At 43.8% G+C, this 115343-nt stretch carries 110 protein-coding genes (2 of these 110 cut by a window edge); 56 read left to right on the plus strand and 54 right to left on the minus strand.

Features of this window, described 5'->3' with window-relative positions; genetic code table 11:
* A protein-coding gene (locus ABWT76_RS01365; protein ID WP_054465150.1) for an ABC transporter ATP-binding protein crosses the window boundary here: on the minus strand, window positions 1–803 show its 5' portion. It extends 148 nt beyond the left edge of the window; only the first 803 of its 951 coding nucleotides appear in the window; its start codon is at window positions 801–803; the stop codon falls past the left edge of the window.
* Between the two features lie 183 nt (window positions 804–986).
* On the opposite strand from ABWT76_RS01365, the gene ABWT76_RS01370 reads away from it, so the two are divergent.
* The 3 genes from ABWT76_RS01370 to glgB all read left to right on the plus strand — a co-directional run bounded on the left by ABWT76_RS01370 (window position 987) and on the right by glgB (window position 4860).
* Complete coding sequence (locus tag ABWT76_RS01370; RefSeq protein WP_054465149.1) at window positions 987–1652, plus strand: glutathione S-transferase family protein; 666 nt, start codon at window positions 987–989, stop codon at window positions 1650–1652.
* An 89-nt stretch (window positions 1653–1741) separates the two neighbouring features.
* Window positions 1742–2098, plus strand: a complete 357-nt coding sequence (locus ABWT76_RS01375; RefSeq protein ID WP_054465148.1) for a hypothetical protein — start codon at window positions 1742–1744, stop codon at window positions 2096–2098.
* 443 nt (window positions 2099–2541) lie between these two features.
* Window positions 2542–4860, plus strand: a complete 2319-nt coding sequence (gene glgB, locus ABWT76_RS01380; RefSeq protein ID WP_054465147.1) for a 1,4-alpha-glucan branching enzyme — start codon at window positions 2542–2544, stop codon at window positions 4858–4860.
* Window positions 4861–4990: 130 nt separating this feature from the next.
* Here glgB and psbP read toward each other — a convergent pair whose 3' ends face one another.
* Window positions 4991–5533 (minus strand): photosystem II reaction center PsbP, encoded by a 543-nt coding sequence (gene psbP, locus ABWT76_RS01385; RefSeq protein WP_054465146.1) that lies wholly within the window; start codon window positions 5531–5533, stop codon window positions 4991–4993.
* A gap of 320 nt (window positions 5534–5853) precedes the next feature.
* On the opposite strand from psbP, the gene ABWT76_RS01390 reads away from it, so the two are divergent.
* The 3 genes from ABWT76_RS01390 to ABWT76_RS01400 all read left to right on the plus strand — a co-directional run bounded on the left by ABWT76_RS01390 (window position 5854) and on the right by ABWT76_RS01400 (window position 10052).
* Window positions 5854–6738 (plus strand): alpha/beta fold hydrolase, encoded by an 885-nt coding sequence (locus ABWT76_RS01390; RefSeq protein ID WP_054465145.1) that lies wholly within the window; start codon window positions 5854–5856, stop codon window positions 6736–6738.
* Between the two features lie 1095 nt (window positions 6739–7833).
* Window positions 7834–8907, plus strand: coding sequence for a PstS family phosphate ABC transporter substrate-binding protein (locus ABWT76_RS01395; protein ID WP_354635516.1), 1074 nt, complete (start codon window positions 7834–7836; stop codon window positions 8905–8907).
* Between the two features lie 152 nt (window positions 8908–9059).
* On the plus strand, window positions 9060–10052 hold the full coding sequence (locus ABWT76_RS01400; RefSeq protein ID WP_054465143.1) for a DALR anticodon-binding domain-containing protein: 993 nt from the start codon (window positions 9060–9062) through the stop codon (window positions 10050–10052).
* Between the two features lie 329 nt (window positions 10053–10381).
* Here the strand turns inward: ABWT76_RS01400 and ABWT76_RS01405 are convergent, their stop codons facing one another.
* The 4 genes from ABWT76_RS01405 to gloA form a co-directional block, all read right to left on the minus strand.
* Window positions 10382–10867: a glutathione peroxidase gene (locus tag ABWT76_RS01405; RefSeq protein ID WP_054465142.1), complete on the minus strand. Its 486-nt coding sequence runs from the start codon at window positions 10865–10867 to the stop codon at window positions 10382–10384.
* Window positions 10868–11144: 277 nt separating this feature from the next.
* On the minus strand, window positions 11145–11843 hold the full coding sequence (locus ABWT76_RS01410) for a hypothetical protein (RefSeq protein ID WP_156331562.1): 699 nt from the start codon (window positions 11841–11843) through the stop codon (window positions 11145–11147).
* Between the two features lie 339 nt (window positions 11844–12182).
* Window positions 12183–13250: a D-alanine--D-alanine ligase family protein gene (locus ABWT76_RS01415; RefSeq protein WP_054465139.1), complete on the minus strand. Its 1068-nt coding sequence runs from the start codon at window positions 13248–13250 to the stop codon at window positions 12183–12185.
* 142 nt (window positions 13251–13392) lie between these two features.
* Window positions 13393–13818: a lactoylglutathione lyase gene (gene gloA / locus ABWT76_RS01420; protein WP_054465138.1), complete on the minus strand. Its 426-nt coding sequence runs from the start codon at window positions 13816–13818 to the stop codon at window positions 13393–13395.
* Window positions 13819–14191: 373 nt separating this feature from the next.
* Between gloA and eno the strand changes: the two genes are divergently transcribed.
* The 3 genes from eno (at window position 14192) to ABWT76_RS01435 (ending at window position 19749) form a co-directional block, all read left to right on the plus strand.
* The gene (eno, locus tag ABWT76_RS01425) at window positions 14192–15481 is read left to right on the plus strand and encodes a phosphopyruvate hydratase (RefSeq protein WP_354635518.1); all 1290 of its coding nucleotides are present in this window, start codon (window positions 14192–14194) and stop codon (window positions 15479–15481) included.
* Window positions 15482–16330: 849 nt separating this feature from the next.
* The gene (locus tag ABWT76_RS01430; protein WP_354635519.1) at window positions 16331–18979 is read left to right on the plus strand and encodes a protein kinase; all 2649 of its coding nucleotides are present in this window, start codon (window positions 16331–16333) and stop codon (window positions 18977–18979) included.
* Window positions 18980–19497: 518 nt separating this feature from the next.
* On the plus strand, window positions 19498–19749 hold the full coding sequence (locus tag ABWT76_RS01435) for a DUF4926 domain-containing protein (protein WP_354635520.1): 252 nt from the start codon (window positions 19498–19500) through the stop codon (window positions 19747–19749).
* A 208-nt stretch (window positions 19750–19957) separates the two neighbouring features.
* Here the strand turns inward: ABWT76_RS01435 and ABWT76_RS01440 are convergent, their stop codons facing one another.
* From ABWT76_RS01440 to rppA, 3 genes are all read right to left on the minus strand, one after another.
* Window positions 19958–20251, minus strand: a complete 294-nt coding sequence (locus ABWT76_RS01440; RefSeq protein ID WP_354635521.1) for a DUF2281 domain-containing protein — start codon at window positions 20249–20251, stop codon at window positions 19958–19960.
* A 224-nt stretch (window positions 20252–20475) separates the two neighbouring features.
* Window positions 20476–21843 carry a two-component system sensor histidine kinase RppB gene (gene rppB, locus ABWT76_RS01445; protein ID WP_354635522.1) on the minus strand — a complete coding sequence of 456 codons (1368 nt, stop codon included), beginning with the start codon at window positions 21841–21843 and terminating at the stop codon, window positions 20476–20478.
* Window positions 21844–21848: 5 nt separating this feature from the next.
* Window positions 21849–22544 carry a two-component system response regulator RppA gene (rppA, locus tag ABWT76_RS01450; protein WP_354636454.1) on the minus strand — a complete coding sequence of 232 codons (696 nt, stop codon included), beginning with the start codon at window positions 22542–22544 and terminating at the stop codon, window positions 21849–21851.
* A gap of 135 nt (window positions 22545–22679) precedes the next feature.
* Between rppA and ABWT76_RS01455 the strand changes: the two genes are divergently transcribed.
* The 4 genes from ABWT76_RS01455 to ABWT76_RS01470 all read left to right on the plus strand — a co-directional run bounded on the left by ABWT76_RS01455 (window position 22680) and on the right by ABWT76_RS01470 (window position 28257).
* Complete coding sequence (locus ABWT76_RS01455) at window positions 22680–23345, plus strand: cobalt transporter (protein ID WP_354635523.1); 666 nt, start codon at window positions 22680–22682, stop codon at window positions 23343–23345.
* Window positions 23346–23482: 137 nt separating this feature from the next.
* On the plus strand, window positions 23483–26638 hold the full coding sequence (locus ABWT76_RS01460) for an efflux RND transporter permease subunit (protein ID WP_354635524.1): 3156 nt from the start codon (window positions 23483–23485) through the stop codon (window positions 26636–26638).
* Window positions 26639–26874: 236 nt separating this feature from the next.
* Window positions 26875–27204 (plus strand): hypothetical protein, encoded by a 330-nt coding sequence (locus ABWT76_RS01465; RefSeq protein ID WP_354635525.1) that lies wholly within the window; start codon window positions 26875–26877, stop codon window positions 27202–27204.
* A gap of 399 nt (window positions 27205–27603) precedes the next feature.
* Window positions 27604–28257, plus strand: coding sequence for a hypothetical protein (locus ABWT76_RS01470; RefSeq protein ID WP_354635526.1), 654 nt, complete (start codon window positions 27604–27606; stop codon window positions 28255–28257).
* Between the two features lie 97 nt (window positions 28258–28354).
* Here ABWT76_RS01470 and ABWT76_RS01475 read toward each other — a convergent pair whose 3' ends face one another.
* The gene (locus ABWT76_RS01475) at window positions 28355–29245 is read right to left on the minus strand and encodes a DUF1848 domain-containing protein (protein WP_354635527.1); all 891 of its coding nucleotides are present in this window, start codon (window positions 29243–29245) and stop codon (window positions 28355–28357) included.
* 310 nt (window positions 29246–29555) lie between these two features.
* Between ABWT76_RS01475 and ABWT76_RS01480 the strand changes: the two genes are divergently transcribed.
* Both ABWT76_RS01480 and ABWT76_RS01485 read left to right on the plus strand, forming a co-directional pair.
* A complete protein-coding gene (locus tag ABWT76_RS01480) occupies window positions 29556–30380 on the plus strand; it encodes a DUF2993 domain-containing protein (RefSeq protein WP_054465133.1) in 825 nt (274 codons plus the stop codon).
* Window positions 30381–30604: 224 nt separating this feature from the next.
* A complete protein-coding gene (locus tag ABWT76_RS01485) occupies window positions 30605–31285 on the plus strand; it encodes a GerMN domain-containing protein (protein ID WP_054465132.1) in 681 nt (226 codons plus the stop codon).
* A 66-nt stretch (window positions 31286–31351) separates the two neighbouring features.
* Here the strand turns inward: ABWT76_RS01485 and ABWT76_RS01490 are convergent, their stop codons facing one another.
* The 3 genes from ABWT76_RS01490 to efp form a co-directional block, all read right to left on the minus strand.
* Window positions 31352–31702: a metalloregulator ArsR/SmtB family transcription factor gene (locus tag ABWT76_RS01490; protein WP_054465131.1), complete on the minus strand. Its 351-nt coding sequence runs from the start codon at window positions 31700–31702 to the stop codon at window positions 31352–31354.
* Between the two features lie 187 nt (window positions 31703–31889).
* A complete protein-coding gene (gene accB, locus ABWT76_RS01495; protein ID WP_054465130.1) occupies window positions 31890–32459 on the minus strand; it encodes an acetyl-CoA carboxylase biotin carboxyl carrier protein in 570 nt (189 codons plus the stop codon).
* Window positions 32460–32678: 219 nt separating this feature from the next.
* Window positions 32679–33236 carry an elongation factor P gene (gene efp / locus ABWT76_RS01500; protein ID WP_054465129.1) on the minus strand — a complete coding sequence of 186 codons (558 nt, stop codon included), beginning with the start codon at window positions 33234–33236 and terminating at the stop codon, window positions 32679–32681.
* A 307-nt stretch (window positions 33237–33543) separates the two neighbouring features.
* Here efp and ABWT76_RS01505 point away from each other — a divergent pair, with 307 nt between their 5' ends.
* From ABWT76_RS01505 to thiL, 3 genes are all read left to right on the plus strand, one after another.
* The gene (locus ABWT76_RS01505; protein ID WP_054465128.1) at window positions 33544–34695 is read left to right on the plus strand and encodes a peptidylprolyl isomerase; all 1152 of its coding nucleotides are present in this window, start codon (window positions 33544–33546) and stop codon (window positions 34693–34695) included.
* 649 nt (window positions 34696–35344) lie between these two features.
* Window positions 35345–35557, plus strand: a complete 213-nt coding sequence (locus ABWT76_RS01510) for a hypothetical protein (RefSeq protein ID WP_354635529.1) — start codon at window positions 35345–35347, stop codon at window positions 35555–35557.
* A 146-nt stretch (window positions 35558–35703) separates the two neighbouring features.
* The gene (gene thiL / locus ABWT76_RS01515; RefSeq protein WP_354635530.1) at window positions 35704–36738 is read left to right on the plus strand and encodes a thiamine-phosphate kinase; all 1035 of its coding nucleotides are present in this window, start codon (window positions 35704–35706) and stop codon (window positions 36736–36738) included.
* 54 nt (window positions 36739–36792) lie between these two features.
* On the opposite strand, the gene ABWT76_RS01520 is transcribed toward thiL, so the two are convergent.
* Window positions 36793–37809, minus strand: coding sequence for a type I glyceraldehyde-3-phosphate dehydrogenase (locus ABWT76_RS01520; RefSeq protein ID WP_054465125.1), 1017 nt, complete (start codon window positions 37807–37809; stop codon window positions 36793–36795).
* 1191 nt (window positions 37810–39000) lie between these two features.
* Here ABWT76_RS01520 and murC point away from each other — a divergent pair.
* The 7 genes from murC to ABWT76_RS01555 all read left to right on the plus strand — a co-directional run bounded on the left by murC (window position 39001) and on the right by ABWT76_RS01555 (window position 44701).
* A complete protein-coding gene (murC, locus tag ABWT76_RS01525) occupies window positions 39001–40533 on the plus strand; it encodes a UDP-N-acetylmuramate--L-alanine ligase (RefSeq protein ID WP_054465124.1) in 1533 nt (510 codons plus the stop codon).
* Window positions 40534–40655: 122 nt separating this feature from the next.
* Entirely contained in the window at window positions 40656–41633 is a 978-nt protein-coding gene (murB, locus tag ABWT76_RS01530) for a UDP-N-acetylmuramate dehydrogenase (protein ID WP_354635531.1), read from the plus strand.
* Between the two features lie 283 nt (window positions 41634–41916).
* The gene (locus ABWT76_RS01535) at window positions 41917–42267 is read left to right on the plus strand and encodes a YbaB/EbfC family nucleoid-associated protein (RefSeq protein WP_054465122.1); all 351 of its coding nucleotides are present in this window, start codon (window positions 41917–41919) and stop codon (window positions 42265–42267) included.
* A gap of 376 nt (window positions 42268–42643) precedes the next feature.
* On the plus strand, window positions 42644–43117 hold the full coding sequence (locus tag ABWT76_RS01540; protein WP_354635532.1) for a low molecular weight protein-tyrosine-phosphatase: 474 nt from the start codon (window positions 42644–42646) through the stop codon (window positions 43115–43117).
* Window positions 43118–43392: 275 nt separating this feature from the next.
* Window positions 43393–43788, plus strand: a complete 396-nt coding sequence (locus ABWT76_RS01545) for a nuclear transport factor 2 family protein (protein ID WP_054465209.1) — start codon at window positions 43393–43395, stop codon at window positions 43786–43788.
* A 162-nt stretch (window positions 43789–43950) separates the two neighbouring features.
* The gene (locus tag ABWT76_RS01550; RefSeq protein ID WP_231636639.1) at window positions 43951–44397 is read left to right on the plus strand and encodes a TMEM165/GDT1 family protein; all 447 of its coding nucleotides are present in this window, start codon (window positions 43951–43953) and stop codon (window positions 44395–44397) included.
* A 16-nt stretch (window positions 44398–44413) separates the two neighbouring features.
* A complete protein-coding gene (locus ABWT76_RS01555; protein WP_054465120.1) occupies window positions 44414–44701 on the plus strand; it encodes a TMEM165/GDT1 family protein in 288 nt (95 codons plus the stop codon).
* Window positions 44702–44795: 94 nt separating this feature from the next.
* On the opposite strand, the gene ABWT76_RS01560 is transcribed toward ABWT76_RS01555, so the two are convergent.
* Window positions 44796–45311: a DUF4149 domain-containing protein gene (locus ABWT76_RS01560; protein WP_054465119.1), complete on the minus strand. Its 516-nt coding sequence runs from the start codon at window positions 45309–45311 to the stop codon at window positions 44796–44798.
* 293 nt (window positions 45312–45604) lie between these two features.
* On the opposite strand from ABWT76_RS01560, the gene queC reads away from it, so the two are divergent.
* Window positions 45605–46279, plus strand: a complete 675-nt coding sequence (queC, locus tag ABWT76_RS01565) for a 7-cyano-7-deazaguanine synthase QueC (RefSeq protein ID WP_054465118.1) — start codon at window positions 45605–45607, stop codon at window positions 46277–46279.
* Between the two features lie 283 nt (window positions 46280–46562).
* Here the strand turns inward: queC and ABWT76_RS01570 are convergent, their stop codons facing one another.
* Both ABWT76_RS01570 and ABWT76_RS01575 read right to left on the minus strand, forming a co-directional pair.
* Entirely contained in the window at window positions 46563–53423 is a 6861-nt protein-coding gene (locus tag ABWT76_RS01570; RefSeq protein ID WP_354635533.1) for an AAA family ATPase, read from the minus strand.
* 67 nt (window positions 53424–53490) lie between these two features.
* The gene (locus ABWT76_RS01575; RefSeq protein WP_054465116.1) at window positions 53491–53733 is read right to left on the minus strand and encodes a hypothetical protein; all 243 of its coding nucleotides are present in this window, start codon (window positions 53731–53733) and stop codon (window positions 53491–53493) included.
* Between the two features lie 363 nt (window positions 53734–54096).
* On the opposite strand from ABWT76_RS01575, the gene ABWT76_RS01580 reads away from it, so the two are divergent.
* Window positions 54097–54663, plus strand: a complete 567-nt coding sequence (locus tag ABWT76_RS01580) for a hypothetical protein (protein ID WP_072160673.1) — start codon at window positions 54097–54099, stop codon at window positions 54661–54663.
* 325 nt (window positions 54664–54988) lie between these two features.
* Here the strand turns inward: ABWT76_RS01580 and ABWT76_RS01585 are convergent, their stop codons facing one another.
* Together ABWT76_RS01585 and ABWT76_RS01590 are read right to left on the minus strand one after the other, a co-directional pair.
* The gene (locus tag ABWT76_RS01585) at window positions 54989–55459 is read right to left on the minus strand and encodes a hypothetical protein (protein ID WP_231636637.1); all 471 of its coding nucleotides are present in this window, start codon (window positions 55457–55459) and stop codon (window positions 54989–54991) included.
* Between the two features lie 256 nt (window positions 55460–55715).
* A complete protein-coding gene (locus ABWT76_RS01590) occupies window positions 55716–56027 on the minus strand; it encodes a hypothetical protein (RefSeq protein WP_054465115.1) in 312 nt (103 codons plus the stop codon).
* Window positions 56028–56251: 224 nt separating this feature from the next.
* Here ABWT76_RS01590 and ABWT76_RS01595 point away from each other — a divergent pair, with 224 nt between their 5' ends.
* On the plus strand, window positions 56252–56518 hold the full coding sequence (locus ABWT76_RS01595) for a chlororespiratory reduction protein 7 (protein WP_054465114.1): 267 nt from the start codon (window positions 56252–56254) through the stop codon (window positions 56516–56518).
* Window positions 56519–56807: 289 nt separating this feature from the next.
* On the opposite strand, the gene ABWT76_RS01600 is transcribed toward ABWT76_RS01595, so the two are convergent.
* Both ABWT76_RS01600 and ABWT76_RS01605 read right to left on the minus strand, forming a co-directional pair.
* Window positions 56808–57359, minus strand: a complete 552-nt coding sequence (locus tag ABWT76_RS01600; protein WP_054465113.1) for a DUF2854 domain-containing protein — start codon at window positions 57357–57359, stop codon at window positions 56808–56810.
* A 170-nt stretch (window positions 57360–57529) separates the two neighbouring features.
* Window positions 57530–58717, minus strand: coding sequence for an S-layer homology domain-containing protein (locus tag ABWT76_RS01605; RefSeq protein WP_354635534.1), 1188 nt, complete (start codon window positions 58715–58717; stop codon window positions 57530–57532).
* Window positions 58718–59057: 340 nt separating this feature from the next.
* On the opposite strand from ABWT76_RS01605, the gene ABWT76_RS01610 reads away from it, so the two are divergent.
* From ABWT76_RS01610 to ABWT76_RS01635, 6 genes are all read left to right on the plus strand, one after another.
* Window positions 59058–60371 carry a glutamate-5-semialdehyde dehydrogenase gene (locus ABWT76_RS01610; protein WP_354635535.1) on the plus strand — a complete coding sequence of 438 codons (1314 nt, stop codon included), beginning with the start codon at window positions 59058–59060 and terminating at the stop codon, window positions 60369–60371.
* 319 nt (window positions 60372–60690) lie between these two features.
* Window positions 60691–60987: a hypothetical protein gene (locus ABWT76_RS01615; RefSeq protein WP_242049869.1), complete on the plus strand. Its 297-nt coding sequence runs from the start codon at window positions 60691–60693 to the stop codon at window positions 60985–60987.
* A 21-nt stretch (window positions 60988–61008) separates the two neighbouring features.
* Entirely contained in the window at window positions 61009–62178 is a 1170-nt protein-coding gene (locus ABWT76_RS01620) for a hypothetical protein (protein WP_354635537.1), read from the plus strand.
* 412 nt (window positions 62179–62590) lie between these two features.
* On the plus strand, window positions 62591–63253 hold the full coding sequence (locus ABWT76_RS01625) for a Uma2 family endonuclease (protein ID WP_375340258.1): 663 nt from the start codon (window positions 62591–62593) through the stop codon (window positions 63251–63253).
* Between the two features lie 251 nt (window positions 63254–63504).
* Window positions 63505–64242 carry a cytochrome c biogenesis protein CcdA gene (locus tag ABWT76_RS01630; protein WP_054465206.1) on the plus strand — a complete coding sequence of 246 codons (738 nt, stop codon included), beginning with the start codon at window positions 63505–63507 and terminating at the stop codon, window positions 64240–64242.
* 269 nt (window positions 64243–64511) lie between these two features.
* Window positions 64512–65933 (plus strand): cytochrome c biogenesis protein, encoded by a 1422-nt coding sequence (locus ABWT76_RS01635; RefSeq protein ID WP_354635538.1) that lies wholly within the window; start codon window positions 64512–64514, stop codon window positions 65931–65933.
* Between the two features lie 479 nt (window positions 65934–66412).
* Here the strand turns inward: ABWT76_RS01635 and ABWT76_RS01640 are convergent, their stop codons facing one another.
* From ABWT76_RS01640 to ABWT76_RS01685, 10 genes are all read right to left on the minus strand, one after another.
* Window positions 66413–68482, minus strand: coding sequence for an ATP-binding protein (locus tag ABWT76_RS01640; RefSeq protein WP_354635539.1), 2070 nt, complete (start codon window positions 68480–68482; stop codon window positions 66413–66415).
* A 161-nt stretch (window positions 68483–68643) separates the two neighbouring features.
* A complete protein-coding gene (locus ABWT76_RS01645; RefSeq protein WP_054465106.1) occupies window positions 68644–68862 on the minus strand; it encodes a hypothetical protein in 219 nt (72 codons plus the stop codon).
* A gap of 111 nt (window positions 68863–68973) precedes the next feature.
* Window positions 68974–70314, minus strand: a complete 1341-nt coding sequence (locus tag ABWT76_RS01650) for a DUF4255 domain-containing protein (RefSeq protein ID WP_054465105.1) — start codon at window positions 70312–70314, stop codon at window positions 68974–68976.
* A 53-nt stretch (window positions 70315–70367) separates the two neighbouring features.
* On the minus strand, window positions 70368–70823 hold the full coding sequence (locus tag ABWT76_RS01655) for a DUF6760 family protein (RefSeq protein WP_190878032.1): 456 nt from the start codon (window positions 70821–70823) through the stop codon (window positions 70368–70370).
* Between the two features lie 69 nt (window positions 70824–70892).
* A complete protein-coding gene (locus ABWT76_RS01660) occupies window positions 70893–71267 on the minus strand; it encodes a hypothetical protein (RefSeq protein WP_369817674.1) in 375 nt (124 codons plus the stop codon).
* A 21-nt stretch (window positions 71268–71288) separates the two neighbouring features.
* A complete protein-coding gene (locus tag ABWT76_RS01665; protein ID WP_054465103.1) occupies window positions 71289–71771 on the minus strand; it encodes a phage tail protein in 483 nt (160 codons plus the stop codon).
* Window positions 71772–71943: 172 nt separating this feature from the next.
* Window positions 71944–72429: a phage tail protein gene (locus ABWT76_RS01670; RefSeq protein WP_054465102.1), complete on the minus strand. Its 486-nt coding sequence runs from the start codon at window positions 72427–72429 to the stop codon at window positions 71944–71946.
* A gap of 79 nt (window positions 72430–72508) precedes the next feature.
* On the minus strand, window positions 72509–72982 hold the full coding sequence (locus ABWT76_RS01675) for a phage tail protein (RefSeq protein ID WP_054465101.1): 474 nt from the start codon (window positions 72980–72982) through the stop codon (window positions 72509–72511).
* A gap of 307 nt (window positions 72983–73289) precedes the next feature.
* The gene (locus tag ABWT76_RS01680; RefSeq protein ID WP_054465100.1) at window positions 73290–75008 is read right to left on the minus strand and encodes a phage tail sheath C-terminal domain-containing protein; all 1719 of its coding nucleotides are present in this window, start codon (window positions 75006–75008) and stop codon (window positions 73290–73292) included.
* Window positions 75009–75331: 323 nt separating this feature from the next.
* Window positions 75332–75865, minus strand: coding sequence for a DUF4255 domain-containing protein (locus ABWT76_RS01685; RefSeq protein ID WP_054465099.1), 534 nt, complete (start codon window positions 75863–75865; stop codon window positions 75332–75334).
* Between the two features lie 192 nt (window positions 75866–76057).
* Between ABWT76_RS01685 and ABWT76_RS01690 the strand changes: the two genes are divergently transcribed.
* Together ABWT76_RS01690 and ABWT76_RS01695 are read left to right on the plus strand one after the other, a co-directional pair.
* On the plus strand, window positions 76058–77347 hold the full coding sequence (locus ABWT76_RS01690) for a HAMP domain-containing sensor histidine kinase (protein ID WP_354635540.1): 1290 nt from the start codon (window positions 76058–76060) through the stop codon (window positions 77345–77347).
* A 188-nt stretch (window positions 77348–77535) separates the two neighbouring features.
* On the plus strand, window positions 77536–78228 hold the full coding sequence (locus ABWT76_RS01695) for a response regulator transcription factor (RefSeq protein ID WP_054465097.1): 693 nt from the start codon (window positions 77536–77538) through the stop codon (window positions 78226–78228).
* A gap of 78 nt (window positions 78229–78306) precedes the next feature.
* Here the strand turns inward: ABWT76_RS01695 and ABWT76_RS01700 are convergent, their stop codons facing one another.
* From ABWT76_RS01700 to ABWT76_RS01710, 3 genes are all read right to left on the minus strand, one after another.
* Window positions 78307–78834, minus strand: coding sequence for a DUF4330 domain-containing protein (locus ABWT76_RS01700; RefSeq protein ID WP_054465096.1), 528 nt, complete (start codon window positions 78832–78834; stop codon window positions 78307–78309).
* A gap of 295 nt (window positions 78835–79129) precedes the next feature.
* On the minus strand, window positions 79130–79330 hold the full coding sequence (locus ABWT76_RS01705) for a hypothetical protein (protein WP_054465095.1): 201 nt from the start codon (window positions 79328–79330) through the stop codon (window positions 79130–79132).
* Between the two features lie 188 nt (window positions 79331–79518).
* Window positions 79519–79731 carry a hypothetical protein gene (locus ABWT76_RS01710; RefSeq protein ID WP_054465094.1) on the minus strand — a complete coding sequence of 71 codons (213 nt, stop codon included), beginning with the start codon at window positions 79729–79731 and terminating at the stop codon, window positions 79519–79521.
* Between the two features lie 125 nt (window positions 79732–79856).
* Here ABWT76_RS01710 and ABWT76_RS01715 point away from each other — a divergent pair, with 125 nt between their 5' ends.
* Entirely contained in the window at window positions 79857–79988 is a 132-nt protein-coding gene (locus ABWT76_RS01715; RefSeq protein ID WP_255353157.1) for a hypothetical protein, read from the plus strand.
* Window positions 79989–80059: 71 nt separating this feature from the next.
* Here ABWT76_RS01715 and ABWT76_RS01720 read toward each other — a convergent pair whose 3' ends face one another.
* The 4 genes from ABWT76_RS01720 to bchH form a co-directional block, all read right to left on the minus strand.
* Window positions 80060–82021 carry a P-loop NTPase fold protein gene (locus tag ABWT76_RS01720; RefSeq protein ID WP_354635541.1) on the minus strand — a complete coding sequence of 654 codons (1962 nt, stop codon included), beginning with the start codon at window positions 82019–82021 and terminating at the stop codon, window positions 80060–80062.
* Window positions 82022–82221: 200 nt separating this feature from the next.
* Window positions 82222–83046 carry an Rpn family recombination-promoting nuclease/putative transposase gene (locus ABWT76_RS01725; protein WP_354635542.1) on the minus strand — a complete coding sequence of 275 codons (825 nt, stop codon included), beginning with the start codon at window positions 83044–83046 and terminating at the stop codon, window positions 82222–82224.
* 285 nt (window positions 83047–83331) lie between these two features.
* Window positions 83332–83835, minus strand: a complete 504-nt coding sequence (locus tag ABWT76_RS01730; protein ID WP_354635544.1) for a hypothetical protein — start codon at window positions 83833–83835, stop codon at window positions 83332–83334.
* Window positions 83836–83942: 107 nt separating this feature from the next.
* Window positions 83943–87674, minus strand: a complete 3732-nt coding sequence (gene bchH, locus ABWT76_RS01735) for a magnesium chelatase subunit H (RefSeq protein WP_354635545.1) — start codon at window positions 87672–87674, stop codon at window positions 83943–83945.
* 198 nt (window positions 87675–87872) lie between these two features.
* Between bchH and ABWT76_RS01740 the strand changes: the two genes are divergently transcribed.
* On the plus strand, window positions 87873–88073 hold the full coding sequence (locus ABWT76_RS01740; protein ID WP_354635546.1) for a prevent-host-death protein: 201 nt from the start codon (window positions 87873–87875) through the stop codon (window positions 88071–88073).
* A 471-nt stretch (window positions 88074–88544) separates the two neighbouring features.
* Here ABWT76_RS01740 and ABWT76_RS01745 read toward each other — a convergent pair whose 3' ends face one another.
* Complete coding sequence (locus ABWT76_RS01745) at window positions 88545–88691, minus strand: DUF433 domain-containing protein (protein ID WP_375341531.1); 147 nt, start codon at window positions 88689–88691, stop codon at window positions 88545–88547.
* Window positions 88692–89051: 360 nt separating this feature from the next.
* Here ABWT76_RS01745 and ABWT76_RS01750 point away from each other — a divergent pair, with 360 nt between their 5' ends.
* The 3 genes from ABWT76_RS01750 (at window position 89052) to ABWT76_RS01760 (ending at window position 90092) form a co-directional block, all read left to right on the plus strand.
* Complete coding sequence (locus tag ABWT76_RS01750; RefSeq protein WP_354635547.1) at window positions 89052–89246, plus strand: DUF433 domain-containing protein; 195 nt, start codon at window positions 89052–89054, stop codon at window positions 89244–89246.
* 266 nt (window positions 89247–89512) lie between these two features.
* Window positions 89513–89689: a hypothetical protein gene (locus tag ABWT76_RS01755; RefSeq protein WP_354635548.1), complete on the plus strand. Its 177-nt coding sequence runs from the start codon at window positions 89513–89515 to the stop codon at window positions 89687–89689.
* Between the two features lie 157 nt (window positions 89690–89846).
* A complete protein-coding gene (locus ABWT76_RS01760; RefSeq protein ID WP_054465086.1) occupies window positions 89847–90092 on the plus strand; it encodes a DUF4926 domain-containing protein in 246 nt (81 codons plus the stop codon).
* A 115-nt stretch (window positions 90093–90207) separates the two neighbouring features.
* Here the strand turns inward: ABWT76_RS01760 and ABWT76_RS01765 are convergent, their stop codons facing one another.
* On the minus strand, window positions 90208–90375 hold the full coding sequence (locus ABWT76_RS01765; protein ID WP_072160671.1) for a DUF433 domain-containing protein: 168 nt from the start codon (window positions 90373–90375) through the stop codon (window positions 90208–90210).
* Between the two features lie 51 nt (window positions 90376–90426).
* On the opposite strand from ABWT76_RS01765, the gene ABWT76_RS01770 reads away from it, so the two are divergent.
* Window positions 90427–90582, plus strand: a complete 156-nt coding sequence (locus ABWT76_RS01770; protein ID WP_190878020.1) for a hypothetical protein — start codon at window positions 90427–90429, stop codon at window positions 90580–90582.
* A 440-nt stretch (window positions 90583–91022) separates the two neighbouring features.
* On the opposite strand, the gene ABWT76_RS01775 is transcribed toward ABWT76_RS01770, so the two are convergent.
* Entirely contained in the window at window positions 91023–92141 is a 1119-nt protein-coding gene (locus tag ABWT76_RS01775) for a GUN4 domain-containing protein (protein WP_354635549.1), read from the minus strand.
* A gap of 230 nt (window positions 92142–92371) precedes the next feature.
* Complete coding sequence (locus tag ABWT76_RS01780) at window positions 92372–93775, minus strand: hypothetical protein (RefSeq protein ID WP_354635550.1); 1404 nt, start codon at window positions 93773–93775, stop codon at window positions 92372–92374.
* Between the two features lie 640 nt (window positions 93776–94415).
* Between ABWT76_RS01780 and ABWT76_RS01785 the strand changes: the two genes are divergently transcribed.
* The 3 genes from ABWT76_RS01785 (at window position 94416) to ABWT76_RS01795 (ending at window position 96857) form a co-directional block, all read left to right on the plus strand.
* A complete protein-coding gene (locus ABWT76_RS01785) occupies window positions 94416–95378 on the plus strand; it encodes an orange carotenoid-binding protein (RefSeq protein ID WP_054465085.1) in 963 nt (320 codons plus the stop codon).
* A gap of 220 nt (window positions 95379–95598) precedes the next feature.
* On the plus strand, window positions 95599–96348 hold the full coding sequence (locus ABWT76_RS01790) for a fatty acid desaturase (protein ID WP_354635552.1): 750 nt from the start codon (window positions 95599–95601) through the stop codon (window positions 96346–96348).
* Window positions 96349–96530: 182 nt separating this feature from the next.
* The gene (locus ABWT76_RS01795) at window positions 96531–96857 is read left to right on the plus strand and encodes a hypothetical protein (RefSeq protein ID WP_054465083.1); all 327 of its coding nucleotides are present in this window, start codon (window positions 96531–96533) and stop codon (window positions 96855–96857) included.
* 421 nt (window positions 96858–97278) lie between these two features.
* On the opposite strand, the gene ABWT76_RS01800 is transcribed toward ABWT76_RS01795, so the two are convergent.
* Window positions 97279–97692 carry a hypothetical protein gene (locus ABWT76_RS01800; protein WP_354635553.1) on the minus strand — a complete coding sequence of 138 codons (414 nt, stop codon included), beginning with the start codon at window positions 97690–97692 and terminating at the stop codon, window positions 97279–97281.
* Between the two features lie 40 nt (window positions 97693–97732).
* On the minus strand, window positions 97733–98512 hold the full coding sequence (locus ABWT76_RS01805) for a hypothetical protein (protein ID WP_354635554.1): 780 nt from the start codon (window positions 98510–98512) through the stop codon (window positions 97733–97735).
* Between the two features lie 363 nt (window positions 98513–98875).
* Between ABWT76_RS01805 and ABWT76_RS01810 the strand changes: the two genes are divergently transcribed.
* Window positions 98876–100267, plus strand: coding sequence for an NB-ARC domain-containing protein (locus ABWT76_RS01810; protein ID WP_354635555.1), 1392 nt, complete (start codon window positions 98876–98878; stop codon window positions 100265–100267).
* A 106-nt stretch (window positions 100268–100373) separates the two neighbouring features.
* On the opposite strand, the gene ABWT76_RS01815 is transcribed toward ABWT76_RS01810, so the two are convergent.
* Both ABWT76_RS01815 and ABWT76_RS01820 read right to left on the minus strand, forming a co-directional pair.
* Window positions 100374–100799, minus strand: a complete 426-nt coding sequence (locus ABWT76_RS01815) for a putative toxin-antitoxin system toxin component, PIN family (RefSeq protein ID WP_054465080.1) — start codon at window positions 100797–100799, stop codon at window positions 100374–100376.
* Window positions 100796–101056 (minus strand): hypothetical protein, encoded by a 261-nt coding sequence (locus ABWT76_RS01820; protein ID WP_054465079.1) that lies wholly within the window; start codon window positions 101054–101056, stop codon window positions 100796–100798. Before ABWT76_RS01820 ends, ABWT76_RS01815 begins: the two co-directional genes overlap by 4 nt.
* Window positions 101057–101334: 278 nt before the next feature.
* Between ABWT76_RS01820 and ABWT76_RS01825 the strand changes: the two genes are divergently transcribed.
* The 4 genes from ABWT76_RS01825 (at window position 101335) to ABWT76_RS01840 (ending at window position 102984) form a co-directional block, all read left to right on the plus strand.
* Window positions 101335–101811: a Panacea domain-containing protein gene (locus ABWT76_RS01825; RefSeq protein WP_054465078.1), complete on the plus strand. Its 477-nt coding sequence runs from the start codon at window positions 101335–101337 to the stop codon at window positions 101809–101811.
* Window positions 101792–102235, plus strand: coding sequence for a hypothetical protein (locus ABWT76_RS01830; protein ID WP_231636633.1), 444 nt, complete (start codon window positions 101792–101794; stop codon window positions 102233–102235). Before ABWT76_RS01825 ends, ABWT76_RS01830 begins: the two co-directional genes overlap by 20 nt.
* 146 nt (window positions 102236–102381) lie before the next feature.
* Window positions 102382–102690, plus strand: coding sequence for a type II toxin-antitoxin system HigA family antitoxin (locus ABWT76_RS01835; protein ID WP_054465077.1), 309 nt, complete (start codon window positions 102382–102384; stop codon window positions 102688–102690).
* A gap of 81 nt (window positions 102691–102771) precedes the next feature.
* Complete coding sequence (locus ABWT76_RS01840) at window positions 102772–102984, plus strand: hypothetical protein (protein ID WP_054465076.1); 213 nt, start codon at window positions 102772–102774, stop codon at window positions 102982–102984.
* A 69-nt stretch (window positions 102985–103053) separates the two neighbouring features.
* On the opposite strand, the gene ABWT76_RS01845 is transcribed toward ABWT76_RS01840, so the two are convergent.
* The 7 genes from ABWT76_RS01845 to ABWT76_RS01875 all read right to left on the minus strand — a co-directional run bounded on the left by ABWT76_RS01845 (window position 103054) and on the right by ABWT76_RS01875 (window position 112051).
* The gene (locus ABWT76_RS01845; RefSeq protein WP_190878011.1) at window positions 103054–103425 is read right to left on the minus strand and encodes a XisI protein; all 372 of its coding nucleotides are present in this window, start codon (window positions 103423–103425) and stop codon (window positions 103054–103056) included.
* Entirely contained in the window at window positions 103413–103829 is a 417-nt protein-coding gene (locus tag ABWT76_RS01850) for a XisH family protein (protein ID WP_054465074.1), read from the minus strand. The genes ABWT76_RS01845 and ABWT76_RS01850 overlap by 13 nt, the downstream gene beginning before the upstream one ends.
* Window positions 103830–104061: 232 nt before the next feature.
* Window positions 104062–105015, minus strand: coding sequence for a PhoH family protein (locus ABWT76_RS01855; RefSeq protein ID WP_054465073.1), 954 nt, complete (start codon window positions 105013–105015; stop codon window positions 104062–104064).
* Window positions 105016–105311: 296 nt separating this feature from the next.
* Window positions 105312–105752, minus strand: coding sequence for a KH domain-containing protein (locus tag ABWT76_RS01860; RefSeq protein ID WP_231636632.1), 441 nt, complete (start codon window positions 105750–105752; stop codon window positions 105312–105314).
* Entirely contained in the window at window positions 105739–106005 is a 267-nt protein-coding gene (gene rpsP / locus ABWT76_RS01865) for a 30S ribosomal protein S16 (RefSeq protein ID WP_054465072.1), read from the minus strand. Before rpsP ends, ABWT76_RS01860 begins: the two co-directional genes overlap by 14 nt.
* 172 nt (window positions 106006–106177) lie before the next feature.
* Entirely contained in the window at window positions 106178–107635 is a 1458-nt protein-coding gene (gene ffh, locus ABWT76_RS01870; RefSeq protein ID WP_054465071.1) for a signal recognition particle protein, read from the minus strand.
* Window positions 107636–108346: 711 nt separating this feature from the next.
* Entirely contained in the window at window positions 108347–112051 is a 3705-nt protein-coding gene (locus ABWT76_RS01875) for a filamentous hemagglutinin N-terminal domain-containing protein (protein ID WP_354635556.1), read from the minus strand.
* A gap of 184 nt (window positions 112052–112235) precedes the next feature.
* Here ABWT76_RS01875 and ABWT76_RS01880 point away from each other — a divergent pair, with 184 nt between their 5' ends.
* From ABWT76_RS01880 to bioF, 5 genes are all read left to right on the plus strand, one after another.
* Window positions 112236–112457, plus strand: a complete 222-nt coding sequence (locus ABWT76_RS01880) for a hypothetical protein (protein ID WP_354635557.1) — start codon at window positions 112236–112238, stop codon at window positions 112455–112457.
* A 137-nt stretch (window positions 112458–112594) separates the two neighbouring features.
* Window positions 112595–112798 (plus strand): hypothetical protein, encoded by a 204-nt coding sequence (locus ABWT76_RS01885; protein ID WP_054465068.1) that lies wholly within the window; start codon window positions 112595–112597, stop codon window positions 112796–112798.
* Between the two features lie 76 nt (window positions 112799–112874).
* Window positions 112875–113258, plus strand: coding sequence for a papain fold toxin domain-containing protein (locus ABWT76_RS01890; RefSeq protein ID WP_354635558.1), 384 nt, complete (start codon window positions 112875–112877; stop codon window positions 113256–113258).
* 28 nt (window positions 113259–113286) lie between these two features.
* Window positions 113287–113673: a hypothetical protein gene (locus tag ABWT76_RS01895; protein WP_054465201.1), complete on the plus strand. Its 387-nt coding sequence runs from the start codon at window positions 113287–113289 to the stop codon at window positions 113671–113673.
* A 65-nt stretch (window positions 113674–113738) separates the two neighbouring features.
* Window positions 113739–114917: an 8-amino-7-oxononanoate synthase gene (bioF, locus tag ABWT76_RS01900; RefSeq protein WP_354635559.1), complete on the plus strand. Its 1179-nt coding sequence runs from the start codon at window positions 113739–113741 to the stop codon at window positions 114915–114917.
* A 107-nt stretch (window positions 114918–115024) separates the two neighbouring features.
* Here the strand turns inward: bioF and ABWT76_RS01905 are convergent, their stop codons facing one another.
* On the minus strand, window positions 115025–115246 hold the full coding sequence (locus tag ABWT76_RS01905) for a DUF6887 family protein (RefSeq protein WP_054465065.1): 222 nt from the start codon (window positions 115244–115246) through the stop codon (window positions 115025–115027).
* Between the two features lie 82 nt (window positions 115247–115328).
* On the opposite strand from ABWT76_RS01905, the gene ABWT76_RS01910 reads away from it, so the two are divergent.
* Window positions 115329–115343: the beginning of an S-layer homology domain-containing protein gene (locus ABWT76_RS01910; RefSeq protein WP_354635560.1), read on the plus strand. 1491 nt of this gene lie beyond the right edge of the window; 15 of the gene's 1506 nt are visible here — the first part of the coding sequence; its start codon is at window positions 115329–115331; its stop codon lies off the right edge, out of view.

Consider the following 115343-nt stretch of genomic DNA (forward strand, 5'->3'; position numbering starts at 1 on the left):
AGACTGTTGCGATCGGAAAGAATTTCCCAGCCGTCTATTTGGGGATGATTACGCAATTCAGACTCTAATGCTTCTAATTTACCCAAAGTAGAGATAATAATTTGCTGGCCACTTAATCTTTGATAAAGTTCTTTCAGGGGCGCACTTTCCACCAGATAGCCAAGTTCCATAATGCCTACGGAGGTGCAAAGTTCCGCTAAGTCGCTGAGAACGTGAGAAGAAATTAAAATTGTCATCCCCGCTTCTCGGAGAATTTTGATAATTTCCCGAAACTGCATCCGGGCGATCGGATCTAACCCAGAGACAGGTTCATCTAATAGTAAAAGTATTGGTTCATGGATAATGGTTCTGGCTAAACTGAGGCGTTGTTTCATCCCTCGCGATAGGGTAGAAATTAAGCTATTGCGTTTATTGCTGAGTTGCACCAATTCTAGTACATCATAAAGCCGTTGACGGCGCCGGGGTTGTCTTAAGTGATAAAGACGGGCAAAATAGTCGAGATAATCCCAAACAGTGAGGTCATCATAAAGAGGAAAATCATCGGGCAAAAATCCCAGCCGTTGTTTCAGGGTCGGATTAGAATTATCTCTTAATAAACGTTCCCCATTAATATAGATTTCTCCAGTAGTGGGTTCTTCCGCAGTGGCTAACATTCTAATTAGTGTCGTTTTGCCTGCGCCGTTGGGGCCAATGAGTCCATAAACTTCGCCACAAGCTACCTGTAAATCTACATCATTGACGGCAATTTGTCGGTCAAATTGCTTAGTCAGTCCGCGAGTATCGATCGCCAGTTCTTTTGCCATAGCTGCTGTAGGATATGAAGGATTAGGCTGATTAATAGCCTAGCCTTTCTCTACAGGAATCGTCATCCGCTTTTCGCAAATCTGACAAAGATTTAAGATTTGTAAATTTTGGGTTAATTTTTCGCCGTAATATAGCCCTAATATATAGGAGTGAATCCCTCGGCCATCCCCAGGAATCTATCAATGCTGCTATTGCAATTTAGTACCTCTCATTACTGTCGGAAAGCCCGACTCGCACTCGGTTATAAAAAAATATCTTATACCGTTAACAATTTAACCCCAGGATTACACGCCCTCAAGATTAAACCTCTGACAGGGTTAACCACTACCCCGGTACTCTTGCCAGAGGTTGACGGGCAACCCAAAGCCATTGGGGACTCGACCCAAATTTTGAAATTTCTCGAAGCTTATAGTCCCGAACCGCCATTATCTCTAGGCAGCACCCTAGACACCGAAGCCTGGATGTTAGAAGATTGGCTTGATGAAAGTATTGGCACCGCTACCCGGTTTGTTTACTATGATTATCGCGCTGGAGAAGGCAAAGCGATTGACCCTTCCTTTTCCAGCCAACTGGTGATTACCATCGTCCGCCAACAATATGGCATTACTCCCGCAGCGGTCGCCCTTGCCAGAGATCGCCTCACAACCGCCTTCGCGGTATTACAAGAACGCTGGCAAACCCGTCCCTACTTAGTGGGCGATCGCCTCTCCGTAGCCGACATTGCTGCCGCAGCCCTTCTCAGTCCCCTTGCCCTCATTCCTGAATATCGGCAAAAATACCCCTGGCTATTTGAACGCATTGCCCAAATCCATCACAATTGCAATGAACCCCTACCCCCTGGTTTGTAATGAAAATGGTTAATCGTCCCATATTATCTCGTCTCATAGCGCCTAGGACACCGCATTGCCCTGTCCCTAGGGCTCCTGCCCCCCTGCCGATGGCGGGCTCCCCTGCTCGTTGGCGGCTCCCCTGCCCCCCCGCTCGTTGGCGGCTCCCCTGCCCCCCCGCTCCCCTGCTCCTCTGCTTCCTCCTCCCCACCCCCGCGATCGCCTTACCGCCTCCAGAAGACCTGCCGGAAGAAATTTTACGCACAGAGATCATCACCGAAGCGCGATCGCCCATTGATGGTCAACCCATCACCCCTGCGGAATATGCAAAACTCCAGCTACAACAACCAGAACTCTGGACTGACAATCCCAACCTCCCTACTGGAACATCAGCATTCTCGGCCACCAGCCACATTATCAATAAATTTCCCATCCGCTACTTACTGCGGCAGATGTTCCCTCTTTAGTGCTATTTGTTATTTGTTAATTGTTACTTGTTATTTGTTGTTTGTAGTTGAGCAATATATCCCCTGACCGACCCCTAGCCACCGGCTTGTCACCTACTAAAGATCGATTGTAGCCATTTTCCTTTACATTATTTAATATCTCTGGTGTATGAGAATATCGTCTCATCACCCAGCAACGGTTCATGCCGTTTTGCAGGGGTTTTGCCTCTACCCGTATAGGGTTAGGTTTTCTCCTGTCCCTGTCCTCAACCGGAAAACCGATGACCACTGGAGCTTGCCTAGGCTTGTAACAATTTCTCACATAAAACAAATTTATCCCCAAACGTGGGATAAATTAAGTGAGAAATCGCTGAAAACTCATAACAATGAGATGTTTTTATAAACAAGATCAAGAGGCAACTTATCTTTTCTCACATTAGTAAACTTCATAATTAGGTAGGTTCATGTCCATAACCATTACTCCCGATCAAGTTAACAGTATTGTATGGAACCAACATCAAGACCCCTTTCAAATCCTTGGGCCTCATCCGATTGAAGAAAATGGCAAAGTAACAAGCTGGGTGGTGCGAGCTTATCTACCCAACGCCGAAGCAGTCTGGGTCGTACTCCCAGAAGTCAGAAAAGAATATTCCATGCAATCGGTGCATAATGCTCACTTCTTTGAATGCACCATCGAAACAACCGAACTTTCTAACTATCAGCTACGGGTCAAAGAAGGCGATCGCGAACGGGTGATCTACGATCCTTATGCCTTCCGGTCTTCCAAACTCACGGACTTTGACATCCATTTATTTGCCGAAGGCAACCATCACCGCATCTATGAAAAACTAGGCGCCCATCCAATGGTGGTTGAAGGAGTCAAAGGGGTATATTTCGCCGTTTGGGCTCCCAATGCTCGCAACGTATCAATTTTGGGAGATTTTAACTCCTGGGACGGTCGCAAACACCAAATGCGGAAAATCGGCAACGGGATTTGGGAGTTGTTCATTCCTCAAATTGGGGTAGGGGAAGCCTACAAATATGAAATTAAGAATAATGAAGGTCATATTTACGAAAAATCCGATCCCTACGGTTTCCAACAAGAACCCCGCCCCAAAACTGCCTCGATCGTTACGGACTTAGAAACCTACACCTGGACCGATCGCGACTGGATGGAAAAACGGCGTCACACCGATGCCTTAACTCAGCCCGTTGCCGTCTATGAATGCCATTTAGGTTCTTGGCTACACGCAGCTTCAGCGGAACCAGCGGTTAAACCCGACGGCACCGAAGAACCCGTAGTGGTTGTGTCGGAACTGAAAACCACCGCTCGTTTTCTCACCTACCGGGAACTCGCCGATCGCCTCATTCCTTACGTCAAAGAACTCGGCTACACTCATATCGAACTGCTACCCATTGCCGAACACCCCTTTGATGGCTCCTGGGGCTACCAAGTCACCGGCTACTTTGCTCCCACTTCTCGCTACGGCAGTCCCGAAGACTTCATGTACTTCGTGGATCAGTGCCACCAAAACGGCATTGGGGTATTGGTAGACTGGGTGCCCGGTCACTTCCCCAAAGATGGTCACGGTTTAGCCTTCTTTGATGGGACTCACCTCTATGAACACGCCGACCCGCGCAAAGGCGAGCACAAAGAATGGGGCACCTTGGTATTTAACTACAACCGCAACGAAGTGCGGAACTTCCTCTATGCCAATGCCCTATTCTGGTTTGACAAATACCACATTGACGGCATTCGGGTGGATGCAGTGGCGTCTATGCTGTATCTGGACTATGCCCGGAAACCAGGGGAATGGGTTGCCAACCAATATGGCGGACGGGAAAATATTGAAGCGGCTGATTTCCTGCGGCAGGTTAATCACCTGATTTTCAGTTATTTCCCAGGGACACTTTCTGTGGCGGAAGAGTCCACCGCTTGGCCGATGGTTTCCTGGCCGACTTATGTGGGCGGTTTGGGCTTTAACCTCAAGTGGAATATGGGCTGGATGCACGATATGCTGGACTATTTCAGCATGGATCCTTGGTTCCGCCAGTTCCACCAAAATAACGTCACCTTCAGTATGTGGTATAACCACAGCGAGAATTTCATGCTGGCGTTATCTCACGATGAAGTGGTTCACGGTAAGAGCAATATTATTGGCAAGATGCCGGGCGATCGCTGGCAGAAATTCGCTAACCTGCGCTGCTTATTTGCCTATATGTACGCCCACCCAGGGAAGAAAACCATGTTTATGGGCATGGAATTTGGCCAATGGAGTGAGTGGAATGTCTGGGGTGACTTGGAATGGCAACTGTTGCAGTATGAACCCCACCAACAAACTAAGCGCTTCTTTAGTGAATTAAACCGGCTTTATCGCCAACAACCCGCCCTTTATACTTGGGATTTTGCTCAGGAAGGGTTTGAGTGGATTGATTGCAGCGATAACCGTCATAGCGTAGTTTCTTTTATTCGCCGCGCTAAAGACTCCGATGAATTTATTTTGACAGTTTGTAACTTCACCCCTCAACCCCACAGCCATTACCGGGTTGGCGTACCCGAACACGGTTTTTATACCGAAATCTTTAACAGCGATGCTAAAGAATTCGGCGGCAGCAATATGGGCAACCTAGGCGGTAAATGGGCTGATGAATGGTGGATGCACAATCGTCGCTATTCTTTGGATCTTTGCTTGCCTCCTTTGGCGGTGGTGATGTTCAAACTCGATCGCCAAAAAACCGAAGAAGCCCGTAAAGCTTTGTTAGCAGAAAGTCAGAATCAATAAGTTCTCATAAAACCTAGAAACCGGGTTTCTGTCAAAATATCTTCGCCACCTAGAAGATATTTCACAGAAACCCGGTTTCTTTTTCAATGGTGGGCAAAAGCCCACCAGAAATACCACCAAAAAATTGAAATTAATAAACGGAGAAAGAAGCCACCACTTGCTTTAAAGTTTCCGCAGTTTTTTGCCAGCGATTTGCGGTGGTAGACACATTAAAGCTGAATAGTTTACCGCGACTAATCGCCACACTGGCAATATCATGGCGATCTTGGTTGGCCAATTTTACCGCATATTCTAAGATATAATAAGTTTTGTCTTTCTTTTCTATGGCAGTGGCATTGATTAACTCTGCTTGTCTTCCAGAACCTTCAGGGGCGATCGCTTTCTGCAAGATTTTATATCCCACCGTTGAAGGATCGCCAATATCCTGAAGTTTTTCATTTTCTGGAATTTGAGAAATCACCACGCTGACATTTTCGCTCGACTCAATTAAATCTTTGAACACCACATCTGGGCCATTTTTCACCGGCACCTCAACCCATCCATTCGGATACAAAAATTCATAACCTTTATAGCTATTCACATAAGGTTTTAAACCTGTGGTCGGTGAACTCACACAACCTGTTAAGCTAATAGTCAAAACAACGAGAATAATGGCAGCAATTCGTTTAAGCATCTTTCTGATTTCCTTGCAATCTTCCGATCAATGACTCTGACTTGAATATAAGCCTGCCCCCGTGAAGACGAGGGTCAGAGCCATTCACCATAGATTTATTTTCACATCCAATGGCCGCTTTTCTCGATCTTTTGTCGCGTTGTAGAGCATGGTAGAACCAAGGAAAGGTAGCGCGATCGCTGTCCCCTCCCGAACCTCATCCCCTCCCGAACCTCATCTCCTCGAGAACCTCATCCGACGGCAGTCCCCCGACGTAGCAACACATCTGCATCAAAGCTTTATGATAATCAAATATCCTTTACAAAACTTCATAACTGACCGTGATTGCAGAACCACTTACCTCACCCAGTACCTTGGAACCACTCACCTGGGAGTGGCAAAACCATCAAATTAAATACATCGTCAAAGGCACAGGTCTGCCCCTAGTTTTGGTGCATGGGTTCGGTGCCTCCATTGGACATTGGCGTAAGAATATTCCCGCCTTGGCTGAGGGGGGTTATCGGGTTTTTGCTCTGGACTTATTGGGATTTGGCGGTTCCGATAAAGCCCCAGTGGACTATTCCGTGGAACTGTGGCAACAATTGCTCAAAGATTTCTGGCATGAACATATTCAAGAACCCGCTGTATTTATTGGCAACTCTATTGGGGCGCTGCTGAGTTTGGCGATCGCCGCTAATCATCCCGAAATCGTCGCTGGTGGGGTATTGCTAAACTGTGCCGGTGGCTTAAATCACCGTCCTGAAGAACTGCATTTTCCCCTGCGGCAAATTATGACCATCTTTACTAATGTGGTCAGTTCCCCAGGGTTAGGGCCATTTCTCTTTGACCGCATTCGCCAAAAACATCGCATCCGCAACACCTTGCGGCAAGTTTACGGCAACAAATCTGCTATTACCAACGAATTAGTCGAATTACTTTATCAACCCTCTTGCGATCCAGGGGCGCAAAAAGTTTTTGCCTCCATTGTCACCGCCCCTCCAGGCCCACAACCCACGGAATTATTACCCTTGGTCAAATGTCCCCTCTTAGTTTTGTGGGGCGAAGATGACCCCTGGACTCCGGTGAGTGGCGGGCGAATTTTCCAAGAGTTTGCGCGATCGCAACCCATTAAATTTGTTTCCATTCCCAAAACCGGCCACTGTCCCCATGACGAACGGCCAGAAGTGGTCAATCCGTTAATTTTAGATTGGCTCAACAATCTGTAATTGTTCGTCATTAAAGGAAATAGTGTTTCCTTGGTGAAACAGCTTGATGCGGAGCAATTAGGCATCAACATTAAGCATCAAGAGCAACAAAAGGTGGGCAATACCCACCTTTTTATCATTTTTAATTATGTCTAGAATAAAAAATCAGTTTAGGTTAAAATAACCAATATATCGAAACCCTAGATGAATTGTGAGAGAATGGAAGAGATAAGTAGAGACAGCCAGTGGCTTCTATTCTATGCTAGACGACTTAGGATTGCTATATCTAGCAAAAATTAGCATAACTCTGTAGGCGATCGCCCACAAAGAGAAAACCGGGTTTCTTTCCGTAGGGGTTGGCAGCGGATGGGATAGTTGATGGGATAGTTGATGGGATATTCCGTTGGCAGCGGATGGAATAGTTGATGGGATAGTTGATGGGATATTCCGTTGGCAGCGGATGGAATAGTTGATGGGTTGACGGTTTGTAAATAATATCAGGGCTATCTGAAAAGCGATCGCTATCCGATTCAGAAAGTAGTCAACCCAAATAGCCCAGAAACCGGGTTTCGGTTTTGAATATCAGCAGTTATCTGTGGAATGCTTTCAAAGAAACCCGGTTTATTGCTTGGGGTAGAGAAATAAGCTGCCAACCAACCGCTATCCGATTCAGAAAATAGTCAACCTATCCGCTGCCAACCCCTATCCGCTGCCAATCAGGTATATATATGGGTTATATATATGGGCGCATACTATTCCCATTATAAAGTCTTACGATGATTTTATTATAAATTAATTTTGGAGAACTTGTCAATAGTTTTTTCGGTAAATTTTTGGTTAAATTTGATTAAAAATCGATAAAATTTTAAATAAACCCAATTTATCAGCTAAAGAAACTATTTTTTGAACCAAAGCAGCGTAATATCCCAGCCAGCTTGCAACTACCAGGAGATCGCATCAAAAAAATCTGAAAATTCAGAACAAGCAAAAAATGCGAATCGCTATTAAGGGAGACAAATCGCTACTATAAACGTATTTACAAATGGGGATAAATCATGGAAAACATCCCCTTTGCTTAATCTGCCAATAGCCTCTAGCGTCAAACAATCATCACTTATGTCTCAAAAAAACGACACCACGATTCTGGTCTTAGCCCTGCTAATTACCGTAGGTTTAGCAGGCGGTGGAGTTTGGTGGTTTACGGGTCTAAAAAACCGCGCCTCCGACCCCAGGGGAACAGATTCTAATTCCCAGACAACCCCTGCTCAAGGCTATAATCAAAATTCCCCTAGCTCAAATTTTAGCCCAGTTAAAACTTTTGCCCAAATACAAAATGTTCCCCAGGCATTAGTCAGCTATGGGGGCAGTACCTCTTGGTCGCCGATCCGCCAAGAAGTCGATGCTTTAATTCAAGTTGTTTGGCCTGACTTTAAGCTGCGTTATACCCAACATCCGACAAAACCTCCGGGGTCTACGACTGGCATTGAGATGCTATTAAACGATCAATTAGCCTTTGTTCAGTCTTCGCGATCAATTAAAGATACAGAATATGAACAAGCTCAACAAAAAGGGTTTACTTTGAAACAAATTCCTGTGGCTATTGATGGCATTGCGATCGCCGTCAACCCAACTCTGAATATTCCCGGCTTAACTGTCACCCAGCTTAAACAAATTTATACCGGCAAAATTACCAATTGGAACGAAGTAGGCGGATCAAACTTAGCCATTGTTGCTTATTCTCGCAGACCGGAAGACAGCGGCAGCGTAGAGTTTTTCATCGATAATATTCTGAATGGAGAAAAGTTTGCTGATAATGTTTCTTTTATCCCCACAACCACTGAAGCTTTGCGCCTAGTGGCGAATAATTTGGGGGCAATTTACTATGGTTCGGCGCCGCAAGTTGTCCCGCAATGTCAGATAAAATCAATCGCGATCGCCAATCAAGAGGCAGAATTTATTCCTCCGTATCAAGAGCCTTGGGTGTCCCGGGAAGAATGCCCAACTAAGCGGAATCAATTAAATCAAGCTGCTTTTCAAAGTGGAGCATATCCGATTACCCGCAGATTGTTTATCATCGTCAAACAAAATGGGCAAATCGACCAGCAAGCGGGTGAAGCTTATGCTCAGTTACTTTTAAGTGACCAAGGACAAGATTTAATTGAAAAAGCTGGATTTGTGAGAATTCGTTAATTTTTTCAAAATCAATCCCTAAAGATTGTTGCATCCCCTGAATAGCCGGGGCAATTCATAAATTGCCCCGGCTATTCGAGCGGCAATCGAGCAGCGATCGCCCCCATGTTTAGTCACTAATCATTAGTCACCCACCATTAGTCACCAACAAAATGAATAAATCACAGAATCAAGATAATTTGGCCAGCCATGCCCAAAAGTGGCCAGAGGAATTTTGGGCAGCGATTGATTTATTCTCCCTGAAATCGCGATTTTGCGATCGCTTAATCAATGCCACCTCTGATTATTTGTTAGCAACGCGATCGCCTGCTATTGACAATCAAATGCCAATATTGACGCCCTCAACGATGCCATTAAACCGCACCAAAGACGTAGAAAAAGTCATCTATATTTCCGCGATCGCCTTCAAATTGCAAAAGACCCTGCAAAAAGCCCAGGAAAAAGCCCAGCAAAAAGCCCCGGCAGAAATTGCCGAGGCGATCGGTTCTTTAATCGAGCCTTCCCCCGATTTCACCGTTCATATTCGTGACGGTTGGATTCAATTCCATCTCAGCGAACCAGGGTTAGCCACCTGGTTGCAACGTCTCAGCCAATGGCCCAGCCAAACTCACGGTTCAGAGAACCCACACCAAAGTCAAAACTGGCAAAAAATCTATGCCACATTGGATGCCACAAATAATCTCACAAATAATCTCTTTCTACTGGAATACACCCACGCTCGATGTTGCTCGCTGCTGCGCTTGGGCGATCGGGAGCAACTAATCAGCCTGTCTGAGTCCAGCTTGTCGGAACATAGCACCGATCTGCAAATTATCAACCCCAATCCTATCCCCTGGTTAAGCGATCGAAACCAACTGCGTCCGATCCACCTAACGGAACGCACCCTAATTTCCCAATTAATCACGACCCTAGATACCCTCTCAACTTGCAAAAGTGAGATTGTCACCAAGCTTATGGTGAAATTAGCCACTGATTTAAGTCAAGATTTACTTATATTTTATGCTGCCAATCCCATCTGGAGCAAAATTAAAACCGAAAATTTGGCTTTGGCACAAGCCAGATTAGGCTTAATTTTAACCACGCAAATTGTCTTAAAACTCTTACTAGAAAAAGGTTTAGGGATTTTGCCCCCCCAAGAGATGTAACCACCGAACCATCAGACAAGCAAAAAATTCCTCCCAAGACTCGAAAAAAACTTGATAATTTTTGCCCAAGGGGGTGACAAATCGGGTAACTATTCGCTATACTGCGATTAGTGTGAGGAGCGAACCAGTTAGAGCACCGAGACGAAACACGGCCAGTCGTCGGTGCTCTTTCTGATCTTTAGGTATTTTTTATTAGATATTGGTTGTTAAATATTGGTTGTTAAATATTAGTTGTTAGATATTGGTTATTAGATATTGGTTATTCGAGAGCAACAACCCCTAATAACCAACAGCCCCTAATAACTAATAACTAACAACCAATAACAAAATTACTGGTGCAATTCTCGCTCAATTGCCCCAGTCAACTCCGCTGACTCGGGGGTGACGCTACTACGATAGCGCCCTACCACTTCACCTTTTTTATTAACCAGAAATTTCTCAAAATTCCAAGAAACATCTCCCGGTGGTTTGCCCTGACTGGTTAACATAGTATAAAGGGGATGTTGCTGCGACCCTTTGGCATGAACTTTATCAAAGAGATCAAAAGTAACACCATAATTTTTGGTGCAGAATTGGACAATTTCCTGATTAGTTCCTGGTTCTTGGGCACCATAATCATTGCAAGGAAATCCCAAGACCCGTAAGCCAGAATCTTTATATTTCTGGTGCAGTTTTTCCAGACCAGCATATTGAGGAGTATAGCCGCAGTAAGAAGCTAAGTTAACAATTAGCAATACATTGCCTGCATAGTCTTTGAGGGATTTATCTTCCCCGGCGATGGTCTTAACGGTAAGGTCGTGAATTGTTTCGCTCATTTGGGTTATGATTTTTTTGTAGGTAAACTCTATTATATGACAATTATGACAATTGGGAACAATTGCTGTTATTTTTATTTAATAGTTTCAATTATTTTTGATTATTTAAAAGGCTGGCTGGCGGGCTTTTGTTGGCCAATGAAACTGCTGAAATTGACAATTCAATGGTTATATTCATTGGTTAAAATATCAAGTTAATCAACTTAATCAAGTTAAAAGGAAATCACCCCTAGTAAATATAGAGGTGATGCGGATGGTGTTTGCTGGTGGGGATTGATTAATCCGCTTTGAAGCATTGAGAAATTAGCCAAGTCACGCCAGCACCACCGAGAGCGATCGCACTATATGATAACCAAGAGTTTTCTGCTGGCTGACTTTGAATTTGACTAGCCGGTGACTCATAAGAAGCGGAATAAGTCGTGGCATATTCAGGGTTGATTAACACCTTACCGGCTAACCCACCGCTAATGATTAAAATCATCCAAGTTGCGCCACAAACAGCCCAGCCATAGCGGGTCATTAGGTTTAAAAATACCCTTAACCTGGGGTAGGATCTGGCGACTCTTCGGGCCGGACGACGAACTCGGATTTTGCGGGGTCTTTCGATGACCTGCGGTGAGGCACTGAGCGATCGCCTCACAGAAACCTCAGTGGTAGGAGGCAGCGGGTTCAATTGACGAGAAGCACGAGCCGCTCGCCAATGCTGAAAAGTAGGAATGGACTGGTTTTCTTCGATCTGGTTTACCGTTAAACGGCGCAACCGCTGTAGCTGATATTCTTGGTTTGGCGTCAGGTGGCCTAACTGCAAAGGGGGCGGTGACACTGGAGGCACTAAAGCTTGCAAGCGTTTTAGCTGCCGCTGCTGGTAAGAGTCGCGATCGTACCAGTCTAGATCGCTCCAACTTGATATGGAATTCAAGGGTTCAATGGTGGGCGATCGGGAGAAGAATGATTGCGAGTTTGGGTAATTCATCATTAGTCTGGAGTCTGGCAATTAAGTCTGGCAATTAATTCTGGCAGTAGTATGGCAATTAATTTCTGGCAATGATCTGGCAATGATCTGGCAATGATCTGGCAATGAATTGAAATAAATGAATTGAAATAACCGATTAACCTTTAAGCCGTTAAACTAAGCGGTTAAAGATCAAATATCCATGCTCAAGCATCAATTATCAACGATCCCAGAGCAGATTCCCGAACAAATTTCACCCTGAACTATTAATCAGGTTAACAATTCCGGGGGGAATTCCCTTGACTCCCCTCGGAAACAATAGGGGGAAAAATTCCGGGAAAAATTCCGGGAAAAATTAACTGGTTAACTCGCGGGATGTCGTTCTAAAGCCAGTTGAATCAGGCGATTGACTAATTCTGGAAACGGAATGCCCGTGGCCGCCCAAAGCTGGGGATACATACTCAAAGAAGTAAAACCGGGCAGGGTGTTCACTTCATTAATCAAGATTTCGCCAGTTGCTTCTACATAAAAGAAGTCCATTCTCGCCAAACCCGCACAATCAATGGCTAAAAAGGCTTTGACCGCCATTTCTTGAATTTGCGTGGTCACGTCCGGGCTTAATGCTGCCGGAATATGCAGTTGCGCTTTACCGTCGGTATATTTGGTTTCGTAGTCGTAAAAATCACTTTGATAAGTAATTTCTCCCACCACAGAGGCTTTTGGCTGGTCATTTCCTAATACCGCACATTCTACCTCTCTGGCGACAACTCCGGCTTCCACAATCAAACGGCGGTCAAAGGTGGCGGCTTTGTCTAAAGCGGCTTCCAGTTCAGAGCGCGATCGCACCTTGGAAATGCCCACGGAAGAACCCAAGTTGGCCGGTTTCACGAAACAAGGATAGCCCAAAGTTTCCTCGATTTTGTCGCAAAGTTTGGGAAAGACACAAGGATTTGACCAAACCTCTGAGCGACTAACACTCATATATTTAACTTGGGACAAACCAGCCTGAGCAAAGGCATCTTTCATGGCTAATTTATCCATACCCACCGCCGAACCCGTGACCCCACTACCCACAAATGGCGCTTGCATTAAGGTCAATAATCCTTGAATGGTGCCATCTTCGCCGTTTGGCCCGTGGATGATGGGAAACCAAACATCCACTTCTGCGGCAGCAGGGGGAAATTGCCATAACTGCGATCGCCGCTCGATAATTTCTGAACAGGCGATCGCCTCTCCGGTTTCTAGCACCTGTTGCGCCACCGCTGGGCCTTGCCACAAGCCATTTTTCTGCACATAAAACGGCAGCATTTCATATTTATCACCATTGCCGCCCTCTCTCAGTCCACGAGCGATCGCCCGCGCTGAGATAATCGAGACTTCATGCTCCCCGGAACGACCGCCAAACAACAGACCCACCCGCAATTTTGTCATACTTTCCTTTTCCTCTCTTTGACTGAAGTCCGTACACCCCCAACCACACATTATCCGAGATAGCCTAGCATAACAGGCGATCGGCGAGGGTATAACATAATTGATAATTATCAATTATCAATTACCTAAGATCCAGCCCGGACTAAACCGTAGCCACCGCTGATTTAGTCGTAGCAGTTCCTTGAGTGCCGAGTTGAATCAACTCAATCTTGTAACCATCGGGATCTTCCACAAAAGCAATCACCGTGGATCCGTGCTTCATCGGCCCAGGTTCGCGAGTCACTTTTCCTCCTTGGGCTTTAATCTGCTCGCAGGTATCATAAATATCATCAACGCCTAAAGCAATATGACCATAAGCATTTCCCAGGTCGTACTTCTCAACCCCCCAGTTATAAGTCAACTCAATCACCGTATGGTCTGACTCATCCCCATAGCCCACAAACGCCAGGGTAAACTCGCCCCCCGGATAGTCTTTTTGGCGTAAAAGCTTCATCCCCAGCACATTGCAGTAAAAGTCCAGAGATTTTTCCAAGTTGCCGACTCGCAACATCGTGTGTAGCATTCGCATATCTGAATTATCCCAATTTCTTGACTTTATTTCTTGACTTTGATTTATTTTACGAGTCTATTCACAAATAGGGAATGTTGGCGGTTGACCGTCCGCAAGTCATAAGGGAACCAATGACCAAGGACTTCCTGGCAAACAACTTTCCAACTTTCCAACTTTCCAACAAATAATAAATAATAAATAACAAATAACAAATAACAAATAACATTTTTTCGGGATCGATAGATATTCTTAAATATCGTCAGTTTTGAGAAAGTTGGCTGTATCTTGAATGTTGATGGCCAGTGGCGACAAACATCTCACTCCAATGCTTAAGCCAAGACTCAAGGCCATCGGCAACCATCCACAACAGATACAAAAGATACAGACAACTATGCTAGATACAGCAATTGAAACGATTAAAGCCCGTGAAATTCTCGACTCTCGCGGACGCCCGACCGTAGAAGCAGAAGTTTATCTGGCTAACGGTGCATCAGGTCTAGCCCAAGTGCCTAGTGGCGCGTCCACAGGGACTTTTGAAGCCCATGAACTCCGTGATGATGAACCAGGACGCTACGGTGGCAAAGGTGTTCTCAAAGCCGTGCGAAATGTGATCGGCAAAATTGAGCCAGAATTAAACGGGGTAGATGCCCTCGACCAAGCTACCGTCGATCGGATGATGATCGATCTGGATGGATCGGGCAACAAATCACAATTAGGGGCAAATGCAATTTTAGCCGTGTCTTTGGCAACAGCAAAAGCCGGGGCAGATGCGTTACAAATTCCCCTTTATCGTTATCTTGGCGGCCCATTATCTAATGTGTTGCCGGTGCCATTGATGAACGTGATTAATGGTGGGGCTCACGCCGCAAATAACGTCGATTTTCAAGAATTTATGATTGTGCCTCATGGTGCTGCTTCTTTTCAAGAAGCCTTACGCTGGGGGGCTGAAGTATTTGCTTGCCTGAGCAAAGTATTGGCGGAAAAAGGTTTGCTAACTGGGGTCGGTGATGAGGGCGGTTTTGCCCCTAATTTGGGTTCTAACCAAGAAGCGTTAGATATTCTCATGTTAGCCATTCAAAAAGCCGGTTATAAACCCGGAGAACAAGTGGCTTTAGCAATGGATGTGGCTGCCAGTGAATTTTACAAATATGGCAAGTATGTCTATGAAGGCAGCGCCCACGAACCAGGGGAATTAATTGATTATTTGGCCAAGTTGGTAGACCAATATCCGATTGTTTCCATTGAAGATGGATTGCATGAAGATGATTGGGCAAATTGGCAAATTTTAACTCAAAAATTGGGTAAGAAAGTGCAGTTAGTAGGTGATGATTTGTTTGTGACAAATCCCACCCGCTTGCAAAAGGGCATTGAACAAGGTGCGGCGAATGCAATTCTGATTAAGCTGAATCAAATTGGTTCTTTAACGGAAACTTTAGAAACCATCGATCTGGCAACTCGTAATGGTTATCGTTCGATGATTAGTCACCGTTCTGGAGAAACCGAAGATACCACGATCGCCGATTTGGCGGTGGCCACTCGTGCTGGTCAAATTAAGACAGGTTCTCTGTGCCGCAGTGAACGAGTTGCTAAATATAATCGCTTACTTCGGATTGAAGATGAATTGGGCGATCGGGCTGTTTATGCAGGTAAAGTTGGCTTAGGTCCTAGCGGTTCTAAGTAATAGTCAAAAACTCCGGTTTTTTTCGGTAAAAACCGGGGTAATTCTACTGCTAAAATATCAGCTTAAATTTTGCCCGCTGATTCAGTATTTGAATCAGCGGGTTGATTATTCAGATTTTATAAGTTAAAATAATTAATTGATAATAATCATACCATTTTTGGTTACTAATTCCTGTAGGGGCAAACCATGACCGCAGATATAGCAATTGTCATAGTTATGAAGTACAAAAAAAAACTGTCATTCCCGCGCGGGAATCCAGAAAAACTCTGTACTTCATTCGGACAATAACCGCTTTATTTGTCGGTTAAAAAATTAATTTTAATCCGGTCATGCTTTGCCCTGATCTGCGGTGTGTGTTCAAATCCAGAATTAACTGCCGGTCAGGGCGGCGTTGCATTCGGGTAAAGAATTAACTGTTCAAATCCAGAATTAACTGCCAGAATGCTTCGCCCCTACAACCCCCCTACAACTGTAGGGGCAAAGCATGACCGCAGATATTTCTTGGTTAACCGATTAATTTTAATACGGTCATGCTTTGCCCTTACCAGCCGTGTGAGTTCCAACCCAGAATTAACGGTCAGGGCGAAGGATTCGGGTAAAGAATTAACTGTTCAAATCGAGAATTAACTGCTGGTAAGGGCGGCGTTGCATTCGGGTAAAGAATTAACTGTTCAAATCCAGAATTAACTGCTGGTAAGGGCGGCGTTGCATTCGGGTAAAGAATTAACTGTTCAAATCCAGAATTAACTGCCCGAATGCTTCGCCCCTACAGAAACCATCACCATCGTCAACCCGTGGCACAATAAATAAAAGAACCTGACCCACCAGCCAAACCCAGAGGCAAATATCGTGTATTGGCAACCCGGACATAAACTCAAAACCCGCCCCTATCAAATTGAAGCGGAGATCGGACAAGGCGGTTTCGGCATCACCTACAAAGCGCGACATCTTGAACTCAAGCATCAAGTAGTGCTGAAAACCCCCAACGCCATGCTCCGCAACGACCCCGCCTATCCCAGATTTGAAGAGCGTTTTCGCAAAGAAGGGCAAATGCTGGCCCAACTGAGCCAACAAGCTCATCCTTCCATTGTGCGGGTCAGCGACTTATTTACCGAAGATAGTATCCCCTGTTTGGTGATGGATTTGGTGCCGGGGGGTAGTTTATTCGACCTGGTACAAGAACGCGGCCCCCTCCCGGAAACCCAGGCGGTGGAGTGTATTCGCCAAATTGCCGATGCGTTGGTTGTGTCCCATGACATAGGAATTGTGCATCGGGACGCCCACGCCCTCAATATTATGGTGGCGAATCAAAACCGGGCAGTATTGATTGATTTTGGCATTGCGGGGGATATTGCCCCGATGGTGAGCAAAACGCGCCTCGCATTTAATCCCGCATTTGCCCCTTATGAGCAAATTGTTAGGGGCAGTGGTTTACCCACGGTGGATGTTTACACTCTCGGTGCCTCCTTATATTATGCGGTGACAGGAGAGCTACCCACTCCGGCTTTAGAACGGAAAGATAACCAGGCTTTGATACCGCCAAAACAGCATAATCCCCAGATTAGCGATAAGTTACAGGCAGCGATTATTCAAGCAATGGCCCTGGAAGCGGCAAACCGACCCCAAACCATGCGGGATTTTTTGGCTTTGCTGCCAACAGGGGCAAACCAGCAGTCCGTGTCCCCGCCACCAGGGGCAAATCAACAACCCATGTCCCCGTCACCAAGGGCAAACTATTTTATCCTTCCAGAATTGACCGCCCAAGGCATGGTGCTACGACTGGGACGGGGAGAAATCAAAGAAGTAATTCCCCTGAACCAGGAATTAACCATAGTCATTGCTGGTGGCAGTGCAACCCTATTTAACCTGCGGACAGGGGAAGCCCTCTGGGAAATTGACTGTCCTGCTTGGGGTGGGGCGGTGACTGCTGACGGGCGGCTGTTGGCTTTAGGTGGATACAAAGATATTTACCTCTGGGATTTAACTACGGGGCAGTTTTTGCGCCAATTCCAGGGACATACATGGTATGTGAATAGCGTAGCCTTCAGTCCTGATGGTCGAACCCTGGCTTCTGGGAGTAGGGATAAAACCGTGCGACTATGGGATGTGGCAACGGGACGGGAACTGCGCCAACTCCAGGGACAGACAAGCATTGTGAGAAGCGTAGGCTTCAGTGCCGATGGGAAATACGTGGCTTCTGGGAGTGAGGACGAAACAGTGCGACTGTGGGATGTGGCTACGGGACGGGAACTGCGCCAACTCACTGGACATACAAACTATGTGAATAGCGTCAGCTTCAGTCCAGATGGTCAAACCCTGGCTTCTGGGAGTCGGGATAAAACAGTGCGACTGTGGGATGTGGCTACGGGACGGGAACTGCGCCTACTCCAGGGACATACAAACAGTGTGAGAAGCGTAGTCTTCAGTCGAGATGGTCAAACCCTGGCTTCTGGGGGTGAGGATACCGTGCGACTGTGGGATGTGGCTACGGGACGGGAACTCCGCCAACTCCAGGGACATACAGAATGGGTGTGGAGCGTCAACTTCAGTCCCAATGGTAAAACCCTGGCTTCTGGGGGTGAGGATACCGTGCGACTGTGGGATGTGGTGACGGGAGAGGAACTGCAACTGCGCCAACTCACCGGACATACAAGCTATGTGAATAGCGTCAGCTTCAGTCCCGATGGTCAAACCCTGGCTTCTGGGAGTTCGGATAATACAGTGCGACTGTGGGATGTGGCTACGGGACGGGAACTGCGCCAACTCATCAGACATACATTCTGGGTGAATAGCGTCAGCTTCAGTCCCGATGGTAAAACCCTGGCTTCTGGGAGTAGGGATAAAACAGTGCGGCTGTGGGATGTGGCAACGGGACGGGAACTCCGCCAACTCACTGGACATACAAACGATGTGACTAGCGTCAGCTTCAGTCCCGATGGTCTAACCCTGGCTTCTGGGATTGGGAATAAAACAGTGCGACTGTGGGATGTGGCTACGGGACAGTTTTTGCGCCAACTCCAGGGACATACAGGCGGTGTGAAAAGCGTCAGCTTCAGCCCTAATGGCCAAATCCTGGCTTCTGGGAGTGGAGATGAAACCGTGCGGCTGTGGGATGTGACCACGGGACGAGAACTGCACCAATTCACTGGACATACAAGCTATGTGAGTAGCGTCAGCTTCAGTCCTGATGGTAAAACCCTGGCTTCTGGGAGTTGGGATAATACCGTGCGACTGTGGGATGTGGCTACGGGACGGGAACTGCGCCAACTCACCGGACATACAAGAAGTGTGTATAGCGTCAGCTTCAGTCGAGATGGTAAAACTCTGGCTTGTGGGAGTTGGGATAATACAGTGCGACTGTGGGATGTGGCTACGGGACGGGAACTGCGCCTACTCCAGGGACATACAGACACTGTGTATAGCGTGGCATTCAGCCCCAATGGCCAAATCCTGGCTTCTGGGAGTAAGGATGGTGTGGTGCGGTTGTGGCGGTTGTAGGGGTTCGGTGGGGTTGGGGTGTAGGGTGTGCGGGGTGGTTCTGTAGGGGCGAAGCATTCCGGCAAATGATTTTTGACTGAAACGGAGGATATATTACCGGAATGCTTCGCCCTCTGCGGGGTTCAACAATACCAGGGCGAAGCATCCCGGTAATAGGTTGCTGGTTAAGAGCGATAACATATCTGCCGGGATGCTTCGCCCCTACGGGGTTCATGCCATTATGTAGGGGCGAAGCATGATTGGCAAAGAATCTCTGGGACAAAACCAGCAACCTATTACCCGAATGCTTCGCCCTCATATTATTTTAGAGGAGAGAAACAGATAATTTTTCCAGCGGTAAGGGCGAAGCATTCCGTAGGGGCGAAGCATTCCGGCAGTCAATTTAATATTCCAAGCAATAGGTTATCTGCCGGAATGCTTCGCCCGTACATTAATATTTTAAGCAATAATTTATCCGCCGGAATGCTTCGCCCCTACAGGTATTTGTGGTTTATTAAATATAAAATTTCTGGCTGAAGATGAATCCAATTAAATTACATGATTTAGTGGCAATTACAGAAAATATTAAAACCCAGCGGTTTATGAGTCCAGAAGAAATTATCTTACCCAGAGGGCAAGTGGGCACAGTTGTGGAAGAATATAATAATGGCACCGCTTTTGAAGTGGAATTTTCCGATGTGAATGGTCAAACTTATGCGTTAGTTTCTTTGACTGCCGAACAAGTTATGTTACTTTATCCAGATTCGTCTAATCTTATTTTGACTTATTAAGCAGAAACCCGGTTTCTAGGTTTTGGTGGGAGCAAAGAAACCGGGTTTCTGTTTGGCATTCCACAGATAATTGTGATATGTGGAAAAGAAACCCGGTTTCTAGGTTTGGGTGGGGGCAAAGAAACCGGGTTTCTGTTTGGCATTCCACAGATAATTGTGATATGTGGAAAAGAAACCCGGTTTCTAGGTTTGGGTGGGTGCGATCGTTTCATTCCATATATTCTTTCATGTCTTCAAGGGGTTCATCAAAGTCATCAGGCAGTGGTAAAACAAACATTCCTTGCATAGTTCCGGCAACACGACGCTTTTTTGGCGGCGGTTCTTGAACCGATGTTTCCGCGTGTTTCTCTATCAAAAACTCAATATAATGAAGCACTTCTGACTGAAGGGAATCAGGGAGTTTGGCTAATTTTTCTAAGAGAACTGGCTGGATCATAGTTTCTGCTCGCGATCGCAAACTATCACTTCTATTAAAACAGCGATCGCCCAATTTTGTCAACATTAGCCATGATTTTTTTATGGTGCCTAGCTTAATTATTCGATAATTGTAAACCTGTAGGGACACGGCATTGCCGTGTCCTCAAACAATGCCGTGTCCTAAATATGAAAAATTAAGAGCGATCGCATATTTTTATCGAGGATTAATCGGTGCGTTACGACCCGATTAAAGGTTAAATTTATTTAGCATAAATAGTCGCGGGTCTAACGCACCCTACGCATATTTTACTAGGTTTGGGTGGGAGCGATCGCGATTTCTAAAGTAAAAATGCTGCCTTTGCCTAACTCACTTTCAACTTTAAGATGGGCTTGATGTTTTTGGGCGATCGCTTGGGCAATCGCTAACCCTAATCCAGTGCCACCAGTTTTACGAGAGCGATCGCTATCGACACGATAAAACCGCTCAAAAATATGGCTTTGTTGCTCCATAGAAATGCCAATCCCGGTATCTTTGACCGTAATAATCGCGGTGCGCTCGCGAAGGGTTAAAATCACCATTACCAAGCCCTCAGCGGTAGTGTATTGAATCGCATTCGCAATCAAATTTGAGACTAAACGATAAAGTTGTGATTCGTTGCCCAGCACATAAATTTCTTCTGCACAAACTTGACTATTTAATTGAATATTAGCAGCGGTAGCCAGTTCTAAAAATTCTTCGGCTAAATCATTAACTAAATCATTTAAACAACAGGGTTTAAACGGTTTTGCCGACATATCTTGCTCTAAACTGGTTAGCAACAGTAAATCAGCGATGAGTTGGCTTAATCTTCTTCCCTGTCGTTCCACGGTTTGCAGCATGATCGGAATATCTTGCTGATTGGATGACCCTAAACGCAGAATAGCTTCTACGGTTGCTAAGAGACTGGCAAGGGGCGATCGCAACTCATGGGCAGCATTCGCGGTAAACTGTTGCTGTTGCTGATAAGACTGATAAATCGGTTGCATTGCTAATGCTGAAAGCCACCAACTAGAGGCAGCAACTAAGCCCAAAGCGATAAAAAATCCTAGGGTTAAAATTTCTTTAATTCTTCTGTTTTCGGCATCAAAAGAGGCTAAAGTGCGGCCAATTTGCAGATAACCCCAAGAACCATGATCGTGTCCGGGAATATGACCCTTAGCACTATGTAAAATAGTGGTGAATTGGCGATAGCGAATGCTATTTTTATCCTGAATAATTTGCCATGAAGTCGAAGTTAAACTCTGGGGAGGAGGAGAGGGTTGATTCGGGGAAAAAGCCAGTAGTTTTCCGTGACGATCGAATAAGCGAATGTAATAAAGATTGCGATCGCTAATCCCCGTGGTATGTCGCTGAATTAACGTGGGGCGAACATGACAAGATTGCCCAACTAAACATAAATCTGGAAAAATTTGCTGCAACACCACTGCCGGATCGCCGGAAGCCGGTAACATGGGTTCCAAGCTATCATGCAAGGTTCCGGCGATCGACTCAATTTCTCGTTCCAACGCGACCCAGTTAGACTGAACAATCGATCGATACATCCCAAAACCCGATAAGCCCAAAATTCCCCCCATCACTACGGCATACCAAAGGGCTAACCGGATGCGACTACGGCGAAATAGCAAATGGATATTCATGGTTTTCATGGTTTCAAGGTAAAGCGATAGCCTTGACCGGGAACGGTTTCAATCGGGCAATCGCATTGGTAGCTGGCGAATTTCCGCCGCAACAGTCGCATTTGGGCGGCGACAACATTACTAATCGGTTCTTCATCGATATCCCAAAGTTGCTGGCGAATTTTGCTGCCGGAAATAATTCGATTGGGATTTTGCATCAAATAGGCAAGTACCTGAAATTCTTTGATGGTTAAAGGAATCATCAGGGGCGGGCGTTCGCTTTGTTGAACCGATAGCTGATTATTCCCATGATCCAGGGTAAACTCTCCCACCGTCAAGGTTAGAGGTTGTAGCTGGGGCGATCGCCGCTGAAGTGCCCGCAATCGTGCCAGCAATTCTTCCATCACAAAGGGTTTGACTAAATAGTCATCGGCTCCCGCATCCAACCCCGCTACCCGATTTTCCGGCTGTCCCAATGCGGTCAGCATCAGCACAGGTAAAGGATTTTTATGTAATCTGAGTTTTTGACACAACTCCAGACCGGACAATCCGGGAAGCAACCAATCCACGATCGCCACGGTGTAGTCCGTCCATTGGCTTTCGATGCAGTCCCATGCGCGTGTACCATCGGTCAGCCAATCCACCACATATTTCTCACCCATCAGAACTTGCTTAATTGCCAGTCCTAAATCTGTCTCATCTTCCACCAGTAAAATTCGCATCGATTCACGGAAATCAACCACGGGGTTGATTTTACCCAAACATGGGCTATTTCATCTCAATTTCATCTGTGCTTTGGCAGACTATGAAAAATTTGAGTTGATTTTTGTTAAACCCCCTAGTTATTGTCAGGAGTAATGATGAAAAGCTTTCCGCTAGTCAGTTCCATTCTTGCAGCCACTTTAACCATCAGTTGCCCCACCATTGTGTTTGCTCATGTGGGACATGGGGATGAATTCCAAGCAACTGGGGGAATTAACCGAGTGCAGGTTAACCCGCAAACCGATCAAATGTTGGGCATTGTGGTGACAGCGATCGACGCTACGACTGCTGATGGTTCTGGGGTGATGATTCCCTTTACTGCCTTAGTTGATGCGGACGGCAAGCAGCTTGTTTTTGTCCAATACAAAAATTTTTATGAGCCGGTGGAAGTGACCACGGGTGCAACCCAAGGGGATTTGATTTCGGTGACGCAAGGGTTGTCCGTTGGGGAAAAGCTGGTGACTCAGGGCAGCTTATCCCTGTATGCGGAATCGCGCAAAACTCAAACCGCCGATGCTGCCACAACTCCAGAGCCGATTTCTGCTCCCGCACCCGTTGCTTCGGCACCAGTTTCCCCGGCAACCGACCAGACCCATGATACTTCTGGCAATATGGTGCAATCCTCTGGGGAACAGTCTGGTGAAACGACTCAGAAATCCGGTGGTTTCCCAATGGGGATTTTGGCCGCCCTTGGGGGTGGGGCAGCGTTATTGGTGGGAGCGATCGCCGTTGTGGGCAACCGCAAGAAAGGGGGCGTTTAAGTAGGTGGGCAGAAATAAATGCACTACAGACCCCACGAGAGAGAAGAAAGGCTGTCATTCCCGCGAAGGCGGGAATCCAAAGCCTATTGGCGGAAAACGAAAAGTGCAATTAATTATGTTCACCTACTTAATTTAAAATGCTGAATTCACTATTGAATCAAATCCTGAAAAACTCGATCGCCCAACGGTGGCTGATTGTGGTTGGTGCGATTTTTGTCACCGTCTGGGGCATCTTTACCATCACCCTTATGCCGTTAGATGTGTTTCCCGAATTTGCGCCGCCCCAAGTGGACATTCACACGGAAGCCTCTGGACTGGCCCCAGAGGAAGTGGAAACTCAAATTACGGTGCCGATCGAAAGTGCTGTCAATGGCTTGCCCGGAGTCACGATGGTGCGATCGTCCTCCAAAGTTGGACTATCAATGGTTCATGTAGTCTTTGACCAAGAGGCAGATATTTATAAAGCCCGACAAGCGGTGACAGAGCGACTTCAGCAGGTGACAAATCAACTGCCAGAGGGAACGCATCCGCCAGAAATTTCGCCCCTGGTTTCGCCTTTGGGGACAATTTTGCAGTACGCCTTCACTGTTAATGGACAAGGGCAAACTTCGTTAATGGATTTGCGCCGTCTTGTGGAAGTCACCCTGAGTAATCAAATTCTTTCTGTAGCGGGAGTCTCTCAAGTCACGGTTTATGGGGGAGATGAACGGCAGGAACAGGTCTTAGTCGATCCCGCAAAGCTGCGATCGCTGAATGTTTCCCTTACCGAAGTCACCGATGCCGCCAGAAGTGCCAATGCCAATGCTCCGGGCGGCTTTCTCATTGGTGGCGGTCAAGAGTTATTGGTGCGGGGTATGGGGCAAATCAAATCGATTGAAGATTTGCAACAGTCTGTTGTCAAAGTCGAAAATAACCAACCGATTCTCTTAAAAGATGTGGCAGAGGTGAAAACCGGCAATGCCTTAAAACGCGGGGATGCCAGTTTTAATGGCCAGCCTGCGGTGGTGCTGATGATTAATAAACAGCCCGATGTGGATACGCCGACGGTTACGAAAGCCGTAGAAACGGTGATGGCATCTTTGCAGAGGACATTTCCCCCAGATGTGCAGCTTGTACGGACATTTCGCCAGTCTAATTTTATTGATACGGCGATTCAAAATGTCAGTGGTTCTCTGTTAGAAGGGACTATTATTGTGTCCGTAATTATGCTGCTGTTTTTGATGAATTGGCGCACGGCGGCGATTACTCTGAGCGCAATTCCCCTATCTTTATTGATTGGGTTAATGTTGATGAAAGCCTTTGGCTTGGGCATTAATACCATGACATTAGGCGGTTTAGTGGTGGCGATCGGCTCAGTGGTGGATGATTCGATCGTAGATATGGAAAACTGCTATCGCGGACTGCGAAAAAATCAAGCCCAGGGCAATCCAAAACATCCCTTTCAAGTGGTTTATGACACATCGGTAGAAGTGCGTTTAGCCGTAATTTTTTCCACGGTAATTATCGTGGTTGTCTTTGCACCAATTTTTAGTTTGACCGGGGTGGAAGGACGCATTTTTGCCCCAATGGGTTTGGCTTATTTACTCTCGATTTGTGCGTCTACTTTCGTCGCCATGACCCTTTCTCCAGCACTTTGTGCTATTTTGTTAGCCAACCAAACCCTGCCACAAGAAGGCACGTTGATTTCACAATGGGCCGAACGCTTATATCGTCCGTTGCTAAATCTATCGTTAAAAACTCCTCAAATTATTCTCGGTGTGGCACTCGCGGGATTAGTCGCTACTTGCGCGATCGTGCCATCTTTAGGAAGGGTGTTTTTGCCAGAATTTCAAGAAAAATCTTTAGTAAATTCGATGGTATTGTTTCCTGGAGTTTCCCTGGAAATGACCAATCGCGCTGGGATGGCATTGTCTAATTTAATTCAAGATAATCCTCTCTATGAATGGGTGCAAGTGCGGGCTGGACGCGCCCCCGGAGATGCTGACGGTGCTGGGGTGAATATGGCTCATGTGGATGTGGAACTGAGCGATCGCGCCCTGGAAAAGAGAGAAGCTAGTATTAAACAACTGCGGGAAACATTCCTCAAGTTACCGGGAGTTGCGCCTAATATTGGCGGATTTATTTCTCACCGGATGGATGAGGTTTTATCCGGGGTGAGAAGTGCGATCGCCATCAAAATATTTGGTTCTGATTTAATCGAATTACGGAAAATTGGCGAACAAGTTAGAGATGCAATTCAGCCCATTACTGGAGTGGTAGACTTGCAACTTGAACCGCAATTACCCATTCGTCAGGTACAAATTCAGTACAGTCGCGCAGCCGCAGCCAACTATGGTTTAAGCATGGCGGATATTTCTGATGTAGTCGAAACCGCCCTCAACGGTCGAATCGTCTCCCAAGTACCGGAAAATCAACAATTAATTAATATTGTGGTGGGCTTATCAGAATCAGCCCGAAATAATCTTGATGCGATTCGCGCTATTCCCATTAGCACTCCCACGGGACAAATCATTCCCCTGAGTACCGTTGCCAAAGTGGAATATGGCATGGGAGCCAATGTAGTAAATCGGGAAAATGTGTCTCGCTTAATTGTAGTTTCTGCCAACGTCCAAGGGCGTGACTTAGGCAGTGTGGTGGGCGATATTCAATCGCAAATTCAACAAAAAATCCAACTACCCAATGGTTATTTTATCCAATACGGTGGACAATTTGAGGCAGAAGAAAATGCTACTAATAATTTATTATTATATAGCATTTTAGCGGCGATCGTTATTACAGTCTTAATGTTCTTTTCGGTGAAATCACTCTCCGCCACGATCGCCATTATGATTAACCTACCTTTGGCTTTAGTTGGTGGGATTGTTTCCATTATTTTGACTGGTGGCGTGATTTCCGTTGCCTCTTTAATCGGATTTATTACCTTGTTTGGGGTTGCGGTGCGAAATGGTTTGTTATTAGTCGATAACTATAACCAAAAATTCGCCGAAGGAATGCCCCTGAAAGATGTAATTATTAATGGTTCTCTAGAACGAGTCAATGCCATTCTGATGACCGCTTTAACCTCCGCTTTAGGAATGTTACCATTAGCGATCGCCAGTGGCGCTGGAAATGAAATTTTACAACCCTTAGCGATCGTGGTTTTAGGTGGTTTATTTACTTCCACGGCGTTGACATTATTAGTCATTCCGGCTTTATATGCCAAATTTGGCAAACAATTGATGCCAAAACCAAAGCCAGCCGTTGTAGAAATCAGTTCTTTTTTCAGACCTGAATCATCAACGGAAGCAAGCTAAAACCTGTCTGGTTATTCCAGAGTATAAAAGTGCGAAACATGGCGCGATTGTCTTTACCAAGTTGGTAGGCGATCGCTTTTTTCATAACCACCCGTCAAAAGCTAAAAAAAGGGGGAAAAAGAGGGGCTAATTTGTGATAAATTATCAATTTCATGTGCTGCTATGGTCAGTAAGTGATTCCCGAATTCGGTCTGAAGGGCGATCGCTGGTTTTGAGATTCGCCTCTCTCTGGTAAGATGGAAGTTATTCCGCTAAATCATCATTCGGCTGTGAAAAATTTACTTTTACTGGGAACCTTAAGTTTTACTATTGCTTTTAGCTGCGGCTTAGTTGTCGAGAAAAATGTGACTAAAAGTGCGGCGATCGGTGCGATCGCCACCATTAGCACCCTGAGTAGTGGGTTGGTTTTAAGCAAAGTCTCAGAAAAAGAACGTCAAAAGCTTCAGGGACAGACCGAAAAAGTAAAAAGCCTGGAAAGTCAAATATCAAGCCTGACAGAGAAAAAGACCAACCTGGTCAAAGTCATTAATAATAAAACTCGTTCTAAAACAAAAGTTGAACAATAAGTCAACGCAAAACTAAAAGAGATCGACCGGCTAAAAGAAGAGATTAATTCTCTAAAACTCCAGCGAGACACTCTGCAAGATGTAATCTTCAATCTGGAAACTAAAGAGAAAAAAATCCCGGCTAAACGTTGGGTTAAACCTAAAGATAAACCCATTAAGAGTACCGGATTATACAATTACATTTTAGAGGGATTAGAGAAATCGCTAGTTTTTTATGACCCCCAAAAACACAAAACATTTGAAAATTATTTAGAATCACTCCAACCAGCGGCAGAAGAATTGTGGTCTGCTTATAGATTCAATCAGGTTCAAGTCAATTATGGGGAGCCGTCAATTCAAGCCGCTTATTTAATCCGTTATTATCCCCACTATGCTTACATGAATTACCAAATATTAGAAATGATTCATCGTCAAAATCTATTTAAATGCTTCACAGATGAAACCCTAGAAGTATGCTTGTTTGGCGCTGGTCCTTGTCCAGAAATAGTTGGGTTAAGTAAACTATTGTCAGAAAATTATCAATTTATCAAAAAATTAGTGGTAAATGTATATGATCTTGCTGGCGCTCAGTGGTCTTTAAGCAGAGAGATTACTGAGAAATTTATTGTCCCCGAATACTGGTATGGAGATTTAACAGTAAATAGTAATTACCTGGATTTATGTGAATTTAATTCGCTTCAGTCAGTTAAGCAGAGCATTAAAAGAAGCCGGTTATTTGTTTTTCAAAATTGCCTAAATGAGATTTATAATGTATACACAGTTCAATTTAATTTGAATTTTTTGTTAGATGAAATTCCTGTGGGAGGGGCGATGGTGATTATAGACTTATGCAATTACAGTCAAAATGTCACCATCGTTGATGAATTGGAAAAAAAAGTAAAAAATAGAGGTGACTTTGAAATATATTGCCCACCAATTGATAACCTTAACATTAAAGCTTGCCCAAATCTGCCACAAATTATTAAAAAACATCTTTTGACCAGTAAAGGTAGGTTAGTCCCTCGGAGTAAAGATATCCAGTGTCTTTTTATCAGTTTACACAAAATTATTTGAGTATAAAATTAATCTAAATTTATTAGTTCAAATGAATTGCAAATATGTAGAATATTCTGCGATCGCCCAACTTAATTAAAAATTTTCAAATATGCGACTATTCCACTAAAACAGGTGAGTTAGGATCGTGTTTTCGGTAATTTTCGCGGGCGCGATCAAAACTGGTCGTTGCATAGCAATACTGACAGCCAAACAAGCAAGTATCATACATACCAATATCTCGGCTTTGGACACAACCACAAGCTTCTCGTTGACCCGGATCTTTTTGATGATTCACGTCTATGTCAAACACCTCCTTAATATAATCATCATCGATACATTTACCATGCTGAATGCCATAGGCGGATAAATCACAAGATTCCGCACAGCTAAAAAGCCTTATCCCATATTTATAGGCAATTTTTGATATTTCTGGCAAAAACTTGTCCTTGACTTCCGGGATATCTGCAAAATTAATAATTTTAATATTTTGTTCTCGTTCAATTGTTTTCAGACGAGGATTATTTTTAGCGTACCGATCCATAAAACTCAAAACGCACCGAGTAGCGGCGGGGAATAATCTATCGGCAATATCGCCGAATTGCTGAAGATGAAACTCGATATCGGTTGCCGAACTAAAAACAATCGGATCGTAGCGCCAAATAACTTTGCGGTAGCCGATCGCCTGGACTAATTCGTGAAATGTGGCGATCGCCCGTTCCCAGGGAATGTTATTCTGGTCTAGAAACCGGGGATTATTCATAATTGTAAACTGAAAATAATATTTATATCCCCGTTCATCTAACTCTCGTAAGGATGACAACAAAGGTTTCGGGTTGCGCGTCCAGAAAACGATAACTTCTACATTTTCTGGAGTTAAATCAATCCGGGAAACTTGCTGGCGATTAAAGGGATTAGGCACCAGGCAGTAGCCCGCACGAATGCGATTCATAAACCATTGATGGTAAAAGGCAGGAATATCAGTCCGTCGGCTGGCACTAATAATCATATTATCTAATCGATCTGTGTAATTATCGCACTACCATAATAGTATATCCCTACTAAATATTATGTAAGCTTTAAAAAATATTGAATATAATTTAAAATATGAGCATATAAATTATTCTAGGCTAGAATAATTTATATTCACTTATTTAATTTAAATTAAACTAATTTCAAGGCAAAACAAGCCCAAAAAACACCAGGTTTACCCTCTACCTATATTATAGACAGTATATACACAGTGCCTAGACTTTGCATTGAGTTTCCATTTTGTTATAAAATGATGTAAACCCACTGGCAAAAACGCCATTGAATTTATGCAAATTATCAACATTATCGTTTCCGGTCTGCTTACCTTGGTTTCCCCAGTTGGGGCTGTTTTCGATCGCGTTGCGGAAAAAGCTGTCCTGGATCAACTTTACGCAGCGGAAGAATTAGAAGTCCGAGTAGATAATACTCCCAATTATCAGTTACTCCAAGGCAAAATAGACCGACTGCGGTTTGCCGGTCGTGGGTTATACCTAACTCCAGAATTTCGGATTGACACCATAGAATTTGAAACGGATCCCTTGGACGTGGATCTGGAACGTTTGCGGGCAGAAAATCAAGGGTCTGTGCCGCAATTTCTGCGCCAACCTTTACAAGGGGCGATCCGGTTAGTGCTTACGGAGGCAGACTTAAATCAAGCCCTGCGATCGCCTGCGGTATTAGAACAACTCCGTCAGGGTCAAGGGACATTTAGCGAGGGCACGGAAGCAGAATCACTGTTACAACGGTATCAACTGGTAAATCCTGAGATTGATTTTTTAGGAGAAAATCGATTAAGCTTGCAAGCAGAAATTCAAGATCAAAGAGACAACGATCGCTTAACAGTGAGGATAGAATCAGAGGTAAGGGTAGTCGAGGGATCTAAAATAAATTTGGTTAACCCAAAGCTGTGGTTGAATGATGAGGAAGCCCCAGCTAATATAAGTCGGGTGCTCGCTAAATTCGTGAATCAAAAGCTGGATTTAACCTCTTTTGACTCCCAAGGACTCCAAGCGCGAGTGATCCAGTTAAATATGAATGGCGAACAAATAGAGATTGTCAGTTTTCTGCGGATCGATAATGCCAAAGTAGCAGCCACTCTGAATCAGCGATGAAATTTTCAGGATGCGGATCGAAAAGCTTTGTATTATTTACCAGTTCTCTCAGCATATTGCTATAATGTAACGTGATATTTGAAACGTGAGATTTGAAATTAGCGATCGCTGCCATAATTCTCACAGCTTGATATTTATACTGGGAATGCAAGGCGCTTTGACTGAATACTAATTTAAATTCCCACCCTAGATTCTGTGCCATCCCAAAGGAGAAAAAACCAGAAATGGAAGAGCAACAAAAAATTAATAAAACACCTGCCGACTTCAAATTTCTTGCGGGTATTTCTGCCCTCGTATTAATCGCTGGTGGCGCCACCGCTGGATGGCTCTGGACTTCTCAGAAATCCGAGTCTCCCGTCACCAAACCAAACCCGGTGGAAACATCGCAACCATCAGTGACACCGAACAATCAAGCAACAACGGTGCCCCCAGAAGTGATCGCCCCCAACACCAATGCCAGCGCCCCCAACGCCAGCAAATCGGTAGACATCTATCTGTTGAAAGATAACGGTCTCAAATCTGAACTGGTGCCGGTGCCCATCAAGATGCAGGGGAAATCTGAACCCGCAGAAATATTAACCGGGGCATTTCAGCAGTTACTTAGCAACCAGGAGAATCAGTCTGACGCTTTCAGCAATATTCCTCAAGGGACTCAACTGCGTAGCCTGACCGTTAAACCTGATGGGATTCATGTTGATTTGTCCCAAGAATTTAAAGATGGCGGTGGCAGTAACTCCATGATTGGTAGACTCCAGCAGGTGCTTTACACCGCTACCAGTTTAGATCCGAATGCTCCCGTGTGGATTTCCGTAGCCGGTGAACCCCTAACAGTTTTAGGGGGTGAAGGATTGGAAGTCCCTCAACCGCTGACTCGGCAGATATTTGAATCTGAGTTTCAACCGTAAACAATTTTCGGTAATGGCGATCAAAAATCGCGAGGGAATTAAGGGCGCTTGAAGAAAGCGCCCTGATTATTTTCCATTGAGGCTGATGTTGCGAAAATGGCGAGCCTGCTGTTCAATCCTCAAAGCGAGGCGATCGCAAACTAACTTACATAATTCAAAAATTAGGGGATCCTCTACTCGATAATAAGCAGAAGTTCCTTCGCTACGACGGGTCAAAATTCCCGCTTGTAGCATCACTTTCAAATGCTTGGAAACATTCGCTTGACTGGTCTCAGTGGCGGCGACTAACTCTTGCACGCATTTTTCCTCATCGCGCAGCAAATTTAAGAGCTTTAGACGCATTGGCTCGCTCAAAATGCTGAAATATTCAGCCACGTGTTGAATCACTTCTGGGGGAACAGGCGGCGTTCCTTTCATGCAAGTTTATCTCAAAGTACCCACGGGCAAATTATAGCATCGATCGTTTTTATAACAATCAAGTAATAAATATTCGTCAGAATTCAGCATATTGATAGACTCTGGCCAAAAATCAGCCCTAAAAAAATCAATCCACCCCGGCAGATCGAATCAATACCGAGGTGATTTCTTAAATAGTCAATTGATATTAATCCGGTTGAATCCGCATTAAAACTTGCTCATATTCCACCGGCTGGGCATTATCAACCACAATTTCCATCACTTGACCAGACACTTCGGCCTCGATCTCATTCATCAGCTTCATTGCTTCAATAATGCAGACCGTTTGACCAATGCTGACGCGATCGCCAACCTTGACAAAAGGAGGCTCGTCTGGGGCTGGGGCGCGATAGAAAGTACCCACCATCGGGGCAGTCACCACTACCCACTTATTGTCTAGGGATGGGGGTGCGGCGGGGGTGCCTGGAGATGAGGCACCTGCTTTCAGGCTCGGTTCGCCAGCCGCCGCCGAAGGCATGGGCGAAATGGGTGTTGCGGGAACCGTTGCCCCAGAAACAGAAGAGATATCTTCTGGAACACCCATCACTTTATCTGTAATTTGTAACTTGGGAGCCACCGGAGGAAAGACTCGTTCCCCATCAGCAATCCCTTTACGCACCGTGAGTTCCAAATCGCCGCTTTTTAAGATCATCTCGGAAATATCAGTTTGATCTAAAGCGGCGATTAGCTCTCGGAGTTGGTTTAAGTCCAATTCCACAGTTGATTTGACCCCTTCATATGGCGCGATCGATCGGTGAGCGGGAAAAGTTCTGGCTTTCGGAGATCAAACAATTCTGTGGCTTTCGCCCTGATGAGCAAACATCAGCGTCGATGCTTAAACTCAACTGATTCCGAGTGCCAGCCTCGCGGCCTGCCGATCGCCTTACTCTAAACATTTACTGAATCACAAGCAATGAATCACAAGCCAAGCGGCTGATTATTCACGACCCAAGTAGCTATCATTGCGCGTATCAATTTTGATCCGCTCGCCAATAGAAATAAACAAAGGAACCATTACTTGAGCGCCTGTGGAAACAATCGCGGGCTTGGTGCCACCTGTTGCCGTGTCACCTTTAACTCCTGGATCGGTTTGGGTCACTTCTAAAACTACAGAATTGGGTAGTTCCACTTCTAGGACTTGGCCGTTCCAGGTAATCACATTCACTTCCATACTTTCTGTGAGATACTTAACGCGATCTCCAATCTGGTCTGGATTCAAGCGGGCTTCTTCGTAAGTTTCCATATCCATAAAGACGAACTGTTCGCCCTCTTTATAGGTATGCTGCATGGTACGTTTTTCTAAGGTGGCTTGAGGGACAGTTTCCCCAGCGCGGAACGTCCGCTCAACAACGCTCCCACTCTGCACGTTTTTTAGCTTGGTTCGCACAAAGGCAGAACCTTTACCGGGCTTCACGTGGAGAAATTCTACCACCCGCCAAACCGCCCCATCTAATTCAATCGTGACGCCTGGTCGAAAATCGTTACTGGAAATCATTAATTTTATCTAGGGGAGAACAATCGGCATTTTATTGTACCGCGAGCGTACACGATTACTCATTTAACCTACTTAATGTTTTTTGGCTATTATTACCGATTAATTATTAAAAATTTGTTATAAAATCGAAAAACGGGAGTCATTCAGCCCCCAAGAATCACCAAGAATCACCAAGAATCACCAATAATGGTGACTAATGGTGGCGATCGCCAAGATTTTGCCAGAATAATCCACCGAATTCCATGAATCGACCGGCGCGGTGTGGGAAGATTTCATAGACGCCTTTGTTGATCTCAAAAACCAATCCATGCCTTTTTCGAGCAAAAAAATCACAAATTTATTAAAAAGTTGGCTGAAAACTAGCCTATTGCTCCTGCTGCTAGTCAACTTATCCATCGGTCTTAGTGCTGCCGCTTGGTGGGACTCTGGCAGTAGCCAAACCCCTCAGAAGCGTGAAAGCATTTTGCCACCGGGAAATGCGATTACCAATCCCAAAGCTCTGTTACGCTACGCTTTACCCATTGACAATCAACCCATCCGCAAAATCCAAAGCTTGTTGGAAAGTATCTCCGACGAACTGCGGGCTAAACGCTGGAAACCCATCGAGGGCTATATCTCAAAGGTAGAAGTCATCCTGAAAACTCAGGACGATCAAATTCTCCAAGATATTCCCGAAGCGAAACAAGCTGAAGCCCAGGCTCTGATTGCTCAAATCCAAGCAGACCTCAACTCGTTACGCACAGCGGTTGTGGCTGAAAATAAACCCAGCACTCAGCAAGCGCGAAATCAACTTTTAGACTTGGTGGGTGAAATTGAGTCATTAATGGTGAAAGAATTTCCCTTTGAAGTTCCTTCAGAATATAGTCATCTACCCCAGTTAAAAGGTCGCGCTACGGTGCAGATGGAAACTGAGTTCGGTTACCTAACAATGGTTGTAGATGGTTACAGTGCCCCGGTTACAGCGGGTAATTTTGTGGATCTGGTGCAACGCGGTTTCTATGACGGTTTAGAATTTACTCGCGCCGAGGGTTCTTATGTCCTCCAAACCGGAGATCCACCGGGAAAAGAAGAAGGGTTTATCGATCCAAAAACTGGCGAATATCGCAATATTCCTTTGGAAATTTTACTCCGAGGCTACGATAAGCCGATTTATGGCATTACCTTAGAAGATGCCGGTCTATATCGGGAAAAGCCGGTTCTTCCTTTCTCGGCTTATGGGGCTTTAGCAATGGCTAGACCGGAAGAAGAACCAGATGGTGGTTCTTCACAGTTTTTCTTTTTCTTGTTTGAACCAGAATTGACTCCCGCTGGTTTGAATTTACTCGATGGACGCTATAGCGTTTTTGGCTTTGTCACCGAAGGTAAAGAGGTTTTGGAGAAACTGAAACGGGGAGATAAAATTCTCTCGGCCAAAGTCATTGAAGGGGCAGAAAATTTACAGTCTCCTCAAAGTATCTAAGCAGGATATGTCAGATATTGCCTCAGACATTGTCTCAGACATTGCCTCAGACATTGCCTCAGATATCATTGACGATTTCGCCCTGGAAAACTTCTGATTTTCCCTAAAGGGAGATTCCCGGCGATTAGTCACAAAAAAACCCGTTTGTTAAAAAAAACGGGTTTTTTTGTGGAAATCCTGAAGCCTGATGATACCAAATACGGTTGTCAAAACCAGTTTATCAAGCCATATGTCATTCCCGCCTTCGCGGGAATCAAGAAGCGTTTTAGGTGATTCCCTCGCATAGCTCATGCGAGGGAATCGTATGGGCGAGAAAGCGAATCGCCCGTACAGGAGAACCGGATTTGGTATGAGATATAGCGCTTCTTATTGGATGAATTACAGAGGTTTTCTGGATTCCCGCCTGCGCGGGAATGACAAATTTTTTTGGTACTTCATAACTCCGAGAAGTGCTATAATGAACCAAAGGAGCGATCGCTTTATTATATAATGATTATTGTCTCAATGGTTTCAATTGCTTAAAATATTGAATTTAATCTATTACTACCAAGAGAGAAATACTATGCCAATTTTAGAATTTTTAGTAGCGTTCGGAATAGGAGTATTATCATTTCTATTCCTATCGAATACCATCAGTAAAAAAAATATTATGCAAAGACTTGATGAGGCATTTTATCAGCTTTTAGAATCAGAAAATGGTCACATTACGCTGATTCAATTGGCCACCACTGCTAGAGTGGACGCGGAAGTAACTCGCGCCTACTTAGAACATCAAGCCAAAGCGTTTGATGCTACTTTAGAAGTCGATGCTGATGGCGATTTTTTTTATCGTTTTCCTAAACTTCATCAAGGAAATCAATAATTGATATATCAATTATTGATGATAAAAATTGATTGGTTAATTTTTGGTAATTTTATTTTTATTTATGCTAAAATAAATCAAACATTTTTATGTTAATTACATCAAAATAAGAAAAATTTAATTAAATAAATTCGGCGGAATTGGTAATGGTTAACAATAATGTAGATTCCCTGAAAGTTGCCGAGATTGGCGAACAGGGACTTTTGCAACGATTACACCAGTTTTGTCCCTCAGAGATTATTGGGGATGATGGAGCGGCGATCGCCTGGAAATCCGATCGCGGCGAAAACCTGGTCGTGACCACCGATGTGTTAGTGGATCGAGTCCATTTTAGCGATCGCACCACTTCGGCCCAAGATGCCGGTTGGCGAGCCGCTGCTGCGAACTTATCGGATTTGGCAGCAATGGGCGCCGCACCCATTGGCATTACCGTGGGCTTGGGACTGCCAGGGCAAACCCCTGTCCGCTGGGTGGAAGAACTTTATCAGGGAATGGTCAGTTGCCTGAATCGTTATCACACGCCGATTCTGGGTGGGGATGTGGTGCGGTCATCGGTGATTACCATTTCGATTACAGCGTTGGGGCAAGGGTCGCCAAAACAGGTGATTCGGCGGTCAACGGCTCAACCGGGAGATGCGATAGTGGTGACTGGGGCACATGGAGGGTCGCGGGCTGGTTTAGAACTGCTGCTCAACCCAGAGTTAAAAGGTCAACTCACCCCGGAAAACTATCAAGTTTTGGTGCGATCGCATCAACGCCCCATCCCCAGACTGGACATTTTGCCAATTTTGTTATCCTTAACTCAGAGCGATGGAGCGTCGATCCGGGTCAGTGGCATGGACAGCAGCGATGGTCTAGCGGATGCAGTCTACCAAATTTCCACCACCAGTGGCACAGGAGCAATAATTGAGGCGGAGAAAATACCAATACTCCCGGCCTTGTTAGACTGGGTGCCACCGGCAAAAGCTCTAGAGTGGGCTTTATACGGAGGTGAAGACTTTGAACTCGTCCTCTGTTTACCCCCAGCCACTGCCCGGGCATTGGTGGAAACATTGGGTCCGATGAGTGCCATTATCGGCACCATCACAAAAGAAACCGGCGTCTGTTTAGTCCACAGCGCCGGTGTTAATCATATAGAATCTTTAACTGGTCAAAAAGGATTTGAGCATTTCAAATTCTAGAGAGGTCACTGGTCAGCAAATCTCTAGAAAGCTCAAATCTTTTTTAAGCAATTTTTAAGCGACCCACTTTTGGGCCACCAGTTCAGCCAGGTCAACCACCCGCTGACTATAACCCCATTCGTTGTCGTACCAGCCGACCACTTTCACCATATCTCCACCCATGACCAAAGTGAGGCTGGAGTCTACGATAGAAGACTCATCAGTTCCTTTGTAATCACTGGAAACTAAAGGTTCATCGGTATATCCGAGAATTCCTTTCAGGGAACCGTGGGCGGCATCATGCAGGGCTTGATTGACTTCTTCCACAAAGGTTTTCTTCTCAACTTGGGCTACGAAGTCTACCACAGACACATTGGGAGTAGGAACCCGCAAGGCAATCCCATTGAGTTTTCCGGCCACCGCTGGGTAAACCAAAGCCACGGCTTGAGCCGCCCCAGTGCTGGTGGGAACAATGTTCATCGCGGCAGCCCGGGCCCGACGCACATCCCGGTGGCTGGCATCTAAGAGACGCTGGTCGCCGGTATAGCTGTGAGTGGTGGTCATGGTGCCTTTGATGATGCCGAAATGCTCGTGGAGGACTTTGACGATTGGCGCCAAGCAGTTGGTAGTACAACTGGCGTTGCTCAGAACGGCGTACTCTTCGTGGGTGTACTCGTGATGGTTGACCCCCATCACATAAGTGCCGACGCCACTCCCTTTTCCAGGAGCAGTAATCAGGACTTTCTTGGCTCCCGCTTCAATATGCTTGGAGGCGCCCTCTTTGCTGACAAACACCCCAGTAGATTCGATAATTAAGTCAATATCCCAGTCTTTCCAGGGCAAGTTTAAGGGGTTGCGATCGGAGACGCATTTGATCGTCTTGCCGTTGACCGTAATGGAGTTCTCATCCGCACTGATATCAGCGTTCAACTTACCCAACATGGTGTCGTATTTGAGCAGATGGGAGTTGATTTTTGGGTCTGAAGTGTCATTGATTCCAACCACTTCGAGTTGACTATCAGTGCGGGTGAGCCAGCAGCGCAGAAAATTACGTCCAATCCGTCCAAAACCGTTAATCGCGACTCTAACCACTAGATACCTCCTAAATTTTTATACTTCCCTATCCACAACTAGCCAGAAGCTACTGTTGTGTTTGATTAATTGTGAGCGATATGATCTGGCTTGCTTCTGAAATTTAGGGCTGATGTCCCCTATCCCTGGATTTCTTCTGCCGATTCCTTTGGTGTTTTGCGCCACGTTTCTCTACTTCCTGCTGAAATTTAACAGGTGGTAGGGAGTCCTTTTGACGAGATCCACACAAGTCACCTCAAACAATCAGAGATTAAATAATCAGACAGTTAAATCCGCACCTGATTCAGGATTTTATCCTGAATGGGTTAATTCCCATAGTTATATGCACAATTCTCCCGTCTAAGTCGGGTGAGCTTGTTTAGCATCAGCCTCGGATAATTCCAGAAAAGTCAAGATTCAGTAATGACCCAGATCATACCGCAAAGGCTGACCAACTCAACCAACCACGTCGATCGCATGCATATTCATTTGGTAGTTTTGACTCTCGTATTTTTCAGTTTTTACTTTGGAGACTGCCGCACTAGGGGGATCGCCTTTGCATATGATGCTTGATTTCACGACAGGCGATCGCCGGAACGCCGGAATGTTTCTCTCTCGATGGAGCATAATTCAGAAACATTGAGTCTCAGTTGCAGTCTGTCGGAGATAGCCGATCGAACTTTGATCCGTCAAACCGTAGATAAACTAATGAAAAAACTTAAAAAATATAGGTTTTGTATATATGTTAGGTCAAGCAAGAATGCTCCCATCTGTTCTCTGGTGACAGTGAATTGGTGAGCCAATCGGTATCCTGTAGACTCAAATGCATATTTATCTGGCGTTTTCATCCCTCGTTGCACAACAAATTCCCCGACTTTGACCCCAAGGAAAGTGGTTTGTTGCCGAGCGATCGAAGTGGATTAGAATAAGCAGATAGCTGGCTAAGGGATTGGGCTTTTTGCGATCGTAAAAACTCCCATTCAGGACAGGGTTGGATAAAAGCTGTTTTTAAAGTTACTGTAGAACCAGAAATTTAAAAATGTTCAGGAAATGGCAGCACAGTCCTCGTATAAACGTTTAAGATATTGCTCAAGCTGATGGAGGCTGGATCTTCCTACGGTGATGACTGAACTATGATGGCGGAGTTGAACCGAGAAAAACAATTATTGGTATGATATCGCGTGTTATTGGTGTGGCGTGCAAGGAGCTAAAATGTCAAATTCAATCGATTTGAACGGTAGACCTTTTCATTTTCTCGGCATCGGCGGAATTGGAATGTCAGCCCTGGCTTATATTCTAGCTAAACGGAATTTGCCAGTGTATGGTTCGGATATTCGTCCGAGCCATATTACTGAAAGACTCCAGGAAATTGGCGCTCATATATTTTGGCGTCAAGATGCCAGTAATTTAGAATTTTTCGTTTCTAGACTCCAGGGATTAGGAGACAACGGATCTCCAGTCGCGGTAAATGCTGACGGCAGAAACGGACATTCCCAGACCCGATCGAAGGAAGCGAAACCCGCGAATAGTGCCTTGCCCCAGGTGATTTGTTCTACAGCGATCGCCTCTGATAATCCTGAGTACCAAGCTGCGGTCAATTTAGGCTGCCCGATTTTTCACCGATCGGATTTGTTGGCAGCCCTGATTCAGGAGTCTCAAAGTATTGCTGTAGCCGGAACTCATGGGAAAACCACTACCAGTAGCGCTATTAGCCATGTCCTGTTTAAGGCGGGTCTGGATCCGACCATTGTCGTGGGTGGGGAGGTCAATACTTGGGGCGGCAATGCCTATGCCGGAACCGGGCGATTTTTAGTCGCGGAAGCGGATGAGTCTGATGGATCTTTGGTCAAGTTTGGCGCCAAAATTGGCGTGATTACTAATATTGAACTGGATCATCCAGATCATTATCAAAGCCTCGAAGAAGTGATCCAGATTTTTCAGGTGTTTCGCGATCGCTGTACTGATTTGGTGGGATGCATTGACTGTTCCACGGTGCGAGAACAAATTAAACCGAAGATTTCTTACGGTCTGAACCCAGATTTTAACCCCGACTACACCGTGTCTTCGGTAGTTTATGGTGCCGATGGCACCACCGCCGAGGTTTGGGAACGCGGTAAAATATTAGGTGAATTGTTTGTGCCTTTGCTGGGTGAACATAATTTGAGTAATGCCCTGGCCGTGGTCGCGGTCAGTCGTCACCTAGGCTTGGATTTTGCCGTAATTAGTGAGGCGATCGCTTCTTTTCAGGGTGCCCGTCGTCGCTTTGAGCATCGCGGTGAATACCACAATATTCTGTTTGTTGATGATTATGCCCACCACCCCAGTGAAATTCGCGCCACTCTGAAGGCAGCACAACTGCACGTCAGCAGTCCATTATCTCGGCAAAAGCGGATTGTGGCCATTTTTCAACCCCACCGTTACAGCCGAACTGAAGCATTTCTGCCAGAATTTGCTGCATCTTTACAAGCGGCAGATGTGGTCGTGGTCAGCGATATTTATGCCGCTGGGGAAAAAAATGTCCACAACATGAGCGGTGCTAATGTTGCTGATATCATTAAAACAGTTCATCAGAACGTACATTATCAACCTTCTTTGCCGTTGGTGTCTCAGTTGCTCCAAAAAATACTTGTTCCAGGGGATTTAGCATTATTTCTGGGTGCTGGTAATTTAAATCAGATCATTCCTGAGTTGATGGCGTATTATCAGGAAATGGAGCTTTGTCACCCTGCTGGTTCTTGCTCCTAATCATCCCCTGAATCCGATCGCAAAAGCTGCCTAAAACAAACTGTTAGAGATGCGATCGCTCGCATCTGCACTAAAAATGAAGTAGCTGTTAGTTCAGCTGTTAATTGAAATACTTGGATATTATGACTGTTTCTTATCAGACGAGGCGGGTGGTAAATCCCACGATCGGTGTTCCCACCAACACACAACCAGAATCGATGTACTTGCCTGGAACTAAATGTCCCTTGAAATCGCAAGTGAAACTAGCCCCTTTAACCTCCTTCCGAGTAGGTGGACCTGCCCAATGGTATGTTTCACCCAAAAACCTCGAAGAACTTAAACAAAGTTTCGCTTGGGCTACGGAACAACAATTGCCGATTACTTTGCTCGGTGCTGGATCGAATTTACTCGTAAGCGATCGCGGTTTACCGGGTTTGGTGATTGGCACTAAAGGTCTGCGTCACACTCATTTTGATCTAGAAACAGGTCAAGTCCGAGTGGCCGCAGGTCAGTCGGTCGCCCGTCTAGCTTGGAAAGCGGCTGAGTTGGGGTGGGAAGGTTTGGAATGGGCTGTGGGAATTCCCGGCACTGTCGGCGGTGCGGTGGTGATGAATGCTGGCGCTCATGGGAGTTGTGCGGCGGATATTCTGGTGGATACTCAAGTCCTATCCCCAGACGGAGCCGTTGAATTGTTGTCACTCAAAGACTTGGGTTATCGCTATCGGACTTCGGTGTTGCAAGGGGGCGATCGCTTGGTGACAGAAGCGACCTTCCAACTCAAACCTGGAGCCGATCCCGCGAAAGTGACTGCCACTACAGCAGAACAGTTGGAACAGCGACGGCTGACTCAGCCTTATCATTTGCCCAGTTGTGGTAGTGTGTTTCGCAACCCTGGAGGTCAACATGGGGCTGGATGGTTAATTGAGCAAATGGGTTTGAAAGGTTATCAAATTGGTTCTGCCCAGGTTGCCGAGCGTCATGCTAATTTTATTCTCAACTGTGGCGGTGCCAAGGCGATGGATATCTATCGGTTAATTCTTTACGTCCAAGAACAAGTGGAAAACCATTGGTCTGTAAAGTTAGAACCGGAAGTCAGAATCTTGGGTCAGTTTACGGCTTGATTCTCAAGCTTGTAGCTATTACCCACAATTCAGTCAGCATTAGCCTCCAGAAATCGGGTGAGTCGTTTAACGACTCACCCGATTTTGGCGATCGCCCTTGGGGAGATCCACCCTTGCCGTCGGGATGCCTCAGATTTAGAGCAGTATTCCGATCGGCGTCTCTAGAATCAGCCCGATCTGACCGCCCTATAGCTGGTTTTATATGCATGAAAAGAAGCTTGTGATCTTTAGTAAGTTAAAATAACTGGATGTAACCTTAAACTCCGAAGAGAAAAAACTCATTATGTCAAAAGGACAAGGACAGGGATTTGGTTTCGGTCTGGGAAAAATGAAAGAACTGACCGAAGCATTCAAAAAAGCCCAACAAGTACAAGAAGGAGCAAAAAAACTTCAGGAAGATTTGGATGAACTCGAAGTCACCGGAGAAGCGGGCGGTGGTTTGGTGAAAGTCATCGTCAGTGGCAACCAGGAACCCCGCCGGGTGGAAATCTCCCCAGATGTCATGGGAGAAGGTGCTGATGTCGTCTCTGAACTGGTGACTCAAGCAGCGAAAGACGCTTATATCAAGTCTACGACGACGATGCGTGAGAAAATGGAAGAACTGACAGGTGGGCTGAGTCTCCCAGGCTTGTAATCCCAATCGCAGTGAGTTCCGGCAAAATGCTTTTGAGGCAATGTCTTGGCTTCAAATCCCTTTTCAGGATATGGGATCGATCTTTTGATGGGATGATCTCGAAATACATCTGATTTATTTTGACCGAACTCACTCCGTTGAAGCATTGTTGAAGCATTGTTGAAGCATTGTTGAAGCATTGTTGAAGCATTGTTGAAGCATTGTTGAAGCATTGTTGAAGCATTTTTGATGATTTCCGATGCTCTGCACAATTATCAGTCATCAGTCATCAAAAATGCTGGCTTTACCCAGTTATTTGGGGATAATTAAATTAAAATTATTTGAGAATTGGCTCAAATTTAGTTGCTAAAATAAATCAGGTTGATTACTGGAAATTATGCCGTATAAGTTACTATTTGTTTGTCTAGGAAATATTTGCCGATCGCCCGCCGCCGAAAATATTATGAATCATAAGATTCAAGAGAGAAATTTGGGCGATCGCATTGTCTGTGATTCCGCCGGTACTTCCAGTTATCATATTGGTTCTCCTCCCGACAAAAGAATGGTGTCAACGGCAAAAAAACGCGGGATGGAATTCACAGGTCAAGCCAGACAATTTAAAGGATCAGATTTTGAAAAGTTTGACTTTATTTTAGCAATGGATCGCGATAATTATTGGGACATTTTATCTTTAGATACCCATAGTAAATATCGGGATAAAGTTAAAATGATGTGTGATTTTTGCCGTAACCATAATGTGAAAGAAGTCCCGGATCCTTACTATGGTGGCCCCGAAGGATTTAATCACGTCATTGATTTATTAATGGATGCTTGTGACGGATTGCTGGAATCCCTAGATTTGAAGGATTAAGGATTTCGGTAAATTTGGGACATTTTTCTGGGAAATTTTTCTGGGTTCTGAGCGGGCGATATTTTCTGAGAGTTTATACCATTTACAAAAAATCATGGTAGGGGCGCTACGTCCAAGCGCCCCCGCACATTGCGATCGCTTGGGGTGCTTTGCATTGCGCCCCTAGATCAGCCCAAATAAATCTCGTATAAGTAATTTAAGTCATTTAAATAATTTAATTAATTATTTAAACTAAGAATTAGTTTAAATAATTATCACTTTCAATGGTGGCCATAATGAGCGAAAAATCACAAAACACTCTCACCATTGCTCACCAAGCATTTAACCATTTTACCCAAGGGTTAGCCACGGGAGAATGGGAACCTTTTTTAGCCATGCTAACCGATGATTTTAGTTTTTGGTTTCCTGTGGGTCAATTCCACGGATTAAATCAAGGAAAAGAACGAGCCCGAGAGTTTTTTCAATATGCTTCCGAGGCTTACAGTGAGGGATTGACAGTCACCTTAGATCGCGTGACCAGCAATGAAAATACGGTTGTTTTTGAGTTTCGGGATGAAGGGCCGATGTGGGGACAGCCTTATAAAAATCGCGTCGCTGTTTCTTTTGATGTTCGCGAAGATAAAATTTGTTTTTATCGGGAATATTTTGGCAGTGATGGCAAATCCAATTAAATCCATTTAAATCCATGATGATGCCTGCTGTGCTGATTCGGTCTGATTCGGTATCCCCTGAATCCGTAAGACTATTTTTTGATGGGTTGCCATTTCCGGTGAGAATCTGGGAAGATCGGATGCAGTAAGATGACCAATTCCTAGCGTTAAATACAATTGCCCGTGAATACATCTCCTAAATTTTCTAGTGTTTCGGTGACTGATGCTACAGCGGCTGATGCCATTGATGTCATTGAGTCCGATCGCCCTTCCTCCGCGATCGCCCAGTCAAATCTACCGGAACCGCAAACGGATCCGGAACCCAGCGAACCCTTTACCCCAACCATTGACCCTGGTGCGGTGGCGGTTTTGGGTTCAACCTTTGTAACGATATTTTTTGCCGAGGTTGGGGATAAAACTCAACTGGCGGTTTTGTTAATGAGTGCTGAATCTGAAAAACCTTGGGTTGTGTTTGCGGGTGCAGCTTGTGCCTTGATTGCGACGAGTTTGTTAGGGGTGATGCTAGGAAAGTGGCTCTCCACTCGTGTGTCCCCAAAAACTTTAGAACGTTCGGCGGCAGTGGTGTTGCTGTTTATTTCCGCCACCTTGCTTTGGGATGTGTTGCATTAATTATTACAACTAAACTATGGATTGGCAACTTTTGGGACTGAGTTTTATTACGGTATTTTTGGCGGAGTTAGGCGACAAAAGTCAATTAGCCGCGATCGCCCTCGGAGGCAGTTCTAAACATCCGAATGCGGTGTTTTTGGGCACCGCTGGGGCTTTGGTATTGGCGACTTTAATCGGTGTTTTACTTGGAGAAGGAACCGCTTTGCTGTTGCCAACTCGTGTAGTGAAGGCGATCGCCGCCATTGGTTTTGCTATCATGGCTGTCAAGTTACTCTGGCCAGAAAACGAGGAATCAGAAAGTTAAGTTTCCGCACCAAAATCAAAACCCCGGCTTGATAAAAAGCCGGGGTTTTTGTTGATTATTGTTTAATATTTCACAGATTTACTGAATCATTTACCTATTCAGAAATCAAATGTTCATGGTGGTGGATAAACCAGCCCAAGACAATGGTTCCAGCGCCTAATTTCAGCATTTCTAAAACCCAATAACCGGCGTGCATTTGATTCATTACTACGGGGGCTGGGGCGGCGGGGTCAAACAGATTAAGCTGCATTCCCAAAGCACTCATTTGAGGAGTTAAGCCATAGGTATCAAATAACGCAACAGCCATGAGCATCAGGGAGCAAATAATGGCGATTAAATTTTTATTTTCTCCTTCTTTTTGCAATGCTAAAGTGGTAAAAAGTCCAGTTAAAACTAGGGCGGCACAAACTAATTCAATCCGATTAAAAACTGAAAACATTGTATAACCCGCTGAGGCAAAATCCGATTGAGTCATCATGCCGGAGGCATACATACTGGGCATAATTACCGCATCTAATAGGAGCAAAGCACTGAGCCAGAAGCCTAAAGTTAAGATGGCGACGGTTTGCCATAAGGGTTGTTTATTTTCAAATGTAGGAATCGTTGACATAATAATTACCTTTGATTTCTTTGATTTTTTATCGATGTTTCTACTATAGCGAAGTTTTCCCAAAAAAGATATGAAGTAATTTTGCAAAAAGATACAAATTGCATCAAATTAGAGGGTATTTACGGTTATTATTGTGAATAAATATTAAGCAAAGGGACTAATGGGCTGGTTGATGAGTATTTATGCTGATTTTTTCCGCAGCGCCCAAGGCATCAGGTGGTTGTGATTAATCAGTAATTGGTAATATATCCCAAAGATTCCGATCTATTTGTAATGTATTAACAGGAAAATCCGTGAAAGCAGTCATTTTATTGTCGGGAGGACTTGATTCCTCGACGGTGCTGTATCAAGCGAAGGCCGATGGTTGTGAATGTTATGCAATTTCGTTTGATTACCAACAACGGCATCGCCGCGAGTTGGATTCGGCAGCAGCGATCGCGAGGGTCGCAGGAGTGGTGGCCCATCAGGTGATTACCTTTGATTTGCGGCAGTGGGGGGGGTCAGCGTTAACCGATGATGGGATTGATTTGCCGGAAGGGCGATCGCTCTCGGAAATGGCAAGTCAAATTCCGGTGACTTATGTCCCAGCCCGAAATACGATATTTCTCAGTTTTGCTTTGGCTTATGCGGAGGCGATCGCTGCCGAACGAGTCTATATTGGGGTCAATGCTTTGGACTATTCGGGATATCCCGATTGTCGCCCAGATTACATTCAAGCGATGCAGGAAGTGTTTCGTCTGGGGACAAAACAAGGTCGCGAAGGACAGGCGATCGCTATTATCAGCCCCTTACTGGAGTTGCACAAAACCGAAATTATTCAATTAGGCAATAAATTGGGCGTCCCTTGGCAACATACTTGGTCTTGTTATGCCGGAGAGGAAAAAGCTTGTGGGGTCTGTGACTCCTGCCAATTGCGGTTAGCGGCTTTTGCTGAATTGGGCTTATCGGATCCGTTGCCTTATCGGTAATGGGGAGCGGGGTGTAGGGTGTAGGGTGTAGGGTGTAGGGAGAAGCCGCCGTCGTGTAGGGTGTAGGGTGTAGGGAGAAGCCGCCGTCGTGTAGGGTGTAGGGTGTAGGGTGTAGGGAGAAGCCGCCGTCGTGTAGGGTGTGGGGGGAAGAGAGAAAAGAGAATAGAGAAAAGAGAATAGAGAATTTTCCTATGCATCCTATGCATCCTATGCATCCTATGCATCCTATGCATCCTCTTCCCCTACACCCTACACCCCCCGCCCCTACCCACCCATAGATTAATTAATCCGGTAAACGCAGGGGGAGAATAATGACAAATTCTGTTCCTTTGCCCGGTTCAGAATGACAGAAAAGGTTGCCTTGATGTTTTTCCACTACAATTTGATAACTCACAGAGAGTCCGAGTCCGGTGCCACTGCCCACAGGTTTGGTGGTAAAAAAGGGATCGAAAATCCGGTTTTGGATGTTTTCGGGAATTCCCAAGCCATTATCGGCAATGCTAATTCTCACAGATTCATGGATCTGTTCGGTTTCGATGATAATCTGAGGGAAATTCTCATCGGATGATAGATTTTGCGCTGGTTTTTCTTTGGAGTTGAGATATTTTTGTTGAAGGGCATCAATCGCATTGGCGAGAATATTCATAAAGACTTGATTGATTTGGGCGGAGTAACATTCAACGGGGGGTAATTCGCCAAAGTTTTTAACTAGCTGAATTTCTTTGAGTTGGTTTTGCAGAATTAATAAGGTGCTTTCCAGTCCTTCGTGGATATCCACCCGTTTTTTGGCCGCTTCGTCGAGGCGAGAAAAATTCCGTAAAGACAGGACAATTTTTCTAATGCGATCGGCGCCACTTTTCATGGACTCTAAAAGTTTCGGGATATCTTCGACTAAGAAATCTAACTCAACGGCGGCGATTCCTTCTTCAATAATCGGGTTTATTTGGGGATATTCTTGCCGGTAAAGATTCAATAAGTGCAATAAGTCATTAATGTAATGGTTCAGGGGATCGAGATTGCTATAGATAAAACTTACGGGGTTATTAATTTCATGGGCAATTCCCGCTACAAGCTGTCCGAGACTGGCCATTTTTTCATTTTGTACCAGTTGAATTTGGGTGCGTTGGAGTTGATCTAAGGCGTTTTGCAGTTCTTGGGTTTGGTCTTTTAAGCGAGATCGGGAATAGCGCAGGGCTTCTTCGGTGGTTCTACGGAAGATAATTTCATCTTGGAGTTGCTTGTTGGCATTTTGCAAGGAGGCGATCGCCTCTTGTAGTTCCGCCGTCCGTGCTTCTACCCGGATTTCCAACTCTTCGTTGGCTTGCTTCAGGGCGGCTTCGGCTTCTACGCGATAGGTGATATCGTGAACTACGGCATAAATTAATTCCCGTTCCAGATCCGGTGTGGCGTTCCAAAATAGCCACCGATAAGAACCATCGGCACAGCGATAACGATTTTCAAAGGTAATGATTTCTTGTTGAGAAACCAGTTTTTCTGTCGCTGTCTGGGTGCTGGGTCGGTCTTCGGGATGGACAAATTCCAGAAATGATTTGCCTAACATTTGTTCGGTGGAGATAGCGAGGGTTCTTTCCCAGGCGGGGTTGAGTTGGGTAAATTGTCCCTGAAAATCGATGACGCAGAGTAAGTCTTGGGAGAGACTAAAGAAGCGATCGCGTTCTTGTTCCGCTTTCGCCCGATAAGACCGTTCAATGGCCAAGGCCAATAAATCCGCTAACGAGGCGGCAAAGTTTTCTTCTTCAATCGCCCAATGCCGGGGCGCACCGATATGTTCGTGGCATAAAACTCCCACCATTTGCCCTCCTACGCGAATCGGGGCTTCCAGCATGGAGGTGATACCGAGGGGAATTAAATATTGGTCGCGAAATTCCGCCGTTCTCATGTCGGTGCGACCATCGTAGGCGGCGATAATTCGTTCCGTGGATAAAACCCGAAAATACGTCGGATAGTCGGAAACTGACAGATCCATGCCAGAGGTATGACGGTTGGGAGTCTGTTCGTAAAGGTCGAAGCATTTTATCTGAGTGCGTTGGTCATTGTAGATCCAGACGCTGACTCGTTCAATTTCCAAGGTTCTAGCACTGGCTTCTAGGATTTCTTTGACGGATAACAGCAGATCGTCGGAGCGATCGCTGCTATGAGTTTTGCCAGGGGTGAAATCCTGGGACAGACTGGTTAGCTTCTGCTGAAAATTGCGGTTGACTAAGGCAAAAATATCTTGAGTTGGCGCATAAGCTTTTCTAAACTCCAGAGAATTTTGTTGTCGATTTCGCTGCGAGAGTTTTAGTAAGGTGCTGCTTTGAGAACGCAGCCGTTTTTCCCGGAGGGAAATACTGTTGTAAAGCTGGGCATTTTCCCAGCAAATCGCTGCTTGGGAAGAGAGGAGTTTTAAAATGGTCAGGTTTTGGGAGCTAAACGCGGAACTGGTGAGATGATTTTCCAAATACAGCAAACCCATCATTTTATTCTGATGCAGAATTGATGTACAAATCATTGATTTTGGTTGCTTGGTCTGGATATAAGCATCTTGGCTAAAGCGTTCGTCCAGGGTGGCATCATCTAGGACCAAATCTTCGCCGGTTTTCTCCACATAATTAATCACCGACAAGGGGACATACTCACGGGTTTCTACCGGGGAACGTTCGCGACAGCGGTGCGGAGCACTTTCACCCATGATGGTTTGGGCTTCATTTAAGACTGCCCTGGCTTTGATCTCCCAGGTGCCTTCTAATTCCCAAAGCAGGCAGCCCGTAGTTGCCCCGGCATTTTCCACCAGCATTGTCATAATTTGATCGAGTAAATTTTCCAGTATTATTTCACTGCTTAGAGATTGCAAGGCTTTGATGACTGTATTGAAATCCACGGACGGGGGTTGAGTGGGGGTGATGGGACGGGATGTCCGATCTATCCGATATATCGGATCTATTTGATCTGTTGTGGCGGCAGAATCCAGCTTGATTGGTTGAGTGATGCTGGAGGAAAATAGTTGTGGATATTTGGTTTCTAGTTGTTTAACGATCGCGATCGCTCCCCAATTTAAATAACCATCATAAGCATCCCGCAGATAAATTTCGGCAATTTTCTGGTTGCCCCGTTCTTGATAGAATTCTCCTGCCCTTTGGTTGGCGATCGCCGCTTCATGGATATAGCCTTGTTGCGTTGCTCCGGTAATGGCGCGATCGTAAGCGGCGATCGCCTGATTTGCATCCCCAAGTAATCGCGCCGTTTCTGCTGCCACCAAGTCAACTTTATGCTGAAAATTCATCGGCGCAGACAAAGCCCACTTTTTCAGTTTTCCTTGATACTTGGTGACAATTTTTAACAGTCGGCGCTGTTCTTTTTTTGGCAAGGTTCGCCCCTGCATTAATAACAGTAAAGAAATATAAAATTTAAATTGAATTTGCGTTATTAAATCCGCATCCTGGTGAATCTTTTGATATCTCTCGATCGTCTCAATTGCTGATTCTGGTTGATTCCGTAAATAAGCTACTATGATTTTTGCCAGGGCGTTGGCATGGTTGACCGCTAGAGGGCTAGATGCTTCCTGGTTCGGGAAAATTTGCTCGGTTTGGCGATCGCATTCACGGCGACTTAAACTAAAAGCCAATTGTTTCCAGAGATTTAACTGGGCGATCGCTAAATTTTGATTCAAGGGTGCTAATAATTCCAGATATTGCGTAGCCTTATGCCACACAAATAGCAAATTTTCGCCCAAGAAAAAACGGTGCAGACACTCATCAACTGCTGCATATCCTGCATATTCAAAGTCTCCGTTTTCTAACCCTGATTGAACCGTTTCTCTTAACGGTATAATACTTTCTTTTAAGTGGCATTTGGCTACATTAATCTGACCATAAAACGTTCGATAGACTCTGGGTTTTAATTCCGTAGCCTCAAATTTATCCAATAAATTTAAAGACAGTTGACCTAACTCATATCCCAGGGCGATCGCCAGCCCCCGCCGACAGAGAAGCGCCCCATAAATTCCGTACCCATAAGCCGCAAAAGGAGAATTGCCATAAGTCCGGGATAATTGCACCATTTTTAACACCACTAAACTGAATAATCTCGGATTAATCTGGGCGGTGGGTGGGGCTAAATTCAGCAATATTCGCATGGCAGCTAATTGATAGGTATCGGTCATCAATGGTAATTTTTTTATAGATGTAATCTGATTTTCTTCTATAAATAAATTAGCCAGCAATTTTTCCCAAAACTCTGAAAATTGACTGGGAAATTGAGGTAGGATAATTTTTAGTTCTTTTAAGGCAATCAACCCATTCATCACCGCTGGCTGAATTTGATTGCTACCGATATAAAACTGAATTTTTAGCTCATATACTTTAACTCGTTCTAAGGTAGTTTTGGCATTTTGCAGAATCACCTCAGCCCAGGGTTCAATTTGGGCAAATTCCATATTCAGATAAGCCGCTTGTAGGGCTTCGATATGCAGCACCAGGGTCAGGTCATAATGGGTTTGCCAACTTTCTGGTGTCAGCAGTTTTAACCCCATCGTTAAATACTGATAAGCCGCTTCATAAGCCGTCGCTATTTTTGCTTTTTGTCCGGCCATTAAATTTAATCTAGCTAATTCATATTTTTGAGATAAATCGGTGATGCTGCTGCTGCCCAAATTCATTTGATTCACAATGGCAAAAATTTCCTCATACCGTCGATCCGGTGGCGTATGTTGCAAAAGCGACTGACCAATTTTTAAATGAAGTTTGCTAGATTCATTGGCAGAAATTAAGCCATAAACTGCTTGCTGTACTCGGTCATGGAAAAATTGATAAACTAATTGAGGAAACTTAATAATTTCAATGTCTGACTGTAGAGACTTTGCGGTCTCTAAATCCTGGGAAATTACCGTCATTTTCCCCTGATTTAGGCAGGGATTTAGGTAGGGATTTAGGCAGGCGATCGCATAAGGATCGTGTCCTTGGAGGACAATCAAATCACCTTGGATTGCCGGTTGCATTTGTTCCAGGGTAATTACCAAAGAAGTTTGGGCAGCGATCGCCAGAAACTCTAAATTAAATCGGTTGCCTAGGCAAGCTGCTAATTTTAAAATCTCCAAAGTGCCTGATGGCAAATTGATCAATTTTTTCTGAATTAATTCCCCGACGTTTTCGGTAATTTCTACGGATTGAATCTGCTCGATATCCCATTGCCAGCGGCGGGTTTCCCGGTTATATATTAATAGCTTTTGCTGATACAAAGATTGTAAAAGTTGCTTTAAGAAAAAAGGATTGCCGCTGGTTTTATGAAATAACAGTTCTGCCAAGGGTTGAGTCCATTCTGGAGGACATTGCAGGGTATCACTGATCAGTTCATCGATCGCATTAATCGTTAAGGGACGGAGTTTAATCTCGGTGACTCGCTGAGGGTTAGGCTGAGGGTTAGATTGAATTTGATCTAACGTCAATTGCCAAGCTTCAGTTGCCGATAGATCGCGATCGCGATACGTCCCCACGATCACCAGACGACTGGGGCGATCGCTCTCAGGATCCCTGTCAGGATCGCTGTCAGGAACCGATAATGGGTCAACCGGGGCGATCGCTTCTGGATCCTCCCCTGAACTGTTGCTGACTAAGGGGCGATTCCGCGAAGCGGATCCGGAAAGGGAATCGCGATCGCGAACCGTTGCGGATGCAATATCGAAAATCAAGCACTCTAGTAACTTAAGGGAAGCAGAATCTGCCCACTGGAGATCGTCCAAAAATATCACCAATGGAGAGTTCTGACTAAACACCGAGATCAACTCTAAAAACAGTAAATTAAACTGATTTTCTGATTCCGTCACCCCAAGTTTTTTGACTGGCGGTTGTTTACCCAGAATCAATTCCAACTCAGGAATGACCTCAACCATGACCTGAGCATTTTGGCCTAACTTATGCATAATTTTTTCCTGCCAAGCTTGCACTTTGGCTTCGCTTTCCGTTAAAACTTGGCAAATTAATTCCTGCATTGCATTCAGCCACGCGGAATAAGGAACATTCCGCTGATACTGATCGAATTTTCCCCCAATAAAATAACCCCGATTCGCCACAATCGGCTGATGAATTTCCCGGACTAAGGCAGATTTGCCAATCCCAGAATACCCAGAAATTAAAACGACTTGTGGGTGGCGGGGACATTTTTTTTTCATGGCATCATGGCCAGACTTACTCGCCGAATTAACCGCTTGAAAAATTTTAATTAAAGTCGCCAGTTCTTTTTCTCGACCGTAGAGCTTCTGGGGAATTTGAAATTGCTCCGCCATATCCTGTTGTCCCAGGATAAAATTTTCTATAGTTCCGGTAAAAATCAACTGATCTAAACAAGTTTGTAAATCGGCTTGAAGTCCCCGAATGCTTTGATATCTGTCTTCAGCATTTTTCGCCAATAATTTGAAAACAATGTTAGCCAATGACTGGGGTATTGCCAATTTTGGATTTAGTGACGGGGCAATCGGCTGGGGAGTTTTGGCAATATGACAATAAATCCATTCTAAAGGTTCACTGGCTTCAAAGGGTAGATTTCCCGTTAACATTTGATAAAATGTCACACCCAAAGAATAGAAATCTGTGCGATAATCAATGCCCCGATTCATTCTGCCGGTTTGTTCAGGAGAAGTATAAGCGCTGATACCAGGGATATGGCGAAAATCTCTCAAATTATTTCCTTGCCCAGGGAGGTGTTCTACCGGGCTGGCCATGCTAAAATCAATCAGTTTAATGATTTTACTAATCGGGTTAATTAAAATATTTCCGGGATGAATATTTTGATGAATTATTTGTGCTTTTTGTAAGACATCTAAACTCTGGGTTAGCTGAAGCGCCAGAGTCAAAAAATCCAGACAAGATAAGGGATGATTGACTAAAAATTTTGTCAAAGATTCCCCGCCAAAGTCTTCTAATATTAAAGCCGGGATTCCTTGATTAGTTTGGCAGAGTTCATAGATTTTGATTAATCCCGGATCGTTGAAATTTTTGCCGATCGCATACTCATGGGTAATCCGCGAAATATTTAACCAATGATTTGGCGATTCTGCCCTAGGAATTTTAATTATTACTGGCTGGCGATCGCGTTGTCGTTCTCCTCGGTAGACTAATGTGCGATCGCTCTGATGGATCGTTTCATTCATGTTGTATCCAGGGATAAAAATCATAGGAATTCCTAAATGGTAGATTCTGATCTTTTTTTGGTTTTAATCAAGACTTGACTAGGCTTTTATGTCGCGGCTGCTTGCTGATTTCCCATAATAGTCTGAGTCCATCTTCCCTTGTCCATAAAAGAGCTAACAGTAGCTGCTGTAACAGAGATGATGTCAATTGTAGCAAAATTTTGCCCCCTGACTTACCCAGCTTTTTGCCGGGGCTGACTGCCCAAGGATTTGATGCCCATCCTTTTGACGATTGCCAACTAATATTTTTTGCACATTGAGGGATTTGCATCAGACCCAATTCTTCAGAATTTTAAGCCAGGTTTATCCCGGAGTTACAGCCTTAATTAAACCCAGGCATAATCCAGCCCCAGGCTTAGGTAAAAAAACTGGTGTTCCCTATGCGATCGCCGAAAAAAGCTAAAAAATCGCTTTAATCCCTGGGCAATCCTGAAAACCACGTGCTATAATAGTATGTAAGATAAACGGGATTTGATGCCCTAGTAAATTGTTGATTTTGTCGAAGATATTTCTATTTATTTTTCACCTTTGTTCCCATAAATATGCATCGATCATATCTTATGCCCAAATACGCCCAAATATCCCATTAGCTATTCCGCTTTCAGGATTTTTTTGATTCAATAGGTAAAAACTTATGTTGCATAATTTTTTAAGCAAAATCGAATTACAGCAAGTTATTGAGAAAATCAATCAACGACAGCAAGGAGATGCGTTTTCCTCTGTGATGGTGGAAAAAGTCTTAGGGGTGGGAAAACCCTGGAAACAATTAAATAAGTCAGAACTTTGTCAAATCCTAGAAGCTTGGGAACACCTGTTAGCCAAATGTCCCCAAACTTCTGATTGGAAAACTATTAAAGTCAGCGATCGCCTCTTGTCAGCGACAGGGGATGGTCAACGCTGGGTAGACTATTTTGGCTTTCCCTCATTCACCCCAGCGGCAGAGTTTGTTAGGCAAATTTTGCCTGATTGCCAATGGGTGCTGATTCGCAAAAGTGGCAAACGCTTAAATGCCAGTATCGAGTGCAAAGTCTGGGGCTTATCAGAGGCAAAATACCAAGAACTTGTTGATCAAGAAACAACCAAAAATATTCCATCCATGATTATGGTTTATGACGCGGTAAACGGAGGTGAATACCAAACTTATATCAGAACCAATAATCCTGAAGTGGTGGAAAATTTTAAGGATTTAATCCTGAAATAGTTATTGGTTGTTGTTGGTTGGTTGTTGTTGGTTGGTTGTTGTTGGTTGGTTTTTGTTGGTTGGGGAAAGTGAAAAGTCGTAGGGGCGAATGGCCATTCGCCCGTACAAGTGAAAAGTGATGCATTTCCATGAAATATCACTATTCACTATTCACTATTCACTATTCACTTGTCACTTTTCACTCTCTCCTCTGCTCCTCTGCTCCCTACACCCTACACCCCACACCCCACACCCTATTGGTTGTTGGTTGTTTGGCTAAACTAATAACTAATAACCAATGCTGAGGGTAATTTTGCTAGAAGCAAAATTACCCCAGGTATTATTTTTACTTAATTTGTCGAGTATTTGGGGATGCTGCCGACCCATAATTAATTCGACAACCAATATTAAAGATACTCGAACCACACTCCAGGGGAACCACCTGGTCTTTGAGCATGGCACTACAGCTTACATATTGATCGTTATTGGTATCTTTAATCATACATTCAATCGGTTCAGCCCCCGCACGGGCTGACCAAGCTTTCATTCCCCAAACTGCCACAAAATGCTGCCAAAAGAAGATGATGAAAAATCCAGCCAATAATACAGAAAGGGCAATGCCAACTTTAAACTGCCAACTTTTCAGAATTTCTGTTAACTTCCCCATCAGATTAGCCGATAAGGAAGTGACTGGATTAGTATTTTCTGGATTGGTTGCTTCTGGAGTTTTATTTTCCTGATTTTCAGACATTAAGTAGACTCCTTGCCGATAAATTTCGATGACTGGTTTTCCAGGAATAGCCTGAATTTTAGCCAATTACTTAGTCAGTTTAGCAAAATAGTCCCGCTCTTGGCTGAGGATTTCACAAATTATTAATATGTGATTTAGAATTTTTGCTTTAGATTTGCTTTCGGAAGTCTCTGACAAAAAAACCCGGTTTGTTCAAAAAAACCGGGGGTTTGGGGATTTCGCTTATGCTAAAAGGCTATAAATCAATTTTTAATCCGGTTTTTGGGGGTTAATCAAGCGATCGCGGAAAAAAGACTGAGTTAATCAAAAAATAGGTTCTAGGCTAAACCGTGCAAGCAATTTTGCTATGCAGTTCGTTAATAAAGTGTTGAAATTCTCTTTGTTTTCTGGCATCCGCTTCTTCTTCTAGCCAAGTTTTCACGGAGGAAACTGTATTTTGTATCCGCTCTTTTTCAACTCGAAATTCATCGAGAACTTGGCTTAAAGTTTCATCGGATAAATGTTCTATCATCACGTTGATATATTCAGCCACCAGTTCTTCTGCTTCATTGTCTTTAACTGGGCCTTCCGCACCTACCGCATCATGGAATCGGCGGGCTAGACGATTAAATGCTTCGTATGCTTGATGAGACATTTGTGATTCTCCTTTAATATATATGCTTTGCCTATACTGTTACTATAGCTACAATTTTTTTGTTTGTCAAGATATGATGACATTACTTCATAATCAATCCCCAGGGGATGAAATCGCAGTAAAATAAACGTTGTTGGTGATTGGTGATTTGTGATTTGCAGTTCAGCCAAATTCTTAATCACCAGTCATCAATCACTAAACACCAATAAAAAACGGAGGAAACGATGCCAAGTCCAATTATGTATGAAGCGGAAGAAACTTTTGTGGTTCTAGACCCGAACCTGTTGGAAGAAGAATTTATGACTGGGGAGGAACTTTTGATTAAGTTAAAACAAATTTTATCCCAGACTCCTGTGGATGAATTAACCCCAGATATCAGAAAATATAGCTCCCTTGATGAGCAAGCGAAATATTTACTTACCACCGGCTGTGAGTTGCAAATGGCACCAGGAAAAACTCTGCAATGGTATGTAGTGCGATTGGAAAAATAGCTTAATTTTTGTTGTTGGTTGGTTGTTGTTTGTTGGGTAGGGATTCTTTGGTTGTTGTTGGTTGTTGGTTGGTTGTTGGGTAGGGATTCTTTGGTTGTTGGTTGTTGGTTGGTTGTTGGGGAAAGAGGAAAGTTGTAGGGGCGAATGGCCATTCGCCCCTACAAGTGAAAATAAGTATCACTATTCACTATTCACTATTCACTTTCCCCTCTGCCCCTCTGCCCCCCTGCACCCCTACACCCTACACCCCACACCCTACACCCTACACCCTACACCCTCTCTTCCCTGGTTAATTTTTGGGCTGGGTAATCAGGGCTACATCTATTCTATCTTTTTTCGGTTGGGTAATTTCAGCCCGGATTCCTGGCCCAAAAAACTTTTCGATTTTTTCCCGTTTTTCTTGCCAGGTTTCTAGGGTAAATTTGGGTGAGTCAAATTCTAAAATTAACCCATAGTTGTCATCAATTTCTATTTCCCGTAATGCCGCCAGTACCGGACGTTCTTTGTCGTTAGGATTTAAGCCAAATCGCTGTAATGAATCATCCAAGTGAGCATCTTGACCGTAACGATACCGGGTCACGTCTTTGCGGATTTGATTTTGAATTTCCGTGGCCATTTTTTGACGCAATGCCAGGACTTTCTCGGAGGTTGGTTGACTAAATGGGACGGGTTTGAGTTCGGCAGATTTGAGGGCTAAACCTCCGAGTAATAAGGGAATGCCATAAAAAAATCCGGCTAGGTTTAAGGTGGCATAGTCGGCAAAGTAAGCCGCAAATCCCACTACGGTGAGGATACCGCCAATGACTAAACCGACAGAACTGAGAGAGATTTTACCAAACATAAGATAACGTTGAACGAATCAATAATGTTCAAATTTTACAAAAAACAAGCGATCGCCTTTTTATTGTACCCCAAAGCGAGCGCTTTGATGATTTTATTTGGCTAATCGGTGGATCTGCGTCCCCGAAATCCTGACACAAAGGTCAATTATTTAAGGATTATTTGACTAATTTAAGGACTAACAATGTAAGAATTGTTCAACGGTTCGACTGCCCCAGCGATCGCCAAAGCTTGATGAATCATCACCGCTACTTCAGCCCGCGTTGCCGGTTGATTGGGATTCAGTAATGTGTGATCGGGATAATTAACTACCAGACGGTTTTGCGTCGCTGCCGCTACTTTCTGGATGGCATATTTGGGGATATCTTTGGCATCTTTATATTGTTTAATCATCCCCGCTGATTGGGACGGCAAATTTAGATTTAAGCCGCTGGCAAGGGCGACTAAAACTTGCACGCGAGGAACTTTTTGTTCTGGTTGGAAAACTTCTCCGGGATATCCCCGTAAAAAGCCGCTTTCAGAAACTTGATTAATCGCCTGTGCTGCCCAATATTCTTGGGTAATATCTTTATATTTAACTCTTGTTTGCTTGGCTTTATGTTCAAAAACTTTTTGCAACTGAGCGGCTAATTCGGCACGGGTTATAGGCTCATTTGGTCGAAAAGAACCATCGGGAAAACCCGAAAGTACGTTAATCGTAAGTAGCGATTGAATTTGGGGTTTTGCCCAATAATCATCGGGGACATCAGAAAATTTTTCTGCTGGCGTATTTGTTGGCGTATTTGTTGGGGTTGTCACCGCTGGTTTGCTGTCAGTTTTTTGGGCATTTTCTCCGGGAGTAGCGGTTTCAGCATTTGGGATTTTTGGGATAGCCCCTGAACCATTTTTTTTGCTGGTTTCTGGGGTTTCAACCTGGGGGGTTATTGGGGTGGAAAATGATGCAGTTTCAGGTAATTTTTGCGGCGTTGAGGCGGTTGAATTCACCCCAATTATTGCGTTTGAACCCAAGTCTGATTTTGATGAGTTTTGATTCGTGGCACTCGGTGCAATTTTTCCCGGTAAGGAGGCATCTTTTTCTAAGGTTGGGGAATCATTAACAGATAATTTGGGCTGATTTTCCCTAGTTGGCTGAATAGCGGCAACTTTTGAGGGTTCTGATGATTGACTTGATGGTGGAGAACTGACAAAAATTTGGGGAGATTTTAAGGTTAATGCTGAGTTATCCCGCAGCATAATCCAAAAGAATATGCTACCGATACCTAATAAAGCCACAATCACCGCAATGAATTCGTCCCATTGCCGGTTGTCTTTTGGTGATGCTTGGTCGTTTGAATTCGGTGAATTAGATGAGTTAGTCATAGCGATCGCTCACAATGCAATAAGTGCAGCACCTACGCAGGGAGAGGATCGGGGCAACCATCGCCATCGGATTGCCCCTACAAAATCCCCCGCAAAATATTTACAGATAAATATTCTGCGTAAGTCCTAAAATTTATTTTGACACTGATTCTGGCTTTTGGGGCTGCGATCGCCCCTTCGCCCCCAAGCAAATCGCTGCCAAAGAAACCGGGTTTCTCCGATAATTTGTGTCGGAACGCCGATATTCCCTAAAAAAACCCGGTTTCTCAGAAAATATTTATCCCCTGAGAAACTCAGCGGTAGGATGAAATTATTGACGTTTTGTAACCGATCTAAATCTATGACTTTGACTGCAACCGGATCGCCCAGTTTAGAAGATATTGCCCGCAAAACCCGTGACGCTGCCCGTCAGTTGGGGATTCTGTCCACCGAGGAGAGAAATCAAGGAATTGAAGCGATCGCCGCTGCCTTGGAAGCTGCCACCCCGGACATTCTCGCTGCTAATGCGATCGACTGTGAAAACGCTGTGGCTGACGGCATTGCCAAACCTTTGTATCATCGACTGAAACTCACCGCAAGCAAACTCCAAGCCACTATTGCCGGAGTACGAGATGTGGGGAAATTGCCGGATCCCGTTGGCGCAGTGCAAATTCACCGAGAACTAGATGAAGGATTGATTCTCAAGCGAGTGACTTGTCCCCTGGGAGTTTTGGGGATTATTTTTGAAGCGCGACCGGATGCGGCGATTCAAATTTCGGCTTTAGGGATTAAATCCGGTAATGGGGTAATTCTCAAAGGCGGAAAAGAGGCGATTCATTCTTGTACCGCGATTGTGAAAGCCATTCGCCAAGGTCTTGGGACAACGAAAATCGCTCCAGAGGTGGTGCAATTGCTGACCACTAGAGAGGAAATTCAAGAGTTACTGAAACTGGATAAATATGTTGACTTGATTATTCCCAGAGGTTCTAATTCTTTTGTCCAGTTCGTGATGAATCACACGAATATTCCCGTGTTGGGTCATGCGGATGGCGTTTGTCATCTCTATATAGATGCGGCGGCGGATATGGAAAAAGCGGTTAACATTACGGTGGATTCTAAAACTCAGTATCCCGCTGCTTGTAATGCTACGGAAACTTTGTTAGTTCACCGGAATATTGCTGCTAATTTTTTGCCTTTGGTGGCGAAAGGTTTGCAAGTTCATCAAGTAGAATTACGGGGCGATCGCATTACCCGTGATTTTCTCCGGGATTTGGCGATCGCGGAAGCTACGGACGAAGATTGGGCTACAGAATATACGGATTTAATCCTATCAATTAAAATTGTGGATTCCCTGGAAGCGGCGATCGCTCATATTAATCAATATGGATCGGGACATACTGATGCGATCGTCACCGAAGATAGCGCTGCTGCCAGTAAATTTTTAGCCCAAGTAGATGCGGCTGGAGTGTTTCATAATTGTTCCACCCGCTTTGCCGATGGTTTCCGCTATGGTTTTGGTGCGGAAGTGGGCATTAGTACCAGCCAAATGCCGCCCCGTGGCCCCGTGGGACTCGAAGGATTAATTACTTATAAATATCAAGTCACGGGCAACGGTCACATTGTGGCCACATACGCTGGCGACCATCCTAAATCTTTTACCCACCGGGATTTATAATCAGAAAAAAAACCGGGTTTTTGTGGCTAATTCCGCATAAAAACCCGGTTTTTCATACCAAGTTTTAAAATTTTTGCTACAATTTCAGTGTTACAGCAATTTTCTCCACGAGTAAATTGCTGTAGTGGCTGGTGCTTAAATTTTGTTGTTAGTTTGAACCAATAAAAGTGATCGCATTTAGGACTGAACCAGCGATCACTTAATTTATTGCAACAAATCGCAATAAATATTCAACTATTTAATACAAAAATTTACACACATTGGAAAATATATAGTGTAACATAGATCGCTAACTTCAGTAAAATAGTGCAAATTGGATGTGTTTGACCCAATCACAATGGAAGTGGAGTCAGAGTCAGGAAACAACGTTCCCGCGTGGTTTCTTGACACAAACTATGACGGCCTATGTTTCCATGTCAATCAGGCTTTCTTCCCCGGTACAAGTGCTTGGGACGGCATCAAGAAGGCACTAAAGAGAACCTATGATAATGAAGTTTGGGAGCATTTAGCGGGGACAATTAGCGCACCATTTGAGGCAGGGAAGCATCAGGAAATTGCGGTTAAAGTTATTGATGACCGGGGTAATGAATTGTTATTTACTAAGCGTTTATCGTAGTTATTGGAGCTACTGTAGAAAATGAATTACCGAGAAAATGAAATTCAAGAACCTTTTTTTGATATCGATATTTCTGAAGGAATCGATTACTCCTCAATAGATTGTAATAATCGCCACTTTCAACAAGCCCAGCGATTCCATCAAAAACTGAGATCAGTAAATCGGTTTATTCAGTATTGTTTTATGTATGACCCGTTAGTCAATTTAGAAACAGGAAATTCAATATCAATTTATCTAAATCCTAGGCTACTTATTGTACACAATATTTTGGAAGAAAGCAATAAAACGTACAGTCAAATTTTTATTTTAAATAATCTCATCAAAATACCTAGTCTTAAAAAGCTAGAACAACAATATTTAGAAACCACAAAACGTGATAGCGAGGACTATTTGCAAAAAGCTCAAATGCAAATTAACTGTTATAGCTGTATTGCACCATTCCGAATTATAAATCCAGAACAAATAACTGAAGAATACTTAAATAAATACTCGGGTAAAAACAATCAGTCAAAGGTCACGGATAAAAAAATTGATTTGATTAATAAAAAAAGAAACGCTAAAAAATTTGAAACTAGCGAAGTATTGTATTACAAGCAATATATTTGTTGTGAACATGAAGGTGAAAAAGGATGGATTATTCTTTATAGAAGCCCACTTTTAAGTATCGATGATTTTAAATCAGAAATAATAGGTATAGGTGAAACTCTCTTAGAGGCAGATTTAGACTTTCAAAGGAAAAAAGCCGGGTTATTTTTAGAAACTATGGAGTTAAAGCAAAATGTTTTAAATTCAAACACACCAGTTAACATAAATCAGATGAGAACTTTTTGCCAACAATACGACAAGAATATAAAATATGATAGTTTTACTCACGAATACACTGGTTGTTTCAAAAGAAAAACATTTGGGTTTAAGCTAACTTGTCGGTCTGAATTATATAAATTTACAGTTTCCGTTTCGTCTCATTCTACTAAATGGACTGTGGAAACCCACATAAATGCAAGATACAAAATACCAATAGAAGCAACAGGTAAATCCTTGGAAGAAGCTTTTAACAAAGCTAAAGAAAAGCATGACCGTATTTTATCAAATCCGGAACTTATTCAGAAGGAAATTGCATTTATAGAGCAAGACTACCAACCAAACTATGATGAATATATAAACCTAGACCTAAGTTCCGAGTTTGAATGATGTATTTCACCCAGTTAAAGACATCAAAAAATTAGATTTTTTAAAAATGACCTACGAAGTCAACGAACCCATCCTCAATTCCCCTTTTGATGAACCATCCCGGTATTGGTTTATTCGAGAGGGCTAAGTAGGTGAAGATAATTAATTGCACTTTTCGTTCTCCGCCGATAGGCTTTGGATTCCCGCCTTCGCGGGAATGACAGTTTTTCTTCTGATATGGTCTGTGGTGCATTTATTTCTGCCCACCTACTTATCTTATTCTTTCTATGAGTTTGCCCCGACCGTCAGCCTTGGCAAGTCACGATCTAATAAATCAGTTAAAATAAACTAACTGCGATCGACTATTGTATAACTAATGATTCAAGCCCCTTTTTCTGCTCAACTACTTTACCCTGATTCTGACGGGAAACCGATGGCCGATAATACAGAACAATATGAATGGATTGTGCGTTTGGTGACAAATCTGAAGCATTTATTAAAAGATGAAGTAGCGTTTGTAGCCGGAGATTTGCTGTGGTATCCCGTGGAAGTAGAGGAACCACCGGCACCCCGCCAAGCGCCAGATGCAATGGTGGCTTTGGGTCGTCCTGCGGGATATCGCGGCAGCTATAAGCAATGGGAAGAAGACAACATTGCCCCGCAAGTAGTATTTGAGATTCTCTCACCAAGCAACACCCGTCGGGAAATGGCGGAAAAGCAAAAATTTTATGAAGACTACGGGGTTTTAGAGAGTTATTACTATGACCTCGAACGCAAAGATTTCTGGGGATTTGTGCGATCGCAGCCTGATGATATTTGCACCTTGATTACCGCGTTGTATTTGCCTTGGACATCGCCGTTATTGCAGATTAGATTTGAACTAATGGAGGATGGGTTAGCGGTGTTTCATCCCAATGGCGAACCTTTTGCTGAACCGGAAACCATGTTTCTGGAAAGAGATGCCGCCCGACTCGCAGAACAAGAGGCACAAGCTGAACGCGATCGGGCACTGTTGCGGGAAGAACAAACTCAAGCCAAACTCAATCAAGCCTTAGCAAAACTTCAGGAGTTGGGCATCGATCCCGATACCCTCTAGGGAGAGGCATAATAGACAAGAGCGCAAAATAAATATTTCGATCCCCCCAACCCCCCTAAAAAAGAGGGGCTTTTTATAATGAAAGCTTTCTTGTCTAATGAGAAAAGAAACCGGGTTTCTTGGGTTGAGGATCGAGAATGACCAGTTGTAACCCATGAGAAACCCGGTTTCTGGGCTGATAAATTATAAATATTTTCCTGATATACCATCTCGAAATACAATAAAATCAGATTCGGCCTCAACCCATGCCCATGATTAACTCCCTAGAAACACAACTTTATCACCTGCAACAACTGGCAAACAACCTGGTCACGAACCAAATCACCCATTTAACTTTTGTCAGTGTTGGGGTCATTTTTCTGGCGGGTTTACTCACCAGTTTAACCCCTTGTATGCTTTCCATGTTGCCAATTACCATTGGCTATATTGGCGGTTATGAAACTAAAAATCGCCTGGAAGCAGCGGCCCAGTCTGCCTGGTTTTCCCTGGGACTCGCCACCACCCTAGCGGCTTTAGGAATTGCCGCCGCGACGTTGGGCAAAGTCTATGGACAAGTTGGCATTGGTTTGCCAATTCTGGTTAGCGCGATCGCCATTTTAATGGGTTTAAACTTACTCGAAGCCTTACCCATTCAACTGCCATCATTTGACGGAATGCAGTGGATTTCCCAAGACTTACCGAAAGGCATTCGTTCTTACTTACTCGGTCTAACCTTTGGCTTAGTGGCTTCTCCTTGTAGTACCCCGGTTTTAGCCACATTATTAGCTTGGGTTTCCACCAGCCAAGACCTCATCTTAGGCGGGGTATTGCTATTAGCTTATGCCGCTGGTTATGTTTCCCCATTAATTTTAGCAGGAACTTTTACCGCCAGCATCAAAAAACTCTTAGAATTAAGAAAATGGTCTAGTTGGATTACTCCAGTCAGCGGCGCATTATTAGTCGGATTTGGGGTGTTTACCCTGTTATTTAGACTCTTGCCCGTAGCTTAATTTGCGCCGCGCCGCATCTCCAGTAGGGGCGAAGCATTCGCGGATATATCTCCCGGATAAACAGAAAAATTATCTATATACGCGAATGCTTCGCCCAATATATTTCTGCTTTTATATAATTCTGTAAGGGCGAAGCATGACCGGATAAAATTTCGGCTTTTAACCAATAATTTACCTGCGGTCATGCTTCGCCCTTACCCAAGTGGGATGATCCTATGTTCGCTTTTCAGTTGATTTAAGTAACACAATAAATCTGGAACACATAAACCATGAACTTAAACGAATCTAAAGACTCTGTACCCTCAGAAAATCCGCCGGAAAATTCAGCACCCAAAAATTGGACAGCTAAACAATTGCTCCGCAAAGTATTACTGATTATTGGCGATTTACGATTAGCGATTATCTTACTATTAGCGATCGCCTTTTTTAGCATCTCTGGCACCGTCATAGAACAAGGAGAATCCCTACAGTTTTATCAAGCCAACTATCCCGAAAACCCAGCCTTATTTGGCTTCCTCACCTGGAAAGTAGTTAAAACTGTTGGCCTGGATCATGTTTATAAAACCTGGTGGTTTCTCTCTATTTTAATCTTATTTGGTTCCAGCTTAACCGCTTGTACCTTTACCCATCAATTCCCTGCCCTCAAAGCAGCCCAAACCTGGAAATTTTATGAAAAACCCAGACAATATGAAAAATTAGCCCTCAGTACCCAACTCAGTGGCGGCCATCTCAACGAACTGGAACAAGTATTACAAAATCGGCGCTATCGCGTATTTCGAGAAGGCAATAAAATTTATGCCCGCAAAGGCATAATCGGCAAAATTGGCCCAATTATTGTCCATGCCAGTATGTTGATTATTTTGGCGGGGGCAATTTGGGGCACCCTCACGGGAATTATGGCCCAACAATTAATCCCCAGTGGGGATAGTTTCAGCATTAATAATATTATCGATGCGGGGCCATTGGCGCAATTAAATGTATTTAAAGATTGGTCAGTCAAAGTCAATCGATTCTGGATTGAATACCAAGAAGATGGCAAGATTGACCAGTTTTATTCTGACTTATCTGTATTGGATAATCAACAACAAGAAGTCGATCGCCAAACTATTTATGTAAACAAGCCCTTACGCTATCGGGGCGTAACCCTTTACCAAACCGATTGGGGCATTGCCGGGATTAAAGTCCGGCTGAATAATAGCCCAGTTTTGCAATTACCAATGGGTGAATTAAAAACCGGAAGTAAGACCAGAGTTTGGGGGACTTGGATTCCCACCAAAACCGATTTAAGTGATGGAGTTTCCGTGATTGCCATTGACTTACAAGGCACGGTTTTACTCTATGGCAACGATGGCAAATTGATCGGCACTGCCCGCACCGGCAGCGCGATCGAAGTCAATGGTATCAGCCTCACCATTGTCGATTTAGTAGGCAGTACCGGCTTACAAATTAAAAGCGATCCGGGCATTCCCATTGTTTACACCGGCTTTGGTTTACTGATGCTAGGAGTAATGATGAGTTACGTCTCTCACTCCCAAATTTGGGCCTTACAAAAAGACGGCAAATGTTATATTGGCGGTCGGACAAACCGGGCTTTAGTCACCTTTGAGCGGGAAGTTTTACAAATTTTAGAACAACTCAACCAACCCCCGTCCGAAGGCAGTTCCCTAGAAACGAGTTCCGTGGGCATTTAATGCCAATTTCCTGCAACTGTAGGGTGGGTCAAATTTTGCCCACCTTACTAACTAATACCATTTACAAAAATTCATCCAACAGTAGGGGCGCTACGGAAAAGCGCCCAAATAAACCTGGGAATTGTATAGTTTCTAAAATTAGTAAAATAGTCGATTTCAACCGCCTGTAGGGGTCAACGGCCGTTGACCCCTACAGGCGGGGATTTTAATCCCCGCCGGATTTTAATCCCCGCAATCGTCGGTTAATTGCGGGGGTACATAAACCGCCGGGGGTTAAAACCCCCGGCTAATAGCGCAAGTCGGTTAAAACCGACTTTGGATTATTTTGAAATTGGTAATTTTATTTACAAAAATTCATACAACAGTAGGGGAGCAATGCTTGCGCCCAAATAAACCAGGGAATTGTAGCAGTAGTTTCTAAAATTGGTATAACCACTCCCCGCAACCATGCCCCGAATGAAATAACCAAAATTGTCAAACTAAAGCCATCCTCTAATCTCACTTTCGGTCAGGGTGCGCTCAATTTTTATATATTCACTTTTCGTCGCTTCTAAAATATGTTTCATCATCACAGGTTCCCCGGCTTCAGCGGCTAAAAATGCCGCATTTATGGCAATATTGCGGATATTTCCTCCGGCTACATTCAGTTTGGCTAACTTCTTAAACGCTAATCCTTCCGTTGGGGTTTTTTCGGGGAAAATGCGCTGCCAAATTTCTCCCCGTTGATTGATATCTGGGAAAGGAAATTGCACCACAAATCTAATCCGGCGCAAAAATGCTTGGTCAATGGAATTTTTTAAGTTAGTGGTGAGAATGGCTAAACCCCGATAGGCTTCCATGCGCTGCAAGAGATAGCCCACTTCAATATTGGCATAGCGATCGTGACTATCTTTAACATCAGACCTTTTGCCAAATAAAGCATCAGCTTCATCAAATAATAATATCGCGCCGCCCCCTTCAGCAGCATCAAAAACCCGCCGCAAGTTTTTCTCGGTTTCGCCAATATATTTACTGACAATTGAACTTAAATCAATTCGATAAAGGTCGAGTTGTAATTGTTTGGCTAAAATTTCCGCTGCCATTGTTTTTCCCGTGCCACTAGACCCGGCAAATAAGGCACTAATGCCTAAGCCTCGGCCACTTTTGTCCCCAAAACCCCATTGTTCATAAACTTTTACTCGTTGTTTGACTTGGGCGTAGCATTCTTGCAAAACTTGTTTCTCTTTTTCCGGCAAAATTAAGTCATCCCAAGTGGCGTTTGTGTCGATGCGTTGGGCTAATTCATCCATTTTTAATCGGGCTTGAAGGCGACAAGTTTGCCACAGTTGATGATGAATTTTTTCCTGAAGTTCTGTAGTTTCTGTAGGTTCAGTTTGGGCAAAATTTTCGGGTTGACTTGTTTGATATATGTTTTGATTGATTTGATGATTTTCTAGTTTTTGATTGATGATTCCTTTGGCTTGCAAACAAGCAGAATTAATCGCCGAAGGACTGAGGTTAAAATGGGCGACTAAAGATTCAATATGGCCATTGAGTTGAGTGGCCATATCACCCAAGGCATTTTGCCAAACTATGCGTTGTTCGCGGGCTGTGGGATGAGTGACTTCTAGGGTAATTAGGGGGCGTTGCCGTTGGGTGCGCCGATCGCGACTACTGACTATTAAAGGACATTTAATCGTATCAATAAAACGGGCTACGGTTGCCTCTCTCCATGCTTCATTACTTTCTAAGTGGTCGCAGTCGAGAAATATGGCACTTTTATTTAAAATATATTCGCGATCGCACAAACTTTTCAGTAAATTTTGTTGGGTTTGATCCGCTGGTAAAGCATCTGCTGACATCACCAATAAATTTAGGCCAAGGTCTGCACAAGCTTTAGCCGCGATCGCCTGTTTACTAGCCGGTTCCATCCCACATAATTGTAACACTGGAAAGCGGCCAAATTCGGCATAACTTTGCCCCCAACTAGCGACAATTTCTTGCGCCAACTCTTGATGAGACGAAACCAACAGTAGGGGCGAAATGCCGTTCTCCCCTACCTCAACATAAAACTCTGGACTTAAAGGTTCAACAATGCCATGCAAGCGTTCATCTAAATAATTAACCCCCACCAAATAATGTAAAATTCGCTCATCAATTCGCAGGGGACTCGTGGCCAAAGTTCTGGCCACACCCACTTCAATTAATCGCCATTTTCGCAGGGGATTTATCGGACTCAGAGCATCCCAATGTCCCCCCGGAAATATGGCCAAAGCTAAACTAAAAGTCGGATAAATTTTTTGCTCATTATGTTGGGCTTGGGCACAAAGTCCGGCAAATTGAGCATCAAATTCTACCGCCGCACATAATACTAATAAATCCCTTTCAAAAGGGGAAAGTTGGAAAGATTTACAGACCGTTTCTAACGCCGTCGGTTGGCTGAACTGGCTAGGAGGCAAAGTCGGCAATTTAACTTGACCAGGATTCTGGTTAATCATTAGTTCTAATGCCTCTTGCACCCGCGCGATCGCACCCATCAAATACTTTTGATTTTCTTCTTGCCAGTTCATAATAATTCCCGATTATTCCCGATTATTCCCGGTACTATCTTACAGCGGTTTTAAGATTAATTAACCATAAATTTTCTTAGGGGCAATCCGATGGCGGTGGTTGCCCCTACACTACCGGAATGCTTCGCCCCTACAATGCCGGAATGCTTCGCCCCTAAAGTCTAAGTTGATTTCAGCAAATCCTCTAAATACTTTTCCGCCTCTTCTGGAGTCAGCAGCAGTTCTTGATCTTTTCTCAGAATTTCATACTTTCCGCCCCGATAACCATGCCCAATAATCAGCTTCGCTTTAACTGCCTCATTCCCCAACTTATGCAACCGATTATAACTCAGGGTTTCCATCTCTCTTTCTAATTGTTGTCTCAATTCTTCTTCATTCATCGCTTTAATTCCTTACTTTTGTTATTGGTTATTTGTTGTTAGTTATTAGTTATTTGTTAGGCAAATTTAAGTCAACTAACCACTAACAAATAACCAATAACATATAACAATTTAGCGGACTAAAATCCTCGGCTCTTTATACCATTGAAATGTCTTACTATTCGGGTCTGTATCCACAGTCAGAAGACTTTCCGCCCCATCAATTTGCAACCGCACCAAATATTCCCCTGGTTTAACATTTTCCACCGGAATTGCGATCGTATTTTGATTGGTGCGCCGGACTGGGGCATCAAACAAATAAGCATTGGGATTTTCGATGGATTTCTCATTTAAAATTAGCACCACCCGCTGCTTTTTGCCCACAGTCAAATTCACCCGCACTTTGATTTGGGCCGATCGCGTTGGTTCTTCCCGACCCTGCAAATTAGAAACCGTAGCTTTCAGAACTGTGGGACGCAAAACAAACGGCGCGGCATTCGACTCCAAAGACTGATACGATTTATTGTCTGGGGAATGATACAAATTTGTCGCCGCTTGTTCACCCTCGGTCGCTGCCGCACCATAGACCGGAATTACATTTAGACGTTGTGTAATCCGATGAATCACCTGTAAACTTTGCACCCCAGGCATCAAGACATCATCGGGTACTGAACTCAAGGGTAAAATAATCTGATTTTCCGTCACCTCCTGGGGGGTGAGTTCCAATTCCCCAATGCGGACTAGGGTAGTGGAAGCTTTCAGATTTCTCCCTTGAATTAATAAGGTACTATCTTTAAGAATGGGTTCCCCCGGCCCGACTCGAGAAATCACCCGATCCACTATCGGGGAATAACCAAACGGCACCGCTGCCAGCCCGCGAAGACGCACCGGCAAAGCTTTTTTGCTGACTTGTTCCCCTTCCAAAATCACCACGCTGGCTTTATAAGCTAAGGATAAAGCGTAGGGAGTTTGGAAAAATACCGACCAAATTTTTGATAAATCTTCCAAAGATAAATTCAGCGGCGTGAAGATAATTTGCTCCACCTGTTGATCTAAGTCAGAACTGGCTAAATAAGGAAAAGTTTCATCGGCAATGGTTTCTAGGATAGAGTCTTTATCCAAAATCGCGCGATCGTTCAACGCCCGAATCACACTCCCCATGATCCGTTGCGGTTCCAGATCCATATCATTGCCGTAGAAACTAATCAGATAATTCAAATCCCAAGCGGTGCGGTTTTGCTTACTATCTCTGCTGGTCTGCGATCGCGATCGCGCATCTGCATTCTTTTGCCAAATTGGATTTGGCGTCGTTTGATACAAATACAGATTCACACCGCGTTCGGGGGTCGCACTGCCTGCATTCGCTGGTCGAGCCATTGTCACCCTGGTGCCATCGATGTCAATTTGAATCGCCTCCTGCAAAACTCGCTGCAAAGCGGCGGTGACAGTCGGAATGGCTAAATAATTACTCATAATTATCTACGGATATCGGCGGATACTTTTCATCTAATTCTAAGGGTAAATTATCATTTATGCAGTTGGGAAATCAACTGCACCCAGCGCGATCGCTCGGAATGTTCCAAACTTAAAATATCATCTAAAGACCAATGAAAATAAAAAGCAATCAAAGCTACCTCTTGGTATAATTGCTCCAAGGGGTAGCCGAAAACTTTCCCACCCGACACCACATCCAAAGGCTGGTGAATCTGAGCAAAAAAGTCCCGCAAATAGAGGAGATCGATTAAAAAAAGCTGTTCCAACATTTCGGGAGTCACCACCGATAAATGCCCGAAATCATCAATTAACCGGGACAACATCACCAACATCGCATAAGCTGGATTTTGCCTAACTTGGGGATGCTTTTGCACATAAATTTCATCCTCACCCGTAGCGAGTCGCATCATCCCGACTTGATGAATACTTCCCTCTGCATCCAAAAATCCCTTGGGCAGGGTAAACTCAAATATTGTCGAATTCCTCATACCAAAACATATATAATACTTAACTATAATACTTAACTATAATACTTGACTATAATGCTTAACTGAATCTTACTGAAATTCCGTCATCATCCTGCCCATTTCTGGATTTTCTTCAGGGGGGGAAGCGGGGGAAATAAACTCTGGGTCTGGGGGTTCCAACTCATTAATCTGGCGATAAAACTTTTGTAAATAATTCAAATCAACCGCAAACAGATTTTCCATCATCATCGGACTGACTGACTCCAATGCCCCCAGACGGGTAATCACCCGCGATAAAATCAGAATCGTCGCATAAGCGGGATTAGATTTCACTCGCGGATCCCGCAAAGGAACAATCTCATCGATCGCCCTTGCCAAACGCATCACCCCTTTGCGGTGGAGGTTGCCCTCTTCATCCAAATATCCCTTGGGCAAAGTAAACTCAAACTCCGTTTGAATCATCATAAGATCGCCAATATATATTTTTTATAATTTTACTCTTTTTAGCTCTTCCACTGCCACTTCCATTTCTTCAATTTCAAACTCTCCAGAAGTGACAGCCAGGTCAGAAATCGTATAACTGACTGGCCAAGCATTTTTAAATTCTAATCTAAACTGCGCTTGAGCCCCTTGGTCATAAATCACTAAAGACCCATCCTTTCTTTTCTCCCCCCACTTCCCTTCTTGTACGGCTTGTAACCAATTCCATAGGGTCATCGAACAAGTCAGCCCTCGACGCAATATTAGATTATTATATTTCACATTGCCAGGGATTTTTGTAGTCACCACTAAGCCTTTTTTAGATTTGCCCCACTTTTGCGGCGTCACCTCAGTGGCTTCGATAATATCCTGAGTCACTTTAAAGCCGCTACATTCCATAAAATAGCCATCCACTGACTCATCGCTGCCATCAAGTTTCAGTTCTAAAAAAAAGCGACATTTGGCTAAAACTTCGGGAAATTTGCCCACGGTTATATCCTTATTTTGCTCTAATTTAATTTGCTTAAATTTGCTTAAATTTCCTTTAATTTTCTTTAATTTTTTTTAATTTTATTAAATCTTCTTAAATATCGATCTCCCGTAGGGACACGGCAATGCCGTGTCCCTAAAAATAAAAGGTAATTTATATCAGAAACAATCACTATTTCTTACGCATCAAATATTCATAAGCAAAGGTGACGGTTTCTGTCAGGGATTGGTTGCCTGCTGCATCAAAGTCTGACATGGCATAAGTCATAGGCATCACCCCTTTAAATTCCCACTGGGCTGACTCGGTGCCATCTTGTTTAAAAACTGTAATGGTTGCAACTTGATTTTTTCCTTTGGTTTTGGTTGCCCCACCCACATCAGGGGTCGAATGGGAATCATAAAACCAATCAGAAACGGCTTTGGGGTTTTTACTAGAGGTAATAAATTTGATCGTGATATCGTGGGATTCTACGGCGGAAGGAGCGGCTTGTCGGTTAACTTTACTCCCCTTAGTCACCCCCAATGGCCCATCAGATTGAGTCACCGGAATGGTCAATTTCAAGCCAGAAACAGATTCGACTAAGAGACCCTCATCGAGATTATCTGCTTTAAATTGAAACCTAGCCTGGGATAGCGGTTCGCCTACGGTATCTGGCATTGTATTTCTCCTAATATTGAGTGTATGCGGCGTTATTGAATCATGTTACTGAGCGCCAATTCCGATCTATCTTGTTTTTTTAACTTTGTTTGCGCTCAACGCTTTCTACATTCAGGGTGAATGTTTCCGTTAAAAAGTCTTGACCGCCAACATTAAATTCAGAAACTTCATAACCTACCATCTGACATTGTTTCAGGTTGTAGGTGATGACTAATTTAGCGTCGGCATCAAAGATTTCTATGGAACCATCGGTAAAACATTGACTCCATTTGCCATCGCCGCCATAAGTGGCTGGCATCCCTTTTTTGAAGAGGTCAAATAGTTTTTTATTCTTATCTTCAATAACGGCGGTAATGGTGACATCTTGGTTGTTGTAGTACCCAGTTGAAGTGGTGTTTCTGGTCATCTGGGCTTTGGCTGTAGAGGCGATCGGCTTACCGTGACCAGCGGTTTTGGCTTGAATATTAATGCCGCTAACTTTCAAGAGTGGATACTCGGTGCCACCATATTTAAATGAAAACCTGTTAGAAGAAATAGTAAGCAGGTCTGCCATTTTTTTCCTCCTTGTAAGTCAAGGTGTATTGTTGATAGGTGTCGTGTAGCCGCTTTGGCTACTTAACTTGGTCTGCTTAAAAAGATTAGCGTAGGTTGGGTTGAACCAAAGTGAAACCCAACATTTGTCAGGTGGCAATTTTCAGTAATGCCTAACATCTGTTATTTCGGTTGGGTTTCGTGCCTCAACCCAACCTACTACCTTTCCTCTTTAAAAGTTGGGTTTCGTGCCTCAACCCAACCTACAATTTTCCATGTGTCATTCCAGCAAACAAACGATGCGGGGATGACATTTACCAGATCATCAATTATTGGCCATATTGGCCAGGAGCCCACTGACTGATGCGGAAGATGACAAATTCCGCTGGACGCACAGGGGCGACACCCACTTCGATATAGAGGCGTCCTTTCATCATGGTGTCTGGGGTATTGAGATCCCCGTCGCACTTGACATAGAAGGATTCACTGACGTTGCTGCCCACTAAAGCCCCTTCACGCCATAGCCCAGTTAAGAAGCTGGAAACGGTCTGACTGACTCGACCCCAGAGGGCTTCGTCGTTGGGTTCAAAGACTACCCATTGAGTGCCAATTTCAATGGATTTTTCGATGTAGCTCATTAAGCGGCGAACGGGAATATAGCGCCATTGGATGTTGTCCGGTTCAACGAGGGTGCGAGCGCCCCAAATTTTAATGCCCCGGTTGAAGTTGGCAAAGTTGCGGATGCAGTTGATGCCGAGGGGGTTGAGGAGTTCTTGTTCCCGGAAGTTGGTTTCGTAGGCTAGACCAATGACACCCCGTGGGGTTTCGTTCGCGGGGGCTTTGAATAGACCGCGTGTTTCGTCGGTGCGGCACCATACGCCCATCATGTGTCCGCAAGGAGGAACGAAAATCGGGCGTCCACCGTTGCGGGGGTTGGCCACTTTAACCCAAGGATAGTAGAGTGCGCCAAACATGGAGCGCCGGTTAAACATACTTAACCAGGTGGCGACATCTTGGGGTTTTTGCTGTTCTGGGGGAATGGCTTTGTTGTCGTTTTTGCCCGGTTTGACTGGCGGTGGGTCGATGACGGCCATGCGATACGGTGGGCTGGGTGCGGAGTTTTCGCACATACTGAGCATCATTTCCATGATGCCGTGGAGTTGATCTAGGTTGATTAGATTTTGTTGGTAAAGCAGCATCAGGTCGGGACAGGCAATGATGGAGACATCATCAATTTCAAATATGCCTTGGACGCCTTTGCGATCGCTGCGATTTCCTTGCAGTTCTCGCGGTAGCTGATTCACGTCAGTAATATAAGCTGCCGGTGGGCTGACTTGATAGACTCCATTGGCGGGCCGCTTGGATAGGGCTGACACTGCGGGCAGTCCTGCTGCTAATTCCACATTCAGATATTGCGAATCGGCTAAAGCGGTGAGTACATAGCTGCCAACTTCAGCGGCTACTTCTTCTTTCATGGTTAGGTTGCTGAAGCTTTCCAGGGTTTCGTCGCCCCGCTTCACTGTCACCTTAAAGTATTCGCCAGTGTCTAAAGGTGGTTCGCTGTCGTCTTCTGGCTGGATCGGGGTGTCGCTTTCGATCGCCACGGTCAGTTGTCCGGTGACTGCGGGTAATGCGGCTTCATCTCCAGCAGCGGCTGCTCCTTTGACATTAAACAATAGAGCCGTAACGCCGGAAGATGTTAATAGTTTCGTGGCGGTTTCTTGAGCCGTTGGCGCCGCCGCACCCGGTAGTCGGCTGCCAAGACTCGTGACCCAGCAACGACCGCCACCATTCAGGAACCAACCTTGAACAGCAAAGGGTAGATACGCGCCAAAGTCGGTAAACCCATCGGATCCGGGTTTGCCAAAATATTCTAAATACTGATCCCAAGTAGTGACTAACATCGGTTTGAAGGTTTCCGCGTCACCGCGTACATCTTCGGTAAAGCCGATAAAGCCAGGAACACTCAGGTTAACTCCTTCTATCGGTCGATTCCCCCGGTCTACTTCTTCGATGTAGACACCAGGGGCAAAATAATCCAAAGGCATAAGTGGATATCCTCCATTTGCTATTTGGCAACAGCTTGGCTTTTGGCAACAGGTCTAATCCCAAACCGCTAATTCATCCCTTCATCCCTTGATCCCGCTAGTTCATTCCTTCATCTCTCGATCCCGTTACTTCATTCCAGTAGGTTGGCTTTGGTTTCCAGGAGGAGATGGGGAAATCTCTGGACTTAGACAGAACTTAAGCAGTAAAATGATTAATATTGGGTTTGATATTTTTCATGCGGAGGTGCGATCGCATAAAAGCATCTCTGCATGGAAAATTTTCTTTGGTTTCTTTCTACTTCCCTAGAGCAAAGCTGAACCAGTTAATTGCTTGGCACGGTTGGCAGTTGCGACATTTCCACATACAATGGCAAGTCTGTTGCCACTGGCATAGGAATTGTCACGGTGACATATAAGGCGGGACGGAGCGGTACACCCAGAGCATTCCAGAGGGCGATGGTCTGATTCAGATCGATGGTAGAAATATCGATGGGGACAATCGTAGAACCTCGGAGCGCGATCGGCAGAACTTCCTGGGGTAAGCAATGGTGGCTTAATAGCATCTTGAGTGCTTCTGAAAGCAGATGCTGCTCGCCGATCGCTGTGGCATCCCAGGCGGTAATCAAAAACGATAGGTCAAACCAAAGGATCGCCTCTGATTTCTGGCTGGTTTTGTCGGGTATTTGCTGATGTGACTGCCTCTGTTCATGGGGTCGAAGTTCATAACAATATAAGTTCAGCCGTGAGCCGATCCCCCGATCCACTGTGGGGTGGTCGAAGTCAATTTGCTCCGTAGCAATTGAAGAGGCATTACCAGCCAGGATTTCTGCCAAACTCTGAGCAACCGCAGGAATCATAAGTGGGTGATTAGGCCGTACAAGTTATAGATTAGTCACGGGACTGGCATCTGGTTATTAGACTTTGGTCGAAACTTTAAAAATTGTTGTGTTTTCTAGTCGTTTGCCCACATCTATGGTTAAGGTAGATGTGCTACCGATCCCATGCCGATAAATAAGGGGATCCCCGCTTTAAAACTAGAAGGTGACTCTATGCAAAAGTTGAGTTTAGATCGGCACTTATCTTCAGGGATGGTGGGGAGTCAAGCACTCCCGCGATCGCCCTCGGCATCGCCCAATGCATCTCCTAAGCTATCTGGCAATTTGGTCAAGGTTTGTCAGCGACAATTAGCACAGTTAGTCGAACAACTACCCCTGCTGGGTGCTTGGTTGGTTTTTCGCGATCGCCCCTCTCCCTTGGGGAATAGGCATCGAATGGCTGTTGTCCGCGAAGAACGTCCGGGGTTCGATCGCCAAATCTTGTCTGAGATCGAGTCGGAACTGTGGCTACATTATGTAGATAGCGATCGGCAAAATGTTCCTCCGGATCTCTATTTTTATCCTTTAGTTGCTACCGATGCCACGGACAAATCCGATATAGAAAATTCTGGCGAACTTTTGGCCTATTCTCCCGAAACTAATTCCGCTAATTTCGCCGCGATCGCTCCTCAGAAAGCCCTCTCTTTAAATGGCGATCGCTTCTGGATTTCTGACGATCCATCTGTAGATGAGTATTTACTCTTGTGGGCGCATCAACCGCTTTCGGCGGCGGAACAACAAGCCACAGCGCAACGAGTTGAATTGCTCAGTGATTATTTAGTTATGGGTCGAGATCACGAGCGTCAACAAGAGGAAATTCAGTTACTAGAAATTGCGATCGGACGCAGCGAACATCAACTCAGAAATTACCTGGGAATGATTGGGCTTTATGCTCAAAATTTGAATTGGGGTCTGTCAGATCCCATTTTTAAGGAACAGGCTATGATTATTGGTGATACGGTTCGGAATATGAGCCAAAATTTAACTCAACTATTAAACTACACTAAACCGAAAAAAAACCATATTAAAGTGCAAAATTTTCAGCAAATAATCGAAAAAATATATCGGTTATTTGAGAATAAATTGGCTGAAAAAAAAGTCAGCTTTTTTTGGGAAAAGTCGCCTTTGGAATTTGAATTTGAACCTTGGCAAATTGAACAAGTTTTTGAGAATTTGTTGAGCAATGCTATTGAATTTAGTCCCGTGGGCGGGGTAGTCAATTGTCATTGGCGGCTATTTAGGAATGAAGTGATGATTAAAATGAGCGATCGCGGGCCGGGATTTGCTCCCGAATACCTGAAAAATGCCTTTACTCCTTACTATTCTAAGCGTCCCGGAGGTACAGGTTTAGGATTGGCGATCGCTAAAAAAATTATCCTCGATCATCAAGGGTCGATTTGGTTAGAAAATCTTCCCGAAGGTGGGGGGCAAGTTTCCGTTGTTTTGCCCCGGTATGCTCGCTGATATAGGATTAATTAGGATTAATTAAAAAGTCAATCAGGTAATTTTACTAAATAACGTCCATTTATGGCAACACATCGATTCATTTCATGGAGTTGCTTTTTTCAAACCAGAATAACCAAAGATATTTTTGCAATGATTGTTTGCTATTGATCTGGCATTGATATCGCTCTACAAAATAGGAAGAAGTAATGCTAAATTATGAAATAAAATTACCACAAATCATTTCCATTTTATTAGTGGATGACGAACCAATGTTTCGCAAAGGATTAAAAACTTTGCTGGCATTTTATAGTGCCAATGGTGGTTTAACATTTAATGTAGTGGGGGAAGCCGCTTCCGTCGCCCAAGGGGTGAAACTGGCAGCGGAACAACATCCGATGATTATATTATTGGATATGGAATTACCCAAACAAGATGGGATTGATGCTTTGGATCAGTTTAGAGAGTTAAAGTATAAAGGAAAAGCGATCGTTTTATCGGCGCATCGCGAGGATGAATTAATCTTTAAAGCGATGGAATCGGGGGCATGGGGTTATGTGTTTAAAGATTGTGTTGCCCAGCAATTATATGATGCGATCGCCACCGTGATTAAAGATGAAATTTATCTAGCCCCGGAAGTGATAACGCGGTTTTTTCGGATGTTTCACTTTTATGGGGGACATTCTCTGACCGGCAATAAAACCGTTTATTTAACCGAACGAGAACAAGAAGTTTTACAGTGGTTAGTTCAAGGGGCTTCTAATGAAGAAATCGCTGAAAATCTTTGTGTCACTACCGCCACTGTTAAAGCTCATTTAACCTCGATATTTGAAAAATTTCAAGTCAAAAATCGCAGTCAAGCTATTGTTAAAGCCCTAAAACTGGGGTTAGTTTCGGCTTGATTCATTATTGGTTATTTGTTATTCGTGATTGTCTATGCCAGGGTAAAATAACAAATAACCAATAACCAATAACCAATATTATTTGACTCGCACCTCGATCACACTGCCATTGAAGTTATACAGTAGGCCATCGAGTTCCACAGATGTGCCAATTTTTAACTTGTTATTCCCTAAAACTGGGCCTGTCTCCGTCATGGTCGCTTTTCCCGCAATGGTTAAAATCATATTCAGGCGATAAGAATCCTCCACTCGTGGATCTGGGAGGACTTTTAGGGTGCCATCGGGTTGCGGTACGGCCAACTCATCGACGAGTCGTTTTACAGCCGTGACCTCAACTTCACCGTGAGGCTGATTGCGGATAATGATATTGGCTTTTTTGTTTTTCTCAAATTCTTTAATTAAACCATTCGGGTTACGCACACTCAGTCCCCGAACCAGCACATCCATTTCTACGGGTTTTGTGGTGACGCCAATTTGCGCGACTGACCCGGTTTTCCCCGGCAGAAAAAAGATGCCGATGACTACCAGCAAAATCACCAATCCTGCACCAATATCTAAGATGCTTAATTTACCAAATAAGCGCCCTTGCGAATCTAAAATCTTCATCTACAAATATGCCCTATCCATCTAAGAGTTAAGGTAAATCATCCGAACATTTTCTGGCTTGATCCGGCTAAAAGCCCTATCCCAGCTAGAAAAATTCTTAAGTCAGTATAGTGGCAAACGCTTTGATTTGTGGCGATCGCTTTTTAACTATCAGATTTGTTATCTGTTGTTGGTTGTTGCGTAGGGATTCTTTGGTTGTTGGTTCACTGTGACGAGTAACAAATAACAAATAATGAATAATGAATAATAAATAACAAATAATGAAGTGAATAGTGAACACTCACTCAGGATCGAGTTAAATATCCTGACTTGAAGATGCTTTGAGACTGCGGTAGGTGAAGACTACCAGGATCAGCAGGACAACGGTGGGGATCCAGTTGGGGATCATGCTGGACAAAACCCAGACCTGACTTAACAAGTAGGTGGAAAATTCTAGGATATAGGCGATCGCGATGGTAGCGATGGGCAGCAGAATGATTGGGAGAAGTTGCCACATAGTTTTGTGCCTCTTGGACTAATTTACATTGTTTTTTTCAGCCTCGGGTTTGGCTGATGGTTCAAATAAATGTAACAGATGCTTATTAAATTGTCACATCATTTGTCAAATTTTTACAAAATTTATCGGAATGTTTAGTTATATGAAGTTAATTCGGTAAGTCTATGGGCTAATGGGCGATCGCTGATTTAGGGATCGAGACTTAAGCGGTAGTTATAAGTACCTATCAATAGGAGAACTAGGGCTAACTGGATTTGCCAAGATGCGAGCACTAGGGACAAAATGAAGCAGATAATCGCGATCGCCCCACAGAGAACCGTGGCAATTTCTTCCTGAGATGACAGGGATAATAGTCCCATTCCAAAGGCGATCGCCAAAGCAATGAAAGAAGAACTCAGCATTTTTACTCACCTTTTTGATTTCAACAGTTGCAGTAGAGTCGTAGGGTGGGCATTGCCCAGCCTACTGTTATTTAAATTAGTTAATTAAAAGCTAATGGCGATACACCTGAGTTGAAGAAAAGTGTGTGACACAAATTAATCTGACACCGATGAATCAGACACCGATGAATCAGACACCGATGAATCAGACACCGAGAGATGACGGCAATGTGCCTTTGATACTAGCCTTTGGTAGTAGATGGAAAAGTGTTTTTTAGTGTTTTTTTTCAGACGCGATCGCTGTTGATTGGTTTCCGCAGGTGTGTTGCTATATCCGCAATGGTAAAAGTCAGGTATCAGCAGAGTCTTCCGGCAATTCACTGATTAACCCTAAATCTAACGGGGCTAAGTCGAAGTCTGAGTAGGAATATTCGGCGGTAAACAGGTCTGGAAGTGGCTTTTCTTCCAGAGAGTCGGGGGCGATCGCTGGGGTGGAATTGGTGAAAATTGCCCATAGTAGGGGATTTTTGGCGATAATTTGGTGCGATCGGGCAAACTGATAAACTTGTTCGGCGGTTAATCCATAATCAGACCTTTGTTGATAAACCTGCCATAAGGCTAATAAGGGTTTCAAATCTGCCCGTTGTAATTTGACCCATTTTCCCCCCATTTGAGAACATAATTTCGTTAGATAACCGTAGGCTTGCCAATGGGTCGGAATTGCTGGATTTTCAGAACTCAATATACAACCTTTGGTTAAGTCAAATTTTTCATATTCCACAAGGCGTTTTAAGGTGGCACAAAGGCTTTGGGGATGGTTTTGTGGGGCGATCGCGATGCCAATTTTCACGATTTGGCCATTTTCTTTGGCGATCGCTTGTAATTGGATATATTTCCGTTGTTTTTCACTCGGCAAACGGTCAACCCCTTCCAGGGTTACACTCCCAATGGTTTGTCCGATCGCCAACTCTAGGGAAAATTCCAGAATATCCGTTAATAAAAAGCGATCGGTCAAAGCGCGATCGACTTCTGCCTCGCTTAACCCTTCATGGTCTAAACTATTAGCCCGGGCAAATAGCCGTTCGATCTGTTCGGCTGGGGAAACTTCCACGGACTGCACATTATCCGCACACCAGGTTAAAATTTGCCGAACGGTAAGCTGTTCCCGACCTAATGCTTTTAGCTGATCTGCATCAAAAGGATAGACCGGAGTTGGTGGGGTTAATTGGTAGGTTTGATAAAAATTTTGCAGCCAAAGGGCAATTAACTGGACAATTTCCTCATCCACCATTTGTCGTAACCGAATTTGCTCGCCCATATCTGATAAATAAGAGGGAATTCCTTGGGGCAAATTTAGCACTTTATTATGCCAATTTTCCGGAGTCATTACTGTTAACAAAATTAGGGGATGATTGAGTTGCGATCGGGGAATCGTATCAAACAATCTTTTCACCAAACTGGCCACAATTCTTTCTCGTTTTAACCCAGTCTCTCCTTTATCCCTGGACTCCACCTCATCAAAACAAATAATCACTCCGAAATAATCACTAATTAAAGTTAAAAGTTGCACCACGGTTTCCCAAGCATCCGTGTCCCGGTATTTGTCCGTGTGATTCGGCAGCCCCAATTGTTCGGCTTTTTCCGTGGTCAGAGGATGACCCGCTAACCATTTCAAAGCATAAGGAGTTTGGGCATTACAGAGAGTCCAGATAATCCCGCGAAGTATATCCGGTTCGCCAATATTCGGTTTAATTCTGAAAAAGGCTTCGGTCAGTTGATTAATCCAAGTTTGGTTTTTCGCCAAGTTATTCCCTTGGAGATTTTTTACCAACTCTAAAGGATGAAAAACTCTGGCCTCTGGGTTCACCACTTTTAAGGTTTGGTTGGCAATTTCCGCTGCTAATTGCCACCATTGCATCACCCCTTGACTGCCTTTTTGCCGCAACCCATTGACGATGGTTTGTTGGAATTGGTAACGCAACAAGTTGGCATCGGTATATTGGCCTAAAGAGACGTAGATAAATAAGTTGCCTGGATGAGTTTTCAGGTGATGGCGAATGCGTCCAATTATATGACTTTTGCCCGTCCCGGTGGAACCTGTAATCGCGATCGAGGTCAGTTTGGGGTAACAAGAATTTGCCGTCAGCAGTTTTAAGACCGCATCACTCGCATGACGGTTCAGGGTGGTGAGATCCGGGAAGGGTTCGCCCCAGATGTCTTGGTCAGTGACTACCGGGGGTCGGGCAAAGGGGTTATCTGCGGCGATCGCCTCATGGATCTCTTGCAATAATGAAATCGAACATTCGGCCATTTGGGGTTGGGTTATCTGTTTGGATCTAATAGTAATTCTTCTTCTAGTTTGCCTCAAATTCTGGCTGATGCGATCGATCTAACTAATTCAGACACAGAAAACACAGAAAACACAAAGCCAGGACATCTCTGTATTCTCTGTGCTCTCTGTGTCTGAAGTGGTAAATATCTTTCTGGAAATTACGGTTAATTTCCTAAATCTTAAGAATTATTTGACTTATTTGTTTCTGTGGCCACTTGCTGAACCACCGCCAAAGGTAAATCTAAGGCGCGGGCTATTTGTTCAACAGTCAAACCCTCCTTAAGCAAAGCAGGAATCGCTTTTAATTTGGTTTTTTCCTCACCTTTTTGTTCCCCTTTTTCCTCACCTTCTAAATAAGCTTCCTGATATACCTTGGTTTGTTTCAACTCACTTAAGCCAAACATTGCTTCAATCTCCTCTCTACTTTTTTTAGGTAATTTATAGACAATGATCGTTTCGATTAAATCCACCAAGTTTCGCTGAATTTGTTCATTAGTTAACTCTTGCTTTGCTTGTTGGATTAAACCTTTAGCCCGATCGACCGCTTGATCTGGTTCTTCTACAACTAGCTTAACAAGTCCAACTCCCAAAGAGCGATCGCCTATCTCCCCTAACTCATCTAAATAGACTCGTTTTACCCGGTTTAGATTGAGTAAATCGCCAAATTGAACAGCCACTTCTCTTTCTATACTACGAGTAGGATAAATTACCACCACATTCCAAGGGAATGGCGTTTGGTATTGCTTTAAATAGAGAAACAGTTCACTAAATAGACGATAGTATAATGTATCGTCCGGTTGAAACTGCACTTCAACCAGATAAAAAGGGCGATATTCCTCGTTAGTGGTGGGTAAAAATAACCCATCTAATCGAAAAGCCAGTTGTTTGACTTCCCTCGATGTAAATTCATACCGAGTCGCCTCTGATGACTCATTCCCGATTAATTCAAAAAAGCTTTGAGGGAATTCCAAAAATAGGCGGTAAAAAATACTGTCAGTTTTCATGTTTATTGCAGTTTATATAGTTTAAGTATAACATAAATAATCTCCAGCGATCGCTTGCTTGTGTATTTCTTCCTTGTGTATTTATTATGTAGCTATCCGTGCAGGATGAACTGAACTGTTGAGCAACACTCTCTATTTTTGGGAAAGAGAGGCTTGATCGCTTATTTCGCCGTTGTTTTAGGATGGCTATTTACCGATAAAATTGTCTTATTTTTTGAACAAAAAACACTCGGCAAAATTGGGATAATTTCGCCGAGCGCCTTTTTCTAACATCCTAAATCATCATCAATTCAAAATCTGAATAGCATCAACTTGAAAACCACTCCCACGGGGTAAAGGTTTCCCATCCATACCCATAGGATATTGTTCCATTGGACTTTGGGGGACATACGGTTGTGCTTCGATAAAATAGCCTTCAAATTGCACCCTTTGACCCTCATAATCTGCAAAACTTTCCCAGTCTACCGCATCAGAACCGCGTAAAATTACCCCTTCCTCAGCGGAACGTTCTGCTATTTCCGTATCTCCTACATCTAGGACGAAATAATCACCGCCTCCCGCGTTCCAAGACTCATAGCTTTTATTCCAAGATTTGCGAATAACCACACCTGTTAATGTCACCTGTTCTCCTTTGATTTCTGGAGTATTTTGTTGCATATTTATTTCGGCTGATTCATTGTTCGTTTGCCCATTTTTGGTTTCCCCGGTAACGGGGCTGGAACACCCTAGTAAATTACCGAAAAATAGGAAGGCGATCGCTAATCCTGTCAAGCTGATTTTTCTCATCATATATTCCTTTATATCCATATTACAGTAACCGAGAAACCGGGTTTTTTTACCTAAGAAGACAACTTATTCGATCGCCCAGACCAGAAACCCGGTTTCTTGAGGAATTATTACACGCTAACTCCTTCTATTTCGTCCTCGGTTAAATCATATAAAGCCCGCAGCTTCTCTAATTTTTCCTCGGACGGATGCCAAAATCCTCGCCCGTGGGCTTCTAACATTCGTCCGATAATATTCCGAAAAGCTTCCGGGTTAGACTTGCGTAATTTAGCCGCCATTTCTGGGTCTAAAGCATAAGTTTCGGCGGATTGATCGTAAACCCATGATTCTTGAAAATCTACGGTTCCTCCCCAACCAATTAAAGCAGTCATCCGCTGGGATATTTCATAAGCCCCACCTGACCCTTGATTGGCCATTGCATCCGCCCATTTAGGGTTTAATAATTTGGTACGATATTCTAACCGTAACAAGTCGTCTAAATTTCGGGGATTGGTATCTTTAGAAAAGCTTTCCACAAAACTAGCTTTGACTTTTTTGCCGCTTTGTTTTTCCGCTGCCCGTTTTAAACCTCCCGTGTTGGCATAATATTCTTGGATATCTGTTAAACCATATTCTACCGAGTCGATTTGTTGCACAATGCGATCGCTCGTTTTTAACAACTCTGCCATCACTTCTGGTCGGGCTTGACCTTTATCTTTACGGCCATAACTAAACATATTCCGACTTTCCCAAGTCTTTGCCAACTCATCGCCATTTTCCCAACTCCCATCAACTACTTGGTCATTAACCAAAGACCCAAAATCACCGGCAGGATTAGAAAATAATCGCGCCGAAACATTCTCAACTCCCTTCGCTTTTAAAGCTAAAGCGTGTTTGCGAATAAAGTTATGTTCTTCCGGTTCATCAGCCTCCGCTGCCCGCAAAAATAAGTCATCCAACAATTCAATAATATTCACAAAACTATCCCGGAAAATACCCGAAAGATTTGCTAATACATCAATCCGAGGATGTCCCACTTCCGCTAAAGGTTTTAACTCATAACGCACAATGCGTCCGGTTCCTTCTTTCAGTGGTTCTGCCCCCACTAATTCTAACAGAATTCCCAAGGATTCTCCTTTAGTCTTAATCGCATCTAAACCCCACAACATCACCGCCACGGTTTCGGGATATTGCCCATTTTCTTGCACATTTTGGGCAATAATTTTTTTGGCAATTTCTCGACCCCGTTCATAAGCTGCGGGGGACGGCATTCGATAAGGATCTAAAGCATGAATATTCCGTCCGGTGGGCAAAACTCCCGGCCCATCGCGCAATAAATCTCCTCCTGGGGCTGGGGGAATATATTCCCCATTTAAACCACGGAGTAAATTAGTCATTTCATCGGTAGTTTGCATTAACAAATCCTGAATTTGCGTCACTGTCCCCGATTTTTCTGGTTCGGCTGAATTGGGTGATTGATTTTCCCCAAAATAGGCATCTAAATAAGATTTTAATTGGTCTGGTTCTGGGGGTTGCCCTAAAATATGTAACCCAGAAGAAAATAGCCGTTGTTCTACCACTTGGAGGTATTCATACACTTGGATAAAATAGTTACGCAAAACTTCCATGCTAAACATTCGGGCATTTTCTACGGTGAATTCAATGCCTAATTTCTTCGCTTCCGGTAAGGGGCGATCGCTGTCTAAACCCGTATCCACAATTTTTTGACAAATGGCTTCTTGTAACGCAGAATTTTTTTGCGGGTCTTCCCGATATTCAGCGATTAAATCCCGTAGGGTAATCAATTCTTTATATAACCCAGCCCGTCCATAGGGGGGAACATTGTGAGAAATTAATACCCCATAACCGCGCCGTTTAGCTAAAATAGATTCTGAGGGATTATTCGCCGCATAGATATATAAATTGGGCAGATTTCCTAATAAAATATCTGACCAAGAATAGCCCGTATTGCCTAACGGAGATCCGGGCAGCCATTCCACCGTTCCGTGCATCCCAAAGTGAACGATCGCATGAGGTTGAAACTCATTTTGTAGCCATTTATAAAATGCCGCATATTGAGGATGCGGGGTCATATCCCGTTCAAACATTAACCGCATAGGGTCGCCGGAAATTCCTAAAGGTGGTTGCACCCCAATCCAGATATTTCCTAAGTGAATGCCGCCAATTTGAAATTGGTCATCATAAGTTTTAATCCCCGTATCGGTCAAAGATTTCCATTGTTTTTCGATCCGGGTTGTCAGCAGGTAGCCTAACCATTTTTCTAAGCTTTTAACGTTGACTGTGGTGGTGAGATTACCCATTTTTTTGCGATTAGCAGAAAAGGATTGACCTTCAGAAGCGATCGCCTCATCTGCTTCTTTCACTTGGCGAATAATTTCTTCCCCATCTTCCGGTAAATCACCCACCGTATAACCTTGGTTTTTCAGGGCATTTAATAAGTTTAGTAAACTGCGAGGGACATTTAATAAAGCAGCGGTTCCCGTTGCCCCATAACCCGGAGGAAATCCGTATAAAATTATGGCAACTTTTCTTTTTGATGGCGGAGTTTGGCGCAAATTCACCCAGTTTTTTATCCGTCCCGTTAACCGCTGTACACGGTCGGGAATTAGATAGATATTTTCACCGACTAAACCCCCCAAGGGAATAGTATCAATTGCCCCATCTAACTCTGGTAAAGCATATAAAACCACACTTTGTAAACCACCAATTCCTTGCCGCGTCCAAGAATGGATATCTTGAATCAGTAATGGGGCAGCAATGATATAAGGAATATTTTTGGCGGTGAGAATTTTTTGGGCAATTTCTATTTGTCTGCCTGCTTCCATTGAACCGGCTGGGCCACCGACTAAAGGAAAGCCAATGGTAGAAACAATCGTATCCACTTCTACCGCTTCTGGGGAAAGAGAAGGAATAGAAATATTACCTTGTTTGCGTTGCCTTTGTTCATAACTCGTGGTCATCCAATCCCGGACAGCGACATGACCTTCTACCCCATTAATAAAAATAGGAACGGGAACAAGTCCCCCTTGTTCAAACTGATGAATTAGTTGGGGAATATAGGGCTGTTTGGTAATGACGTGCTTGCGATAAAGTAAAATGCCGACAACCGGCTTTTTCTTAGTTGGGCTAGTTTCGGTTTCGGGGATTTCCCAGAGACGAAAACCAGGGCGAGAAAAATACCATTCTAAATATTGCCGGGGTGATTCAAAATATCCCTCTAATTCTGGGTGAAGTAAGCCCATGTTTGGGGTTTCTTGGGGTGGGGGTATTTCCCCCACGGTTAAACCGAGATATTTTTCCGCTAATGTCCAACACATTGCGGCAACATTTTCTATGCCCCCGGCATTCCAGTATCCGTAAATAATTAGCCAGTTGCGTAAGTCTTGGACTTTACCAATGGGGATAAATTTTAGCAGTTTTGGCCCAGTTTTGAGGAAGCTAATATATCCCGCGAGTTTGTCTTCTTCTCTGCCACTAGAGAATTTGCTGAGGATAAATTGTACGGGTTTGGGCATTCCTTTGGGTTTGTCCCCAATGACAAATTTGCCCAATTGGGTCAGGGCCATTAATTCTAAGGCTGATTCAAAAATTAAGCGGATAGGAATGTTTTGTGCTCGTTCTCGCAGCCATAAAACTTGTTCATAGTCGAAAATTAAGCTGGCAAAGAATACGTCCGCCCCTTTTAACGCAGTTTCGACTGCGGTTGGATCGGTGGTAATGTCGCGATCGCAGAATACCCGGATTTCCAGGTCAGGACAGCGAGAAGTCGCTATCTGGGCGGCTTTGCGGTACAGATCCGCGTTAAAGGCTTCAAATCCAGTGATTAATACAATGCGTTTCATAGATCGAGTCGATAGGTTTATCTCGATCTTAGGCTGATTTTTCGATTTCGGGGTGAGAATTTTTGAACCACAGAGACACAGAGGACACAAAGGAGGGTTTGTGGGGGCGATCGCGCTTACCAAAGAAACCCGTTTTCTCGCTTCGGCTTTCCAAGAAACCGGGTTTCTTAACACTATCTCTACTAGAAAATCAAAGTTATGACAGAAACCCGGTTTCTGGGCGATCGCCTTGTGGCATCGGTGGTAGATCATCGGGTATTTCAAGATTTTTTAAGCTGGCAACAGCAGCGTCAAAAATCTTCAATTGCTGATGCTTTTGCTGATTTGCGTAATCTATGTGCCGAGGAAGATTATCTGCTGGAAATTCCCCAGCGCGAAAACCGAGAATTTATTAGTTAATCCTTTTTTGAGCGATTCTAATTGATGGGAATTTCAATTTTTTCGGTTTCGGGGTGAGAATTTTTGAACCACAAAGACACAGAGGACACAAAGGAGGATTGGTGGTGGCGATCGCGCTTACCAAAGAAACCCGTTTTCTCGCTTCGGCTTTCCAAGAAACCGGGTTTCTTAACACTATCTCTACTAGAAAATAAAAGTTATTGCAGAAACCCGGTTTCTGATCCCTTTAGGTTCTGGGGAAAGGAGAAAATAGGCGATCGCCATTAATGATTACTCTTTAACTCGAATCCTGTAAATACAATTAGTAATTTTCCCTGGTAGTGTTCTCACCAATTGTGTAAGGATAAATAGTCAATTAACCTAGCCATTAAATTATGAAATCGCCTAAAACGAAAACTTCATAACCGGCATCCCGCAGAATTTTGACAATCGAGTTAGGAACGCATCGATCGATAAAAAATCTTAAACTCATTAGGCGGCTGTTTCAAAATCTGATAAATCGCGAGCATAATCAAGACAAGCATGGATTTGTTCTTTGATTAAGTCGGGAAATTCTTGAATAATTTCTTCTACGGTATTTCCTGATGCTAAATAACCTAAAATCAAACTAACGGGAATTCTGGTTCCTTAGATTGTTGGTTTACCTCGGAGTATATCAGGCGTAGTGACAATATGTTCTCTCCATTTTACGGGCATAACTTTTTTTGGCTAAACCGACAATTTATATTTTAAAAGAGAAATGGTGAGATGGCTGGGGACGAGGCTAAAAAAATAGCGATCGCGCTTTTGGGGGGGGCGATCGCGAGGCTTTTGGGATGGGGGGATGAGAGAGCGATCTCGACAAAATAGTAAAATAAGCTTAACATTTGAAAAGTGAAAATTAGGTGATGTTTACGCTCGACTTGACGGTGTTTTCGCGTAAGTTATAATCAATAGGGTAAGTTATAATCAAGATCAATGTGTCTGGCTAATCTCATAATGACTACACAATCTGCTTCGCGTTATGTCGCACGTTACCCTGACATTTTGCACGGGGAACCAATTATCGCAGAAATGATAACTTCGGTTCGTGCGATCGGGGAATTGTGGCGTTTAGGTATTATTTCTGAAGAAATCTTGATGCACTTACCTCATCTGAAATTAGCTCAAATTTTTGACGCACTGAGCTTTTAAGTAGGTGGGCAGAAATAAATGCACCACAGACCAGATCAGAAGAAAAACTGTCATTCCCGCGAAGGCGGGAATCCACAGCCTATCGGCGGGGAACAAAAAGTGCAATTAATTATGTTCACCTACTTATTTGGATAACCAGGAAGAAATAAATACTTATATTGACCGCCATCGAATTTCTGAAGACTTGATTCATCCTGCTGTGAAAGCGGCAATGATAAAACCGTGAAACTATTTGCAACTATTTATACAGATGAATAAAATGTAGTATGAAAATTCCCGCTGATGGCATGATTCCAGATTCTAAAATAACTCGCTATTTGCTCGTTCAAAGAGAACAGGATGACAAATCAAAATTTCTCGCACAGGCTGGATTTACCCAAGATAACCCCGAACAGTTAATATCTGCCCTGCGTCAATTAGCTGATACAGCAGAAGCCGTATAAGACACCACTAACGAATATGGAATTTTCTATCGTGTAGAAGGAGAGTTAATCGGCATTAACAAGAGAAACTTATCGGTAATTACAATTTGGCTCAATCGTAAAATAGACGGCAAATTCCAGTTTATCACCCTTAAACCGAAAAAGGAGAAATCAACAAATGTTTGACCTCTACCAGCGCGTTTCCTTAAATTGCGATTTTCCCGAACATCACCTCAAAAAAGGCGATGTAGCCACTCTCATTGATTATGTCCCCCATCCGGGGAACGGGGAAGAAGGTGGCGTGCTAGAAATCTTCAGTGCTACTGGGGAATCAATTGCTGTTGTCATTGTTCCTATTTCTGCAATTAAACCTTTGAGAAATGATGAAATTTTAAGCGTTCGTATCCTGGCAGAGGTTTGCTAAATCGTGGGTATCGAAGCACGAAGTCTTCCGAGCAATTATCGCGCTTTTTCTGATTTGGCATAGAAGAGGCGGGCTTTGAGATGGGGAGATGAGAGAGACGCGATCGCTTGCAAAATTACGATTCATTCACATGAATATAAACCTTAATAATTTCTTCTACGGTATTTCCTGATGCTAAATAACCTAAAATCAAACTAACGGGAATTCTGGTTCCTTTGATTCTTGGTTTACCTCGGAGTATATCAGGCGTAGTGACAATATGTTCTCTCCATTTTACGGGCATAACTTTTTTTGGCTAAACCGACAATTTGTATTTTAACAGAGAAATGGTGAGATGGCTGGGGACGAGGCTAAAAAAATAGCGATCGCGCTTTTGGGGGGGGCGATCGCGCTTACCAAAGAAACCGGGTTTTTTCACACTCCCAGAAACCGGGTAATTGACGCAAAGTTACAGCAATTTTCTCCGCGAGTAAACCACAAATACCTGTAGGGGCGTGATCTTTCCGGCAGTGTAGGGGCGAATGGCCATTCGCCCCTACAATACTGAAAATATTACATTAAATACCGCTTGGGCTTCGCCCTAGCGTGGTTCAGTAATCTGAAAACCGCTGTAATTCCCCAGAAAAAATTTTACGCCGAAACCCGGTTTTTTTTCATTACGTTATCGCGCAGAAGTGGCGATAAGGGCGTGAAGCTAAAGAAAAATTAGCCCGAAAATAGGGGGTAGTATGTAACTACAATAAACAGCAAAAATTGATCGATACTAGCTTTACAGAATCTTTTGCCAAAAAATAGAAACCAGGTTTTTTCTTAAAACCTGGTGTCTTTTGTTTAACTGAGGCTAACAGGTAATGAATTTCTTAAACCCCCATCTCTTCGTGGCAAAACCTTTGATCAGAAATATTTATGATCGTCTGAAGCCTTTATATGTTAGAGTTTAGACGCGAGAAAAGAGAAACACACACCACCCCACCCCAACCCACTCACCCCAATAACCAACAAAGCCAGCGGCAAGTGACCGTGTAGTGCATTTGTAGTAAAAGTGTAGTCAGAGTAGCTCAACCAGCTTCCTCCTTTTCGCCAGCCCACGGTATCGCCTAATTTACACCAAGCATCATCATTATACTCCCCAGGAGTACCGCCGCACTGTTCCACAAAGATTTTTTTCTGCACAGAGAAGCCAAATTTACCATTACTATATTTTACCCAGAGAGCGTCAATAATTTTTAACTCCTCACGGGGGAAGTTTCTACAGTTATCTTCTGTTAACCAACCTTCGCTTTCTCGCCCCATAATTTTACACATAACCCTGCGAGTTTCCTCATCAGCTTTGCGCCATTCTCCCTTGGCTAAAAATTGAGCTAATTGAGGAAATTTAGCCTCAGCTTCTCGTTGTTTACGCTCCTCCTCTGCTTTTTGACGGGCTTCTTTTGCTTCCTTATGTTGACGCTCTTTTTCATCTGCACGTTTACGGGCTTCTTCTGCTTCCTTACGTTGACGCTCTTTTTCAGCTTCAGCACGTTGACGGGCTTCTTCTGCTTCCCGTTGTTTACGTTTTTCTTCTTCCTGACGGAGTTTATTATTCCATTCCCGTTGTAAATCAGTCAATTTCTGACTGGGAAATCCTAATGTAACGGCTTGATTATAATTAGCTAAAGCCATCTCATAATTCTTTAATTTTAGATAAGCATCTCCCCGTAAATCGTGAAATTCTGCTCGTTGGGGTTGTAAAGTAGTGGCTTTATCTAAATCGGCGATCGCATTTTGATAATTTTGTAAGCCATAATAAGCTATAGCACGTTGGTAATAGGCATCAGCTTGGGGGTTGAGTTTAATAGTGCGATCAAAATCAATGCGAGCAAAATCATAGCGTTTTGCTTGTAAATGCTCTAAACCACGCTGATAACAGGTTAGAGCAATATTGAGAAAACGAGTTTCACCCAAGTCTTGTAATAATTTATTAAGAGCATTGACGAAATCAGCATCTTCTGGTAAGAGATTTTTGCTAATTTCAGTAACAAGCTCGTCTCTAGTAAGTTGATTTGTCATTTTTAACCTCCAAGGTTTTTTGATTTTCAAAGATTAAGCTTTTTTCAGTAGGTTGGGTTGAATGAAATGAAACCCAACATCATTAATTTTTGAGGATTGATTTATGATTCATTTTTGGTGGGTGTTGGGTTGTGAGATATGCCCGAATTGTAGGTTGGGTTGAATGAAATGAAACCCAACATCATTAATTTTTGGTGGGTGTTGGGTTGCGCTACGCTTAACCCAACCTACTATGTCTTTTTTCCCTTTCCCCTTTGCTGTAGCCAAGTTTGCATAATTTTTTCTACCTGATCCTCAAAACCATAACGTGAGGGAATATCCTGTATAATTTTTGCCCATTCTAAGCGTAAATCTACCATAATCGCGGGTTCAATTTGCTCTAAAGCGTCAAATAACTGATTACAGTAGTCAATCACCGCTTTAGTTAAATTAAAACGCTCCTCATCAGGAAGATTTGCATCCTCAAATAAATCTGATAATAGAGTAGGTAAGAGGGGTAATTGACGATTTGCTGCATAAATCAGGAAATATTCATCTGTCACCATCCCCACATGAATACAGTGTAAGATTTCCATGTAATGAGTAAAGGTTTCTCGAATACGGCGACTAAATTCGGCGCGATCGTAATCAGTTTGAATTTGTCGCCCTTCTCTTTCCCATTTTTTGAGTAAATTTTGAGAAATTTCCCCGATAGCATCTTGCCAACGGAATTTACGCACAACGGTTTCAAACCTTGCGTCATCAAAGTCATTATTCCAAAAACCGATATTAATGTTGAAAAATGATTCTTCTACTTCCGTTTCTAAGACTAATACGGGAATTGTATTTAATTCGCTGAAAATTTGATTAACTGCTGACTCTGCACGGCGGTTTTTAGTCACCCATTCCCCCGCCATAAATTTAATGGGGCGCTGTTTGAGGGTATATTGTTTAAACATTTCCCGTAATGCTCCAGAAAGGGTGGATTCCATCATGGGAAATTGACTTTGAGCAGCAGCATTAGGTACGGGATCATAACGTAATACAGGGGGAGAAAAGAAGACATTTAAGGGCATTTCTGAGCGATTTTCCACAGTTTTAAGGATATCATCAGCTACAGAAAAAACGGGATTATTGCGATCGCGTCTGTTATCATCTCGGTTTTGTTTGTCTCTTTGACGGTTAATTTGAGCATTAAGTAAAGTAATTTCTGTGGAAAATTCGCGATCGGTTTCGGTTTTCCAACGTTGAAAGGCGATACTATCAGCTTGAAGGGCGATTTGCACTTCTGCTTTAAATTTTTCGATGGCTTGGGTAAATTCTCTTTGTTTTTCTGCTTCTAAGGATTGAAAGGCTTGACGCATTTTTTCTTGTTTAAACAGGGTTTCTGCTTCCATCACTTTCAACGCGAGGCTAAATTCCTTATCTTCTTGACGCTCTTTCGCTCTCACGGTTTGACGCATTATTTCCATTTTCGCATCAAATTCCATGCGTTTCATGCCAAGATCGCAGTTCGCATTATCTCGTTTTTGGGCCAATTCTAGGGATTTAGCCTGAGTCGTGATGGCACGAGTTTGATTAATTGCCATTAATGCAGGCGCGATCGCTCCTGCTACCTTAGCTATGCCACCGATCATAGAGCCAAAAATATTCATAAATTACACTTCTTTTTTGTTTTCTATTGTAGGTTGGGTTGAAACGATAGTCTAAACCCAACATTATTAACGTTTTGGTTACTGGTTGGTGTTGGCTGCGCTTGGCTTAACCCAAGCTAATCCCTAATTATAGGTTGGGTTGAAATGATAGTCAAAACCCAACCTGATTAATTAATTATTGTTTCGTGTTGGGTTGCGCTTTGCTTAACCCAACCTACTAGCTACTAAATCGACAATTTATATTTTAATTGAGAAACCAAAGAAACCCTGCTCCCGCTTCGGCACACAAAAAACCGGGTTTCTACGACAATTTTGGGATTTTCAGCAGAACTTTGCTCAAAAAACTCGGTTTTGGGGCTTTGTAGCGATCGCATTAATAAAGCAAACTTTTAATCATATCACACAATATACCTTGATGTGTAGTAATTTTAACAAAACTTAGGGGACAGACACCGCGTATTCTCAAGGGTTACAGGTTGAATCATCAGTTTAGACAATCTCCCCCCGTAAAAATTTTTATAGAAATATTGCGTTTTGTTAAGTTATATGTGCTAAGGTTAATGCAACAAGAAAGCTTGGAGTTAGAGAAAAGCTCGAAAAGCTCTTTCTCATTACAAGTTCAGCATCTAATGGAGACTTTATGCCGTACACCGTTGATACAGCACGCAATATCTTTTCAAATACTCTGGCTGCCGATGTTGTTCCCGCAACAACAGCCCGTTTCAACCAGCTTAGTGCAGAAGATCAACTGGCATTAATTTGGTTTGCTTACTTGGAAATGGGAAAAACCATCACAATTGCCGCTCCTGGTGCGGCTAGTATGCAGTTTGCCGAATCCACTTTGGCACAAATCAAGGAAATGTCCTTCCGGGAACAATCCCAAGCCATGTGCGATTTGGCCAATCGGACCGACACTCCGATCAATCGGATGTATGCGATTTGGACACCGAATATCAAACTGGGCTTTTGGTATCGTCTAGCTGAATGGATGGACGAAGGACTCGTTGCTCCCATTCCTTCTGGCTATCAACTTTCTGCCAACGCTTCCGCAGTTTTAGCCACCATTTGCAGTATGGAACCGGGACAACAAATCACGGTTTTGAGAAATGCAGTGGTAGACATGGGTTATGACCCGAACAAAATTCAAGGATATCAGCGTGTATCTGAACCTGTCGTTGTCCCCACAGAGACTTCTGAGCGTCAAAAAGTGACCATCGAAGGAGTTGATAATCCAACGGTGATTCAATACATGACCAATCTTAATGCAAATGATTTTGATGCTCTGATTAAATTGTTTGCTGAAGATGGTGCGATTCAACCTCCTTTTCAACGTCCTATTGTGGGCAAAGAAGCTGTACTGCGTTTCTTCCGAGAAGAATGCCAAAATCTCAAACTCGTCCCTGAACGGGGTGTGGTTGAACCAGCAAATGATGAGTTCCTGCAAATTAAAGTTACTGGCACTTGTCAAACCCCTTGGTTTGGTGGCAATGTGGGCATGAATATTGCTTGGCGCTTCCTGTTAAATCCTGATGGCAAGATATTCTTTGTGGCGGTTGATTTATTAGCATCGGCCAAGGAACTTTTAAACTTGGTTAGAAGATAGAAATTTGTTGATAATTTGGACTGAAATATGTCCCAATTTTTCAACGGATTAAAATGAGAGCGTCCTCAGTGGGGGCGCTTTTTTCGCATAGATATAGCGGTTATTATTCAAATGAAGTACAGAGGTTTTCTGGATTCCCGCGCAGGCGGGAATGACAGTTTTTTTGTCCTTCATAACTCTGAGAAGTGCTATATAGATATATAGTCTTAAAATGGCAATTATGGGATTACAAAAACAAGGATCATATTTGGGTTTATGGTTGGCGATCGCGATTATTTTATTATGGGTTGGCAGTGGGATTTTTCTCATGGCTTTGCCTCTGGAAAAAATGAATTGGCTGGCGATCGCTTTTGGTATCGGGGGAAGGTCTTTTCTTCATACGGGATTATTTATCCTTGCCCATGATGCGATGCATGGCAATCTCGTGCCGAACCATCGGCATTTAAATCGGAGAATCGGCCAACTCGCGGTGAGTCTCTATGCTTTATTATCCTATAAAAATTGTCAACAAAATCATAGAATTCACCATTTAAAACCGGGACAGATTGGCGATCCAGACTTTCACGATGGAGTCCATCCTCAGCCGATTTTCTGGTATGCTAAATTTCTGGGCGGTTACTTCTCTCTTGGCCAATTTCTCAAATTTATCGGGGCGATCGGGCTATTTTCCTTCTCGGTGCATAGTTGGTTTCATATTACTTACTTAAATTTATTCCTCGTCTTCCTGGTGCCGCTAATCTTAAGTTCGCTTCAGCTTTTCTTTTTTGGCACATATTTGCCTCATGGCTTGGGAAAGACTGGACAAAACCGGCATCGCCCGACTAATTTTTTATGGCATTGTTGGTCATTAATAACTTGTTATCACTTTGGAGCGTATCACCAAGAACACCACGCTTTTCCCCAAATTCCTTGGTTCCAACTGCCTCAAGCTGCCGCCATTCCCCCAATCCCGCAAAATTTAAAGAAGTAATAGCACAGCCGTGAAATCCATACATAGCAAGGGTTTTGACATAAAATTCCTCTCTGTCCAGAAATTTTCTCAGCCAATCCCCTAGTTTATGCATCCAAATATTTATTATAATTTTTACTCATATCAAGGAAAGTAATCTTCTTTGACTGCAATTTAAATTCAAAAAACTATTAATTTTGACGATGCCCCTTACTGAAACTCAATGGTCTCCCACAGAAGAAAAAATTGTCAAGACTGCTTTTGATACTGCCTATCGTCGTGAAGTTGCTTCGATGATGGCAGAGGTCAAACGACAAGCGGAAGCAGCCACCAGTCCCGATGAACTCTGGAAACTGCATGATTTTCTCAGTGCCAGAAGGCATTACCTGGATGGGAAATACGATTCTCGTGATTCGATGTTAATTTTTGTCTTTGCCCAATTAGTCAAAGAAGGCTGGTTAGAAATTGGAGAATTAGCGGGATTGAGTCCCGATAAAATCGCCAAGGTCAAAGCGCTGACACTCGTTTAATTGATCAAAGAAACCGGGTTTCTTCACACTATGTCTGCTAGAAAATAACAATGGCAGAAAGAAACCCGGTTTCTGGGCGATCGCTCCTACCAAAGAAACCCGGTTTCTCGCTTCGGCAAACAAGAAACCGGGTTTCTTAACAGCCAGAAACCCGGTTTCTTAAGCAAAGTTAATTCTCCCGAACAAAGTTAACGCAGAAACCCGGTTTCTGATTCATCACGCAGAAACCGGGTTTCTTTTCAGTTATCGCAGAAACCGGGTTTCTGGGTTCAGGGAGAGGGGAAAATACGGTGCGATAGCTATTTATTTAATCATCAGACGTAAGTCATACCAATCGATAAAACTGCGATAATAAAATGGTATTTTTGTCTAAAAACAATCTACAAATACACTTAAAGTTAGAATTTAATTTCACACTTATTTAATTCACTCCTGCTGTAAGATCATCAAACATTGGGGTCATAATTTTCACAACGGGATTATCTATAAGCTCAATTATCTCGGCTGTAGTCCCGGCTTGCAAAGCTTTGATAATTCTCATTTTTATCTCAGGCTTTTGCTCCATTTCTTCCATAGCTTTCGCTGCCACAGTTGCTTTATCAGCAATCGTTATTGTTGGGTAGTTTTGAGATAGTTGATCTAAAATTTTCTGAATTTCTGCGGCTGCTTCAGTCAGTCTTTGTTTCTGAGCGTTGACGACACAACCAGCCGTTAAAATATTGTTTGCTATTTGTCCAGTATTCAGAGAACCATAAACACTACCGCTGACATTGCAACGCAATTCATTACTATCTCTAGGCATATTGAAACGCAATTCATTACTATCTCTAGGCATAATAAAATTATCTCCTTATCTATCACAGTCAAACTTACTTTTAAGAGTAAAGCATATCAATTGTGTTTCTAGAAACAAGCTGATTTGGTTTTTCTTTTTCGTCTAATGATACCCAAATTGATCCCTGAAGTTTAGTTGCCACATTTTCTTCAAATTTTTTATTGTTTTGATCGTTAACGATAAAGGTGGTAACATATTTTATATCCGGTTTTTGCTTATACTGTGTCCATCCATAAAGCCTCAAATCGTATCTGCCAGCTTTTAAATCAAATTTTCTACCTCCTAATTCATTAATCCAATCAAACCTGACTACTTTATTTACTGAAGATCCTCCTTCTACCGAAATTGCTTGAGCTATATTTTCATCTTCAAAATTATTATTTTCCAACTTCACAAAAGTATTCCATGTCATGTCATAACAATCATCACAATTCGGGATTCCAATAACCAAACGAATCCGATTTATGGTTCCGCCTTCGCTGCTCCTATTGCAGAAAGTGATAGGTAAATTAAATCCGATTCCTTCAATTTGAACTCCAGAACCATTTTTCAATGGAATACATATAGGAAACAATATAATATTTGTTCCTATATAAAGCTGTATTTTAGCTTTTTGAAAATGAGAGACATAAGCAACAGACATAGACACAATTAAGCTACTAATAGCAATGATTGTGCTAATAGGATCTGCTGACATCCCATTTGAATTAACGTTATTGTCTTTGACGCTATTTTGTGCAATTTGGGGTGCAGAATATGACAAAAATTGTTGACTTATTATATCTCTATTTTCATATTTGTCATACGCATCTAACTGCATATTGGTTAATTTTTTACACGAATAAACAACTAATTTTAACCAAACGGAGAGCTAATTATATGCTACTCTAGCTATGTTACTGACTACGCAATCAAAAAAAATACCTAGACAGTATCGGCTGTATAAGACAACATCAAAGACTCTCAACCGCTCAACATTAAAGCATAAAAAACATAACAATATTTTTAATTTGTTATATTTACTACCTCCAGTATGAACGATTATTTTCAGCTTTGTCAACGTCAAAAAAGTTCAATTTTGATGAATTTTGTTATATTTTTTCTGAGACTTTGTGCAAAAATGTAGAAAAATGTGCAAAAATGTGATTAATGACACACAATACTCTCCCATCTTCTAACCCATATGAATCTTAAAGAAATGTTAAAAATTGCTGATGAAATAGTCTTCAAGAAAACCGGCGAACACCTCAACGACTTACAGGAAGGGGTACTGCGAGGAACTCTACAGCGGGAGACATATAAGGAAATCGCTCAAAATTTTTACTGTTCGGAAAGTAATGTGAGAAAAGTGGCCATGGAATTATGGGAAATACTTTCAGCAGAGTTGAGTGAAAAAGTCAGTAAATCTAATTTACGCTCAGCAATGGAGAGGTGGCAAGTCTCGCTCGTTTCACACTATGCACAAGACTCTGTACGAAACTGTGTGCAAATAAGTTGTGTTAATGTTTGTGGAGAAAGTAGACAGCCACCAGATATTCCAAATTCAAATCCACCGAATCAAGAAACAACTAACTCAAAAGAAAATAAAATATCCCATCAATATTTAAGTGAAATGCCGGATTTTGGTGCTTTTTACAGTCGAGATACCGAACTGGAAAACCTCAAAACCTGGATTTTACAACAACGCTGTCGCCTCATCGCAGTCACCGGCATGAGTGGCATTGGCAAAACTGCATTAGCAGCGCAACTTGTACAACAAATTAAAGATGAATTTGAGTATGTAATTTGGTGCAGTCTAGACGAATATTACACTCTAGATGCCTTTGAATATAAACTAATTCAGTTTTTCTCCCAGTCAGAAAAACTTGATGCACAGCCAAGTCAAACGAAGCCCTTAATTAAATATCTACAAAAGCATCGCTGCTTAGTGATATTAGATGACATTCAAAACCTTTTCATTAGAGGTGAATTGGCAGGAAAGTATAAACCAGGATACGAAGAATATCGGGGATTTTTCAAACAAATCGAAACATTTTCCCATCAAAGCTGCTTTTTGTTAATCGGTTGGGAACAACCGAGAGAATTGACTCAGGTTAAGCCCCAAAATAATCTGATTAACAGTTTACAACTGACGGGTTTAGATATCGAAGTTGGACGAGAAATCCTGAGAGAGTACGGGTTAGCTGAAGTTGAACAAGCCTCAGCACTGATGCAACGCTACGAAAGGAATCCATTATGGGTAAAAACTGTAGCGATTTTCATTCAAGATTTGGGAGTATTCGTCACTGATTTGTTAGTAAATGAGCCGCTGTTATTGCCGGAAGATTTGAAAGATATTTTAGGGCAGATTTATGATCGCTTATCCAACATCGAAAAACAAATTCTTTCTTTATTGACGAAAGAAAACGAACCTGTTTCTTTAGCCAAATTACTAGAAAATAACATAATCGCCTCGGCAGATTTGCTAAATGGACTGCAATCTTTATCACGACGCTGCTTGTTAGAACAACAGGATAATTGTTACTCCCTAACGTCTGTATTGAAACAGTATATCAAAGGTTTATCACTAACATAGCGACTCCTTTTCAACTCATACGAACTATATCAATTGATGTCAATATCCGATTAACATTACCTTGTGAGTCCGAAACGGAAGAATAAAGTCAAGCCTAAAGTTATCACTACGAACCTAGGTCAAAATATTGTTGAATAAAATCTTGGGCTGCCATGATTTTAATGCCCTGATATTCTGCTAAAACGCGTAAATCCATATCGCCTGTAATAATCGCATCCGCTTGAGAGGCGATCGCAGTTGCCAAGACCATAGTATCATCTGGATCTCTGAGTTCAGGCACATTTAATTCATCAATTGGATATAAAATAACAGATGAGCGAATCAGAGCAATTACAGTAGATCCCGTTAAACCTAAAGCTTTTAGCTTGGGTTGCAGTTTGGTTTTATTGAATGTGCCTTCTAATTCATCCAATAATTCTTGAGACATGGCAATTGTGATTCTTCCTTGTTCTGCCAATTGGACAATTTCATCAGGAACTCCGCCCCAAATCACCGCAGATACCCAAATATTTGTATCTAAAACTACTTTCATTTCTTTGCTCTTTCGTGACGAACTTCCTTGACGATCGCACAAATTTCTTCAGTAGTAAGCTGATCCGGATCGTCTCCTAACTGCTCTCGGCGTTTTCTTAAGTCATCCCAATCAAATGTGGGGACTTTTGTAAAAACAATAGTGTCTCCATTGGTAATCACTGAGTATTTTTCCCCCTGCGAGAATTTATCTCTAATTTCCGGTGGGAGTTCTAAATTTCCTTCTGGGGTTAAAGCGATCGTAATTGTGGCTTCCATATTTGTTTCATTATTCCTGACGATGATGATTATACCACAATTATACCACAAAATTTTTCTATTTCAGTTTCATCATGGCTGCATCATGGCTGCATCATGGCTGTAGGGGCGAAGCATTTCGGCAGAAAATCCCCGCTTACCACCCATAACTTACCTGCCGAAATGCTTCGCCATGACGATATTTTTGGTAAACAAAATCGCCAATTTCATTCCAACGGCCCGCGCATTGTGCTATTATAATTATTATCAAAATTATCCAACTAATTCAGTGAATTTATATGACCACGATCGCCCCCGTAACCACCGCAGCCAAACTCGCTGATTACTTCATCTGGTTTGCCAATGATGTAGGTTCTTACCTCAGCAATCAAAAACTGCAAAAACTCTTATACTATGCCCAAGCCTGGTATTTAGCCTTTGAAGATACACCTCTATTTGAGGAAGACTTTGAAGCCTGGATGCATGGGCCGACTATCCCCGCTTTATTTTATGAATACAAAGAACAATTCGGGTTTAAACCCATTCTGAAAGAAGTCGAAAAACCCGAATTCTCAGAAGATGTCCAAAAGTTTTTAGACGAGTTAGCTGACGATTATTTTTTTCTGGACGCTTATGAGTTAGAGTTGATGGTGCGCCGCGAAGACCCTTGGATTAATGCCAGAGGTGACTTGCCAAAAGATGAACCTTCTCATGCTATTATTACTAAGGAGTTAATGAGAAACTTTTACAAAACCCGTGTCATCGAAGAAGAATAAAAAAAGACAAGACACTGATATCCGCATTCAGCCATCTTCAGCCGGAAGAAATGTAGGGGAGATAAAAATACCGGAAGGAATTAGTTTTTCTTTCCGGTATTATCAGGATGATAAAGAAAAATTTTCCATAGGTAAGAGGGACGCCAGATATCTAGCTTCTCTCTTGCGGAGACTGCGCGATTTATCTCAATTAAATGCGAAAGAACTGATTAACAATCAGAGTAAAAGTCTCCGCTGTCATAAAATAGACTGGCAAGATACAACTGAACCCAATGGTTTTGGGATTGCTAATGAAGAGCAGCTAGTCAATACCCCCTACCAGTTTCAAATCTCTGCCAATGAATATGGCAGAGTGCATGGATTTTTTAGTGAAAATGTTTTTTACGCTATCTGGTTAGACCCAGACCATCATCTTTATCAGTAAACATGAGAAAGCGATCGCCTTATTTATCGCTACGATTGATTAATTGTGTTAAAAATTAGTTAATTTTTTCCCTAGGAATATCCGGGTAACGAGGGAAAAATGGAGACATTTGTGGCCGGAAAACGTTGATAGGGAGGTTAAGTAATATGGATTTGAAACCGATAAAAACTGAGGCAGATTATCGTCAAGCGTTGGCGGAAATTGAACGGCTTTTTGAGGCAGAATTGAATACCCCAGAGGGCAATCGCTTGGAAATTCTCGTCACCTTGGTTGAAGCTTACGAAAAAAAGCATCATCCAATTGAATCACCTTTACCTGATGAGGCAATTCTCTACCACTTAGAAAGCCGTCATCCTTCTTTAACGGTCTCTAATTTTATTCAAGGATTGAAGCGTCGGGGAGTCAGCGATCGCGTGATTCAAGAGGCTTTGAATGAGGTGGGTATGGCAGGGTAGCACGGGAGTACGGGAGCACGGGAGTAGGGGAGCCGCCAATCGAGCCGCCAATCGAGCAGAGGAACCCCACACCCTACACCGATGGCGGCCCTACCCCCTACACCCTACACCCTACACTACTGGCAAGATACAACTGAACCCAATGGTTTTGGGATTGCTAATGAAGAGCAGCTAGTCAATACCCCCTACCAGTTTCAAATCTCTGCCAATGAATATGGCAGAGTGCATGGATTTTTTAGCGAAAATGTTTTTTACGCTATCTGGTTAGACCCAGACCATAATCTTTATCGGTAAACATGAGAAAGCGATCGCGTTATTTAAGGCTACTACTCACAACACCGGACAGAACAAAACAAAACAAAATTAAACAACTGAATATTCCGTATATTGCCGGATTTCAGGAGGTTGAAACCCCAGGACAATATCTTGCTTAGGAACCCCTAGATCCACCAGTTTTTGGGCGATTCTCATTTCGGTCATATTTTGCTGAACCCAAATTTTCCCCCCTTGAATATCCAAATGTAACACGCAACCATAAACTCTTCGATACCCATCCCAGCCCACATTCATTACCTGATAGTGGTCTTGTTTCGTGTCAAAAACCGTGTAGCAATCTATCGAGCCATTCGCGATCGGGATAGACGCATAATCCGCTAACACAGACTGAATAATCAGGCGATAATATTCTATTTTATCCCCGATTTTATCTCCGATTTTATCCACTATTTTATCCATTGGATAATTACCTCCTCATTCGGATCGTAAATTATTTGTTTAATTTGATATCTTTCCAGAGAAATTTGGGCAAATTCGCGCTTAAAAAAGGTTTGATACACCCCCACCGGCACTGCCAAATAAAGAATCCTTGTGGGATCGCTAATTTCTAAAGCAAGCCGATAATTCAAAAACTGTCCTAATGCAGCATGGTAATCGGTCAGGGGTGAATCACTTAAAAAGGTTTTTATCTCAACGGCTATTTTTTCTTGGCCTCGTTCTGCTGCTAACAGTTGCTCTGCACCTAAATCAATTTCAAATTTTGTGCCGCCTACTTCGAGTCTTAATGGATCGTCCGTGACATTCCACTGCTCTTTTTCTAGAGCAATTCTAACCGCAGCATGAAATTTATCTTTAGCTCCCATTGTGATTTTTTTTGTCTATTTATAATGATAATACGATCGCACCTCCGCACCCGATGGCGACCGATGACGGCCTTACACAACAGGGAACAGGGAATAGGCAACTACTGCTACAGGGATAAGGGACTCGCCGTCGGCAGAGGAGCCGCCAATCGAGCCGCCAATCGAGCAGAGGAACCCCACACCCTACACCGATGGCGGCCCTACACCCTACACCCTACCCCCTAATACACTACTACGGCTGATACTTCTCATAAGCGGCGACAATGCGCTGCACCAAAGGATTCCGCACCACATCCGCTTGAGACAATTGGCAAAAAGCGATGCCCTCTACATTTTGTAAAATTTTCTGGGCCACCGCTAAACCCGACTCTTGATAACTGGGTAAATCCGTTTGGGTAATATCCCCAGTCACCACCATGCGCGAGCGAAAACCCAAACGAGTTAACACCATTTTCATCTGGGACGGGGTACTATTTTGGGCTTCGTCCATAATCACAAACGCATTATTCAAAGTCCGACCGCGCATATAGGCAATGGGGGCAACTTCAATCACCCCCCGTTCCATCAGGTTTTCAATTTTTTCGCGATCGATTAACTCATAAAGCGCATCATAAAGCGGACGCAAATAAGGATTAATTTTTTGCTGCAAATCTCCAGGCAAAAAGCCCAACTTTTCCCCCGCTTCTACCGCAGGTCGCGTCAGAATCAGGCGATCGTATTGATTAGATAAAAGCGCTTGAGCCGCCAAAACTACCGCTAGGTAAGTTTTACCTGTACCCGCAGGCCCAATACAAAAAGTCAGGTCATGGTTGCGAATGGCTTGGATATATTGCCGTTGTCGGAAAGTTTTCGCCCGAATATCATCTCCGCGACGAGTTTTGGCCAAAACATCCCGTTGTAAATCTTGCAAATCTTCTTGACGGTTGGTGTCCAGGGCATGACAAGCCGTGAGAATATCCACCCCGGTAATCAATTTCCCCGCTTTCCAAATCTCTTCGAGAGATGCCACTAAGCGACGACAGCGATCGACTTGGGCTGCTGTCCCCGCGATCGCCAACTCTTGTCCGTGCAAATCGACCATTGCACCCGTTTGCTTGGACAAAGTTTTCAGATTTTCTTGTTGACTACCACTAAGCGCGATCGCACTCTCCACCGAAGGCAACGAAATCGTGATTCTTTCTGACATGGGATTACCAAAGAAACCGGGTTTCTTTATACTATCTCTGCTAGAAAATCAAAGTTACCGCAGAAACCGGGTTTCTGCAACCCGCAACGTAAAAAGACGCCTAGAGTCGGCTAAGACTCTTCACAGGCGTCGATTCAATAGATGGGATTAATAGGGATGGGGACTGAAAAATCAGCAATTTAGAGTCAAGAGAAAAGAGTAGAGAGTAAAGAGTAAAGAGTAAAGAGTAAAGATTAAAGAGTATGGTTATGTTTATTCTCTATCCTCTCTGCTCTTTTCTCTCTCCTATCAACCTCTCATTTGTCTCTTGGCGCAGGTTTCGGCAGCTTGGCGCGGGGGGTTGAGGGCGGGGATTTTCTGCGCTCCGATCGCTCATCCGATGAATGCTCAAATGAGCGATCAGATGAATGATCGCGATCGCGATCGCCTGACCCACTGCCATAAATATCTAAATAAATAGACTCGCCCACCGTTTCAGCCGCTGCCGCCAACACAGTGCGAATGGCCTGAATATTTCGGCCACCGCGACCAAAAACGCGCCCCTTCTCCGGATCTTCAAAAGACATCCGAATCCAGACCTTTGGTTTACTGGCGGACTTTTCGCAATCCACGCGCAAAGACTCTGCCGACTCTAATAAAGGCTCCAATAAAAACCTTACCAAGCCTACATAATCAGGAATAGCCTTATCTTCTATTGTTTGAGTCACCACTTCCACTGGGTTCTTAGGCTTGGACACTGGAACTGGCTTTGACTTGTTCAAAGACATTCGCTTTTTCTAGAATGCGACGCACTGTATCTGTAGGTTGAGCACCCTGCTGGAGTCGTCTGACAAGTCCCGGAACATCTAAGAGAGTCTCATCGGTTCTGGGATTATAAAATCCCAATTCTTCCAGAGGACGACCATCGCGGCGACTGGTACTTTGTGCGGCCACGATCCGATAGCTGGCTTCCCGTTTTTTTCCGTATCTCTTTAATCGCAGTTTGATCATCTTGCTAAGAGTATATTCCTCCTGAATAATTTTAAGCGATTTGTTCTTGATGCAACAGTTCTTCTGGACTATTCTTCGCTGAAAGCTAAAATTCTCGGTAATACATCACAAATTTTTCACCAATTACACTCTGGGAAGATCCTGATCGTCAAGAACAAAGCACAATCGACTATTATAGCGTACCAAAGCCCTTTTTTGGCTTCTTTTTCTTTTTCTTCTGATCCCCACCGCCAGCATAGCCACGCCAGCCGGATGGTGGCGCACCTGGCCCGCCCATCATTCCGGGCATTCCCGGCATTCCGGGCATTCCGGGCATACCCATGCCGCCAAATTGCCCCTGACCCATCTGCTGCATCATCGCCCGCATCCTAGTAAAATCTGTCACCAGCTTGCTGACATCTTTTTCCTGATAACCGGATCCTTTGGCAATGCGCCGTCTCCGGGAAGGGGAAGAAGCCAATAAATCGGGATTTCGGCGTTCTTCCTGGGTCATGGAATTAATCATCGCCTCACAGCGCTTTAACTGAGTTTCTCCCTTTTCCAACTGATCGTCCGTAAGCTTATTCATCCCCGGAATCAGTTTCAGCACCCCGGTCAGAGAACCCATATTTTTCATCAACCGCATCTGCTTGAGAAAGTCAGTGAAGTCAAACTGAGCGGCGAGAATTTTTTTCTGCATCTTCTCGACATCAGCGAGATCCACTTCTTCGGCGGCTTTTTCCACCAAAGTCAGCACATCTCCCATACCCAGAATGCGGGAAGCCATCCGGTCTGGATAAAACGGTTGCAGGGCTTCGACTTTTTCCCCAACCCCAACAAACTTAATCGGCGCCCCAGAAATCCGCCGTACCGACAACGCCGCACCACCTCGGCTATCCCCATCCATTTTGGTCAGGATCGCGCCGGTAATGCCAATTTGATCGTGGAATGTCCGAGTCAGGTTCGCTGCTTCCTGCCCGGTCATGGCGTCTACCACCAGCAGGGTTTCGTGCGGTTGAACGGTTTGTTTAATCCGCAATAACTCAGCCATCATCTCCTCGTCAATTTGGAGACGACCGGCGGTATCAATAATCACCGTATCTACGCCAATTTCCTTGGCATGAGCAATCCCTTGACGGGCAATTTCCACGGGATCCGCATCAGTACCGAGTTGAAAGACGGGAATATTGATTTGTTTACCCAGGGCAATTAGCTGGTCAATGGCTGCCGGTCGATAGATGTCGGTGGCCACCATTAAGGTGCTGCGTTTTTGCTTGCGTAAAAGTAAAGCAAGTTTGGCCGTGGCAGTGGTTTTCCCGGTTCCCTGTAACCCAGCCATCAGGACAATAGTGGGAGCGGTGTCTGCCTTGGCTAGGGGGACGTTGCTTTCCCCCATGACTCGGACGAGTTCATCATAGACAATTTTGATGAACTGCTGATCCGGTCGAACCCCGGCAATGACTTCCGCACCTTGGGCTTTGGTTTCTACCTCAGCGATAAAGTTTTTGACAACCTGGAGGTTGACATCTGCTTCTAAGAGGGCCCGTCTGACCTCTTTTAAAGCTTCTTGAATATTTGACTGGGAGATTTTATCTTGACCCCGTAGTTTCTTCCATGCCCCTTCTAGGCGTTCAGCAAGTGCGTCAAACATGAATTTAGAGTTTTTTAGAGAATTATTTCGCTACTATATCAATCAGCATAGTATTTAGCGGGCGTGGCTTACAGCGGTTTTCTTTCTTAGTGAACCACCCTAGGGCGAAGCCCAAGCGGTATTTAATTTATTATTGTAGGGGCGAATGGCCATTCGCCCCTACACTGCCGGAATGCTTCGCCCCTACAGGTATTTGTGGTTTATTCAGCAGAAAATTGCTGTAAGGCCACGTTGCTTTGTTCTACCTTACCAGAGGAAAGAGAATACAGGAAAGAGAATAGAGTAAGGAAGGCATTGCCATCCCTGTGGTTGTTGTAGGGGCGCAATGCTTGCGCCCTTGAACCCTGGGAAAACGCCCTAAGTTGGGGGCGGGCGCTTGTAGGGCCTCTTCCGTGGCAGTGGTTGCCCCGATCGCCCGTGGTCGCCCCGCGCCCCTACCCTGTCAGTGGGTCAGTCCTACAGCAATTTTCTGTAGAGTAAACCACAAATTTTTGTAGGGGCGAAGCATTCCGGCAGACAAATTATTGCTGAAAAGATTAAATGTACGGGCCCGCGCATTCCGTAGGGGCGAATGGCCATTCGCCCTTGTACGGGCGAATGGCCATTCGCCCCAGAAGATGCTTAGAATATTAGATGGACTACCGGAATGCTTCGCCCCTACGGAATGCGCGGGACCTACCCTGGTTCAGTAAGAAAGAAAACCGCTGTAATTTATTTTTGTGATATTGGGGGCAAGATGGAACATTGGGGAGATTCCCGTAAGGGATCCGCTTCGCGGAATCGCTCCCAAGGACTTCCTGAATTAACATTAGCGGCTTGGGCGATTAATTTCACCGAACCATCGGCATCAACTGTCCATCCAGTTGCTTCTACAATCCGTTGATTGTCGATCGCCTCTGACGGTTCAATTGATGCGGAATAATTAGCCCGGTCATCAATCCGTGGATCGATCCAAACTGTATCGCTACCCAGCCATGCATCAGGGTTTGGAGGCAATCCCCCCCGACCGATGACATAGAAACTACTGCCAGCAGAGGCATCACAAGTATCAGCAATTAAATTACTCAGTGAAATCACATTATTTTCTAATGCAACTAACCCTGATGCGGGGTCAACATCAGGGGTATTTAACTTAACGGTGCCGCTAAATTCTGCCCCTAAATCCGAGGAAGCGGTGATATCGCTAAAGGGAGTATTAATATCTCGAAAATCCGTGCCAAAAATACCGTTAGCATTAATCACAATTCGCCCGCCAAAACTTTGTTCTGCATTGGCAGAAATATCACTATTTTCTAGAGCAATTAAATTATCATTATTCAGAGTAATATTACCGCCAGTTGCTTCCCCAAAAGCGCTGGCGGTAATATTACTGTTATTTCTTAATTGAATATCTCCCGACGAAATAAATATATTCCCGCGATCGCCCGCAGCGGCAGTAGTGCTAATAATCCCTTGATTATCTAACAGAATTTCTCTGGCGGTAATTTCCACATTTCCCGCCGGACCTTTTCCCGGAGACAATGGGGCGTAACTGGCAAAATTACTGGCAGAAATTGCCGCGCGATCGCGGATAATTAACTGGTTCGTATTGAGAATCACATCCCCGCCCTTGCCGGTGCCGCTGCCATCTTCCGTTTCATCAAAAGCACTAGCAAATAACCCACTGCTGCCATTTTCTGATACACCAATTAATTCAATTAATTTGGCTCGGACAATCACATCTCCGGCATTACCCGATCCACTGGTATTGGCAGTAAATTGACTCCCATCGGTTAAAGTCAATGACCCACCTGTTTCTATGGTAATTGTCCCTGCATTGCCATTAGCAAAAGTGCTAGAAGCCACAAAACCCGGATCGGATTCTACGGGATCTAAGCCAGTCATTTCAATAGATTCTGAAGCTTTTAAAGTGACATTTCCTGCATGACCTGACCCAAAGGTACTACTTTCGATTTTGCCGCCATTAGCAAACACTAACCGCCCGGTTTCAATTAAAATATCTCCCGCATTGGCACTGCCACCTTCTAAATAAGCGTTGGTACGCAAGCGACTGGCAGATCCTTCTAGGTCGGCGCCGATGATTTCCACAAAGTCCGAAGTTTGCACGGTAATCGAACCGCTATTCGCTGGGGCATCACTTTTGGCGGTGCTGAGAATCCGACCCCCATCCCGTAAACTCAAGCCTCTAGCGGTAATATTCACATTTCCCCCATTGCCGGTACTGCCTTCGAGGGCTTCACTTCTAATCACGCTAAATCGGCCCACGTCATTGACCCCAAAAGCTTCTACCGTATCGGTGGCGTTAATCGTCACATCTCCGGCATTTCCGGCACCAAAGGTGGAAGTATTCAGAATGCCTTCATTTTCCAGGGTGAGTTTTCCCGTATTAAAAATTAAATTTCCCGCATTCCCCGTCCCGCGAGTAATGCTGGAAACTTCCGCATCTTTAATTGCCACAATATCTCTGGCATTGACCAGTAAATTGCCGCCCCGTCCCATATCCAAGGCATTAATAGAAATGTCGGCGCGATCGGAGACAATTAATTTCCCCGTATTAATCGTAATATTGCCCCCCGATCCAATGCCACCGGACTCGGAAAATAAACCACTATTCGCCCCTCGGTTAGGATTAAAGTTATCGGGATTAATCATAGTTTCCGCCACGGTGACAGCTTCGCTGCCTCGGTTTTGTAAGGAAACTTGTAAGGTATAAGTATCACCTACATCTAACCTATTGCCACTAATCGGCGATCCGGTAGCGGCAAAAGAATCTAATTCCGCCACTCCCAGCAGATAAATTCCCGGTTGGTCAAAGGTGACGTTTAAATAAGCATCATGTTGTTCGCTGCTACCCCCCGCCCCACTGGTCGTCGGGGAATCATCATTGGTATAGAGTAAGTGTGCCGTGGCTAAGTTATATAAAAATATCTGAGTTTCTACATCTCCGGGGCCAGATTTTTTGGCGGCATCAATATCAAATATGCCTTGAGAATTAGCTTGAGTAATAGAAAATTTATAATAATCAAATGATTCTGTAGGGTCAGCAAGTACCGTTGTCCCGGCGATGATTTGTGCGGGAGTTCGCTGAATTGAGGTATAAGGAATACCATTAGATCCAGATGCTTCTACATCAGGATTCGGTTGGGTGATAAATTCTAATAGGTTTAAATCAAATGCGGAAATCTTCGCCAAAGGATTGGGGAGAAAATTTGGGCTGCTGCCAGACAACTGGACGCTTTCGGTGGCATTAATTGTAATATCTCCGGCATTTCCGGGGGCAGTGGTGGCGGTGATAATTTGCCCCCCAGTTGCGATCGCGAGATTATTTACATTAATCTGAATTTGTCCGCCATTGTTCGGACTGTTGGTGACGGCAGCGATAAAGCCTCGGTTGGCTAAGGTGACATTTCCCGCAGGATTATTAATGATAATATTGCCCCCGGTTCCTGCGGTTTCTGTTTTGGATAAAATGCCGCTAAATAGTCCATCTGGAGTAAATCCAGAAATGTCGATCGCCCCAGTAGCATTAATCGCAATATCCCCCGCTTTGCCGTTTTGGTTAATGGTACTTTGGATGCGACTGCCCCCAGTGACGGTTAAATTGCCTACATCAATATTGATACCTTGATTGATACCAGAAACATTAATTAAACTGCGATTTCCTAGAGTAATATTTCCCCTGGTTATTTCTGGGGAAATTTGCCCTAAACCCAAGGCGGAATTTAACGGAACTTCGCCATTATTTCCTAGAGAAGCGATCGCAATTTGGCCATCGCTGGCCAAAAGTTGCCCCCCATTGAGGTTCACATCACCACCCACCAGGGTTAAACTTTGTCCGGGGTTGACCTGTAGGGTTGAACCTTGCAAGGTGAGTGACCCCGGACTGGTGGCAAATTGCAATCCTATGGGTAGATTAATGGTTAATAATGGCGCATCATTTTTTTGAGTGGCACTAAAAAAATTACCATTGTTAAAATTTATCTGCTGCGCGGTAGAGGCGATAAAAGATCCGCCAATGGCTAATTGAGCATTTCGCCCAAACAAAATCCCATTCGGATTGAGTAAAAATAAGTTAGCGTTGCCGTTGGCTTTAACTATGCCATCAATATTAGAAACATTGTCCCCTGTCACTCGACTAAAGATATTTTCAATTGTTAAATAATTGTTAAAAAAAGCTTCCGTCCCCGTAGGCACAGAAAAGTCCTGAAAACTATGAAATAAACTGTCACCAGTGGTGGTTCCCCCTTCGATTTTGATGGTATTTCCTTCGGGTATGGCTACAGAATTATTTCGCAAGCTGCGATCGGGGATAATTTGGGCGTTGGTGGGAATACTATAAAGTGTTTGTCCGAGCAAAACCACGGCCAAACTTTCGATAATTAATTGTGCGGGTAAACCCGGAAATTTTTTCTTCATATAAATAAAATTTATTTGTTAGTCGGGATAAACTTAGAAAGAACTCAGAAACCGGGTTTCTTAATCAAATTCTCGGTATCAAGCATAGGTTGTCGCAGAAACCCGGTTTCTCCGCCGCAACCCGGTTTCTCCGCCTCCGTATTTACTTGGACAATGCTTTGATTGTAGCCTGACTACTCTTTGGTTGACGTATCTGCACACAAAGTCCACGAAAACTTTACAAAACTCAGGGGGTACGGAGGGGATATTGCCTCCGCAAAGCGATTCCCGTCTCTGGATCCGCAATGCGATCGCCCTGGGGTGGGGTCAAACCTTGGTACAATGTGAGGAAATGACGTTTTCGCCGGATTTTGTGGCGATCGCAAGAGCGCAATTTTCTCCGCGAGTAAACCACAAATACCTGTAGGGGCGAAGCATGACCGCAGACAAATTATTGATGAAAATATTAATCTGAATCCGGTCATGCTTCGCCCTAGCGTGGTTCAGTAATCTGAAAACCGCTGTAAACAAATCACAGAAACAAATCACAGGAAAAAGTTAATTATGGGAATTGAAAAAAGATTATCCAGAGCTATTTTTGCCCCGAATGAAATTGTGGAATTAAGACAACCTTGTTTTACTTCAACCCAAATGTTTGCCCCGGGAACTTATCCGGTGGAACAGTTACCAGATATTGCCTTTGAAATGGGCTTAGTAGAACGCTTGCGCCCTAGTCAAGGTAAAGCCGCAAAAGAAGAACAGTTATAAGATAAGAATTGGCGTGGCCGGAAGCGAAGATGCGGTGGATAAAAAGTTACAATGAAGCCGTTCTTTAAGTAAGGAGGTGTTTTTCCTGAAAAATCGTCCTGATGATGCTGAGATCGCGGAAATTTATGCCGCGATCGGTCGCCTTGTTATCCGATTTCCATTGCTCCACTGTGAGGAATGCGCTCGCACCCTCACAGTATGGCTTAAACAACGTGGAATCCCAGGAAAAATTTGGCGACTCTCGACTCGATCCGATTATGAAGACTTTATTCTCAGCGAACGACTAGAAAAAATCGGTTGTACGGAAACTATTACGGAAAATGGCGTTCATTATGGAGTCGAAGTGTTTGGCAAAATCTTTGATAATCTTTCTACAGAGGGACTTTTGCCCGATGATTGGATTAAAGATTTTACCTCATTATCTAATGAATTTGATGTTGAAGTGATTTCGGAGTTTTAGGGATTTAATTAATTGTATGGAAAAAAAGATGAGTACATTATTTAATCTACTGGATAAAATCAAGATAAAACCGGCACTTTACCTGGGAACGAGTTCGATTACTCATTTAAGAATGTTCATTCTTGGCTATCGATTTGCTCGGTCAGAAATGGGCATTACTAACACGGAAGCAGAAAGTGACTTTTACAAAAACTTTCAACCCTGGCTGCAAAATCGCTTATCCATTCATACGGTTAATGGGTGGGATAAAATTATTTTGCTGACCTGTATCGACGAAAAAGCAGCTTTTGATTATTTCTTTAACCTGTTAGATGAGTTTCTCCAGCGCGATCGCAGCCAAACGATCGATCCAATTCTCGTCGAATCTGCCTCAAAAGATGCCAATTTTGTAGGGGCAAAGCATTCGCTCCGATAATTTTTCGGTTAAAATCAGAAATTTATCCGCGAATGCTTTGCCCTAAAATTGCCTAAGTCTAATCTATGAATCCTGACAAACCATATAGTTGGATAGAAAAATCTCTCTCAGCAATTCACCGGGCTAACTGGCATCGATCGCCCCAAACTATAGAAAGTTTGCCGGGGTCATTGGTACAAGTAGAAGGCAGAAAACTGATGAATTTTGCCAGTAATGATTATCTCGGTTTAGCGGGGGACGATCGCCTAATTCAAGCCGCAATTAAAGCCACCCAAACTTATGGGACTGGGGCTACGGGGTCGCGTTTAATTACGGGAAATCGACCCCTACACCAGCAGTTAGAAGAAGCGATCGCCGACTGGAAACAAACCGATGCGGCGATCGTATTTTCTTCTGGTTATTTGGCGAATATTGGCGCGATCGCTGCTTTAGTTGGGCAACGAGATTTAATCCTCGGCGATCGATATAATCACTCTTGTTTAAAAAATGGTGCCATTCTCAGCGGCGCCACATTCAAAGAATATTCCCATAACCAAATAGAAGAGTTAAAAACCCTCTTAGAACAACATCGTCATCAACATCGACGCTGCCTGATTCTTTCTGATACCGTCTTTAGCATGGATGGGGATATTTGTCAAGTACCAGAATTGTTAAATTTGGCCGCAGAATTTGACTGTATGGTGTTAGTGGATGAAGCCCACGGTACGGGAGTTTTAGGCGAAACTGGGTCGGGGGCTGTAGAACACTTTGGCTGCACGGGCAAACCTTTAATTCAAATGGGGACTTTAAGTAAAGCTTTGGGCAGTTTGGGCGGTTATATTGCCGGAAGTGCCAGTTTAATCGACTTTTTGCGGAACCGCGCCCCCAGTTGGATTTATACTACCGGGTTATCCCCTGGGGATACGGCTGCCGCTTTGGAAGCGATCGCCATTATTCGCGCTGAACCGGAAAGACGGCAAAAACTTTGGCAAAATATCGCCTATTTGCAACAAGAATTTGCCACCAAACTGCCATCTTGCTGGAAAATCCTGCCCTCTCAGTCGCCAATTTTTGCCCTGCAAATGTCTGATGCGGCCGCAGTTTTAGCCGCCGGAAGCGAACTAAAAGCGGCGGGAATTTGGGCGGCGGCGGTGCGTCCCCCCACGGTGCCGACTAGCCGAATTCGCATTACCGTTATGGCTACTCACGAGTTAGAACATTGCCAATTTTTAGTCAATGTTTTATCCCAATTTGGCAACCCTTGAAACCGGGTTTTTTGTAACTCAGAGTAAGGGCGGGATTCAAACCATTGGTGTGAATCCCGCCCTTACATATCCACGACACAAACCCGGTTTTTTTTCGGGGGAAAAAACTATCCTTGATTTTTGGGGAGAGAGTCTTTACGAAATCGGGCGGTAAATTCTGGATATTGTTCTAAATCCTCAACCGAATCCACTGGCGGCATCTCCACCCAGTTTCCTTCTTGATGTAACCTGTCTATATAAGCATAAAATGCCTCTTGACTGTCTCGATGAGCCAGCATATATTTCTGCAATTCTTTTTGGCTCATTGCTTGAAAATTCGGTTCGATCATTCAATGTACCTCCAAGTACCTCCAATTTCCCCTGGGAATCCCAAAAATTGTCCCTTGGGTGGGAATTTCTGGGCGATCGCAGATGATTTTGCTCCGA

Origin of the sequence: Planktothricoides raciborskii GIHE-MW2, from assembly GCF_040564635.1 — a bacterium.
GTDB classification, from domain to species: domain Bacteria; phylum Cyanobacteriota; class Cyanobacteriia; order Cyanobacteriales; family Laspinemataceae; genus Planktothricoides; species Planktothricoides raciborskii.

What these genes read in the sequence shown, in the direction of transcription:
- ABWT76_RS01765 (WP_072160671.1), bottom strand. Translation starts at nt 90,375, where the DNA reads ATGCCCGTAAAATGGAGAGAACATATTGTCACTACGCCTGATATACTC.
- ABWT76_RS01755 (WP_354635548.1), top strand. Translation starts at nt 89,513, where the DNA reads ATGAAAATTCCCGCTGATGGCATGATTCCAGATTCTAAAATAACTCGC.
- ABWT76_RS01435 (WP_354635520.1), top strand. Translation starts at nt 19,498, where the DNA reads ATGAATCCAATTAAATTACATGATTTAGTGGCAATTACAGAAAATATT.
- ABWT76_RS01600 (WP_054465113.1), bottom strand. Translation starts at nt 57,359, where the DNA reads ATGTTTGGTAAAATCTCTCTCAGTTCTGTCGGTTTAGTCATTGGCGGT.
- ABWT76_RS01820 (WP_054465079.1), bottom strand. Translation starts at nt 101,056, where the DNA reads ATGGAAGCCACAATTACGATCGCTTTAACCCCAGAAGGAAATTTAGAA.
- ABWT76_RS01740 (WP_354635546.1), top strand. Translation starts at nt 87,873, where the DNA reads ATGACAGAAACCCGGTTTCTGGGCGATCGCCTTGTGGCATCGGTGGTA.
- ABWT76_RS01595 (WP_054465114.1), top strand. Translation starts at nt 56,252, where the DNA reads ATGCCAAGTCCAATTATGTATGAAGCGGAAGAAACTTTTGTGGTTCTA.
- ABWT76_RS01700 (WP_054465096.1), bottom strand. Translation starts at nt 78,834, where the DNA reads ATGAAGATTTTAGATTCGCAAGGGCGCTTATTTGGTAAATTAAGCATC.
- ABWT76_RS01905 (WP_054465065.1), bottom strand. Translation starts at nt 115,246, where the DNA reads ATGATCGAACCGAATTTTCAAGCAATGAGCCAAAAAGAATTGCAGAAA.
- ABWT76_RS01655 (WP_190878032.1), bottom strand. Translation starts at nt 70,823, where the DNA reads ATGAGGAATTCGACAATATTTGAGTTTACCCTGCCCAAGGGATTTTTG.
- ABWT76_RS01620 (WP_354635537.1), top strand. Translation starts at nt 61,009, where the DNA reads ATGAATTACCGAGAAAATGAAATTCAAGAACCTTTTTTTGATATCGAT.
- ABWT76_RS01800 (WP_354635553.1), bottom strand. Translation starts at nt 97,692, where the DNA reads ATGCCTAGAGATAGTAATGAATTGCGTTTCAATATGCCTAGAGATAGT.
- ABWT76_RS01490 (WP_054465131.1), bottom strand. Translation starts at nt 31,702, where the DNA reads ATGAAAGGAACGCCGCCTGTTCCCCCAGAAGTGATTCAACACGTGGCT.
- ABWT76_RS01850 (WP_054465074.1), bottom strand. Translation starts at nt 103,829, where the DNA reads ATGGGAGCTAAAGATAAATTTCATGCTGCGGTTAGAATTGCTCTAGAA.
- ABWT76_RS01485 (WP_054465132.1), top strand. Translation starts at nt 30,605, where the DNA reads ATGGAAGAGCAACAAAAAATTAATAAAACACCTGCCGACTTCAAATTT.
- ffh (WP_054465071.1), bottom strand. Translation starts at nt 107,635, where the DNA reads ATGTTTGACGCACTTGCTGAACGCCTAGAAGGGGCATGGAAGAAACTA.
- ABWT76_RS01770 (WP_190878020.1), top strand. Translation starts at nt 90,427, where the DNA reads ATGGCTGGGGACGAGGCTAAAAAAATAGCGATCGCGCTTTTGGGGGGG.
- ABWT76_RS01610 (WP_354635535.1), top strand. Translation starts at nt 59,058, where the DNA reads ATGACTTTGACTGCAACCGGATCGCCCAGTTTAGAAGATATTGCCCGC.
- ABWT76_RS01675 (WP_054465101.1), bottom strand. Translation starts at nt 72,982, where the DNA reads ATGGCAGACCTGCTTACTATTTCTTCTAACAGGTTTTCATTTAAATAT.
- ABWT76_RS01760 (WP_054465086.1), top strand. Translation starts at nt 89,847, where the DNA reads ATGTTTGACCTCTACCAGCGCGTTTCCTTAAATTGCGATTTTCCCGAA.
- ABWT76_RS01805 (WP_354635554.1), bottom strand. Translation starts at nt 98,512, where the DNA reads ATGCAGTTAGATGCGTATGACAAATATGAAAATAGAGATATAATAAGT.
- ABWT76_RS01400 (WP_054465143.1), top strand. Translation starts at nt 9,060, where the DNA reads ATGAATAAATCACAGAATCAAGATAATTTGGCCAGCCATGCCCAAAAG.
- ABWT76_RS01725 (WP_354635542.1), bottom strand. Translation starts at nt 83,046, where the DNA reads ATGAAAACTGACAGTATTTTTTACCGCCTATTTTTGGAATTCCCTCAA.
- ABWT76_RS01645 (WP_054465106.1), bottom strand. Translation starts at nt 68,862, where the DNA reads ATGAATGAAGAAGAATTGAGACAACAATTAGAAAGAGAGATGGAAACC.
- psbP (WP_054465146.1), bottom strand. Translation starts at nt 5,533, where the DNA reads ATGCTTAAACGAATTGCTGCCATTATTCTCGTTGTTTTGACTATTAGC.
- ABWT76_RS01545 (WP_054465209.1), top strand. Translation starts at nt 43,393, where the DNA reads ATGAGCGAAAAATCACAAAACACTCTCACCATTGCTCACCAAGCATTT.
- ABWT76_RS01535 (WP_054465122.1), top strand. Translation starts at nt 41,917, where the DNA reads ATGTCAAAAGGACAAGGACAGGGATTTGGTTTCGGTCTGGGAAAAATG.
- ABWT76_RS01815 (WP_054465080.1), bottom strand. Translation starts at nt 100,799, where the DNA reads ATGAAAGTAGTTTTAGATACAAATATTTGGGTATCTGCGGTGATTTGG.
- ABWT76_RS01835 (WP_054465077.1), top strand. Translation starts at nt 102,382, where the DNA reads ATGGATTTGAAACCGATAAAAACTGAGGCAGATTATCGTCAAGCGTTG.
- ABWT76_RS01370 (WP_054465149.1), top strand. Translation starts at nt 987, where the DNA reads ATGCTGCTATTGCAATTTAGTACCTCTCATTACTGTCGGAAAGCCCGA.
- ABWT76_RS01720 (WP_354635541.1), bottom strand. Translation starts at nt 82,021, where the DNA reads ATGGCCGAATGTTCGATTTCATTATTGCAAGAGATCCATGAGGCGATC.
- ABWT76_RS01570 (WP_354635533.1), bottom strand. Translation starts at nt 53,423, where the DNA reads ATGAATGAAACGATCCATCAGAGCGATCGCACATTAGTCTACCGAGGA.
- bchH (WP_354635545.1), bottom strand. Translation starts at nt 87,674, where the DNA reads ATGAAACGCATTGTATTAATCACTGGATTTGAAGCCTTTAACGCGGAT.
- ABWT76_RS01480 (WP_054465133.1), top strand. Translation starts at nt 29,556, where the DNA reads ATGCAAATTATCAACATTATCGTTTCCGGTCTGCTTACCTTGGTTTCC.
- ABWT76_RS01580 (WP_072160673.1), top strand. Translation starts at nt 54,097, where the DNA reads ATGTTGCATAATTTTTTAAGCAAAATCGAATTACAGCAAGTTATTGAG.
- ABWT76_RS01705 (WP_054465095.1), bottom strand. Translation starts at nt 79,330, where the DNA reads ATGTGGCAACTTCTCCCAATCATTCTGCTGCCCATCGCTACCATCGCG.
- ABWT76_RS01470 (WP_354635526.1), top strand. Translation starts at nt 27,604, where the DNA reads ATGATTCATCGTCAAAATCTATTTAAATGCTTCACAGATGAAACCCTA.
- ABWT76_RS01690 (WP_354635540.1), top strand. Translation starts at nt 76,058, where the DNA reads ATGCAAAAGTTGAGTTTAGATCGGCACTTATCTTCAGGGATGGTGGGG.
- ABWT76_RS01510 (WP_354635529.1), top strand. Translation starts at nt 35,345, where the DNA reads ATGCAAAGACTTGATGAGGCATTTTATCAGCTTTTAGAATCAGAAAAT.
- murB (WP_354635531.1), top strand. Translation starts at nt 40,656, where the DNA reads ATGACTGTTTCTTATCAGACGAGGCGGGTGGTAAATCCCACGATCGGT.
- glgB (WP_054465147.1), top strand. Translation starts at nt 2,542, where the DNA reads ATGTCCATAACCATTACTCCCGATCAAGTTAACAGTATTGTATGGAAC.
- ABWT76_RS01575 (WP_054465116.1), bottom strand. Translation starts at nt 53,733, where the DNA reads ATGCAAATCCCTCAATGTGCAAAAAATATTAGTTGGCAATCGTCAAAA.
- ABWT76_RS01790 (WP_354635552.1), top strand. Translation starts at nt 95,599, where the DNA reads ATGGGATTACAAAAACAAGGATCATATTTGGGTTTATGGTTGGCGATC.
- ABWT76_RS01810 (WP_354635555.1), top strand. Translation starts at nt 98,876, where the DNA reads ATGAATCTTAAAGAAATGTTAAAAATTGCTGATGAAATAGTCTTCAAG.
- ABWT76_RS01540 (WP_354635532.1), top strand. Translation starts at nt 42,644, where the DNA reads ATGCCGTATAAGTTACTATTTGTTTGTCTAGGAAATATTTGCCGATCG.
- ABWT76_RS01780 (WP_354635550.1), bottom strand. Translation starts at nt 93,775, where the DNA reads ATGAATATTTTTGGCTCTATGATCGGTGGCATAGCTAAGGTAGCAGGA.
- ABWT76_RS01395 (WP_354635516.1), top strand. Translation starts at nt 7,834, where the DNA reads ATGTCTCAAAAAAACGACACCACGATTCTGGTCTTAGCCCTGCTAATT.
- ABWT76_RS01630 (WP_054465206.1), top strand. Translation starts at nt 63,505, where the DNA reads ATGATTAACTCCCTAGAAACACAACTTTATCACCTGCAACAACTGGCA.
- thiL (WP_354635530.1), top strand. Translation starts at nt 35,704, where the DNA reads ATGGTTAACAATAATGTAGATTCCCTGAAAGTTGCCGAGATTGGCGAA.
- ABWT76_RS01885 (WP_054465068.1), top strand. Translation starts at nt 112,595, where the DNA reads ATGGGAATTGAAAAAAGATTATCCAGAGCTATTTTTGCCCCGAATGAA.
- ABWT76_RS01730 (WP_354635544.1), bottom strand. Translation starts at nt 83,835, where the DNA reads ATGATGAGAAAAATCAGCTTGACAGGATTAGCGATCGCCTTCCTATTT.
- ABWT76_RS01590 (WP_054465115.1), bottom strand. Translation starts at nt 56,027, where the DNA reads ATGTCTCATCAAGCATACGAAGCATTTAATCGTCTAGCCCGCCGATTC.
- ABWT76_RS01680 (WP_054465100.1), bottom strand. Translation starts at nt 75,008, where the DNA reads ATGCCTTTGGATTATTTTGCCCCTGGTGTCTACATCGAAGAAGTAGAC.
- ABWT76_RS01605 (WP_354635534.1), bottom strand. Translation starts at nt 58,717, where the DNA reads ATGACTAACTCATCTAATTCACCGAATTCAAACGACCAAGCATCACCA.
- ABWT76_RS01440 (WP_354635521.1), bottom strand. Translation starts at nt 20,251, where the DNA reads ATGTTGACAAAATTGGGCGATCGCTGTTTTAATAGAAGTGATAGTTTG.
- ABWT76_RS01410 (WP_156331562.1), bottom strand. Translation starts at nt 11,843, where the DNA reads ATGATGAATTACCCAAACTCGCAATCATTCTTCTCCCGATCGCCCACC.
- ABWT76_RS01405 (WP_054465142.1), bottom strand. Translation starts at nt 10,867, where the DNA reads ATGAGCGAAACAATTCACGACCTTACCGTTAAGACCATCGCCGGGGAA.
- ABWT76_RS01635 (WP_354635538.1), top strand. Translation starts at nt 64,512, where the DNA reads ATGAACTTAAACGAATCTAAAGACTCTGTACCCTCAGAAAATCCGCCG.
- ABWT76_RS01855 (WP_054465073.1), bottom strand. Translation starts at nt 105,015, where the DNA reads ATGTCAGAAAGAATCACGATTTCGTTGCCTTCGGTGGAGAGTGCGATC.
- ABWT76_RS01840 (WP_054465076.1), top strand. Translation starts at nt 102,772, where the DNA reads ATGGCGGCCCTACCCCCTACACCCTACACCCTACACTACTGGCAAGAT.
- ABWT76_RS01640 (WP_354635539.1), bottom strand. Translation starts at nt 68,482, where the DNA reads ATGAACTGGCAAGAAGAAAATCAAAAGTATTTGATGGGTGCGATCGCG.
- ABWT76_RS01750 (WP_354635547.1), top strand. Translation starts at nt 89,052, where the DNA reads ATGACTACACAATCTGCTTCGCGTTATGTCGCACGTTACCCTGACATT.
- ABWT76_RS01875 (WP_354635556.1), bottom strand. Translation starts at nt 112,051, where the DNA reads ATGAAGAAAAAATTTCCGGGTTTACCCGCACAATTAATTATCGAAAGT.
- ABWT76_RS01695 (WP_054465097.1), top strand. Translation starts at nt 77,536, where the DNA reads ATGCTAAATTATGAAATAAAATTACCACAAATCATTTCCATTTTATTA.
- ABWT76_RS01785 (WP_054465085.1), top strand. Translation starts at nt 94,416, where the DNA reads ATGCCGTACACCGTTGATACAGCACGCAATATCTTTTCAAATACTCTG.
- rppB (WP_354635522.1), bottom strand. Translation starts at nt 21,843, where the DNA reads ATGAATATCCATTTGCTATTTCGCCGTAGTCGCATCCGGTTAGCCCTT.
- ABWT76_RS01455 (WP_354635523.1), top strand. Translation starts at nt 22,680, where the DNA reads ATGATGAAAAGCTTTCCGCTAGTCAGTTCCATTCTTGCAGCCACTTTA.
- ABWT76_RS01460 (WP_354635524.1), top strand. Translation starts at nt 23,483, where the DNA reads ATGCTGAATTCACTATTGAATCAAATCCTGAAAAACTCGATCGCCCAA.
- ABWT76_RS01825 (WP_054465078.1), top strand. Translation starts at nt 101,335, where the DNA reads ATGACCACGATCGCCCCCGTAACCACCGCAGCCAAACTCGCTGATTAC.
- ABWT76_RS01505 (WP_054465128.1), top strand. Translation starts at nt 33,544, where the DNA reads ATGCCTTTTTCGAGCAAAAAAATCACAAATTTATTAAAAAGTTGGCTG.
- ABWT76_RS01465 (WP_354635525.1), top strand. Translation starts at nt 26,875, where the DNA reads ATGGAAGTTATTCCGCTAAATCATCATTCGGCTGTGAAAAATTTACTT.
- ABWT76_RS01375 (WP_054465148.1), top strand. Translation starts at nt 1,742, where the DNA reads ATGGCGGGCTCCCCTGCTCGTTGGCGGCTCCCCTGCCCCCCCGCTCGT.
- ABWT76_RS01650 (WP_054465105.1), bottom strand. Translation starts at nt 70,314, where the DNA reads ATGAGTAATTATTTAGCCATTCCGACTGTCACCGCCGCTTTGCAGCGA.
- ABWT76_RS01685 (WP_054465099.1), bottom strand. Translation starts at nt 75,865, where the DNA reads ATGATTCCTGCGGTTGCTCAGAGTTTGGCAGAAATCCTGGCTGGTAAT.
- ABWT76_RS01670 (WP_054465102.1), bottom strand. Translation starts at nt 72,429, where the DNA reads ATGCCAGATACCGTAGGCGAACCGCTATCCCAGGCTAGGTTTCAATTT.
- ABWT76_RS01845 (WP_190878011.1), bottom strand. Translation starts at nt 103,425, where the DNA reads ATGGATAAAATAGTGGATAAAATCGGAGATAAAATCGGGGATAAAATA.
- ABWT76_RS01475 (WP_354635527.1), bottom strand. Translation starts at nt 29,245, where the DNA reads ATGATTATTAGTGCCAGCCGACGGACTGATATTCCTGCCTTTTACCAT.
- rppA (WP_354636454.1), bottom strand. Translation starts at nt 22,544, where the DNA reads ATGCGAATTTTACTGGTGGAAGATGAGACAGATTTAGGACTGGCAATT.
- rpsP (WP_054465072.1), bottom strand. Translation starts at nt 106,005, where the DNA reads ATGATCAAACTGCGATTAAAGAGATACGGAAAAAAACGGGAAGCCAGC.
- ABWT76_RS01415 (WP_054465139.1), bottom strand. Translation starts at nt 13,250, where the DNA reads ATGACAAAATTGCGGGTGGGTCTGTTGTTTGGCGGTCGTTCCGGGGAG.
- ABWT76_RS01895 (WP_054465201.1), top strand. Translation starts at nt 113,287, where the DNA reads ATGAGTACATTATTTAATCTACTGGATAAAATCAAGATAAAACCGGCA.
- ABWT76_RS01775 (WP_354635549.1), bottom strand. Translation starts at nt 92,141, where the DNA reads ATGACAAATCAACTTACTAGAGACGAGCTTGTTACTGAAATTAGCAAA.
- ABWT76_RS01555 (WP_054465120.1), top strand. Translation starts at nt 44,414, where the DNA reads ATGGATTGGCAACTTTTGGGACTGAGTTTTATTACGGTATTTTTGGCG.
- ABWT76_RS01560 (WP_054465119.1), bottom strand. Translation starts at nt 45,311, where the DNA reads ATGTCAACGATTCCTACATTTGAAAATAAACAACCCTTATGGCAAACC.
- gloA (WP_054465138.1), bottom strand. Translation starts at nt 13,818, where the DNA reads ATGCGAATGCTACACACGATGTTGCGAGTCGGCAACTTGGAAAAATCT.
- ABWT76_RS01795 (WP_054465083.1), top strand. Translation starts at nt 96,531, where the DNA reads ATGCCCCTTACTGAAACTCAATGGTCTCCCACAGAAGAAAAAATTGTC.
- ABWT76_RS01710 (WP_054465094.1), bottom strand. Translation starts at nt 79,731, where the DNA reads ATGCTGAGTTCTTCTTTCATTGCTTTGGCGATCGCCTTTGGAATGGGA.
- eno (WP_354635518.1), top strand. Translation starts at nt 14,192, where the DNA reads ATGCTAGATACAGCAATTGAAACGATTAAAGCCCGTGAAATTCTCGAC.
- ABWT76_RS01660 (WP_369817674.1), bottom strand. Translation starts at nt 71,267, where the DNA reads ATGATGATTCAAACGGAGTTTGAGTTTACTTTGCCCAAGGGATATTTG.
- bioF (WP_354635559.1), top strand. Translation starts at nt 113,739, where the DNA reads ATGAATCCTGACAAACCATATAGTTGGATAGAAAAATCTCTCTCAGCA.
- ABWT76_RS01625 (WP_375340258.1), top strand. Translation starts at nt 62,591, where the DNA reads ATGGCCGATAATACAGAACAATATGAATGGATTGTGCGTTTGGTGACA.
- murC (WP_054465124.1), top strand. Translation starts at nt 39,001, where the DNA reads ATGTCAAATTCAATCGATTTGAACGGTAGACCTTTTCATTTTCTCGGC.
- efp (WP_054465129.1), bottom strand. Translation starts at nt 33,236, where the DNA reads ATGATTTCCAGTAACGATTTTCGACCAGGCGTCACGATTGAATTAGAT.